Here is a 114,547-nt window from a genome sequence, read left to right as displayed (position 1 = left end):
GTCTTGCTCGCGCAGGCGTAGTAGACGGGACTGGACGTGCTGGTGGCGGCGACCGCGGCCGGAACGGCAACGGCGCTGAATACCCCCAGCGCGGCGACGCCGACGAGCACGCGGGGGCTGCGGCGAAGGGCGGAGAAGGTGGCGGTGTGGCGACTCTGGATCATGGAGTGCTCCTTGGTTGGGCCGAGTATCGGCTGTCGTTCCCTCCGAGCGGTTCTCGGGGGCCGGGGGCCGGTGTCTCCCGGCGCCATTGCCAATTCTGGCCGCGGACACCAGGCGGCAGCGATGGTGCGCACACCCCAACTACCTAGGTGGTGCAGGCACCCCCTCGCCGTGGGGGGAACAACCCCCACCGGGGTCAACCGAGGGATATCGTGGGGCCTGCGATGGTCACCTCATCCTGGGGCGGGGTCCGCTTCCGGGTCCTGATCGTCCCGTATGCGTGTGGGCTGGTCCTCTGGCTGGTCCTGGGGATTACGCCGACCCTGGCGGCGGACATCCCCCTGGTCCACGAGCAGCTCCTGGCGTGGGCCGCGCACAGCCAGGTCGCCGTCCGCATTCTGCATCCGGCCTTCCCCGGGGGAATGGGCCCCGATACGACCACCACCGCCCAGGCGGTGCTGCAGTACACGTTCAGCCTGCTCAACTTCGCCCTGGGCCTGCTGCTCGCGGTCCGTCACGGCGATGCGAGAGTGCCCCGGCTGCTCGCGTTCGCACTGCTCGGCACGGCGGCGACATTCAACATGCCCAGCCACCGCGCGTTCGACATCATCGGGACGCCGTGGCCGATCCAGCTGATCCACTTCGCCTTTCACATCGTCTCGGGGGTGGCCTACCTGTGGGCAGTGGTCCTGTTTCCGGACGGGACGCTGCCGCGGCGGCTCCGGGTGAGCCCGGGTCGGCTGCGGGTGGGCGTCGTCGCGGTGACCGCAGCCGTAGCGTTCGTGAGCTGGCGGGGGAGCTTCATCGCCCACCCGCAGTTCTTCGTCGTGTTCTTCGGTGTGGTGGTCTCGTTGGCCGGTGTCGGAGCACAGTCGATGCGGTTGAGCGATCCCGCGACGCCGCCCGGTCAGCGGCGCACCACTCGGTTGCTGACCGGGGCACTGCTGCCTGCGTTGGCAACTGGGCTGGTGTGGCTAGCCGGCAGATTGGTCGGGGCACTGGGCTGGGCCGCCGCGGCCGGGTTCGACGTCAGGGTCGAGACCTGGTTTCCTGCGGTGTTCGCGATCGTGCCGGTCGTGTTGTTCGTCAGCATCGTTCGGTATCGACTCTGGGATGTGGACCGGGCACTGCGTGGACTGCTCAGCTACGCCGCGATCGCCTGCGTCGTCGGCGCGGGCTACGTGGTGGCGGTTACGGTCGGTGCCGTCCTCGTCGGCGGAGGGATGCTCGCCACGGTCATCACGTTGACCGTGGTCGCCGTGCTCATCGAACCGTTGCGGGTGTGGGCGCGGCGGTGGGCCAATCGGGTGGTCTTCGGGCAGGACCTGTCTCCGAGCGAGGCGATCAGCTCGCTGGTCGGCGGTCTGGAGCACCTGAGTCCGACCGGTGAGATCGACCAGCTGACCGAGTTGGCCGTGCGTGCCACCCGCGCACCGTCCGCCGCGCTGTGGCTGGCCGAGGGTGATCAGTGGACGCTTGCCTCGGTGTACCCGGCTCAGGGGCCGGCACCCGGGCGCGAGCTTGCTTGGCCGGTCACCTACCAGGCTGATCGGCTGGGCGTGCTCGCGGTCGACGGGCAGCCGTCCGCCGCCGATCGGGTGCTGCTGGCCGATCTGTCCGCGCACGCCGGACTGGTCGTCCACAACGCGCTGCTGACCGTGCAGCTGGCCCGAAGTGTCGCCATGCTCACCGAGCAGACCGAGCAGCTTCGCCAGACCCGTCGGCGCCTGATCCGGGCCCAGGACACCGAACGGCGTCGGTTGGAACGCAACCTGCACGACGGGGCTCAGCAGGATCTGGTAGCGGCCATCGCTACCGTCGGGGCCTTGACCCACACCCGCTCGTCGAGGCGGGACCTGACCCGGGAAACCGCGCAGTTGCGAGAGATGCTGACCGAGGCTCGCGCCTCGGTCAGGCAGTTGTGCGGGGACGGACGCCCACCGACGCTCGTCCACGAGGGCCTGGTCGGAGCGCTGCACCACCTGGCCGCGCTCGCCGCGAGTTCGGGCGTCAAAGCCACCGTGGCAGTGACCGAATCACCCCTGACCCCGGAAATCGAGGCGGCCGTGTACTTCTGCTGCTCGGAATCCTTGCAGAACGTGGCGAAGTACGCACACGCCACGAGGGCCACAGTCTCGCTGCTTCCCGGGCCCGAGCGCGTGGAGCTGGTCGTCACCGACGACGGTCGAGGTTTCGACCCTGCCTCGGCCGACCCGGCAGGAGGGCTGCGGGCCCTGCAGGTCCGCCTCGCCGGGGTCGGCGGCGCGCTGAGCATCTCCTCCGCGCCCGGCCTCGGAACCACCCTGCGGGCGAGCATCCCGGTGCCGTCATGAACACCGACACCCGCCGCGCCCTGGCCACGAGCTTCGCCCGGCTGCTGCTTGCGGCCACCCTCTACACGGCCGGCGCCATCGCCTACGGGGGTGCCGCTGCGCCATCCGTCCTGGTCGTCGCGGCCGCGACGACCATGGTCGCGCTCACCCTATGGGCGACTCGCCGACCGGTGGAACGGGCGGCTACCCGCATCGCCCTGGGTCACCGGGCCCAGACCTACCAGGCCGTCCACGACCTGCTGCGGCAGATGGCTTCGACCGTCGCGGTGGACGAGGTCGTCCCGCGCCTCGCCGAGGCCGCCGGACGTGCCGTCGGCGGCCCGAGCGCGCAAGTACGGGTCTGGATGCCGCACGGCGAGCAGTGGACCCAGTCCTGGCCGGCGGACGCGGCCGACGATGGGACGTCGGTACGCGTCGGCGTCCAGCACCGCGGGGCCGACGTCGGCGAGATCGCGGTTCAGGTCGACCCCCTGCAGACCAGCTCGTTCGACCGTCGACTACTCACCGACCTGGCCGGCCCGGCCGGGATCGCGCTGTCAACGGTCCGTCTCACCCACGACCTGCGCCGCCGACAGGCCGAGCTCGCCGGCTTGTCCCACGACCTGACCACCTCCCGGAACCGGCTGCTCACCGCCCGACGCGACGAACAGGCCCGGGTGCGCCGCCAGGTCGACCAGGAGGTGGTCCGGCACATCGAGTCGGCGGTCGCGCTGGTCGACGCCGCCGACCTTCCGACCGCCTCGCGCGCCAGCGCGGAGGCGCTGCACGCGCTACGCCTGATCGCCCGCGGCATCTTCCCGCCGCGGCTGGCCGACTCCGGCCTGGCCGCCGCACTGGACGGCTGGCTCGAACGCGCCGACCTCGATGCGCGGATCGAGATCGACCCGGGTCCCGTCCTCACCGTCCCCGCCCAGATCTGCCTGTACTTCTGTGCGGTCACCGCGCTTGGCGCGCTCATCCCGGCCCAGCCGCACTCCCTGCGGGTACGCCTGACCACCACCGGCGACCAAGCCGTGCTGACCGTCACTGGCGCCCACACAGAACCCATCCCCGACGCCGTCCGCACCATGATCCGTGACCGCATCGAGGCCTACGACGGTTCGGCCACCTTCGAAGACGGCACCGTCCGGGCCGTCATCCCGCTGCAGGAGAGACCATGACCATCACCGTGGTTCTGACCGAGGACAACTTCCTGGTGCGCGAGGGAGTGCGACGCATGATCAGCGCGTCCACCGACATTCAGGTGCTCGCAGCCTGCGCCGACCTGGACGCCGCGCTACGCACGATCGACGACCTGGTCCCCCAGGTGGTCCTTACCGACATCCGGATGCCACCGAGTCACAGCAACGAAGGGCTGACCATCGCGCAGCACTGCCGCAGCACACACCCCAGCATGGGCGTGCTGCTGCTGAGCCAATACATCGAACCCGGCTACGTCAAACAGCTGCTCACCCAGGGCACCGAAGGGCGCGGGTACCTGCTCAAGGAACGGGTCGGGGACCTGGACGAGCTGACCGGAGCGATCCGTGCCGTCGCCGCCGGAGGCTCCGCCATCGACCCCAAGGTCGTCGAATCACTGGTCCGAGGCAAGACCCGCGCCGGCGACCCGAATATCGCCCGGCTGACTCCACGAGAACGACAGGTCCTCGCAGGAGTCGCCGAGGGCCGCACCAACGCCGCCATCTCCGCGGACCTGGTCATCAGCCAGCACGCCGTGGAGAAACACATCAACTCGATCTTCAGCAAGCTCGGACTCACCGACGGCGGGCACATCCACCCGCGGGTGGGAGCCGCGCTGATGTACCTTGCGGAAGGTCGGCACTAGCCCCGCAGCCGGGCCCACCCTACTTGCCGGCCTCCGGCTGCTGCGCCCACCAGCGCCGCAGCTCCGCCGCCGCCTCCTGCTCGCCCACCGGTCCGTTGTCCAGCCGGTGGGCGAGCAGGTGCTTATAGGCCCGCCCGAGCACCGGGCCGGGCGCGATCCCGAGCACCTCGGCGATCTGGTTGCCGTTCAGCTCCGGGCGCACCGCGTCCAGCTCTTCCTGCTCCTGCAGGGCGACGATCCGCGTCTCCAGGGAGTCGTAGGTTTGGGAGAGCAGCGTTGCCTTGCGCCGGTTTCGGGTGGTGCAGTCGGACCGGGTCAGCAGATGCAGCCGGCTCAGCAACGGCCCGGAGTCGGTGATGTAGCGCCGCACCGCCGAATCCGTCCACTCCCCGTCGCCGTATCCGTGGAACCGCAGGTGCAGCTCGATGAGCTTGGTCACGGCCTTGATGGTGTCCTTGTCGAAGCGCAGCTCGCGCAGCCGCTTGCGGGCCAGCTTGGCCCCGACCAGCTCATGGTGGTGGAAGGAGACACCACCGGCCCTCTCGAACCGCCGAGTCGCCGGCTTGCCGATGTCGTGCAGCAGGGCGGCCAGCCGCAGGACCAGGTCCGGCCCGTCGACGGGTTCCACGGTGCCCAGCCCGGGCACGACCCGCGGGCCTTCGAGGTCGATTGCCTGCTCGAGCACCGTGAGGGAGTGCTGGTAGACGTCCTTGTGCCGGTGATGCTCGTCGATCTCCAACTGGAGGGCGGGCAGCTCGGGCAGCATGATGTCCGAGAGACCGGTGTCGACCAGCAGAGTCAGACCGGGCCGCGGCGCCGACGTGAGCAGCAGCTTGACCAGCTCGTCCCGGACCCGCTCCGCCGAGACCATCGTCAGCCGGTCGGCCAGCTCCCGCATGGCCGCCTGGACCTCTGGGGCAACCTGCACACCCAGCTGCGAGGTGAACCGCGCGGCCCGCATCATCCGCAACGGATCGTCGGCGAAGGACTCCGTCGGGGTGGCCGGGGTGCGCAGGGTGCGCTCCGCCAGCGCCGCGAGGCCATCGTGCGGGTCGATGAACTCCAGGTCGGGCAGCCGCATGGCCATCGCGTTCATGGTGAAGTCCCGCCGGACCAGGTCATCCTCCAGCCGGTCGCCGAACCGCACCTGCGGCTTTCTGGAGGTGCGGTCGTAGGCGTCGGCCCGGTAGGTGGTGATCTCCAAGACTGCGTCGCCCTTGCGCGCGCCGATCGTGCCGAACGCTCGCCCGAGGTCCCACGTCGTGGACGCCCACGGCTTGAGCAGCCGCTCGATCTCATCGGGCGGTGCGGACGTCGTCAGGTCCAGATCGCCGGACGTGCGGCCCAGGAAGGCATCGCGCACCGGCCCCCCGACGAGAGCCAGCTCGTGGCCCGCGCCGGTGAAGAGCTGACCCACCTCCTGCAGCAGCGGCAGTACCGGTGCGAGGTGGCTGACGGCCCGGCGCAACAGCACCGAAAGGTCATCGGGTCCAGGGTCGGGCGAAGGGCTTTGCACTCGCCAAGGTTAGGGGAACGTCCGAGCATCCCCAAGGCGCGCTGGTTACAGTGACCAAATGAGCCTCCATCCTCCGCGTACCGGTCGGCAGGTCCGCCGACTGCCGTCGCTGGAGGAGATCTCGGCGGGCGGCGTGATCATCGATGTCGCCGGTGGCGCGGCATGGATCGCCCTGATCGCACGACACAATAGGGCCGGGCGCCTGGAGTGGTGCCTGCCCAAAGGCCATGTTGAACCCGGCGAGACCCTGGTGGAGACCGCAGTGCGCGAAGTGGCCGAGGAGACCGGGATCGTCGGCCAGGCCCTGCTCACGCTGGGAACGATCGACTACTGGTTCAGCACCCCGCAGTTCCGGGTCCACAAGAAGGTCTACCACTACCTGCTCGAGGCACTCGGCGGTGAGATCAGCATCGAGGGCGATCCGGATCACGAGGCGATCGACGCGCAATGGTTCCGGCTGGATCAGGTGAACGACCAACTGACCTTCCCCAACGAGCGACGAATCGCGCACACCGCGTGGCAACGGCTCGCCGGGACCGTCTAGTCCGTGACTGCCCGCCGTCTGGTCGCCATCGTGACGATCCTCCTCACTCTGGGGTGCTGCCTGTTCGGCGGTATGCCGTCCGCCCTGGCCGCGGGGGCCTCCCCCGTCTCCGTGGACGTCGAGTCGATGTCCCCCGCCATCGCCGGCCCGGACACCCCGCTGACCATCACCGGATCCGTCACCAACCAGTCCGACGCCGACGTGTCCGCGGTGAAGGTCGGCATCGGCGTGAGCCCGCAGCTGCTCGACACCACCACCCGGGTCCAGGACTGGAGTGCGGGCACGCTGCCTCGCGCGACCCCCAAGGTCGGCGGCAAGACCATCGGCTCGATCGCAGCCGGGGCCACGAGGCAGTTCTCGGTGACCATCGCCAAGGGCACGCTGAACTACGCCTACAACCTGGCCTCGCTGCCGATGACCATCCAGGTGACCGGCACGGGGTTCAACGCGAGCCCGGTCCGCACCACCCTGGAGTGGTCGAAGAAGACCCCGACCAGCCCGCTGCGGTCCTCGATCGTCGTCCCGTTGACGCTTCCGGCGGATCCCGCTCTGTACGGCCCCTCGGGGTCCGCGCGCACCGCGGCGTGGACGCGGGCCATCGGGCCGGGGTCGCGAATCGACCAGCTCATCTCCGACCTCGGCGCGCTCCCGGTCACGTGGGTGGTCGACCCGTCTATCGTGCAGGCTCCCGTTGGGGCGGACGACAACCTGCCCAAGGCACCCCAGCCCGGTTCGACCAGCACTCCCTCGTCGACACCGCCCGGTGACACCGCCTCGTCGAGCTCCGCACCGGTCAGCACAGCCCCACCCACGACCAGCGACGGCACCGGAAGCCAGCTGCCGGGTAGCACGCCGACAACCAGTGCGGCGGCCAACACCGACCCGGTGGACGCCCTGGCGACGACCCTGCTGGGCCGCCTGCAGACGCTCGCGACGACCAGCACGATCTGGTGGACGCCGTATGACGATCCGGACCTCACCGTGCTCGCCGGCTCCGGTTCCGCCGGCCAGGCCCTGCTGACCCGAGACCTCCAGCGCCGCCTACCCACCGCGTTGCGCAAGATCAGTGATGTCACCGTCGCCTGGCCCGACCCGGCGATCGGGTCGACCCAGGCCGCTGCGATCTCCTCGACCTGGAAGCGCGCGACGGGCACCGACCCGAGGCTGCTGGTGCCGGACGGCAGTGTGGCGTCGCTGACCGGGGTGACCCCCGACGCGACCCGGCGGGTCGCGGGCAGCTCCGGCACGCTGGTGTACGACGCGACCCTCTCGTCGACGCTGTCCACCTCGGCAACCTCACCCCTGCTGGCGGCGCAGCGGTTCATGGCGCGGACCGCCGCGATCTACCAGCAGAGTCCCGGCACCGCCCGGTCCCTTGCAGCGGTGCTGCCGCGGGAGGATGCCACACCTCCCGCGCAGCTGGCGGAGGCGATCACGCTCATCGAGAACGCGCCTTGGCTTGCGCCGACCAGCGGAACCGGTGCCCTGAGCCACGTCCCGACCTTCGTCGACGCGAAGGTCGTGGCCAAGCCGGTGTCAGGGGCGCCCACGCCGGCCGGAACCCGCTCGCCGATCAACGCCGCGACTCTGTCTCGCATCACCCACGACCGGCGGGTGATGCGGGGTCTGGGGAGCATCCTGGTCGACTCCAAAGACGTCGTCACCGCTCGCACCCAATCCTTCGACGCCATGGGGTCGACCAGGTGGCGCGGTCATTCGTCCGCCTTGGCCACCGTCGTCCGGGTCGACTCCGATGCGGTGCAGGCCATGCGTCGCAAGATCTCCGTCATCCCCTCGACCGTCAACTTCTTCGCCAACTCCGGTCAGCTCACCGTCACCGTCGTCAACGGACTCAACCGCTCGGTGAAGGACGTCGACCTGTCGATGAATCCGCGCAGGTTCCTGCTGCGTATCCCCAAGCCCGACCACCGGATGGCGATCGCGGCGTCCTCTCGCAGCACCGTGCGCTTCGAGGTGAAGGCGGTGGCCGCGGGCAAGGTGCCGATCGATGCGGTGCTGACCACCCCGGACGGACTCCCGCTGGGGGCAAGGTTCGGTGAGCCCACCCAGCTGCAGATCAACGTACGGCCCACCTCCTCGTGGATCTACTGGGTCCTGGGTATTGTGGCCGGGCTGGTCTTGGTGGTCGGGCTGATCCGCAGCCTGTGGCGCGGCCCACGGACGGTGACCGCCCCGGGCTCGGACGCGACCGATGACCGCGCACGACCCGAGACACCGAAGGCAGGAGAGCATGACTGACCGCGACCCCGGCCGGCCGACGCTCGGCCAGCTCTATGACGGGGGCGCGTCCCGGCACCCGGGACCGGTGATGCCGGATCTGCCCGGCAGCCTCGGGCAGATGTATGTCGAGTGGTCGGGTGAGGCGTCCTCGCTCGACGTGCTCGGCGACTCCGACATCGTGCTGGCACCGCAGACGATCGACACTCGCGGACGTCGCCGACGCGGGACAAGCCGCCCTGCGCCGGTCAGAGCGCCCACCGCTGCCGCGCCGGAGGCCCCACAAGCCGATCCGACCGCCCCGGCAACGGATTCCGGGATCAAGTCGGTGGCTCGGTCGAGCGCGATCATGGCCGGCGGAACCTTCGTTTCCCGAATCCTCGGACTGGTGCGAACCGTCCTGCTGGTGGCGCTGTTCGGCGGCCAGACCGTCGGCGGCAACGTCTACGACATCGCCAACACGCTGCCCAACATGATCTACATCCTGCTCGCCGGTGGCGTGATCAACGCCGTCCTCGTGCCGCAGATCACCCGAGCGCTCCTGCATCGAGACGGGGGCAAGGGCTACACCGACAGGCTGCTCACGCTCGCCCTGTCGATCCTCGCGGCGGTCACCGTGATCTTCCTGGCCGTTGCTCCGTTCCTCTACCGGCTCTTCGACAGCGATGCGACCAGTTCCAGTGCCCGGTTGCACCTGGGCACGATGTTCGCCCTCATCTGTCTGCCGCAGATCCTCTTCTACGGCATCTATGCCCTCTTCGGAGAGGTGCTGAACGCTCGCAGCAACTTCGGACCGCTGATGTGGTCGCCGGCGCTCGCCAACATCGTCGCGATCGGCGGCATCGTGTGGTGTATCGCGCACTCCACTCCCGGGCAAGCGGGCAACCCGGCCTTCTGGGACACCCAGCTGATCGTCGTGCTCGGTGGCACCGCGACGCTCGGCATCATCGTGCAGGCGCTGGTGCTCATCATCCCGATGCGTCGTGTGGGCTACCGGTTCACCCCCAACTTCCACTTCCGCGGTGTCGGCCTGCGCACCGCATCACACATTGCCGGGTGGGCCTTCGCCGCAGTCGTCGTGCAGCAGCTGAGCGGATTTGTCGCCACCCGCGTCATCAGCACCGTCGGCGACGGATTCGGTGGGAAGCAGGCGTTCAGCAACGCCTTCATGCTGTTCATGCTGCCGCACTCCCTGGTCACCTTGAGCCTCATCACCGCGCTGTACACCCGCATGTCGAAGGCGGCGAACGCCGGCCGAACCAAGGAGGTGCTCAACGACGTGCGCACCGGCCTGCGCCTCTCCGGGCTGGCCAGCATCCCGGTGAGCGTCGGCTGCCTCGTGCTCATCATCCCGATGGTGATCGTCCTCTTCGGCAACGGCAACCGGATGGCCTACGGCTATCCGACGATCGGGATGATGCTCGGCCTGGTCCCCTTCACCATCTGCGTGCTGGTGCAGCGCGTCTTCTATGCCTACGAGGACGCGAAGACTCCCTTTTGGATGCAGCTTGTCTGCACCGTCTTGACCGTCGCGCTGTCCGTGTCCTGCCTGGCGCTGCCCGACCGATGGGTGGCCGCGGGCCTCGCCCTCTCTCAATCGATCGCGTACGTCGTGCAGGCCACCGTCGGGTGGTTCTGGTTGCGCCGTCGCCTGGGTGAGATGCCCATCCGTGACGTCGCGAACACCTACGGGCGGCTGGGGATCGCGGCGATCGCCGGCACCGGCGTCGCCCTGGTGCTGCGGGTCGCCCTGTCCGCCGGCGTCGGCGACAGCAGCCGAGCCAGTAACCTGCTGATCCTGGTCGTGGCCGGCGTCGCATTCCTGCTCGTGTATGTGGTCACGGCGCGGCGCCTGAAGGTCACCGAGATCGACCAGCTCGTCTCACCGCTCACCGGACGCCTGTCGCGCCTCGTCCACCGCTGATCCGTCTCGTCAAGGTCGTGATCGCGTCAGGGCGGGCCTCAAACAGTAACCACGGGCAGGTCGGTCCCTACCCGCTCCTCGAAGATGAGCTGCGTCTGGGTCTTGGTGACCACGGGATGCACGGTGACATGCTCCAGCACCAGATCCCGCAGGTGCTGCGCCGACGCCACCGCGACGTGCAGGTGGAAGTCGTCCTCCCCGGCCATGTGCAGGACCCGCAGCACTCCCGGGGCTCGCACCAGATCGGCATACAGCCGCTCCCTCGAGCTGGTCGACATCACCGCGGTGGTGGCCCAGTCCGGTCAGGCGCCGGTCCTCGTCGACAACACCTTCGCCACACCGGTCCTGCAGAACCCGCTGGATCTCGGGGCGGCGATGTCACTGCACAGCGCCACGAAGTACCTCGGCGGGCACGGGGATGTCATCGGTGGCGTGATCGCCTGCAGCAGCGAGCGCGGCCGCCGCCCTGCGCCGGGTTCGGGCCATTACGGGAGCGCTGCTGCATCCCCTGGGTGCCTACCTGCTGCATCGCGGCCTGGCGACGCTGCCGATCCGGGTGCGCACCCAGCAGGCCGGCGCGCTCCAGGTCGCAACGTGGCTGGCGGAGCACGAGGCGGTCGATGGCGTCTACTTCCCCGGCTTCGACGACACGGGCGTCCTGGCTGCGCAGATGCGCGGGCCCGGCGCGATGGTGCCCATCCACCTGCCCGGCGGTTATCAGCAGGTGCGCGCCCTGATCGAGCGCCTGCGGCTGTTCACCCATGCAGTGTCTCTGGGTGGCGTCGACTCGCTCGTCCAGCACCCGGCTTCACTGACCCACCGCCCGGTCGCGGCGGCCGCCCGTCCCGCCGACGGTCTCCTGCGGCTGTAGATCGGCCTGGAGAACCCCGCGGACCTGATTTTCGACCTGGAACAGGCTCTTGCGGGCGCGCGCGGCCGGGCTCACGCGGAACGTGCGGGACTCCGCCTAGGATAATCCGGACGGGATCCCCAATCGACCAAGGAGTCCACGCGTGCAGGGCATCAGCCAAGGCACCACCCTTGCAGGGCGCTATACCTTGACCCGACGGTTGGCAGAGCAGCACGCGGGGGAACAGTGGCTGGCCGCCGACACCACGCTGGACCGTGAGGTCAGTGTCACCGTCTTCCCGACCAGCGGGCCGTATGCCGAGGCCGCGCTCGACAGTGCCCGTCGGGCGGCCGGCGTGGAGGACCATCACCTGCTGCGGGTGCTCGATGTGGGCTCCCAGGGCGACCTGTCCTTTGTGATCGCCGAGGCGCTGCACGGTGCCGAATCCGTTGCCGCCATCGTCGCGTTCGACACCATTCCCGCCGAGGAGGCGCGGCGGATGATCGGCGAGACCGCCAGCGGCCTGAACACCGCAGCGGCCCGCGGCCTGCACCACCTGCAGCTGAGTCCCCACGACATCATGCGGTCCCGGGACGGCTCCGTTTCGGTGCTCGGCGTCGCCACCGATGCCGCGCTGGCCGGTCTGGAGGACGTGCCGTCCGACGAGGCCTCTCGCTCCGACGCGGTCGCGCTGGTGCAGGTGCTCTACGCCGCGCTGACCGGCACCTGGCCGGGCGAGCAAGCCGTGCCCGGCCTGCTACGAGCCAAGCGGCGAGCCGACGGCGTCCTGCCGGCACCGAGCGAGCTGGTCACCGGAGTTCCCGGTGACCTTGACACGTTGTGCCGCACCACGTTGAACGCGGACGAGGGCCCGCGCACGCCGGGCGAGCTGGCCCGGCAACTGTCCCCGTGGTCATCCGAGCGGGTGCACGGTGCCGGTGGGCGCCCCGCACTGCACGGCGGGGCGGCATCCTCGCAGTCGCGCTCCGACCAGGGCGACGCGTCGCATCGACCGGCCGCTGCAGTCGGCGGTGTCGGCATCCTGGGCGCCGCCGGAGTGGGCCTGGCAAAGCGGGGCGCCGGCGACGACACGGACACCGGCGCCCATGACCCCTTGAGCGCCTGGCCACAGTTCGCCGACGACGATACGAGGGGCGGTCGCCCTGCCGGGTTCGACAGCGACGACACCGCCACCTTCAATGCGCGGGACGCCCGTGAGCGAGGTCGCCCCACCCGCTACGACGAGAACTCCGACCTCGAGCCGCCAGTGCCGCTGCTGCAGACCGGCACCTCCGAACCCGACCACGGAACCAGCCGATTGGCGCTGGCCATCGTGGCGGTATTCGTGGTGCTGGCGATGATCCTGGGGTTCATCGGTCTCAGTGGCGCGTTCAGCGGACGGTCCAGCCCGAAGGCGGGATCGACCCCGTCGGCGTCAACCGCGTCGCCCGCATCCTCGTCGAAGGCGAGCACGCCCACCACGCCGGCGGCAGGCAAGCCGATCACGGTGGCGGGCATCACCAGCTTCGACCCCGAGGGCAACGGCAACGAGCACAACGAGCTCGCCCACCTGGCGATCGACGGCAACCCGCAGACCGAGTGGGTCACCCACATCTACGGCACTGCCACCTTCGGCGGAATCAAGGGCGGCACCGGGCTGATCCTCAACCTCGGCTCGAAGAAACAGGTCGGCTCGGTCAAGCTGAGCATCGACGGTGAGTCGACGACGATGGACGTCTATGTCACCAACTCCCCGTCGATCAAGAACCAGACGCCCTTCGGGTCTGTGAAGAACGGCTCGGGCAACCAGACCGTCACCGGTGCCGCACCGACGACGGGCCAGTACGTCATCGTCTGGATCACCAAGCTCAGCCAGCGTTCGCCCAACACCTACCGCGACAAGATCAGTGAGATCAAGGTCCTGTCGTGAGTCCGCGCGGGATGCTCGCCGGTCACACAGATCGGGAGCTCCTCGCGGCGCACGGCGCCGGTGACCCGGATGCCTTCGGTGAGCTGTTTCGCCGGCACAAGGACCGCATGTGGGCCATTGCGGTGCGCACCACCCGCGATCCGGAGATCGCCGCGGATGCGGTGCAGGACGCCTTCATCTCCGCCTTCCGCCGGGCCGACTCGTTCCGGGGAGACGCCCAGGTGACGACCTGGCTGCACCGCATCGTCGTCAACGCCTGTCTCGACCGGTCACGCCGGATCAAGCCGACCGGTGAGCTGCCGGAGTAAGACCTGGCCGACCGGCACGACCGGCACACCAGCACGGAGGTGCGGCTCGACATACGAGCGGCACTGGAGCAGATCCCCGAGGCACAACGGATGGCCCTGATCCTCGTGGACATGCACGGGATGCCGGTTGCGGAGGCCGCGCAGGTGCTCGAGGTCGCCGAGGGCACCATCAAGTCACGCTGTGCACGCGGCCGCAGCGCTCTCGCCGAGCTGCTGAGGGACAAGCACGGCACGGGGTACCTCGGATGAGGCGTGACCCGGTGGGAACGAGCCGCCGCTCCGGTGCGTCGAATGCTCGAGCAGTACGACAGACAGCATCCACCTCCGCTGAGTGTGCGACCCCAAGATTGGTCGGACGCTCATGGAACCGCACCCCCGGATCGGTCGTCTCACCTCTGACCAGCACTGGAGGACCGTAGTGACGACTATGCCCCCGAACGGGCCACCGGCCCGAGACGAGAACGACCCGACCGGCATGAGTGCCCTCCTCGGGTCGCTGCCCGATCCTGGCCTCATGCCCGATCCTGGCCTCATGCCCGACGAGCTCACCCGCTCGATCTCCGCGGCGCTCGCGCGCGAGCAGCTGACGCGGGCCCGGGGCACCGTCCAGGACCAGCACACCGTGACGCCACTGGTGCGAGGAGAGCGCCGCAGGACCGGGCTGAGCCGCTGGCAGCGCGCCGCGGTCAGTCTCGGCGCCGCTGCCGCAGTGGCGGCCGTCGCCGTCGTCGGAGTGACCGCACTGCAGGATCGCCAGGCACCCACCACGGCAGTCCCCACCAGGCACAGCTCGGCCGGCGGTTTCGAGGACAAGATCGTCGTTGAGAGCACCGGCACGAACTACACGAAACCGGCGCTGGCCGCGCAGGCCGCGGCACTCACCAAGGGCAGCGGCCCGACCCTGCCACCGCAGCAGGTCCAGCAGATCGGGGTCATGGCCACCCGCGCCGGGATCGTCGCGTGCATGCAGTCGATCGGACGCGGTCTGCTGGACAACCCGGACAAGGTCACCGTCGACATCGCCAGCTACCAGGGCAAGCCCGCGGTGATCGTCGTGGTCACGAAGGGCGCCTCGTCGATGGCCTGGGTGGTGTCCCGCACGTGCACCACCGGTCAGCGCCCGCTCGCCGGGCCGACTGCCTTCACCACCTGAGTCACCGGTCCGGTCGCGGCGCGGGGAACAACGCCGCCGTAGGATCTGTTCATTCAGACAGGCCCGTGACGCACCGCGGGCTCACCTCATCCCGTGAAGGACACCTGTGAGCGACACGATCCGCAACGTCATCATCATCGGTTCTGGACCGGCCGGTTATACGGCGGCGGTGTATGCCGCGCGCGCCAACCTGGCACCGCTGGTCTTCGAAGGTTCCGTCACCGCCGGTGGAGCCCTGATGAACACCACCGAGGTGGAGAACTTCCCGGGATTCCGGGACGGGATCATGGGCCCGGACCTGATGGAGGAGATGCGAGTCCAGGCGCAGCGGTTCGGGGCGGAGCTGGTGCGCGATGATGTGACCCAGGTTGATCTCACCGGTCCGGTGAAGCGCGTCACCGATGGTTCCGGCAACGCCCACCAGGCTCGCTCGGTCATACTGGCCATGGGCTCGGCCTACCGTGAGCTGGGCCTGGACGACGAACAGCGCCTCTCCGGGCACGGCGTGTCCTGGTGCGCCACCTGCGATGGTGCGTTCTTCCGGGAGCAGGACATCGCCGTTGTCGGCGGCGGCGACTCGGCGATCGAGGAGGCCACCTTCTTGACCCGCTTCGCGCGTAGCGTGACGCTCGTGCACCGCCGCGACGAGCTGCGCGCGTCCAAGATCATGGCGGACCGCGCCTTCGGCAACGACAAGATCCGTTTCGCGTGGAACAGTCAGGTCTCCGCGATCCACGGCGACCCCAAGGTCACCGGAGTCACCCTCACGGACACGGTCACCGGTGCGGCTCGCGAGCTGGACGTCACCGGGGTCTTCGTCGCGATCGGCCACCTGCCACGCAACGAGCTGGTCACCGGGCAGGTCGACACCGATGACGAGGGCTATGTTCTCGTGCAGCAGGGCAGCACCGCCACCAATCTGGAGGGGGTGTTCGCCTGCGGCGACCTGGTCGACCACACCTACCGCCAGGCCATCACCGCGGCCGGCTCGGGCTGTGCCGCCAGCCTGGACGCAGAGCGCTTCCTCGCTCACCTCGACGCGACCTCTCCAGCCACCGTCTAGCGCTGAATCACGTTCAGCGACAACTTAATTCACTCCCGAGTTACCACCGCGTGGGCGGCGCAACCGCCGACCACCAACCATAGAAAGGATGGCCGTTCATGGCCCCTAAGGAGACCACCGACGCGACGTTCCAGTCGGACGTCCTGCAGAACTCCAAGCCCGTGCTCGTCGACTTCTGGGCACCGTGGTGCGGCCCGTGCAAGGCCGTCGCCCCGATCCTCGAAGAGATCGCCGCCGAGAACGCCGACAAGATCGACGTCGTCAAGCTCAACACCGACGACAACCCGGCAACCTCCGCGAAGTACGGCATCACCGGCATTCCCACGCTGAATGTCTACGTCAACGGCGAGGTCGTCAAGTCCGTCGTCGGCGCCCTCCCGAAGCCGAAGCTGCTCAAGGAACTGGCGCCGTTCCTCGGCTGAACCACTCGATCAGTAGCGCCCGTTCGGCCCCGCAACGTATCGACTGAGGTACTAGGGAGAATTTTGTGGGGTGAAAAGAGGCGGGGCCCGGATTTCCGGGCCCCGCCTTCCCGCGTCTCAAACGCTCAGTCCGTCTGCAGCCCAAGCATGTCGATGATCCGCTGCAGGTCCTCGACGCTGGCAAACTCCACGGTCAGCTTGCCCTTGCGCTTGCCGAGGTTGATCGCGACTCGTGTGTCCAGGCGATCGGACAGGCTGGCCGCAAGGTCGTCCAGTTGAGGGTGACGAGCTCCTTGACGCGGCGCGTTGCGGCGAGCCGGGGCTCGGTCGTCGCCTAGTGAGACAATCTCCTCCGTGGTGCGAACCGACAGGCCCTCCGCCACGATCCGCTGGGCGATCCGTTCCATCGACGCCCCGTCGGGCAAGGCGAGCAGTGCCCTCGCATGCCCCGCGGACAGCACCCCCGCCGCGACCCGCCGGGCAACCAGCGGCGGCAGCTTGAGCAGCCGCACCGTGTTGGTGATCTGTGGGCGCGAGCGGCCGATCCGCCTGGCCAGCTCCTCGTGAGTGCAGCCGAAGTCCTCCAGCAGCTGCTGATAGGCGGCGGCCTCCTCCAGGGGGTTCAGCTGGGCCCGGTGCAGGTTCTCCAGCAGTGCATCACGCAGCAGATCGTCGTCGTTGGTAGTCCGGACGATGGCCGGGATGCGCTCCAGGCCGGCCTTGGCGGTTGCGCGCAGGCGACGCTCGCCCATGATGAGCTCGAACTGGATCTCGCTGCTGTCCTCCGGAGTGACCTCCCGCACCACCACTGGTTGCAGGACCCCGATCTCACTGATGCTGTGCACCAGCTCGGCCATGTCGTCCTCGTCGAAGACCTGGCGTGGCTGGCGCGGGTTAGGCCGGATGCGCGCGACGAGAAGCTCAGCGAACCGTGCGCCCGGGACCGCCTTGAGGTCTTCCGTGCCGTCGCCCCCCGTCGCCCGCCCCTCTGGAGCCTCCGTCGGCGCCGCCTCGTCGACAGTGGAGTCGATGTTTCCCGTGAAACCCTCCGCCGACTGGTCTCGACCGGCATTGTTTCCCGTGAAACGTTCCGGCGCAGCGCCGGCCTTCTTCTCGGCGAAGAAAACGTCGGTGGGCCGTGCGCTGCCGGGCGCCGACGGGGTCGGGGGGATTAATGCACCGAGGCCGCGTCCGAGCCCACGTCGCTTCTCACTCATAGGGCACGAGACTACTAGGAGTGGTCGCCGACCGAGCGCCCGGCTGCCAGTTCCACCGCGGCATCGTAGTAGGACAACGCGCCGCTGGATGCCGGGTCGTAGGTCATGACGGTCTGGCCATGGCTGGGGGCCTCCGAGATGCGGACCGACCGCGGAACGGCCGTCTTGAGCACCTCGGCCGAAAAGTGCGCCCGTACCTCGTCGGCAACCTGTGCGGACAGCCGGGTCCGGGCGTCATACATCGTCATGAGGATGGTCGACACATGCAACCGTTGGTTCAGGTGCACGCGGATCAGCTCGATGTTCTTCAGCAGCTGCGTCAGCCCCTCCAGTGCGTAGTACTCGCACTGGATCGGGATGAACACCTCCGATGCCGCGACAAACGCGTTGACGGTCAACAGGCCGAGACTCGGCGGGCAGTCGATCAGGACGTAGTCGAATCGCTCGGTGGCCGACAGGCCGGCAAGGTGTGCCTCCAGCGCGTTCTTCAGCCGCATCTCGCGGGCCACCAGCGACACCAGCTCGATCTCCGCACCGGCGAGGTCGATGGTGGCCGGCGCGCACCACAGGCCGGGCACCTGCGGACACTCCTGCAAGACCGAGGCCAACGGATCACCGTCGACCACCACGTCGTAGATGCTCGGCACCTCCGGATGGTGGTCGATGTCCAGGGCCGTGCTGGCATTGCCCTGCGGGTCGATGTCGATGACCAGCACCCGCAGTCCGCCTTGCGCCAGGGCCGCGGCGATGTTGACCGTGGTCGTCGTCTTACCGACGCCGCCCTTCTGGTTCGCCACCGTCAGGATCCGGGTCTGCGCCGGTGGCGCAATGGGCGGCCCGGCCACCGGGCGGCGTCGCACGGCGATCTTGGGCGTCTCGGGCCTCGGACTCGTCAGCTCCGGGACCGCGAACGTCGTCGCCGAGCCGGCGTCGACCGGGGTGACCTCGGACCTGGTTTCCCGTGAAACATCGTCCGGCACCCGCAGTGCGGCGCCGCTGTTCACCAGCAGCGGGGCGGTCGCCTCGACAGTGGTCACCGGGGCGCCGCTCACCGGGACCCAGCCGATCGGCTCCCGCCGCCCATCGGCGCCGCCGGCGGCGGGTGTCCCCGCCACGAATGGCTCCGCGCGGCGGCCGTCCGGTAGGTCACCCCACCAACCCGTGGGCCGATTCTGAGCGCTGCTGTCCTGCGCTGACGGCACGATGAGCTCCTTGACTACCGACGATTGGGCTGAGTCCCGCGGTGGCGGCGCGCAGCACGTCCACTGGACTTCTTCTTGGTGGTGCGGTCCGAGCCGAGACGCTGCGCGCGTCCCCCTAGGACGAGGCGGGTGACAATGGTCGCATGCTCGAGCAGCTCGCCGCCACAGCAGACCACCTCGCTCTCGCGAATACCGAGCTGCACCAGTGCGCTCTGAGCGGCGCTCAGCTCCTCCACCGCGGACGAACCCTTGAGAGCAAGCATCGTGCCGCCCGCTCGCAGCAGCGGCAGTGACAACCGCGCCAGCTCCTCTAGGCGCGCGACCGCCCGTGAGGTGACCACATCCACCTCGATCTCGTCCCAGAGTTGCTCGGCCCTGGCTCGTCGAAGCTCGACGTTCGGCAGTGCCAGGTCATCGAGCACCTCAGTCAGCCAGCCAACGCGTCGCAGCAACGGCTCGATGAGAGTGACCTGCAGGTCTGGACGGGCGATGGCCAGGACCACACCGGGCAGGCCGGCACCGGACCCGACATCGGCCACCCGCGACCCCGCAGGAATGAGTTCGGCGACGGCTGCACAGTTCAGGACGTGCCGCTCCCACAGCCGCGGCCGCTCACGGGGACCAATCAGACCGTGGCTCACCCCGGTGTCGGCGAGATGGTGCACGTAACGATCGGCCAGCGTGACCTCTACTCCGAACACGTCGTCCACCACCGCCGGACGAATCAGCTCCAGCGGTGGTTCGGCGCCCTGCTCGTCACCAGGTTCCACGTGAAACGTGTCAGCCGGCGGGCAGGACCACGACGTACCGATGCGGCTCACTGCCCTCCGACTCGGAGGACAGGCCCGCCGCCAAGACGGCGTCATGAACTACCTTGCGCTCGAAGGCGGTCATCGGGTCCAGGCCGGCACGCTCGCCGCTCTGCTTGACACGCTCGATGACGGTCTGCGCCTCGGCCACCAGTTCCGCCTTCCGCTGCGCGCGGTGCCCGGCGATGTCCAGCATCAGCCGGCTGCGGTCCCCGGTCTCCGCCTGCACAGCGAGACGGGTGAGCTCCTGCAGCGCCTCCAGCACCTTGCCGTCGTCGCCGACCAGGCGACGTGGCACCCGACCCTCCTCGGAGTCGACGATCGACACCGCGGCCCGGTCGCCATCGACATCGACGTCGATGTCACCGTCCAGATCGGCGATGTCGAGCAACGTCTCCAGAAAGTCCGCTGCCACCTCACCCTCCCGATCCAGCCGTCCACTGGTCTTGGCGGCCGCCTTCTCTGTGCTGTCGGCGATCGTGTCGTCGCTGTCCGTCGTCGTGTCGTCGGTCGTCGTCGTGCTGTCAGTCATCAAAGCTCCAGATGCGTGCGGTGGGACGAAGTCAGTGGGTTAGCGCTTGCGCCGCTTGTTGTTTCGCTTCGGCTGGACACGTTGGCCGCCGCCGGTCTTACCGGCCTGGGTGCCGGACGACGTCGACGTACCGGGCCGACCCGCCGATGCCGTTTCCTTGGACTTGGTCAGATCCACGCCGGTGGAGTCGTCCTCGTCCTCGTCGTCCTCGCTCTTGTGCAGCCCGGGGATGGTCACCTTGTTGATCGACTTGCCCTTGGCCCGGCGGCGCTGCTCCATCTCCTTCTCGGCGGGCGAGCCGGGTGCGGGCATCCGGCGGATGACGTAGTACTGCTGCGCGAAGGACCAGACGTTGGTCACCACCCAATAGATCAGCACACCGATGGGGAAGTTGATGCCCGAGATGAAGAAGAACAGCGGCATCGCGTACATGATGTACTTCTGCTGCTTGGCAAACGGGTTGTCCAGCGCGGAGGCGGGCATGTTCTTGCGCATGAGCTGCTGCTGGTTGACGAAGACCGTCACGGCCATGATGACGATCAGGCCCATCGACAGGATCTTCACCGACAGGTTGTGCGATCCGAGGAAGGATGACGACAGCTCGGCGTGGAAGAGGGTCGAGCTGTCCGCCTGCCGCGCGACGGCCTGAGTCAGTGGCCCGATCGGGCTCTTCCAGTTCTGTGGACTTGAGGTGTGTGCGAAGTCCTTCAGGTGCTCCAGGACGCGGAAGAGGGCGTAGAAGAACGGTGCCTGCAAAATGATCGGCATGCAGGAGCTGAACGGGTTGGTGCCCGTCCGCTTGTAGAGCTCCATCTGCTCTTCGGTCATCTTCTGACGCGACTCGGCGTCCTTCTTGCCCTTGTACTTCTTCTGGATCTTCTGGATCTCGGGCTGGATCAGCTGCATCCGACGCGACGACTTGATCTGCTTGACGAACAGCGGCACCAGCAGAATTCGCAGCACGATCACCAGCCCGGCAATCGACAGGACCCAGCTCAAGCCGCCCGTCGGCGCCATCCCAAGAAGCGTGAAGAACTTGTGGAACCCCACCATCACCACTGCGACGAACCACTCGAGTGGGAAGAGGATCTTGTCGATCATGGTGTCCTTATGCGTCGGTGAGAGAAGGGACGGCGGGTGTGCGCTGGACCCGCCTGAGGAACGTGGTCAACACCGCCCGGGTTCCACGGGTGACATCGCGCCAGCCGCCGCAGGGTCAGCCAGGTGCCCTTCATCACACCGAACCGTCTCAACGCGGTGATCGCGTAGCTCGAGCAGCACGGGGTGAACCGGCAGCTCGGCGGAAACAGGGGCGAGACCAGGATCTGGTAGGCGCGCACCAGCCAGATGAGTGGCTTGGCCAGCAGGTGGCTCATTGCGCACCTCGCTGCCCGGCATGGCCCACGGTCCGCACGAGCAACCGGTCGAGGTCGACCCCGAGGGTCGCCGAGTCGCATCCCGCCGCGGCCGGGTTCGCCCGCACGACCAGGTCGGTGCCGGCGTCGAGCGTAGACAGCCGAGCGCTGACCAGGTGGCGAAGCCGCCGTTTGGTGCGGTTGCGGACGACCGCATTGCCCACGGCCTTCGACACGATGAAGCCGACCCTGGCCGGGTCCGCGTCGCTCGGCGTGATCTTTGGGGCCGCGGCGTACACCACGAGCAGACGGCTCCCGGCCCGTTTCGACCGGCGTCCACGTAGCACCGAGGTGAACTCGGCGCCATGGCGCAGGCGATGGGCTGCCGCGAGCACGTCAGGCTCGATCCGGCCGAGCCTGGATCAGGCCGACAGGCGGGCGCGACCCTTGCGGCGCCGCCCGGCGAGGACGGCGCGGCCCGCACGGGTCCGCATCCGAAGGCGGAAGCCGTGCGTCTTGGCACGACGTCGATTGTTCGGCTGGAAGGTGCGCTTGCTCACGTCAGTCTCCGTCAAAGAAGTCCAGGCAGTTGCCCGGTGTGCAGGGTCTCAAGGCCCTTGGCGGACGTTCTTGCCGACCAGACACCATGGGCGGTGCCACTCGCAGAACGCAAATCGGCATACATCATCGACTCAAGAGGCGTTGTCAACGATACGGGCGAGGCAGAGGCGGGTCAAACTGAGCGGAAGACGCCCGCCCGCTCTCGGTGCCGAGCGTGGCCCGTCCCGTCCGACGTCGGGCGAAACACCCCATGATGTCCGATCCGGTACTCGGTCCTGGACACGACACGCCGAACCGGTGAAACTTTTCGCCCCCTGCTGTTGCCGACTGGTCCACCGAGTTGTTAGCGTCGGGGATTCCGAGTCCGGAGCCCCCGCCTATACACAGTCTGTGGATAAGACTGTGGATGAGTGCGCTTACCATGGCTGATGGACCGGTTCGGATAATCAGCCACTGGGGTGGATCAGGGCAGTGAGGAGCACGTCGCGGTGAGCGATGCCGAAGTAGATCTTGTGCACGTCTGGCACGCGACCCTCCTATCGCTGGAAGACTCGGGCATCCCGGCGCGAGACCGCGCCTACCTGCGACTCGCCCGTCTGGTGGGGGTGATCGGCGACACCGCTCTGGTCGCGGTCCCCTTCGACCACACCAAGGACTTCGTCGAGACCTCCCTGCACGAGCCGGTCTGCTCGGCGCTCGGCACCCAACTGAGCCACGAGGTGCGACTCGCCGTGACCGTCGACCCGTCCCTGCGAGGAACGGTCGACGGCGGTGTCGAGCTGACCGAGCCGCAGGAGAATCTCGCCATCCCGCAGGACTCCGACACCATCGGCCAGCTCGAGATGCGCACCGAGGTGACGACCGCTGCGCGGACGGCACAGCACGAGCCGGGACTCTCGGCAAGCACCGTTGCCTCCGCCGAAAACGCTCGACTCAACCCGAAGTACAGCTTCGACACCTTCGTGATCGGCGCCGGCAACCGCTTCGCCTGCGCCGCCGCCCAGGCCGTTGCCGAGACACCGGCTCGTTCCTACAACCCGCTGTTCGTCTATGGCGACTCCGGTCTGGGCAAGACCCACCTGCTGCACGCGATCGGCAACTACGTGCGCAGCTACTACCCACACATGCGGGTGCGGTACGTGAACTCCGAGGAGTTCACCAACGACTTCATCAACTCCATCCGTGACGACACCGCAGGCAGCTTCCAGAAGCGCTATCGCGACAACGTCGACGTGCTGCTGATCGACGACGTGCAGTTCCTCCAGGGGAAGGACGGCACGCAGGAGGAGTTCTTCCACACCTTCAACGCGCTGCACAACAGCGAGAAGCAGATCGTCCTGACCAGCGACCAGCCGCCGAAGATGCTGAGCGGGCTGGAGGATCGGATGCGCTCACGCTTCGAGTGGGGCCTGACCACCGACGTGACACCGCCGGACCTGGAGACCCGCATCGCGATCCTGCGCAAGAAGGCCACGGCCGAGAAGATGCGCACCCCGGATGATGTGCTCGAGATGATCGCGAGCAAGGTGCCCAGCAACATCCGCGAGCTCGAGGGTGCGCTCATCCGCGTCACGGCCTACGCCTCGGTGTCCAACCAGCAGGTCACCACGGATCTGACCGCCCACGTGCTGCGCGACCTGATGCCGGGCGCGAGCGTCGGCCAGATCACCGCCTCGACGATCATGGAAAAAACCGCGTCCTACTTCGATGTGACCATCGATGAGCTGTGCGGTCCGTCTCGCTCTCGGACCCTGGTCAATGCGCGCCAGATCGCGATGTATCTGTGCCGCGAGCTGACGGATCTGTCCTTGCCGAAGATCGGCCAGAAGTTCGGCGGCCGAGACCACACGACCGTCATGCACTCCGAGCGCAAGATTCGTGGGCTGATGCCGGACCGGCGCGACCTGTATGACCAGATCAGCGAGCTGACGACGCAGATTCGCCGCGCCACGAAATAACTCCTCCACCGGCAACATCCACACCTTTATCCCCAGATTCTGTGGATAACCATGCCCTCGACCGGCCAGGCCGGGCCGGGCAATCGCGCATTCGGTGATACTCCAGGACATCCGCCCTGTGCATAACGCCCCGGCCGACCCCATCCGGAGCGGCCACGAACTCTCCACAAGCCCTGTGCGGTCGACCCGCAGAACTGTGCACAGCGCGACAGTTTGTGCGGGCTGACGGTGGACAGGGTGTGCACGGCCGGCCGTCATCCACAGGCACCGGTGTTATCCACACCCTGCACCCCCAGCCCATCCACAGCCCAGTTGGCGGTGCTGGCGCGGCAGCAGGCCGTTTTCCACAGAATCCACAGGTGCTACTACCACTACGAACCATTTCGACCTAGTTCTTCTCGTCCCGACCACTGGGGACAAACCACAAGCTGCCCGGACGTATCGTGGACCACACTGCCGACACTTGGCGCGCCCATGGCCGCCGGGCTAGGGTCGACGCGCGTGGGTCACCAGTTTTCGGTAGCCACGCGTTCCCGAAGAACCTCGGGGCCATGATGTGCTGAGCGCAAGCGCAGACTTCGTGGGGGAATCAGGACGCCGGTTCCGCCGGCAGAGACCAGCAAGGACGGTTTGCTAGTGAAGCTCCAGGTGGATCGCGATGTCTTGGCCGAGGCCGTCACGTGGGCCGTCCGCGGCCTGTCTCCGCGTCCGCCGGTGCCTGTCCTGGCCGGGGTGCTGCTCGATGCCACGCCCGAGGGTCTGACCCTCAGCGCCTTCGACTACGAAGTCTCCGCCAAGGTCAGCATCGACGCTCAGGTAGACGAACCCGGCACCGTCCTGGTCCACGGCCGGCTGCTGGCCGATATCTCACGGTCGCTGCCCTCGGGCAAACCCGTCGAGCTGGCCGCGGACGGTACGAAGGTCCAGGTCGTCTGCGGGTCCAGTCGTTTCTCGCTGCAGCAGATGCCCACCACCGACTACCCGACGCTGCCGACCTCGCCCGAACCGACCGGTACCGTGAGCGGAGAAGCCTTCACGAAGGCCGTGTCGCAGGTCGCCATCGCGGCGGACCGCGGTGACACCCTGCCGATCCTGACCGGGGTGCGGGTCGAAATCGATGGGGACAAACTGAGCCTGCTGGCGACCGACCGCTACCGATTGGCGTTGCGCGAGCTGACCTGGAACCCTGCGGCCGCCGATGCCGCGCATGTCGCGCTGATCCCCGCTCGCACTCTCTCGGAGACTGCGAAGGCGCTCGGGGCCGCCGGCTCGGTGGAGGTCGCACTTGGCAATGCCGCGGGCGGCGAGGGACTGGTCGGATTCGAGGCGGGACAGCGTCGGACCACCACCAGGCTGCTGGACGGCGACTACCCGAAGGTCACCTCGATCTTTCCGAGCAGCGTCGACACCATCTCGGTCATTAAGACCTCCGATCTGACGGAAGCGGTCAAGCGGGTCGCGCTCGTGGCCGAGCGCAACACCCCGGTGCGGCTGCGGTTCAGTGAGGGGCAGGTGGCCATCGAGGCAGGTCAGGGCGATGACGCTCAGGCCAGTGAGGCCGTCGAGGCGACCTTGAGCGGACCCGAGCTGGAGATCGCCTTCAACCCGCAGTTTCTCCTCGACGGGCTCGGTGCGATCGGGACGGACTATGCACGACTGGCATTCACCCAGCCGAGCCGGCCGGCTGTGCTCTCCGGTCAGGCCACCGCGGACGGCGAGTCCGATGAGTCCTACCGTTACGTCCTCATGCCGGTTCGGTTCGCCAGCTGACCGATTCGCGGCAAGTCAGCGGATCGAAGCAGGTCGCAGTAGCGTCGAGCTGGAAGCAGCACCTCACCAAGCGTCGAAGGAGCAGGTATGCAACTCGGATTGATCGGCCTGGGCAAGATGGGCGGGAACATGCGTGACCGCATCACGGCCGCCGGGCATGAGGTGGTCGGCTTTGACACCAACCCCGAGGTGAGTGACGTCAAGGACCTCCCCGAGCTCGTGGCGCGCCTGGACGCACCGCGAGCTGTGTGGGTGATGGTGCCGGCCGGTAAGATCACGGACTCGGTCATGACCGAGCTGGGTGGGCTGCTCAGTGCGGGCGACCTGATCGTCGACGGCGGCAACAGCAAGTACACCGACGACCTGCGCCACGCCGAGGAGCTGAAGGACAAGGGCATTGCCTTCGTCGACTGCGGAGTCTCCGGCGGCGTCTGGGGCAAGGACAACGGCTACGGCTTGATGTGCGGTGGCAGCGAGGACGACGTGCAGCGCGTCCTGCCGATCTTTGACGCGCTGCGCCCGGATGGCCCCCGCGACGAGGGGTGGGTGCACGCCGGAGACGTCGGCGCGGGTCACTACGTGAAGATGGTGCACAACGGCATCGAGTACGGCCTGATGCAGGCCTACGCCGAGGGGTTCGAGCTGCTCGAGGCCAAGGAGATCGTCAAGGACGTGCACGGCTCCTTCAAGGCGTGGACCCGCGGCACCGTGGTCCGCTCCTGGCTGCTGGATCTCATGGTGAAGGCGCTGGAGGAGGACAAGGACCTGGAGCAGATCAGCGGATTCGTCAACGACTCCGGTGAGGGCCGCTGGACCGTGCAGGAGGCCATCGACTACTCGGTGCCGATGCCGGTGATTTCGGCCTCGCTGTTCGCGCGGTTCGCCTCGCGGCAGGAGGACTCCCCCGCGATGCAGGCGGTGGCGGCACTGCGGGGTCAGTTCGGTGGTCACGCCGTCACCAAGAAGGGTGACAAAGGCGTCGTCACCGACCACTGAGCCGCATCACCCGCCGACAGGCATACAAACCCGTCGAGCGGCATGGGAAATAAGTGGACCTCTCGGTGCGTAGGTATGCCTCTCGGCGGAGGTTTGGGTGCTTGCATGATCGGCGCGGCGGAGCTTGGACCTAGACTCGGCGGGTGCACCTGCGCCACCTGACTCTCGCGGACTTCAGGTCCTACGAGTCTGCCGAGGTGCCCCTGGCACCGGGAATCACCACCTTCGTCGGACGCAACGGTCAGGGCAAGACCAACCTGGTCGAAGCGGCCTACTATCTGGCCACCCTGGGCTCCCATCGGGTGGCCCAGGACGCACCACTGGTGCGGGCCGGCGCAGAACAGGCGATCGTGCGAGCCGCGGTGATGCGGGCCGAGCGGGAGCAGCGGCTCGAGCTGGAGATCAACCCCGGCCGTGCCAATAGGGGGCGGCTGGGCAAGGCGCCGCTGGGTCGGCCGCGCGAGCTGCTCGGCGCGGTGCGCACGGTGATGTTTGCGCCCGAGGATCTTGCGCTCGTGAAGGCGGACCCCGCCGGCCGCCGCAGGTTCCTGGATGAGCTGTTGGTGGCCAGGCAGCCACGCTGGGCCGGCGCTCGCGGGGACTACGACAAGATCCTCAAGCAGCGCAACGCGTTGCTCAAGTCGGCCCGCGGGGCACCGAATCGGGCCGCGGTGCTCGAGTCCTTGCCGGTCTGGGATACGCATCTCGCGCAGGTCGGTGCCAATCTCATCTATGCGAGGCTGCGACTCATGCAGGACCTGCAGCCCTACCTGGCCACGGCCTACGAGGAGGTCAGTGGCGGTGCCTCGGATGCCCGCACCACCTACCGCAGCTCGCTGCACGGCGACCTGGCACAGACCATCGCCTGCGGTGAGGTGCCCCAGGTCGAGGAGATCGAGTCGGCGATGCACGAGTCGTTCGCGCGGCAGCAAGCCGCGGAAGTGGATCGTGGTCTCACCCTGGTCGGACCCCACCGCGACGACCTCGAGCTGCGGCTCGGTGCGTTGCCGGCGAAGGGATATGCCAGTCACGGCGAGTCGTGGTCGTTCGCGCTCGGTCTGAAGCTTGCCGCGTTCACGCTGTTGCGGCATGACCTGGACACCGACCCGGTGCTGATCCTCGATGACGTCTTCGCCGAGTTGGACGCCGGCCGCCGCGAGCGGCTGGCGGAGATGATCGGCGATGCCGAGCAGGTGCTGATCACCGCGGCCGTCGGTGCGGACGTGCCAGCGCAGCTGACCGGGGCCACCTTCGAGGTCGTCAAGGGCGCGGTGCACCCCCGATGATCGAGAAGCCGGCATGAGCGACGAAACGCCTCCGTCCGACGGCGGCGCGGACGACCTCGCAGCCGCCCGGGCTGCGCTGGCCCGGGCGCGACTGGCCGCACAGGAGAAGGGGTTTCGACCCGGCGCACCGGGTAGGCGGCTACCCAAGGCCGCGGATCTGGGCACCGGCCGGGCGCGCCAGGACGGCCGGGATCCCGCGGCCGTCGGTGACCAGTTGGACCGAATACTGGTAGACCGCGGCTGGAAGGTCGATGTCGCGGCCGGCTCGGTGATGGGCCGGTGGCCGGAGATCGTCGGGCCGGATGTGGCCGCGCACAGTGCGCCGACCAGCTTCGAGGAGGGCGTGCTGGTGGTGCGCGCCGACTCGACGGCATGGGCGACCCAGCTGCGGCTGCTCAGCTCGACCCTGCTGGGTCGGATGGAGGAGGCGGTGGGCCCGGATGTCGTCGCCGATCTGCGGATCACCGGACCGAACGGTCCGTCCTGGTCTCGGGGCTTCCGCAAGGTGTCCGGCGGCCGCGGTCCGCGCGACACCTACGGATGAGCCACCCCACGAAGTCACCCCACGAAGTCTTCGCTCGCAAGCTCACTCAGTACTTCGCGGGGACCCCGGGAAAATCACCCCACGAAGCCACCCCACGAAGTCTTCGCTCCCAAGCTCACTCAGTACTTCGCGGGGACCCCGGGAAAATCACCCCACGAAGCCACCCCACGAAGTCTTCGCTCGCAAGCTCACTCAGTACTTCGCGGGGACCCCGGGAAAATCACCTCACGAAGTCTTCGCTCGCAAGCTCACTCGATTCGCCGGTTTGGCGGGCTCGCGGCGCCGATTGGTTTGCTTCAGGAGCACCGCGTACCGTGGATCGGGTGATTTCCACAGGCGAGAGTGAACCCACGTGAACGCACCTGACGATGGTGGATCGGGCCCCAAGGGCCCGGATTTCGACGACACCTTCGACCACTTCTTCAGCAAGCGGCCGCAGCGTGATCCTGACGAGACCAGGCCCGTGCCGACCGGTCCACCGCCCGGGGGACCGGATGAGGCGACCCACGAGTGGCGCGGGACGACCCCGCCGCCGGCACCGGTGAGCCCGCGGCAGGCCCCAATCGGTCAGCAGTTCGCCCCCGGCTGGACCGGGGGTCAGACGCCGGAGCAGCCCCGCCGCCGTGGTGGTGCCGCGCTACCGTTGCTGGTGATCGCGGCATCCCTGATCGTCGTCGCGGTGGTCGTCTACTTCGCGCTGGGAAACGGCAGCAAGGCGCCGGTCCAGGCAAACCACTCGCCGCTGCCGACGGCCAGTGGCTCGGCCTCACCGCGGTCCGGCGGCTCGAGCGGCTCCTCCGCGCCGAGTTCTTCGTCGCCGTCTTCACCCAGCAACTCGGCGGCGCCACTGCCGCAGGGGAGCAGCGACTGCCACAGCACGGCATACGCCGTGGGGCCCAAGACCTCGTGCGAGTTCGGTGCCAGCGTCGCTGCAGCCGCGGGAGCTGCAGCCTTCAAAAATGGCACGGCGACCTTGACGGGCGTCTACAGTCCGGAGACCAAGCAGAACTACACGCTGACCTGCACTCAGGGCGGCTACCTGACCTGTGTCACCACGACCGGAGCCGTCGTCTACGTCGAAAAGCCGTGAACACGCCCTACGGCGATCTGAGGGCCCTCTCTCATGTAGGGAGTTGCGCGACGGTTATTTCTTCCGGGAAATCCACCTTTGAGGACCGGGGATGGCCGGTTGAGGTGGTCGAGCAGGTAGAATAGACACACGGTCCGGGTGTGATGGCACGCCTGACGGCTCTTGCCGTGTCCGGGCCCTTCTTGCTGCGTCGATATGAAGGAGCACTGTGCCCGACACCCCCGAGAAGTCCAAGGGTCCTTCCGACGAGGTCGTCTACGACGCCGGAGCCATTCAGGTCCTCGAGGGACTGGAGGCTGTTCGCAAGCGTCCGGGCATGTACATCGGTTCCACCGGTGAGCGCGGACTGCATCACCTGGTGAGCGAGATCGTCGACAACTCCGTGGATGAGGCACTCGCCGGGTATGCCGACCACGTCGATGTGACTCTGCTGGCGGACGGCGGCGTCCGCGTCGCCGACAATGGGCGCGGCATCCCCACGGATATCGGCCCCGGCCAGGAGGTCTCGGCGGTCGAGTTGGTGCTGACCCAGTTGCATGCGGGCGGCAAGTTCGGTGGCGGCGGATACAAGGTGTCCGGTGGACTGCACGGTGTCGGCTCCTCGGTCGTCAACGCGTTGTCCACCCGGCTCGAGGTCGAGGTGCGACAGAAGGGCCACGTCTTCTCGATGGCGTTCAGCAGTGGTGTGCCCCTTGCGCCGTTGGCGGACGACGGCCCGTTGGACGACCCCTCGGTCACCGGCACCACGGTCACGTTTTGGGCCAGCGGTGACATCTTCGAGACGACGACCTACGACTTCGAAACGCTGCGCGGCCGGTTCCAGCAGATGGCATTCCTGAACAAGGGACTGACCATCCGGCTGACCGACGAACGCCTACAAGTCGTCGATGAAGCAGAGATGGAGGAGGCCGAGGCCGAAGGGAAGCTCGCCCGCGACGAGACCAAACCGCACACCGTCACCTATCGCTATGACGACGGACTGCTGGACTATGTGAAATACCTCAACTCCTCCAAACGCAACGAACCGGTGCACGACGAGGTCATCGCGTTCGAGACCGAGGACAAGGCCCGCCTGATGTCCGTCGAGGTCGCGATGCAGTGGACGACGGCGTTCTCCGAGTCCGTCCACACCTACGCGAACACGATCAACACGCATGAGGGCGGCACGCACGAGGAGGGTTTCCGCGCCGCGATGACCTCGCTGGTCAATACCTTCGCGCGAGCACAGAAGCTGCTGAAGGACAAGGACGACAACCTCACCGGTGACGACATCCGGGAAGGGCTGACCGCAGTGATCTCGGTCAAGCTGGGTGAGCCGCAGTTCGAGGGCCAGACCAAGACCAAGCTTGGCAACTCCGAGGTCAAGGGGTTTGTCCAGGGAGCGGTGCGCGAGGAGTTCGAGCACTGGCTGCAGGCACACCCGAACGAGGGCAAGGCGATCGTCCGCAAGGCCGTGCAGGCCTCGGCCGCACGGATGGCGGCGCGCAAGGCACGCGAGGCCACTCGCCGTAAGGGTCTACTCGAGTCCGGCGGACTTCCCGGCAAGCTCAAGGACTGTCAGAGCAAGGACCCCTCGGTGTCCGAGGTCTTTATCGTCGAGGGTGACTCGGCCGGTGGATCGGCCACCCAGGGACGGAACCCGGACAACCAGGCGATCCTGCCGATCCGCGGCAAGATCCTCAATGTCGAAAAGGCCCGGATCGACAAGATCCTCGCCAACAACGAGGTGCAGTCGCTGATCTCGGCGTTCGGCACGGGGATCGGCGAGGACTTCGACCTGACGAAGGCGCGCTATCACAAGATCGTGATCATGGCGGATGCCGACGTCGACGGTATGCACATCCGCACGCTGCTGCTGACGTTGCTCTTCCGGTTCATGCGGCCACTGATCGAGGCTGGCTTCGTCTATCTGGCGCAGCCTCCGCTCTACCGCATCAAGTGGAGCAATCACGAACACGAGTTCGCCTTCTCCGACCGCGAGCGTGACGGGCTGATCCAGGCCGGTCAGTCGAAGGGGTGGCGGCTGCCGAAGGGCAACCCGACCCAGCGCTACAAGGGTCTGGGTGAGATGAACGACCACGAACTGTGGGACACCACGATGAACCCCGACACTCGCACGCTGCTGCAGGTGACGCTCGACGACGCGGCCGCGGCGGACGAGATCTTCGCCATCCTGATGGGTGAAGACGTCGAGTCCCGCCGGAACTTCATCCAGCGCAATGCGAGGGACGTTCGATTCCTTGACATCTGATGGCCACCACCGCCCGATTGTGCACTTTCGCTCGAACCGCGCAGCTAGGACTGCGCCTCTCGAGCGAGATTGGACAACTCGAAGGGGTTGCCTGATTCACGTGAAACCTTTGGTACGGCATACCGATGATCTGCGAATATCTAGCAACAGCAAGGGAATTCGATGACTGACGACAATCCGCCCGTCGATGGTGACGGCGTGGTGACACGAAGCAACGTGGATCCCGTCGACCTGAACGCCGAGATGCAGCGCAGCTACATCGAGTACGCCATGAGCGTGATCGTCAGCCGAGCGCTGCCCGACGTGCGCGACGGGCTCAAGCCGGTGCATCGGCGCATCGTCTATGCCATGTATGACGGTGGCTACCGTCCCGACCGCGGCTACAACAAGTGCTCGCGCGTCGTGGGCGACGTCATGGGTCAGTATCACCCGCATGGTGACAGCGCGATCTACGACGCGATGGTCCGCCTCGTGCAGCCGTGGTCGATGCGTTACCCGCTGGTCGACGGGCAGGGCAACTTCGGCTCCCCCGGCAACGACGGGGCCGCCGCGCCGCGTTACACCGAGTGCCGGATGGCGCCACTGGCCCTGGAGTTGGTGCGCGACATCCATGAGGACACGGTCGACTTCGAACCGAACTACGACGGCAAGACCATGCAGCCCAGCGTGCTGCCGGCGCGGTTCCCGAACCTGCTGGTCAACGGGTCGGCCGGTATCGCGGTCGGCATGGCTACCCAGATCCCGCCGCACAATCTGCGTGAGGTGGCGGCCGCCGCCCAGTGGCTGCTGGAGCACCCGGAGGCAACCCGCGAGGAGCTCTTCGAGCAGGTCGTCCACACCATCCAGGGCCCGGACTTCCCAACCGGCGCGCTGATCATGGGCCGTAAGGGCATCGAGGAGGCCTACCGCACCGGGCGCGGCTCGATCGTGATGCGTGCGGTGGTCGAGGTCGAAGAGATCCACGGCAGGCAGTGCCTCGTGGTGAGCGAGCTGCCCTACCAGGTCAACCGTGACGCGCTGGCCGAGAAGATCGCCACCCAGGTCAAGGAGGGCAAGGTCGGGGGCATCGCCGACCTGCGGGACGAGAGCTCGGGCCGCACCGGCCAGCGCCTGGTGATCGTGCTGAAGCGGGATGCTGTCGCCAAGGTCGTGCTGAACAACCTGTACAAGCACACCCAGCTGCAGCAGTCGTTCGGCGCCAACATGCTGGCGCTGGTCGACGGGGTGCCCCGCACGCTGCCGATCTCTGCCTTCATCCGGCACTGGGTCAACCACCAGGTGGACGTCATCGTCCGGCGCACGAGGTTCCGCCTCCAGCAGGCAGAGGAGCAGATCCACATCCTGCGCGGCCTGCTCAAGGCACTGGATGCGATCGACGAGGTCATCGCACTGATCCGGCGCTCCCCGTCGGCTCAGGAGGCGCGAGAGGGGCTCAAGGAGCTCCTCGACATCGACGACATCCAGGCCACGGCGATCCTGGACATGCAACTGCGCAAGCTGGCCGCGCTCGAGCGACAGAAGATCATCGACGAGCACGATGACCTGCAGCGCAAGATCGACGACTACAAGGACATTCTGGACAAGCCGGAGCGGCAACGGCAGATCATCAAGGATGAGCTGGCCGAGATCGTCGCCAAGTTCGGCGACGACCGGCGCACCCAGATCGTGCCCTTCGACGGCGACATGTCGATGGAGGACCTGATCACCGAACGGCAGGTGGTCGTCACGGTCACCCGCGGCGGCTACGCCAAGCGCACGATGACCACCGAATACCGGTCGCAGCACCGCGGCGGCAAGGGGGTGCGTGGCGCGACGCTGCGGGGCGACGACGTCGTGTCGCACTTCTTCACCACCAGCACGCACGACTGGCTGCTCTTCTTCACCAACCTTGGCCGGGTCTACCGGATCAAGGGGTACGAGCTGCCCGAAAGCAGCCGAGAGTCCAAGGGTCAGCACGTGGCGAACCTGCTGGCCTTCCAACCGGGCGAGGAGATCGCCCAGGTCATGTCGCTGCACGACTACCAGACCTCGCCCTACCTGCTGCTGGCCACGCGTCGCGGTCTGGTCAAGAAGACCCGCCTGTCGGAGTACGACTCGCCGCGATCCGGCGGCCTGATTGCCGTCAATCTAAGGGATGGCGACGAGCTGATCGGCGCCGGCCTGGCCAGCGGGTCCGATGATGTGTTGCTGGTGTCCCGCAAGGGGCAGTCGGTGCGGTTCAACGCGACCGACGACACCTTGCGTCCGATGGGCCGAGCGACCTCCGGCGTGACGGGTATGAAGTTCCGCGACGGCGACGAGTTGCTCGCCATCAATGTCATCGAGGAAGACACCGACCCCGACGTCTTCGTGGTCTTCGAGAACGGCCTGGCCAAGCGGACGGCCGCGTCGGACTACCCGACCAAGGGCCGCGCGACTCTGGGAGTGAAGGTTGCGTCGATCTCCGAACGTGGCGGCGACCTGGTGGGCGCCCTCACCGTCGCGGAGGACGATGAGGTCATGGTCGTCATGGAGAAGGGAAAGATCGTGCGATCTCGCGTGGACGAGGTGCGCAGGACCGGGCGGTCGACGCAGGGCGTGCAGTTCGCGACACCGGACAAGGGCGACTCGATCGTGGCTGTTGCGCGGAACACGGAGCGTGAAGTCGAGGAAGAGATCATTGATGGCGTAGCGTCAGACCCAGCGGCTGCCATTCAGGATTCTGCCAACAGTGTCGGTGATACTGATCCTGCAGATGACCAAGCGGTCGAGACCGATGAAGCCACCGATCCTGGAGATGACCAGTGAGCCGCTCTGACACGCCGGGCGAGGGTGCGTCCAGGACCAAGGACGCACCGGTAGCCAAGTTGCCTCGTGGTGCATCAGGGGGTGGGCCCGCCCAACGGGGCGCACGGCCTACGGCGCCCCGCCCTGCTGCGCCCACGAAGGGGAGCGCTCGGGCAGCGACGCGCCCGCCGCGCGCCACGCCGCGCCGAGTGCGTCTGACGCTGTCCCGGGTGGACCCGTGGTCGGTCATGTTGAACGCGTTCCTGTTGTCGGTGGCCATCGCGCTCGCCATGGTGGTTGTGGTCGCGGTGCTCTGGATCGTGCTCGCGGGCATGGGCGTCTTCGACAACCTCAATGGTGTCCTGCGCACGCTGGACCGTAAGGGATCGTCCTTCAATCTGATGGACTACATCGGCTTCGGCCGAGTGATCTCACTGTCCGTGGTCATCGGTTTCATCGACATCATCCTGATGACCGCGCTCGCCACTCTGGGTGCGTTCCTCTACAACATCTGTTCCTCGCTGGTCGGTGGCATCCGGCTCACACTGTCCGACGACTAGCCGGTCGGTGGGGCCGTTTTGGCCCGCTCCCGTGCCATGAGGTAACCTCATCCGGCGCCCGAAATGTGGATCACAGGTCGGGCGCCGGATGGTGCACGGGCCTATAGCTCAGTCGGTTAGAGCGCTTCCCTGATAAGGAAGAGGTCGGAGGTTCAAGTCCTCCTAGGCCCACCACACCGCCTGCTACTCGCGATTCAAGGAGTCCTGACGTGAAGAAGGCCCTGCTCATCGTTGCTGCAGCCGGCGTTGCCGTGTTCGTGCAGCAGAAGCTGAAGTCGGACCAGGCCAGTAAGGATCTGTGGGCGCAGGCATCCGACCAGCCTCGCAGTCACTGAAACCCGCTTCGAGATTGCTCGGAGCTCCTGCTGCGGCAGGTCTCTGGGGACGTGGCGCAATTGGTAGCGCACCTGCTTTGCAAGCAGGGGGTTGCCGGTTCGAGTCCGGTCGTCTCCACCCAGAGAAACGAGCCCAGACCCCCCGCGGGTCTGGGCTCGTTCATGTGGTCGGTGGGCCCACCGACCACCTCTCGTCGAGAGGCATACCTCTCGTCGAGAGGTCCACCTAGTAGGTATGCCGTTCAGTGGGTTGGTATGCCTCTCGGCGAAGTACCTGGCGTCGGCTTCGGTGAGCACGGCGCACCCTGGGTGACCCCGTGGCCGACCAGCGTCGCCAGGTCCTCGTGCAGCCGAGCGCCCAACCGTGCGGCGCGGACCTGCGGCTCACCGGTGGCCCAGCATGCGCACCACCGCACGGCCGACGGCGGCGGCCAGCGGGTTGCCGCCGAAGGTCGAGCCGTGCTCGCCGCAGCACCTCCATCACCGCGCAGTCCGCGGCCACCGCCGAGACCGGCACCACGCCGCCGCCGAGCGCCTTGCCCAGCAGGTAGACGTCGGGAACCACACCCGCGTGCTCACCCGCCAGGGTCGCACCGGTGCGGCCGAGTCCGGACTGGATCTCGTCGGCGATGAAGAGCACGTTCTGCTCGTCGCAGATCCTGCGCATGGCGGGCAGATAGTCCGCGGATGGGACCACCACGCCGGCCTCACCCTGGATCGGCTCGATGAGCACGGCGACCGTGCGTTCGTCGACGGCGTTCGCGAGCGCGTCCGCGTCGCCGTACGGGACGGTGACAAAACGGGCGTGTAGGGACCGAAGTCGGCCCGGGCCCGCTCGTCGTCGGAGAAGCTCACGATCGTGGTGGTGCGGCCATGGAGGTTGCCGGCCGCGACGACGATCCTGGCCTGGCCGGCCGGGACGCCCTTGACCTGGTAGCCCCACTTGCGCCAGCTTGATGCCGCTCTCGACGGCTTCGGCGCCGGTGTTCATCGGCAAGATCATGTCCTTGCTGATCAGCGCGGCGAGCTCGCCGCAGAACGGGCCGAGCTGGTCGCTGCGAAATGCCCGGCTGACCAAGGTGACGCGGTCCAGCTGGTCTCGAGCGGCGTCGAGGATCTGCTGGTTGCTGTGGCCGAAGTGACGGCACTGTAGGCCGCGAGGCAATCCAGCAGGCGGCGGCCGGTCACGTCGGTGACCCAGGCGCCGTCGCCGGATGCGGTGACGACGGGCAGCGGCTCGTAGTTGTGCGCGATGGATCGGTCGGCTTGCGCAAGGTGCTCGGCAACCGCCGCGTTGTCGGCACGGGGTTCGGTGACGTGGGTGGTGTTCATGCGTGGACCTCCATGGTCCAGCACTTGAGGCTGCCGCCGGCCCTGACCAGCTCGGACAGGTCGATCGGGATGGGTTGGTAGCCGCGCTCGCGCAGCTGGTCGGCGAGGCCGGTGGCGGCCCGCGTCCAAAACAACGTTGCGTCCGTCGGAGACCGCGTTGACGCCGAACGTGAGCGCATCCGACTTCCTTGGCGATGACGGCCGGCACAGCGAGATGCTGCCACGGCCCGCTCCATCGTCGGCGGGTGGCGCTCACTTCTGGTTGACCGGTGCAATGAGCTGCTTCTCGGTGTCGATCGCGCCCATGCCCGACAGATTGTCGTAGCCCTGTCGAGGGTCAGCGACTGCTGCACGAGGGACTGCCAGGTGAGCACAACCGTCTCGGGGATCGGCGGAATGCCGAACAGGGCCAGCGAGTTGTCATAGGTCAAGTAGGCGTGCGCGGCCTTGTTGGACTTCAGGTCCGTCAGGTGCTTGCCGCCTTGCTGGCGCAATAGGAACCGTAGGGCGGCGAGGGGTGGGTCCGGTCCGGAAGCGGTGTGGCGAAGGACCACAGGGTCTCGAAGACGGTGACAATGTCGCTCAGCAAACCGCACGGACCGATCGGCAACGTCTGAACCGACCGGGTCTGGTCGCAGTGCCGGACCGCAGCACGGTCGACGACCTGGGCGGTCTGCCGCCACAGTGGTGCACCGACCAGTGGCAGACGAGTCATCGAGCGGACGCCGTGCATGACGCCTCGCAGCAGCTGGACATACGCCGTGCTGCACTCTTCGGCAGGTAGGAGCGCGACGGGAAGCTCTGGTGCGGAACGTGATCAACGATCGTTACGCAGGCCGTAGGCGGGATGGCTGAACACTTTGCGCTGCGCGCTGAACTGTGTCAGTGGATCGTTGGTGGCGTTTGTCGGCAGCAACGTGCCCTCATCTCCTGCCAACGGACCCGGACGGTGGGTCGCCGCGCATACGCCTGCGTATGTCGTTGCTTGCCAAGGTAACCGCCCTCCGCTGCGAATGAGGTCGACTTGGCCACTGCTCGCCCGATCTCTACTCGTGTCGGCCATGAGCGGTCCTGCAACTCCTCATCCGCGTACTCCACCGCGAGCGTCCAACGAGGAGATTTCTTCGAAGTGCCCCGTCGGTGGGCCGAGTTCTGGGAAGCTGCGCAGGTGGAGCCTGGTCTATACGAATCATTGGTCACCGCAGAGCTGAGTGCGCAACTCGCCGGCATTGCGGACCTGCATCCGTCAATGGACGGTGTGGACCCGGCCGACCAGGCTCACGTCCTCGCCGATCACGTGCAGCAGGTTGCTGAGTCGGCCCTCGCTCGGACAAGAAGCTCCGCGGAGCGCGTGCAGCTCGTCAACCGGATTGTGGACCTGCTGGCGGATAGCCGCTCGGAAGTGGAGGAGCCGCCCAGACGCCTGCTCCGGCTCGTCGGGAAGTCGCAGCCGGGTCGCACTCCGATGGGTGCCGTTCGACCGAGCACGCCACTGTCGGAAGCCGCTCTGCTGACGAACACCAAGGGTGAGCCCAGTCTCGGTGCCGAGCTTCGGTCCGAGCTGGAGACCTGCGACGAGGTTGATCTGCTGTGCGCATTCGTGAAGTGGCACGGCTTGCGCATTCTGGAACGGGAATTGAGGAGAAGGCTCGAGCGACAGGTCCCCTTCCGGCTCATCACTACTACCTATATGGGTGCTACGGAACGCATCGCCCTGGATCGGCTGGCCCGCGAATTCGGCGCCGAGATCAAGATTCAGTACGACGCCAGACGGACGCGACTTCATGCGAAGGCATGGATGTTTCGACGCAGAACAGAGTTCGACACGGCGTATGTCGGCTCGTCGAACCTGTCGCGCGCGGCGCTGCTCGATGGAGTGGAGTGGAATGTTCGGCTCTCGCGGGTCGGCACACCGGCACTGCTGGAGAAGTTCCGCGCGACGTTCGATACCTACTGGAATGACTCGTCTTTCGAAGACTATGACCCGGACGCGGATCGCGATCGGTTGGACGACGCACTCGCAGAGGCCTCCGGGCAGACAACGCATGATCGAGTGACGATGTCTTTGGCCGGGTTGGAGGTCCGCCCATACGCGTACCAGCACGAGATGCTGGATGCGCTCTCGGCGGAGCGAGTGATGCGCGACCGCCACCGCAACTTGGTGGTAGCCGCAACCGGAACAGGCAAGACGGTGGTAGCCGCCTTGGACTACCGGCGCCTGTGCAATCCGCAGACGAACGAGCGACCGTCGCTGCTCTTTGTCGCCCATCGCAGGGAGATCCTCGAACAATCCCTGCGCACCTACAGGGAGGTGCTGGCCGACGCGAACTTCGGTGAGCTGTATGTCGGTGGACGTCGACCCGAGAGGTGGAGGCACGTCTTCGCGAGCATCCAATCGTTGACTTCATACGGAGCGTCGAACATTCCGTCCGATGCGTTCGACATCGTCGTCATCGACGAGTTCCACCACGCTCAGGCGCACACTTACCGGCAGCTGGTCGACCGACTGGCACCCCGCGAACTTCTCGGACTGACAGCGACACCCGAGCGCTCCGACGGCACGGATATCCGCGGCTACTTCGACGGCCGGACTGCAGTGGAGCTGAGACTGTGGGATGCCTTGGGTGCCGACCTGCTGTGTCCGTTCCACTATTTCGCGGTGGCCGACGGCACCGATCTTCGCGACGTGGCCTGGCGGCGCGGCCGGTATGACGATCGGCAGCTCGAGAACGTCTACACCGGGAACCGCGCGCGGACCGCCGTCGTCCTGGAACAGCTCAAGGACAAGGTTCTGGATCTGGGAGCGATGCGTGCGCTCGGATTCTGTGTCAGCGTCTCGCATGCGGAGTTCATGGCCGAGAGCTTCAACCAGGCCGGTATTTCGGCACTCGCCGTATCCGGCAACACTCCGCAAACACAGCGTGCAGACGCGGTGCGAGCCCTCAAGGATCGTCGGGTGAATGTGTTGTTCGCTGCCGATCTATTCAACGAGGGCCTCGACCTACCGGAGGTGGACACCATCCTCTTCCTACGCCCGACCGAGAGCGCGACGATCTTTCTGCAGCAACTGGGCCGCGGACTGCGCCGTACGGCAAGCAAACCGGTGCTGACGGTGCTGGACTTCGTCGGGCATCATCGCAAGGAGTTCCGCTTCGATCGGAGGTTTCGCGCACTTACCGGGCATACTCGCAAGGGCCTTGAACGTGCGATCGAGCACGGATTCCCGTTCCTGCCGTCCGGTTGCCAGATTGTCATGGACAAGCAGTCGCAGGAACTCGTTCTTGCGAACATCCGCTCGCAGACCATGAATCAGTGGAGGCAGCTCGTAACTGAGCTGCGGTCATACGGCGATGACGTGGACCTCGGTACATTTTTGGCTGAGGCCGGCGTCGAACTGAATGATCTTGCGCGTGGGGACCGGCGATCTTGGACGAGGCTTCGACGGGACGCCGGGCTGTCGACACCGGTCGGCTCCGATCTCGAGGACGACCTACTGAAGCGGGTCAGAGCCTTCGTGCACGTTGACGATCCATTGCGCGTGGATGGTTATGGACGACTGTTGCGGGATCGGGTAACCCCATACGCCGAAATGTCGCCCGTTGAGCAGCGTCTTGCTCGGATGCTCTTCTTCTCGCTGTGGCCAACAGGGAACAAGTTCACGTCGTATGACGATGGCCTGGTGGCTTTGCAGGGCGAGTATGCCAGTCGGGAGGAGATCAGGACGGTCATCGATCTGTCTCTGGACGCTGCTCGCCACGTGCCAGTTCGACTAACCGACGACCTGGCCGGGTTACCACTACGAGTGCACGCTCGGTATCAGCGGGAGGAGGTGCTTCCGGCCATCGACTATGCGAACCTCGAGCGGACGCCGACGAGCATGATGCAGGGTGTTGTGTACTCCCCCGAGCAGAACATCGATGCATTCTTCATCACGTTGAAGAAGTCCGAAGCGGACTTCTCGCCGACCACGAGGTATCGGGACTATCCCATCAGTCCCACTCTCTTCCATTGGGAGTCACAGTCGACCACCTCGGTTGAGTCGCCCGTTGGTCGCCGATATCTGAGCGGGGCGAGCACCGTGCTGTTGTTCGTGCGCGAGCAGCAGCGGAACGATTTCGGCACTTCGCCCTACCTCTTCCTGGGGCCTGCTCACTACGTGTCCCACGCGGGCAGTCGGCCGATTGCGATCACCTGGAAGTTGCAACACGCGATGCCCGCAGACTTCTTCAACGCAGCGACGGTCGCGGCGGTGTGATGGGCCCAGCCGTCCGGCCAACAGGACTCGGCCCGTGTCGGGTCCCGAATTCCGTGCAGTTCCGGGCTGCGCGTTTGGCGAGTCCTGTTGGTGGGGCGGGTTTGCCTATTCGTAGTAGTACTTCTGCGGACCGGGGTAGATCCAGGACAGGCCCTCACCGAGTCGGTCGCGCCAGTCCTCCCAGGAGTGCCCGTCACGCGCCTCGACATACCGGATCTGCATACCGGTCCCGTCGAACACCGGCACCATCGATCGGTTCTGCACAATCAGTGGCTCATAGACCCCGCACGAGATGAACGCGCGCTCGGCCACCTTGCGCGGATTGGACCGATACCGGTTCATGAAGCGCACCACCGGGTCGAAGACCTCACCGCCACCGTGATCCTGACCGATGTCGGTGAAGACGAACGATCCCGACTGCAGCAACAGCGACCCAAAAAGATCCGGATAGCGGTATGCCGTGCTGAGACTCGCGACCCCGCCGAAGCTCGCGCCCATCAGACATCGACCGGACGGCTTACCGAGCAACGGAAAGCGCTCCTCCAACAGCGGCAAGAGCTCGGCGGCGATGAACCGCGCGTGGCGGCTGCTGTTCGCATACTCCACATTGCGGTCGCCCGGGTTCGTGAACACCACGATCGTCTCGGCCATGTCCAGCCGGTCGATGAGGTTGTCCAGCACGGTCTTCATGGCCGCATAGTTCAGGTAGTCGTCCCCGTCGTGCACGATCAGCAGCGGGTAGGAGTGCAGGTCACTGAAGCGGGCCGGCAGATAGACGCGGCACGGCGCCTCGCGCCGCAGTGCCTTGGAAGGCACTGGCAGGTCGAGGATTTCGCCGGGCCGGGCGTCAGGGTCCGGTGTCAGCCAGTCCGGCACCTGATAGCCGGCGCCGGCACAGACGGACGACGACCCGACCGGGCTGTTGGCCACGTGCGGGTTCAGCGGGTCATTGCCCTGCTCGTAGTGGTCTCCGCGGCGCACCTCGATCTGATACTCCACCCGCGAGCCGTCGGGCAGCTCGAGCACGGTGAACCACAGGGAGGTCTCCCCCAGCCGCCGCATCGGCACCCGCTGCGGCTGCCCCACGATCCGGTGACACACCCACACCTCGTCGGCCGCACCCCGGAAGCAGAACGTGCACTTCGAGCCTTCGATGATCGGCATCTCGTGCCGCTCCAGGAAGCGGTCGATCGTCGCTTCGTCCACCGGTTGCCGCTGCCGCAGCCGGTTGATCGCGAGCCTACGCATCGCGGGCCTCCCCCAATGTCGTTGTGCGGCCATCAGATCCGATCACCGGGGTGTATGCCGGGAGCCGCCCGTCATACCCCACCTGCACCTTTGCTCCGGGGTCCAGCAGCACGCATCGCGCCGGCGCAAAACGATGCGCAAACGTCGACATCCGCCCATGGTCCTGCATCCGCAGCCGGTAGTGCGCCGACGGCAGCAGGACCATGTCCCGCAGGACGCCCATCCCTCCGTCGTAGACCTCGGACCAGGTCGGCTCGCGGGAGGCGTTGTCATTGAAGAGAACCACGCGCTCGGTCAGCGCCATCGCGCCCGCGGACCAGGCGATGATGGGCAGCCGGTCCAGGCCGGCCGGGGCGATGTTGAACAGGTGCAGGGCGTCCAGCAGCTCGGCAACATGCCCACCGGCCAGCACCACCGCGTTGCAGCGCGACAGCACCTCGGCCACCTCACCACGATGGTGCGCGACCACCGGACGCTCGTGCGGCACCAGGCGTTCATAGAATTCGGCGTGCACCGCGTGGACTCGCGCCAGGTGCCGCCGGTCCAGGTCTCGCAGCACCTCCTCGGCGTCCGCGACCGCCATCGCCAGGACCTGCGGATGGTTCTCCGTCTGCTCCCGGATCTGCCGCACTGCGCGCATCGTGTGGTCGACACCGATGAGATACAGCTCCTGTAGCTGGGCGATCCAGTCCCGCCGGATGCGGTGCGCCACAGCCAGATCCGCGTCCTGAGCAAGGACGTCCTGCAGGCGGTGCCAGAGCGACAGGTTGTGTGAGTCGCCCCGCAGGTGCGTGTGCAGCTCGGCGTCGTCGAACTCGCGCTCCTGCCACCCGGCGGTGATCGTCGCAAAGGGGCCGGCCAGTCCCATGGCCTGCACGACCTTGTCCAGGCTGGGTCGTCGCTGCGGACCCAGCAGGGTGATCCGTGGGACCGCCCCCTCATCGACCTCACTCATGCCCGGTGGTTCATGAAGCATGCACCTGGATGAGGTCGCCGACGGTGTCGAGCATCTCGCGCAGTGCGTCGAAGTCCGGGTGCTTGAAACGCATCCAGGCGTTCGCCATGTATCCGGCCTCGATCGGCTGGGTCCCTTCACCGACCGGAAGGTGCGCGTCGATCAGCCACTGGCCGTACTGCTCGTTGACCTGCTCCAGCCCGTCGATGTGGGTGATCAAGCCGTCCCGGTCCGGTCGCAGCGCAATGATGCCCGCGGCATACTGCCTGCTCGGCCGATGCCACACCTGACCGTGCACGATCGCGTCCGCCCACCCGCGATAGAGGTCGATGTCGTTGCCGACGCAATAGAGGTCCCAGCAGCCGACGCCCGGTGGGCGTGCACCGATCTCGCTGAACCTCAGTCCTTTCGGGCCGATGAAGTACTCCATGTGGGTGGCGGAGGTCTCGATGCCGAGGACGTCGTTGACGCGTTCGCCGAGCTCACGCAGCTCGCCGTAGAACGGCACGGTGTCCACCTGGTTGGTCGAGATGTACTGCGGGCTGATCCAGCGGTGCCGCATGCCCTCGAGCACGTTGGGGTAGTAGTGGCAGGAGAAGTCCAGCGCGATCCGGCCGCCGACCGACACCGTGTCGTAGAAGCCTTCATGCCCCTCCACGAATTCCTCCACAGCGATCGACTCCACCCCCTCGAAGGTCTGCAGCGCCCGCTGCAGCTGTGCATATGACGTCACTCGCACGGTGCCCGCCGCACCGGCACCGTCACGCGGCTTGAGGATGATCGGGTAGCCGTGCTCGTCGACGAAGTCGCGCACGTCGTCGGCATTGTGCGCGGCCCTGGACGCCGCGGTCGGCACGCCCGCCTCGCGCAGCACCTGCTTCATCGTCGGCTTGTCACGGCACAACCAGGTGGTGTGCACCGAGGTTCCCGGGATCGAGGTGGCCTCGCGAGCAAGCGCCACCGGCATCATGTGTGACTCGATGGTCGACTCCATCCCGTCGATCCACGCCATCCCCTGGAAGTGCTCGACCGCAGTCTCCAACTGCTCGACGTCGGTGACCGAGCCGACCTCGTAGTAGTGAGTGATCCACGACTTCAGCTCGTCATCGAGCCAGTCCCACGGCGTCTGCCCGATCGCGAAGACGGTCGCGCCGACCTGGGAGAGCGCCCGCACATACTCCCGCTGGTTGCGGGGGAAGTTGGGCTCGACAAAGATGATGTTCACACCTGAGAGCGTAGCCACATCGCGGCTGCCGTGGCCCCCGAACAGCGGCAGCGCCCACCGCACGTCGACCCGGTCCTCGAGGTGGCGCCGGCGCCCACAATATGCGAACATTTGTTCTATGTTCATCGACGGTGGCGAGGAGGGGCGGTTCCTGCATGCCGACCTCGACTCCTTCTTCGCCTCGGTCGAGCAGCGGGACGACCCGAGCCTGCGCGGGCGGCCGGTGCTCGTCGGTGGAGGCGTCGTGGTCGCCGCCAGCTATGAGGCGCGCGCCGCCGGCGTGCGAGCGCCGATGGGCGCCCGGGCAGCCCGCCGGCTGTGCCCCGACGCCGTGGTCGTGCCGCCGCGGATGGGGGCCTACGCCCAGGCGAGCGGAGCGGTCTTCGCGATCTTTCGGGACATCACGCCGCGGGTCGAGGGCATCTCGATCGATGAGGCGTTCCTGGACGTCGGCGGCCTGCGTCGCCTGGCGGGCGCGCCCACCGCCATCGGGACCGGGCTGCGCGGGAGGGTCCGCGCCGAGGTGGGTCTGCCGATCTCGGTGGGGATCGCCGGGCCCAAGTTTCTGGCGAAGGTGGCCAGCGCCGCGGCCAAGCCTGACGGCCTTCTCAGTGTGCCCGTAGGCGGTGAGCTGGCATTTCTCCATCCGCTGCCCGTCGAGCGCCTCTGGGGTGTGGGCCCGGTCACCGCGGCAACGCTGCACACCCACGGCATCGCCACCGTCGGTGATCTGGCTCGGCACCCGCAGGAGTGGCTCGCCGCCCAGGTGGGCACCGGCGCGGCGCGCCATCTGTATGCGTTGTCCCAGGCGCGCGATCCGCGCGGCGTCGACAGCGGCCGACGACGCAGGTCGATCGGTGCACAGCGGGCGATCGGTCGCGGTCCGCACAGCCAGGCGCAGCTCGATGCCGTGCTGGTCGGGTTGCTCGATCGGGTGTGCGGCAGGTTGCGGGAGGCCGGCCGCAGCGCCCGCGGCGTCACGCTGCGGGTGCGGTTCGGCGACTATACCCGGGCGACGCGCTCGCAGACGCTCGACGGCCCGGCCGACTCCACCCCCGTGCTGCTCGCGGTTGCCAGGTTGCTGCTGGCATCGGCGCATGAGCGGATCGTCGCCGATGGCATCACGCTGCTGGGTGTCAGTCTGCACGGGTTGGACAACCATGGCGTCGTGCAGTTGGCGCTGCCGTTCGAGGTCGGGGCGGGAGGCTGGGATCCGCCGCCGGCCGCCGTACGCGACCAGGGGTCGCTCGACCGCGCCGTCGACCAGGTGCGGGGCCGGTTCGGCACCTCGGCACTCACGCGGGGCGTGCTCGTCGGGCGCGACCCCGGCATACAGATGCCGGTGCTGCCGGATGGGCACGGCGCACAGTGATCGACCACCGCCGCACGACAAACCGGCCGCAGACCCCCTTGCGGAGACCTGCGGCCGGTTGGTCGTCGTCGAGCGGTGCTAGCCCTTGGCCGCGTGCTTGCCGCGACCGTCCGCGTCGCCGGACAGGGCGTCGTCCGCCTTCTTCTCCGCGTCGCCGACCAGGTCGCCACCACTGCCTGCGGGCTGCGCGGGAGCCGTCGTCGGCCGGTTCGTCTTGGCAGCCTTCGCCTTCTTGTCGGCATAGATCAGGTAGGCGGCCACCCCGCCGAGCACCAGGCCCGCGGCGATGAGCAGCCCGCCCTTCTTCTTGCGCTTCTTGACCGCCGGGACCACCTGCTCGACAACCTGCTGGGCCTGCCTCGGCATTGCCGCGTAGGCGGAGGCGCCGGCCGCTGCCGCGGTGCCGACGGCTGCTTGAGCGGCGTCATTGAACCGGGAGAACTGCGACTGGCCCGCATCCGCGGCGGTGTCCCGCGCGGCGGCGGCCTGCTCCCGGAGTTCGTCGAGGTGCGGCCGCGCGGCCTTCCTCGCCCGCTTCACGTGCGGCTGCGCGGCCTCCCTGAGTTGATCCACGTGCGGCTCGGCGGCATCCTTCAGTTTGTCCACCTGTGGTCCCGCCGCCTCCTTGACCTTGTCGAGCTGTGGCTGCGCCGCCTCCTTGAGATGGTCCAGGTGTGGCTGCGCCGCGTCCTTCACCTTCGTCAGGTGAGGCGCCGCGGCTGCGGCAGCGTCACCCGCCTTGTCGGCCGCAGTGTGCACGGCGTCCTCGAGGGCGGGGCGGGCCCTTTCCCTGGCCGCCTCGAGGGAGTCGGAGGTGGTCGACAGCACGTCGCTCACCTTGTCCTTCACCGCGTCAGTGCGCGACTTTTTCTTCAGCACGGATAGTCCTCCTTTGCCGGTCCTTGCTCATCCTGCCTTGTCGTGCCGGTCCTCGCCAAGGTAGGAGGCGGTGAACATGCGAGACTTTCTCCCATGATTGCGACACTGCACACGAACCATGGCGATATCAACCTGACGCTGTACCCGAACGACGCCCCGAAGACCGTCGACAATTTCGTCGGTCTTGCCGAGGGCACCAAGGAGTACAAGGACGACGCCGGGCGCACCAGTCCGACGGCCTTCTACGACGGACTCACCTTCCACCGCATCATCCCGGGATTCATGATTCAAGGTGGTTGCCCCAAGGGCATCGGCATCGGCGGACCGGGCTTCGAGTTCGACGACGAGATCTCCCCCGACCGCAACTTCAGCGCGCCCTACATGCTGGCCATGGCCAATGCCGGCAAGCGCGGCGGCAAGGGCACCAACGGCTCGCAGTTCTTCATCACCGTTGGTGCGACCACCTGGCTGCACGGCAAGCACACCATCTTCGGTGAGGTCGCCGACCAGCCCAGCCGCGACGTCGTCGACAAGATTGCGGCGGTCAAGACCGGTGCGAATGACAAGCCGGCGCAGGCCGTGGTCATCGAGAAGGTCAGCGTCCAGCATTGAGCGACTCGCAGCCGCCGCCGACGTGTCCGCGACATCCGGACCGGGTGTCGTATGTGCGCTGTCAGCGGTGCGACCGGCCGACCTGTCCGGAGTGTCAGCGGCCGGCCGCGGTGGGCATCCAGTGCGTGGACTGCGTGAAGCAGGCCAACAAGGGTGCCCGCCAGCCGCGCACCGCCGTCGGTGGTGCTCTCGCGCACGGCCGGCCGGTGGTGACACTCACCCTGATCGCGATCTGCGTCGCGGTCTGGCTGGTGCAGTGGGTTTATCCCCCGATCACCAGTGACATGCTCTTCGCGCCCGTTCAGGGTGAGCATCAGCCGTGGCGGTTGCTCACCTCCGCCTTCGTGCACTCGCCGAGGACGATCTTCCACATCGGCTTCGACATGTATGCGCTGTGGATCTGCGGGCAGTATCTCGAGCCCCTGCTCGGCCGGGCGCGATTCCTGGCGCTCTACCTGATCTCGGCGCTCGGCGGCTCGGTCGGCTACGTCCTGCTCGCCACGACACCCTCGTCACCGACCGACTACTACAACAGCGGCTGGTACACCGGCACGCTCGGTGCCTCCGGTGCCGTATTCGGCCTCTTCCTGGCGATGCTGATCCTCGGCCGCAAGCTCGGGCTGCGGACCGGCGGCCTCGTCGTCCTCATCGCGATCAATGCGGCGCTGAGCTTCATCGTGCCGAACATTGCCTGGCAGGTGCATGTCGGCGGTGCCGTGACCGGTGCCGTCTGCGGAGGCATCATCGCGGTGCTCGGCCGTGAGCACCGGCAGCTGCAGTGGGTCGGCCTGGCCCTGGTGGTGCCGATCCTGGTCGCGCTCGCGGCCTGGCGCTACTCCACGGTGACCTTGCCCGTCGGCTTCTGAACCGCCCGGCTTCATCCGGACCTGGAACACCGAACGGCAGACGGAACGCGCGACATGCCGCGCGTTCCGTCCGCCCTTGCACGTGAGATCGCGACTCATCTGAAGGTTGGCGCACATCGACGCCGGCGATGCCCGTATGCGGTGCGAATCGGCCGACACGTGCGCATTTCGACGCCAGCGACACCCGAATGCGCGCGACCGACCAACACCCACTCGGCGCTCGAGCAGGAACCGCCTTCCACCGGCCGTCCGGTGCGCCCGGGTCTGTGGATAAACCGGAGTTACATGGATGTAGTTCTCCCCAGCTGTGGACAGTGTTGTGGATAACTCACGTGATTTCGGGGGTGCGAAAAAGTTACATCGCTGTAGTTGTCCCCACTTGTGGATAACGCTGTGCACAACGCGTCGACGGGTCATCGGCATACAGCAATGCGCCAGGCCCGAATGGATCGGACCCGGCGCACGGTACGGAGTGCGGTCAGCGCCACCTGGTGGTCATCAGGAAGCCGACCATGATGGCGGCGAAACCGACGACGAGGTTCCAACTGGAGATCCCGGGAATGGGGTAGTCGGTCTGTGTCAGGTAGCAGACGACCAGCCAGATCAGGCCGACGACCATCAGGGTGACCATGGTGGGCACCCACCAGACCGGATTCAGCTCGTCGCTCTTGATCTTCTGCGGCTTCTGCCTCTGTGGCGTGCGCCGCCGGCTCGCGCTGCTCGTCGCCGTGGTGTCGGCGCGGCCCGGGGCCCTGGACGTGCCGGACTTCGTCTTCTTGTCGGCGGGCTTCTTGACGCCGCCCTTGTCGGTCGTCGAGGTCGCAGAATCCTTCGAGGTCTCCTTGGCGGAACCCACCGCGTTCTCCTTGTCGGAATCGCTCACAACTTCTCCTTAAGTACCGGCAGCTACGCTAGAGCGTAGATCACCGGCTCCACCTGGGAAGAAACGCCACCATGACGCAACGGCACAGCCGCTGGCGCTTCGTCGTGCCGGCGATCGCACTGAGCGCCGGTCTGCTCTTCGGCGTGAGCGCGGCAACGTCGCAGGGTGGTGACCTGCGGCCGAGCACGCAGGATCTGGTGACCGTGGTGACCGACGCGAACCGCAAGGTGGAGGTCCAGGCTGGCCAGGTGCGCAACCTGCAGCAGCAGGTCGATGGCCTGACGGCCGCGAAGGCACCCGGCTCTGCCCAGCTGTCGAAGACCGAGGCGCAGGTCGCGGCTCTCACCACGCCAGTGGGGCTGACCCCGGTCACCGGACCGACGGTGACCGTGACCCTGAACGACTCGAAGCGCGCCCCCGACACTCTGCCCCAGGGGGCGAACCTCAACTGGCTGCTCGTTCACCAGCAGGACGTGCAAGGCGTGGTGAACGCGTTGTGGCACGGTGGTGCCACCGCGATGATGCTGATGGACCAACGGGTGATCTCCACCTCGGCCGTCCGCTGCGTCGGCAACACCCTGCTGCTGCAGGGGCGCGTCTACTCGCCACCCTTCACGATCACCGCCATGGGCAACGTCAACGAGCTCAAGAAGTCCCTGCAGGACGACCCGGCGGTCAGCAACTACCGCGACTACGTCGCACTGGTCGGGATCGGCTACGACGTGCAGACCAGCAACAAGACCACCCTCCCGGCGTATGCCGGATCCCTGGACCTGCGCTATGCCAAGGTCCCCAGCACGAAGGGCACCCCGTGACCGACATCCTGGTCGTCGACAACTACGACAGCTTCGTCTTCACCATCGTCGGCTACCTGCAGCAACTGGGCGCGCAGTGCACCGTCGTCCGCAACGACGCGGTGACGCCGCAGGAGGCGCAGTCGTATGACGGGGTGCTGGTCTCGCCGGGGCCCGGCACCCCCGAGGCGGCCGGGGTCTCCATCGCGATGATCAAGGGCTGCGCGCAGCGCAGTCAGCCGATGCTCGGCGTGTGCCTGGGACACCAGGCACTCGGCGTGGTCTTCGGCGCCCGGGTCGGCACGGCGCCGGAGCTGCGGCATGGCAAGACCTCCCGCGTCATCCATGACGGCACCGGGGTGCTCGCCGGGCTGCCGACACCGTTCATTGCGACCCGGTATCACTCGCTCGCGATCGACTCCGACACCGTGCCGGACCAGCTGGCCGTCACCGCCAGGACCGATTCCGGCACGATCATGGCCGTGCGGCATACCTCCCTGCCCCTGGAGGGGGTGCAGTTCCACCCCGAGTCGGTGCTCACACAGGGCGGGCACCGGATGCTGGCCAACTGGCTGCAGAGCTGCGGGATGGCCGATGCCGTGGAGCGGTCCGTGGGCCTCGCCCCGCTCGTGCACCGGACCTGATCAGCCCTACGGCTTCGGTGGCTTGGTGGCCTTCGGGGTGGTGGACGGCGAGGTGCTCGAGGACGGGCTCGACGAGGAGCTCGACGACGGGCTCGACGAGCTGCTGGTCGATGACGGTGGCGGCGGAGTCACCGTGACGGTCGTGGGCGGCACGATGACCGGGGCGGGTGTCCCGACGACAATCGTCACATCGGAGTTCACCGCCACCTTGTTGCCGGCCTCCGGCACATCGATCACCTTGTTGACCTTGGCAGGGTTGGACGTCTCCTTGTAGGCGATCTTGCCGACGAGGTACTTAGCCGTCAGTGCGGCCTGTGCGGTTGCGGGATCCTTACCGACTAGGTTCGTCGGCACCGTGACCTGACCGCTGCTGATGACTAGAGTCACCGTCGACGACGGGTCGACGGCCGTGCCGATCGCGGGGGTGGTGCCGGCCACCTGGTTCGCGGGGAATTTCGTGTTGTCGACCTGCTTCGAGGACGGCGTCACATGGGTGAACCCCTGCGACTGCAGTATCGACATGGCCTGAGACTGCGACATTCCGGCGACATCGGGTATGGCGATGGTGCCCGGCCCGCCGGACACGCTCAGCAGGACCGCGCTGCCCAACTTGGCCTCCGTCCCCCCGGTTGGGTCCTGGTTGATGACGGTGCCCTTGGTGGCGTCATTCTGCACGGACTTGGTCTTCACCGTGAATCCGTCGGACTTCAGGACCCGCGTGGCCTGAGCGAGCGAGAACGTCCGCACGTCTTGGACCTTCGCGGTCTTGGCGCCGGTGTTGCCGTTCATCACCAGATAGCCGATCCCCAAGATGGCGAGCAGCGCACAGATGCCGGCCACGATCCACAGCCCGGTGCGGCGTCGGGGGTGGTCTTCGCCGGACATCTCGGCCGTGTAGTCGGACCGGCGCGCGGGTTCGGCCGCAACGGCTGGAGCGGTGCGGGTCAGTGCGTCGGCTCCTCCGGCACCGGCGGCCATGAGGGACGCGACCGCGGGCTCGCTCGGCTGTTGCCCGGTGCGGACCGTCTGGATATCGGTGCGGAAGTCGCCCGCGGTCTGGTAGCGCGTGTCCCGGGGCTTCTCCAACGCGTGCAGGGTGACCGCGTCCATCTCCCGGGACACGGACTGCTCGAACACCGACGGCGCCTTCGCCGGGTCGGTGATGTGCTGGTAGACCAGGCTGACCGCCTCACCGACAAAGGGGGTGCGGCCGGTGAGCAGCTCGAACAGCACGCACCCCGCGGAGTAGAGATCGGAGCGGGCGTCGACCGTCTCGCCCTGCGCCTGCTCCGGCGAGAGATAGCGTGCCGTGCCGACGACGGCCTGGGCGGACGTCATCGTGGCGCCGGTGTCGGCCAGCGCCCGCGCGATGCCGAAGTCCATCACCTTGACGCTCCCGCCACGCGTCAGCATGACGTTGCCCGGTTTGATGTCGCGGTGGACGATTCCCTTCTCGTGGGAGTACTCCAAGGCGGACAGCACACCCATGGTGATCCGGGCGGCCTCGTCGGAGGACAGCTTGCCCTCGTCGTCCAGGATCTCCCGCAGCGTCTTGCCGTCGATGTACTCCATCACGATGTAGGGCACGTCGATCTTGGCGCCGCCGGTCTCGATGAACACGTCCTCGCCGGAGTCGTAGACCGCCACGATCGCGTGGTGGGTCAGGCCGGCCGCCGACTGCGCCTCACGCCGGAAACGGGTCAGGAACACCGTGTCGCGGGCCAGGTCGGCGCGCAGCATCTTGATCGCGACGGTCCGCCCGAGGCGCGTGTCGTGCCCGATGTGCACCTCGGCCATGCCGCCACGACCGATGAGTTCACCGATCTCATACCGGCCGCCGAGTATGCGGGGTGCTGTGTCGGTCACCAGAGCTCCTTCGGCGTGGTCATCGGCTGGCCAAGACTGACAGGTGAAATGGTTTTGGTGAAGGGACCGGTGTCGGTGGGATGCCCGCCGCCGCCATCCGGACCGTCGCCGCCGCCATTCGTGAGCAGGATGCCGATGACGATCGCCACGATGACCACGACCGCGGCGCCGGCCGAGGCGGCTGCGCATACGGGCTGAATCCCATCCGTTCGCTGTCGGCGACCGCCTGGCGCAGCGCCCGCGCGAACTCTGCGGCGGAGTCCGGGCGGATGCTCGGGTCCTTCTCGAGCGCGGCGTGCACGACGGTCCGCACCGGTGGCGGCACGAACCGGGGCAGCGGCGGCGGAGGCTGGTTCACGTGCGCGAGGGCCAGCGCCACGGGCGCGTCGGCGTAGAACGGCCGCGACCCGGTCAGCATCTCGTAGGCGACGACGGTCAGGGAGTAGACGTCGGTGAGCGCGGTGGCCGTCTGCGCGACCAGCCCGACGGTGTCCGCTGCAGACAGCGTGGCGCGTTCGGCGATGATCTTCGACAAGGGCATGCCAGGCACGTATTCCATGACGAGGTAGGCGATGCCCTCGTCCTCGCCGTAGTCGTAGACCTGGGCGATGTTGCCGTGGGCGAGGGCGGCGGACAGCCGGGCCTCGCCCCGGAAGCGATCGGTGAATCCGATCTCGTCGGTCAGGCCCTCCTTGAGCAGCTTGATCGCCACCGTGCGGCCGAGGATGGCGTCGGTGGCCTTCCACACCTCACCCATGCCACCGGCCGCGATGCGATCGGTGAGCACGTAGCGGCCACTCAGCCGGTCTCCAGGCGCGCTCATCGACCGGTCTTCCGCTCTGCGGGTGACCGGCCGGCGCCCACCGTGTTCGGGATGTTCATTTCGAGGTCACCGCCTGCATCACCTTGCGGGCGATCGGTGCCGCAACGGTGTTGCCCGACGACCCCTGCTTCATGTTTCCGCCGTTCTCCACCACGACGGCCACGGCCACCTGGGGGTTGTCGGCGGGCGCGAACCCGGTGAACCAGTCGTCCGCGATCTGGTTGCCGCCGACCTGCGCGGTGCCGGTCTTGCCGGCCACCTTCATACCTGGCACCCGTGCGTTGCTGCCGGTCCCGCTGTTGACGACGGCCTCCATCATTGTCGTCAGCTGCTGGGCGACGCCCGGTTGGACCGCGGTCGACATCAGCTTGGGGTCGGTGCTTTGGATCACGTCGAGGTTCTTGTCGCGGACGGTCTGGACCAGGTAGGGCGTCATGAGCTTTCCGTTGTTGGCGATGGCGGCGCTCACCATGGCGATCTGCAGCGGCGTGGCGCGCACGTCGAACTGACCGATGGCCGACTGCGCCAGCTCCGGCAGGTTGGGGTTCGCCGGGAACACGCTCGGAGTCACGGCCAGGGGGATCTTCAGGTCCTGGCCCCAGCCGAACTTCTGCGCCTGGTTGCGCACTGCGGCTGCGCCGAGGTTCATCCCGACGGAGGCATAGGCCGTGTTGCAGCTGACCGCGAGCGCGTGGATCAGCGTGGTCTTGTCGTTCGGGCCGCACGGCTGCCCGTCATCGGTCGGCAGCGAGACGGTGGTCTGCGGCAGCTTGAGCCGCGCCGGCCCCGGCACCGTGGTGTTCGGGGTGTACTTGCCGCTCGCCAGGGCGGCGGCGCTGGTGACCAGCTTGAAGGTGGACCCCGGCGGGTAGAGGTTGCCGTTGATGGCCCGGTTGATCAGCGGATTGTTCGGTGCGTTGTTCAGCTGGGTCCAGGACTTCGAGACCGACGTCAGGTTGTGGCTGGCCAGCGGGTTCGGGTCGTAGGTCGGGCTGGTCACCATGGCGAGAATGGCGCCGGTCTTCGGATCGAGGGCGACGACGGCGCCCCGCTGGTTGCCGAGAGCCTCCGCGGCTGCCTGTTGCACCTTGGCATTCAGGGTCAGCTCGACGCTCGCGCCCTGTGGGGGTTTGCCGGTGATCACGTCGACCAGGCGGCGGTAGAACAGCCTGTCGGAGCTGCCGGACAGCAGCCCTCCTTCGGCTTGCTCGATGGCGCTGGCACCGTAGGTGAAGGAGTAGTAACCGGTGACGTCGGCGTAGAGCTTGCCGTTCGGATAGGTCCGACGCCATTTCAGGTCGTCGCTGGTCGGCTTGGAGATGGCGACGGCGTTGCCGCCGACGAGGATCGAACCGCGCTGCTTGCTGTAGGAGGCGAGAAGGGTCCGCCGGTTGCCGGGCCGGTTGTCCAGCGAGTTGGCCTGCACGAACTGGATGATGGTCGCAGCGACCAGCAGCGCGCAGAACATCAGGGCGACGACGGCCCCCAGGCGGCGGATCGGCGAGTTCACTGCGGCCCCCCGAATGTGCACTTTCGCCCGAGGGGCGCACCTCTAGCTGCGCCTTTCGGGCGAAAGTGCACAACTGGAGGCGGTGAGCTGGTTCCGCGGCTGGGGTGATTCATCGGGTCTTCACCACCTGGGTGTCGTCGGTGCCGAGCGTGGGCCCACTTTGTTCGATCGTGGGCTGGCGGGCCTGGTCACTGACACGCAGCAGGAGGGCGATGATCACCCAGTTGGCCAGCAGCGACGACCCACCGGCAGACATGAACGGCGTGGTGAGGCCGGTGAGCGGGATGACCCGGGTCACGCCCCCGATGACCACGAACACCTGCAGCGCGATGGAGAAGCCGAGTCCGGTGGCCAGCAGCTTGCCGAACCCGTCCCTGGCCGCGAGCCCGGCGCGCAGCCCGCGCTCCACCAGAAGCACGTAGAGCAGGATGATCGCGGTCAGCCCGACGAGCCCCAGCTCTTCACCGAAGGACGGGATGATGAAGTCGGAGTTGGCGAAGTAGGTCAGCTCGGGATGCCCCTGGCCCAGGCCGGTGCCGAAAAGCCCGCCGTTCGCCATACCCATGAGTCCGAGGGCGATCTGGTCGCTCATGCCTGGATGGAACGGGTTTATCCAGAGGGTGACCCGCTCCTGGAAGTGGGCGAAGAGCAGGTAGGCGATGTAGCTGCCGGCGAGGAAGAGGATCAGGCCGATGGCGATCCAGGACCGCCGCTCGGTGGCGACGTAGAGCATCGCGACGAAGATGCCGAAGAAGAGCAGGGACGTGCCGAGGTCGGACTCGAAGACGAGGACCGCGAGACTGGCCAGCCAGGCGATCATGATGGGGCCCATGTCACGAGCGCGCGGCAGGGGGAAGCCGAGGATGCGGCGACCGACCAGGGAGAGGGCGTCCCGGGTCTGCACCAGGTAGCTGGCGAAGAAGATGACGACCAGGATCTTGGAGATCTCGCTCGGCTGGAAGGAGAATCCGCCGATGCCGATCCAGATGCGCGAGCCGAGCACGCTGCGTCCGATGAACGGCAGCAACGGCAGCAGCAGCAGCACGAGGCCGCCGAGCGCAAAGGTGAAGGTGTAGCGCCGCAGCCGGCGGTGGTCCTTGATGACGATCAGTAGCACCGCGGCAACCACGATCGACAGGGCGCTCCACATGAGCTGTCGCACTGCGGCACCCTGGCCCAGGGTGTCCCCGTTGGCCAGGTCGAGCCGGTGGATCATCACCAGCCCGAGCCCGTTGAGGAGGGTGGCGATGGGCAGCAGAACCGGGTCGGCGTATGGCGCGCGCCAGCGCAGCACGAGGTGGAAGGCGAGCACGAGCACGGTGAACCCGACCCCCATCGGGACGATGTCGGCGGGCAGCCTGTTCTTGATCGCGATGCCGACATTGGCATAGGCGACCAGGACGATGGCGATCGCGAAGATCAGCAGCACCAGTTCGGTGCCGCGACGGGTGCGCGGGGTGACGGTGCTGACGGTGCTCACTGGGTGCAACTGCTCCCGTCGGGCAGGGCCATCTGGCACTTCACCATCTGCATCCGCATCTGCTCGACGATGCGAATGGCGTCCTGCTTGCTGTCGGCGGTGAGGGTGCCCTCGATCTGGGTCTGGTAGAAGTTGGGCAGATCGGTCAGGGCAACGTCCGAGGTGATGTTGACCGAGTGCAAGGAGATGGGGCCGAGGTTCTCGGGCACCCCTTGATAGATGGTGACCATGCCGTTGTGGGCGGCGACGTAGTACTGCCGCTGGGTCCACGCGTAGCCGAGCCAGGCGCCGACGGCTACGACGGTGATGACCAGCGCGAGGATCCCGAGTCGTCGCAGGAGACGAAATCGATGCGGGCCCTCTTCTGCCAGCACGGGGCCGGTGGGCTCGTCCTCCTCCGGAGGCTCGGCCGGAGGGTTGGCCTCACGGGTCAGGGCGGCGGCCTTCTCGGCGGGGGTGCGTGGCTGAGAGGGTTCGGCCGGCGGCAGGCCGATGGCTCGAGCGGATGCCGCGCCGACGACCTGCGGGGTATGCGAGGTGGGCTCGTCGCTGGGCACCACGTCGGCGACGACCACGGTGACGTTGTCCCGGGCGGACGCCTTCAGGGCGATCGCGATGAGGGCGTCGGCGATGTCGCCCGGCGGGCCCTTTCGGCCGACGATCTCCTCGATCGTGGCGGCCGCGACATAGTCGGAAAGGCCGTCGCAGCACAGCAGGTAACGGTCGCCGGCGTGCGCCTCGCGCATCGACAGGTCGGGCTCGTCGTCCGCGCGGCCGGTCAGGACGCGGGCGACCAGGTTGCGTTGGGGGTGGTGCTCGGCCTCTTGCGGTGTGATGCGCCCGTCGTCCAGCAGGGCTTGGACGAAGGAGTGGTCCTTGGTGATCTGGGTGAACACCCCGTCGCGCAGCAGGTAGGCGCGAGAGTCGCCGATGTTGGCCATGGCGAGCTTGCTGCCGGTGCGCAGGAACGCGACCAGCGTCGTGCCCATCCCCTCCAGCTCGGTGTTCTCGTCCATCTCGTCGCGCAGCCGCTGGTTGGCGTCGGCCACCGCACCGGCAAGGCGTTGGAGGGCCTCGTCGGCCCCGTAGTCCTCACCGTCCAGGTGCACCAGCTCGGCCACGACCGTGGAGCTGGCGAGGTCGCCGGCCGCGTGCCCGCCCATCCCGTCGGCCAGGACGAGCAGGTCGGGTCCGGCGTACGCCGAGTCCTCGTTGCGCGTCTTGGACCCGAGACCGAGGTCGGTCCGCGCCGCATACCGCAGGGCGACTGCCATACGTCCTACTTCCTGACCTCGAGGACGGTGCGTCCGATGCGGATGTGGGCGCCTTCGGTCAGGGGCAGGTGCTCACCGACGCGCTGATTGCCGACGAAGGTGCCGTTGGTCGAGCCGAGATCATCGACGAACCAGCCGTCGCCGTCGCGGTAGACGCGGGCGTGCCGACCCGAGGCGAAGTCGTCACTCAGCACCAGGGTGCACTCGGGGTTGCGCCCGATCAGCACGCCGCTCTCGGCGAGCGGGACGGTGATGCCGCGCATGGACCCGTCGACCACAGCCAGGTGCGTTGGACCCTTGCGCACTGCGCGCGGCGGACGCTTCGGCGCCTCGGTGCGGGTCGATCGGCCGTCTCGGGAGCGGGTGACCACCCGGGAGCCGTAGATGTCGCCACGGAGCACGCCGACGATGCTGAAGATGAACGCCCACAGCAGCACCAGCAGCCCGAGCCGGATGGCCGTGATCGTCAGCTCGCTCACCGATGACCCCCCTCGTGGACGATCATGGAGGTGCGGCCGACGGTGATCCGGTCGGCCTCCTGGACGCGGACACGGTTGATGCGCTCGCCGTTGACGAACGTGCCGTTGGTGGAGCCCAGGTCACTCAGGGTCATGATCAGGTGCGGTCCGTCATTCGTCACCCGGATTTCGCTGTGCCGCCTGGAGATCCCGGGGTCGTCAAGGATGACGTCGACGTCGTCGTCCCGGCCGATGACGGTGATGGCGCCGAAGAGCGGGTAGCGGTCGCCGTCGATGTCCAGCCAGGGGCGCTGCCGCACCCGGCGGGGCGCGGCCGGGCTGACGTTTAGCGCGGAGGTGGGCTGCGGTGCCGACTGTGGTTCCGGCGACGGGTGCCGCGCCGGCTCCGAGAACGGCTCGGCCTGCCAGGGCTCCGGCTCGGCGCGGCGTTGCTGCGGTGGCTCCTGGTAAGAGTGCCTCTCGGCTGCGGGGGGATGCGCGCCGGACGCCTGTTTCGCGATCGAGGGGCGCACCCGGAATACGCCCGTCTCCAGCGTGTCGTTCTCGGTGAACGACACGGTCACGGGTCCGCCCGGACGGTAGCGCTGCGTGTCTGCGTGCTCGGCCGCGGACGCGATGAGCTCGTCGGAGAGGGCACCCTGGTGGGCGGTGAGCCGCACGTAGTCGGTGCTGCTGAGCTCGATCGAGAACAGGTTGGGCACGATCGGGCGGTGGCCCTTGCCGACGCTGGAGGCCCGGTCATCCATGGCCCGGCGCAGGGCGCTCGCAATCTCGACCGGCTGTACCTCCGAACGAAATGCCTTGGCAAAAACTCCGTTGACTCCTTGCTCCAGACGTCGCTCAAACTTGTCGAACAGGCCCACGGGTGCCTCCTTCCCGGTCTCGACTGTGCACGCTCAGCGTCGCAATCCTAACTGTGGACTTGACGCTCACCACCCAGGCACGGGCTCCCGTGGGACGTCAGTTTGGAGATTCCGGGGTCGAAGGGGCAGACTAGGGCCCGCAACTCGCGCGAGTGGCGGAATAGGCAGACGCGCACGGTTCAGGTCCGTGTGCCCGAAAGGGCGTGGGGGTTCAACTCCCCCCTCGCGCACCAAGAAGGGTTTGCTCGGTTTTCGCAAAGAGTCGACAAACTCGAAAACCCGGGTTGACCTGGGGAAATGGCCCGCGACGGACAACCGTCGCGGGCCGTTCGCATGAGGTCGGAGTTCCGTACGCAAGTCCGAGGAGGGGCCATGGCTGAGCCCACCGAAGTGCGGGCCGCCTTTGGCGCCCGGGTGGCGGAGCTGCGTCGCGAGCAGGGTATGTCCCAGGCGGAGTTGGCGGCCGCGTCCGGTGTGGATCGGGTGACAGTCAGTCGGGTCGAGAGAGGGTTGCAGGACCTTGGAGTCGTGCGGCTGGTGGCGCTCGCTGACGCGCTGGATCGCCTTCCAGGAGATCTGCTCGACGGTCAGTAATGCCTGGGACGCATACAGCTGCCTGCGCCAGTATCCGCACAAGGTGAGAACCGACCGAGCATCTGGCCGACCTACTCAAGCGATTACGTGAGCGCGGGATCGATCATGCGTCGTCTACCTGTTGTCCGCGGATAACAGGTAGAAGCATGACGGTGCCGAGATCGAGTGTCTCTCCGAGCTGGCCCGCACCTTCGTAGCGGTCAAGGTCCCCAAATCTGAGAGGTGGCAGTTCTACATCGCCGGTGATGTACAGCTGCCTCTCCTGCCCGTTTCGTGTAGTGGAGCATTGCGGACTGCAATGGTTGCGACCGATGGCCGCCCGGCGCACTCTCATCGTCACGATCGGCTATGACCCGAGCCCAGGATGGCACCGATCGGCCACACTCCGGCGCACTCGAACTCCGATACCCGGACAACGGAGATTCCCAACGGACGAGTCAAGACTGTTGGCACCGTCGGGAAGCCGGTGCAGCCGTCGCTGCAAGCGGTCGAGCTAGGCGAGACACCACGACGGTCACAGGCATCCCGTTCACCGGTCGTCCTACGGACACCGCAAGAGCGGATTGTCAGTGCGTCGGTTTGCAGCAGCGCTTAGGCTGCCATGGTGCACCGCTGGTTCCATGTCTCCTCCACAGCCAACCGCGATTCGATCCGGGTGAATGGGCTGGACTGGACGAGGATGTCCACGGCGTCCGGGATAGCTGGCAGCCGCGTGGCTGAGGAAGCCGGCGTGTTCGTTTGCCAAGACGAGTCCGACGTGGACTTCTTCGCACGGATGAACAACACGGGTGGCCCCATAGACGTGTGGGAGATCACCGGGATAGAGGAGTCGCAGCTGCTGACCTCGGGGTCAGGTTTCTGCTACCTACCCGACACCATCGGGCCTGAGCGCATCACCCTCGTTGAGACCCGGGCACAGCCGGTTGACGCGGACGATGGGCACGACTATCCGCTCGACCAGGCCAACAGCGCCTACCGTAGCGGCGTGACCGTCACGCTCAGCGACGGGCAGGTCCTACCGGCCGCAGCAATTCATGGGTTCTTCCAAAGCCAGGGCGGCCGCGGCGGTCAAGACCGGTAGGGCCCGTCACCACCGGTAACCGCCGTCTTCGACGAGAGATCCATGGATGGCCGATTGTCTTGTGGGCGGCAGTTTGTCTGACCGTTGGCAGGCTTACCCGCCGACCTCGATCCGGACGTGGTGAGATCGCAGTGTGGTCGTGATTCTCTCTGAGCTGGGCTGCGCTCCGTCGTCCGGCTGGCCGGACTGGGTGGGGGCCGCCCCCTACGACCAGGCTTCGCATCCTGGAGCCGACACGACCTGGCCGATCTCCTCGGGCGCGAACTGTCAACGCTATGCGTACGCGGTTCTTGCGCTCTTCGGTCGCGCGGTACCGCCCCACCGCTCCAGCGCGCTCTGGGGCGACCCGAGATTCGCTCATGCACGCCGAGCGGAGGCTCAGCGCCTCGATCTCGCGCTCTTCAACCCGAGCAGCAAGGCGTGGGGTGCTCACGTGGCTATCGTCTTCGAAGGTCGCCTTCTGCACTTGTCCGCCGAGGTCGGATCCCCGGCGCTGTGGACGTGGGAAGAGTTTGGTGCGCGAGAGATACTCCCGTCTCGTCGGGGTGGTGCGTGTTCCACAAAGCGGTGTCGGTTAGGGAACCATCACCGGCGACGAGACGAACGATTGCAGCCGTGACCGTCCGAGGCTGTCCCGGCACCCTCTGATTGGGACTGCACCGCCTGGATACCGCTCGTCACGTGCCGCCGCCCGTGATGTTGATCAGATCTCACCAGTTACTCGAGGTGGCGTAAGTACCGCCATGGCGAATCGCAGAAGCTGCGGTGGTGCATCACGAGGTCGAGGTCATCCCAGGCGCGTCCGTGGCATCCGTCGTCGTCGAGTTCGAGGACGGTCGCCCCGGGCAGGCTCGCGATGATGGGCGAGTGCGTCGCAACGAGCACCTGAACACCGCCATTGGTCATCTCATGAGCTGGCCGACCAGGCGCAGTTGCGCAGTGAATGACAAGCCGGCCTCGGGCTCGTCCAGCACGTAGAAGCCGTCTCCGCGAAACCGCTTGGTCTCAAAGAGGGTGCGGAATGCCTCTCCGTGACTGAGCCGATGCAACTCCGGATCCAGGGTCGGACCTTCATTGCGCGTGCCGTCCAAGAACGTGAACAGGCCATGCATCGTCTCGGCGCGCACGAAGTAGCCCCACCGTGAGGCGCCGGCGCCTCGAACGAGCTGAAGCCAGTCGTGCAGTGGGGACTCGCTTGTCCAGGTGGTGTGGATCGCGCCGGTCGATCCACCTTCGCCGTTCATGCCGAATGCCATTGCGATCGCTTCGACCAGCGTCGACTTATCCGTGCCGTTCTCTCCGACCAACACGGCTGCCCGAGACAGGTCGAGACCCTCGTCAAGCAACTGCCGCACGGGCGCGAGGGAGGTCAGCCACTCTGATTCGATGACGGCATCAGGCCGCGCCTCGACCCGCCGCACCGGCGTGGGTGTCATCGACTCATTCGCCACAGTCGCAGACTACGGGCACGGACCCGCTCGGCCCTCCGCACCGCAACCGCCGCCAAGAACAAATTCGGTTCTGCCGCTGATCCCGCGGTTCTCCGAAAGCCGATGGCTCTGTAGCACTTTCGGTGGTACCGGGCGTGTCTGCTCCGGATCGGCGTGCTTGCCTGGCCAGCATGGGTGGTGAGTGATACAGCGAATTCCCTGGTCGAGACGGTCTTCTCGGGTCTGTCCGCGTTGAGGATCGACGGCGTCGAGGACGCCGGTGACGCGATCGTGGTTCACGCGGCCACCCGGGACCGCCCGGTGGACAGCCTCTCCTGCGGGGCGCCCGCGAGCAGCGTGCAGGCGTTCCACGAGCTTCTACCTGCGGATGTGCCGGTCGATGGGCGGCGCGTGCTGGTGCGGGTTCGGGTGCGTTGGATGCGCTGCCGCACGGGCACGTGCGCGCGAAAGACGTTCCGGGAGCAGATCCCCGGCCTGTTGGAGCGATACCAGCGTCGCACGGTCCGGTTGACCGAGCAGCTAGCTGCGATCGTCGCCGAGCTGGCCGGCCGCGCGTCAGCGCGGCTCGCGCCTGCCGTCGGGATCGCCGCCGGGAAGGACACCGCGGTCCGTGCCCTGCTGGCCATCACGCTGCCCGACCGGCCTGTCCCGCGGGTGCTGGGGATCGACGACTTCGCTTTGCGTCGCAGTCACGAGTACGCGACCGTGCTCATCGATGCCGTCAGCGGTCAGCGCATCGACGTGCTACCCGGCAGGGGCGCGCAGGTCGTGACCGACTGGCTTCGTGAGCATCCCGGGGTGCAGGTCGTGTGCCGGGACGGTTCGGCGAGCTACGCGCAAGCGATCCGCAACGCGCTGCCCACCGCGGTGCAGGTCAGCGACCGGTGGCACCTGTGGCACGGCCTGGTCGAAGCGACATTGAAGGAAGTAGCAGCGCACTCAACCTGTTGGGCAGGGGCGACCGGCCTGCAGGACGGGCGGCGGGCGGCCACGACCGCGCAGCGATGGTATTTCCCCAAGCACTTCGTGCAGGGCGGTACCCCCAGGTGCACGACCTGCTTGACCACGGCGTCGGCCTGGGCGACTGCGCCCGCCGGCTGAACCTCGGAATGAACACGGTCAAAAGGTACGCCCGGGCGGCCAAACCGGAGCGACTACAACGCGTCCCGCGGTACCGACCCACCCTGGTCGACCCCTACCGGGAACACCTGCGACGACGCCGCGCTGAGGACCCCGGCGTGAAAGTTACCCAGCTGCTGACCGAGATCCGTCAGTTGGGCTATACCGGTCATGCGAACCTCCTGCGGCGCTACCTGAATCAGGGCCGAGCCGACCAAGACCATGCTCACCTATCACCACGGCGAGCGACCCGGCTGCTGTTGACCAAGCCACGCAACCTGACCAAGCAGCAACGTGAGTGTCTCGACCGGCTTGCGTCCGCATGCCCCGAGATGACCGCGCTCCGTGACCGCGAGAAGGCATTCGCGCGACTGCTGACACCGCGAAAGACCAACGCTGCCAGGCTAGACGAATGGATCCGCGACGTGCACGCTGCCGATCTGCCGCACCTGCAGTCCTTCGCCCGCGCCCTGCAACAAGACCATGCCGCGGTTGTCGCAGCATGCACGACGCCCCATCACAACGGCAGGACAGAAGGCGCGAATACGCGCACCAAGATGCTCAAACGGCAAATGTACGGCCGCGCCGGATTCCCGCTGTTAAGCCACCGAATCCTCCTCGCCTGAACCACCATCGAAAGTGAGCCAGAGCCAAATTTGCGATAGTCCCCCGCCGCGGTCTTGACCTGCCGGCCGGGGCCGACACCGCGGGCCAGGGTCACCCCACTCGTGTTCGACCGCGTGGGGGTCGGCGTAGGGCGTTCAGCGCAGCCCCGCGAATGGCATGCTGCACTGGGTCGCTGACCGGGTCTGGCAGGTGCACCAGAGGCCGGATGATGGCGCCTAATGCGGCGTACCCGCGGGCCTCGGCCTGAGGGTCGACAGCGCTGGTTGGATCGAGCAGGTGGACGAGTCGCTGAGCGCTGGTGGTGAACCAGGTGTCCAGATCCAGGGCGTGCCGGGACGCGATGTCACGGGCGAGCAGGTCGGCAGCCGCGCGGGTGTCGGTAAGCAGACCCAGCAGAGTGTCGAGGACCACCGTGGGGGTGGGTGCCGGCCGGCGGTGTTCGAGTTCGTCCAGCGCGCTCTCGAGGCCGGTGGTGAACGGCTCAAGCAGGGTGGCGAGCAGGATCGGTTTGGAGGTGAAGTGGTAAAGCACCGCACCTCGAGTGATTCCGACGCTCGCACCGATCTCAGCCAGCGAGGTGCGGTCATACCCGAACTGTCGGAACTGTTCCTTGGCCGTCGCGAGGATGCGAACGCGGACCCGCTCGGCGTCAGCCTGCCGGCTCCCGCCCGAGCTCTGGTTACCGTGGGTGGGGTGGGACTTTGGCGTCATCTGCGGCTCCCAGGAGTGGTTGATGCGTGCGCTGGTCGATCGTATCTGACTGCCCGGTAAGTCAAGTAGCTTGAGCGCTGCGACCCGTCGCAACGGTGCGCGGCGTCCGGTCGCCTTTGGGGTCGCAACGCGTGGCAGCCACATCAACTACGAGATCCACAGCTGGTGGCCGATCTTGGCGCGCTCGGGCCTGAGGGGTCGGTTCGTCGCAGGGCTATCACCGCGACTAGGAGCGCGGGTAAGTAACCGTGTTTTGGGGTCGTGCAGGGTTCGATTGGTGGGTTCCGGGTTGTTGACGTGACGACGTGGCCCGGGGCCGAGTTGACCCGTTATGGAGGCATTTCGGGCGTTTGAGGTCGCCTTCCTGCTGGTCAAGAGGGCTCGTGAGCCCCTGTTGTCAGCTGGTGGCCAGGCTGGCCAGCCGTCGATCCCGAGGTGGCGGTGGAGCTTGCGGAGGTTGTGGCACGCGGCGAGCAAGGACCATTCACTACGAGCCTGGTCCAGGCCGCGTAGCAGTAGGTGCTGCCCGTTTTGCAGGGTGCCCATCTGCCCGAACACCGGCTCGACGATCACCTTCCGCCGCGCGTACACCCGGTGTCCCTTCTTCGTCTTCAACTTCCGAGCCATCCGCTGCTTCGGTGTCGCATCGTTGGGGATCCGCCCCCGCGGCGACACCGGGGTCGGGTCCTCGTGCTTGGTCCGGCCGGGCGCGATGAAGAACTCGGTTCCCGTCTGCTCAGCGAACTCGGCGGCCTGGGCGAGGTGGTCCCCACTGGTGTAGCCGGCGTCGGCGAGCACCTGCCCAGGAGCGGAACCCGTGTTGGTAGTGGCCCGCTGGACCATCGGGCTCAGATGGCCCACATCGGCGGCGCAGTCGCTCACGTCGGTCGCGATGATGACCTGGTGATCCGCGTCGACCACGGCCTGCCCGTTGTAGCACCGGTGAAACGACCCGTCCGAGGTCTTCATGATCCGAGACTGCGGGTCCGTGAAGTTGCGTTGCGCCCTCGCCCGCGGCACCGCCTTCGCCCGCGCGTCCGCGACCTCTTGTCTGTCGTATCGTCGTCTTCGTCCTTGGCCGCCGCAGTGGCGCGGGCCCGGTCCTCGGCCCGATCGCGGGCCTCCTGCTCCAGGGCCGCCTTCGCTTCACGGATCTTGACCAACCGCGACTCCCGGTGCCGTAGCTCCTCCAGCAGCTCGTCCCCGCGCCGGTCCTTGCCGAACGCGGCGTCCTCGGCGGCATCAAGGTCCTCGGCCTCACCGAGCAGGTCGGAAACCTCCTGGGCCAGGATCTTCTCCCGCTCGCTCATCCGCGCGTAGCTCATCGCCTTACGCCGCGACGCGTTCGCCCGCAGCTTCGTGCCATCCAGGGCGACCCGGCCCAGGGACACCATTCCCGCGGCCTGACACAGGGACAGTGCTTGGACGAACAGGTGCCCCAACGCCGACAGGTGCCGTTTGCGGAACCGGGCCACCGACCTAAAGTCCGGCACCGCCCCGGCGGCCAACCACCGAAAACGCGACCACATCGGTGCACGCGGCCTCGATCTTCCGGGACGAGCGCACCCGGTCGTATACCCGTACAACAGAACACGCACCATCAACCGTGGATCGAACGGCGGGCCACCCTTACGGTTCGTGTACGCGGCATGAATCCGCGACAGGTCCAGGTGCTCATCGACCAGGTCCGCGATAACCCGCGCCAGATGATCCGCCGGCAGCCACTCATCCAACGACGGCGGCAACAACAGATCTTGGCGCGGATCGAACGCGCGGAACGTCTTATCCACCGGGCCCTCGACCACCGGTCGCCGGGTCCCCTCCCCACCCGGGGTCACATCGAACAGCACATCATCGTTCTCGTCGATCGGCGCGCCAAATTCTCTCAAAACCTCGCCCGCGACACCCGCACCCCGACCGGAGCGTTACTGACCCGCGCTCCTAGCGCTCCTTGGGTCCGCGGAGCAAGTCGGGTCGCATGTCGGTTGACAGTCCTACCCACAGCGCGAGAATATTGACTTTCGAGTCAGTCAGTCAAAGGGGGGGCCGGTTCGGCTCCGCGGGATCGAGGCTCACGATGACGCTGTCCGTCGACCAGGTCGGCGCCCCAGCGCACGGTCCGTCTGGCCGCTATCTAGCGGTCGAGCAGGGGATCGTGAGTGAGACCGCCGCGCTGCCATCCTCCTCGACCAGGCGAACGGCTGGAACAGCCGATCCCGAACGGCGCACCGTCGACCGACCGCAACGAATGTCGCGAAGCGGTCAGCAAGACATTGCTTGTCAGTCGATCACTCGCCTGGCACTGGTGGACGGCGTCGTCGTACATCTGGAGGGAGGCCTCCTCATCACCGACTTGCCCCTCGGAGTGCAGCGCTTCGTCGCCCTGCTGGGGTTGGCCGGCCGTCCGGGCCGGTCCACCGTCGCGGGGTACCTGTGGCCCGAAGTGCCGGAGGAGGTGGCGCAACGGTCCTTGCGTACGACCCTGTGGCGAGTGCAGCGTTGCCTTCCTGGACTGGTTGATAGCTCCGGGGGCGCACTCGCGGTCAGTTCGCGCGTCTCTGTGGACGTGCACGAACTCACCGACTGGGCCTGCAGTGCCATCGATCCCCACACTCCGGTCGACGAGTGCATCCGTCCAGGATGCTGGTTCTACGGTGACCTGCTGCCCGGGTGGTACGAGGACTGGGTACTGCTCGAACGCGAGCGGCTGCACCAGTTATGCATGCATGCCTTGGAGACGCTGTCGGCCAAGCTCACCCGGGCGGGCCGCTACGGCGAAGCCGTGGATGCCGCACACGAAGCCATTCGCCTCGGTCCGCTGCGCGAGAGCGCGCACCGGGCCCTGATCCAGGCGCACGCGGAGGAGGGCAACACCGGAGAGGCGCTGCTCGCCTACGAGCGCTTCACCGACCAGCTCGCCGAGGAGCTGGGCCTGGCCCCGTCGGTCCAGATCGAGGCCCTGGTGCGCGAGCTGACCTACGCGCGGACGATCCGCCGGCCGGCTGCTTCGCCCAGGGGCTGAGCGGGCACCGTCGCGCGCCCGAGCGCGAACGCACCTGGTGACGTTTCGGTGATGCCCGGTGAGGAACGTCCTCACTGTCGTCGCGCAACGCGGTCGAGCACCCCACCCGCTCAAAGGAGGGCCCCATGCCCATCCGACCGAACCACCGCCCCGTACCCGGCAGTGCCCGCACGCTGCCTGCGGCCCGCCGCATCGGCGTCCCGCCACCGCACGAGCTCATGCGGGTCACGGTCGTTCTGCGGCCGCGCGGCCACGGCCTCGGGGCGAAGGTGCAGCAACTGCGCCAGACACCGCCGCATGCCCGCCAGCACCTCACCTCCGCGCAGTTCGCCCAGCAGTTCGGCGCCGACCCCCGCGACCTCGAGGCCATTCGGCGTTTCGCCCGCAACAACGGGTTGTTCATCGTCCGCGTCTACCCGGCCCGGCGAACCGTCGTGCTGGGCGGAACGGTCACGCGGATGCAGGCGGCCTTTGGCGTCGACCTGGCGCTGTTCGCCTCGCAGCACCAGGTCTTCCGTGGTCGTAGCGGTCCGGTGCACGTGCCCGACTGGCTGCACCCGGCCGTGACCGCCGTCCTCGGTCTGGACAACCGGCCACAAGCGCGGCCGCACTTCCGCATGGGCCGGGTGCTCGGGCGCTTCGCACCCCGGCAAGGGCCAGCCGGCAGTTTCACCCCGCGACAGCTTGCCCAGCTCTACGGCTTCCCACCCGGTGCCGGATCAGGACAGACCATTGGCATCCTCGAACTCGGTGGCGGATACCGGCAGGCCGACCTGCAGACCTTCTTCGGTGGGCTTGGCCTCGGCGTCCCCACGATCGTGGACGTATCGGTCGACGGCGGCGCCAATGCTCCGACCGGCAACCCGAATAGCGCCGACGGCGAGGTGGCTCTCGACATCCAGGTCGCCGGTGCGATCGCCCCCCAGGCCAAGATCGTCGTGTACTTCGCACCTAACACCGATCAGGGGTTCGTCGACGCGATACTCACGGCCACACACGACCAGACCAACCGCCCATCGGTCCTCTCGATCAGCTGGGGTTCGGCCGAGCCCAACTGGTCGCAGCAGGCACTGGGTGCCATGAACCAGGCCCTGCAGTCCGCGGTTACCACCGGGCTGACCGTCTACGCTGCGGCTGGGGACAACGGCTCGGGGGACGGTGTCGGCGACGGCGGAGCACACGCCGACTTTCCCGCGTCCAGCCCCAACGCTGTCGGCTGCGGCGGTACCTTCCTCAGCGCGGCGGGGGGCCAGATCACCTCGGAGGTGGTGTGGAATGCGCCGGGTAACGGTGCCACCGGCGGAGGCGTGAGCAGTCGCTTCCCGGTTCCTCCCTACCAGCAGTCCATCAACCCGACCTCGGCGAACCCACCACCGCTGCACGGTCGCGGTATACCGGACGTCGCCGGCAACGCAGACCCGCGGTCCGGCTACCAGGTCGTCGTGGACGGTCAGGCCAGCGTGATCGGTGGCACGAGTGCAGTGGCGCCCCTGTGGGCGGGGCTGACGGCGTTGCTGCAACAGCAGCTCGGCCACGCGCTGGCTCCGATACACCCGCAGCTGTATGGTGCGGCGGCCGCCTTCCGCGACATCGTCGCCGGGTCCAACGGTGCGTACTCTGCGGCGCCCGGTTGGGACGCGTGCACCGGTCTCGGTACTCCACGGGGTAAGGCGCTGTTGCAGTCGCTCTCGGGCCAGCACCCGCCAGTGCCGCACCCGCCAGTGCCGCACCCGCCAGTGCCGCACCCGCCAGTGCCGCACCCGCCAGTGCCGCACCCGCCAGTGCCGCACCCGCCAGTGCCGCACCCCCCAGTGCCGCACCCCCCAGTGCCGCACCCACCAGTGCCGCCGGTACCGCATCCGCCGACACCGACGCCGACACCGACACCGACACCGACACCGACACCGACACCGACACCGACACCGACACCGACACCGACACCGACACCGACACCGACACCGACACCGACACCCACGCCGACACCGACACCGACACCGACACCGACACCGACACCGACACCGACACCGACACCGACACCGACACCGACACCGACACCGACACCAGCACCAGGACCGGCGCCCGGACCGCAACCAGCACCAGCACCAGCACCAGGACCGCAACCAGCACCGGGACCGCAACCAGCACCAGCACCAGGACCGCAACCAGCACCGGGACCGCAACCAGCACCAGCACCAGGACCGCAACCAGCACCGGGACCGGGACCGGCGCCCGGACCCGCCGGCGGTGAGGTGCGACGTCCGGGCAAGCTCCCGCCGCGAAAGGCGACGAAGCAGGCGGGCCGGCCGCCCACGAGTCGTCGACCAGATGCGGGATCTTGATTCGCGATCGACCGAACTCGGTCGCGCTGACGGTATGCGGGCCGTCGGCGCGACCACGTTGGGCCGACGGGGCGGCGCCATGAGGCGTCCTCACGTGTCATACCTGATCTGCACTAACGCGCGGTCGGGCAGTTGGCTGCTCGCCGAGGCGATGCGCTCCACAGAGGTGGCCGGGCGCCCGGAGGAGTTCTTCAACCCGTCGCTGAGGCCGCTGTACCTGCGCGACCTGGGCCTTGCCGCGGATGCGCCGGCCGATGAGGTCTTCCGGCGCATGCTCGACGCCGGCACGACCGACAACGGGATCTTCGGCGCCAAGGTGCACCGCATGCAGTTCGGTGCCATGCTCGATGTGCTGCGGGAGGTCACCGGAGACAAGGACGCCGACGAGGTAACGCTGTTGGCCGGCGTCTTTCCCGCCCTGACGCTCATCCATCACCGACGGATCGATCGGGTGGGGCAGGCGCTGTCGTGGTATCGCGCGCTGGCGACAGACAATTGGTGGCATGTCGCGGGGATGCGCGACGTGAGGGGTGAGGACGGCATCACGCTCGACGTCGACCGTGTCGCCGCGCTCGAACGCCGCCTGTGCGCTGATGATGCCGCCTGGACGGAGCTGTTCGCGCGAGCCGCCCTGCCCGTCATCACCTCGACCTACGAAGACCTCATCGACGATCGCGAAGCAACCGTGCGCCGACTCGTCCGCGCAGTGGGTGGTCCTGCGGATGTGACCGTACCCCGACCCGCACTCGTCCAGCAGTCAGACCGGACGACCGAACGGTGGCGCGCGCGGTACACCCGCGCAGCCCGGTCACGGCAACGGGCGGGGCGAGCCGGCGCGAGCATCGTCGTGGTGACGCACGACGAGGGCGCGAACCTGCTGCGTACCGTGGCTGCACTGCGCCGCACCACGCCGCCGTGCACGGAGATCGTGGTTGTGGACGACTGCTCGTCGGACGGCAGCGTCGAAGACACCGCGACCCGCCACCCCGGCGTGCGGCTAGTGCGTACGCGTGAACGGCTCGGCGTCGCCGGTGCTCGCAACGCCGGGGCGGACGTGGCGTCCGGCGACGTGGTGGTCTTCAGCGACGCGCATGTGCAGCCGTTCGAGGGGTGGCTTCCGCGCCTCCTCGACGCGCTGCAAGATCCCGAGGTCGCCGAGGTGGCACCCACGGTCTGCGACATGCACCAGCCGGCAGTTCGCGGCTTCGGGTTCACGTGGCCAGGCCTCGGCATGGAGGTCCGCTGGCTGCGGGAGCGGCCCTCTGAGCCGGCCGAGGTCCCGTTCATCTGCGGCTGTTTCCTGGCGATGCGCCGGGCGACATTCGATGAGCTCGGCGGTTTCGACAACGGCATGGTGCGCTGGGGCTCGGAGGACGCAGAGTTGTCCATGCGCGTGTGGCGGCATGGGCTGCGCTGCCTCGTCGTCCCCGATGCCGTTGTCTCCCATCTGTTCCGACCCACGTTCGGCTACGCGGTCGAGTGGGAGCACACCCTGCACAACATGCTGCGCCTGGCTGCCCTGCATTTCCCGCCCGACCTGCTCACGTCCACCATCGAGCGCTTCCAAGACCACGCGGCCTTCCCGGCCGCGATCGCCCGGCTCGACTTGACCGACGTGCAAGAACGCCGCGCTGGCCATGAGCGCGGGCACACCCGGGACGGCCGGGCGTTCTTCGACCGATTCGGCATTCCGATGCCGGCACCGGCGGCTGGCCCCAAACGAGACGAGTGCGGCCCGCCCGGACGCCGTCTCACATCAGTCCTCGAAGGACAAGCGCCGCAAGCGTTCACGGAAGGGGTCCTCTAATGAACGAAAGTAGAGCCATCAGCGCCGTGCTGCCTCGTGCGCGGGCGTTGGTGCTGGACCGCTGGCAGGTCGTCTACGTGATCACGCCCAAGGCGATGTGCACCAGCATTTTGTGGCTGATGGCCGGCCTGCAGGACGAGGATCTCGCAGCGACGGCGCACAGCCGGACCGCCGAGGTCACACGCGCCATGGCCGTGCACGACGCCACCGCCTGGCAACACACACCGCTACTGCACGAGCTGCCAGAGGAACGGATCGCGCAGCTGACAGGCGACCCCGGCTGGTTTCGCTTCGCGGTGTCCCGACACCCCGTGGACCGGTTGTGGTCGGCCTGGCAGTCCAAGTTGCTGCTCCGCGAGCCCGCCTACGCCGCGCGGTATACGACCGCGCGCTGGTGCCCGCGGCCGCTGGCGGACGTGCCGCCCAGCGCGGATGGTTGCGCCATGCTGGCCGAGGACTTCTCGGCGTTCGTGACCGCCCTCGCCGACGATCCGCAGTTGCTGAACGCCGACCAGCACTGGGCACCTCAGGCGTACCTGCTACAGCCGGACGCCTTTCCTTACACCGAGCTAGGGCGCGTGGAAGACGTGGCCGCGACATTGGGTCGCCTCGAACGACACCTGCGCGCCCGCGGCCGGCCCGGCTCGCTACAGCCTCGCCACCGCAACGCTGGGCTCCTCCCCCGCCAAGCCGTCCTCCGCGACAAGAAGCTGCTGCGCCGCGTAGAGGCGCTGTATGCCCTCGACATGGATCGCTTCGGTTATCAGCCGGCCGATCCGGGGTGCCTGCCCACGGAGCAGATCACCGCCGTCGCAATGACGGCGCTGAGCGAGCTCGCCGACCGGCACGAGCGGATCGGGGATCTCTACCGGCTGCTCCCGCCGACCCGCGCGACCACGTCGCAGCCGACGGCGGCTCGCCGGCCGACGTCCACGTCGTCGCAGCCTCAACCGGCAGTGAGCCTGATCGTCCTGACCGACGCAGCGACGCCCGAGCTGGCCATCCCCGAGGACGTGGAGTGCATCTGCCTGCCGGCCCCGCCGTCCCCGTCGACGACGGCACAGCCTCGTGATCTACGAGTGACACCACAACCGTCGGTGCCCGCAGCCGCAAGGCGATTCCAGGCCGGCCTGGACGCGACCACCGGTGACATCGTCGTGCTCTGCCGGGACGTCCTCGCGCTGTCGCCGGGTTGGCCCGGGCGGGTGCGCCGCGCGCTGAATGATCCGGATGTCGGTCTTGTCGGAGCGCTGATAGAGCCGGCGGGCCAGCCGGAGCTGCGGCTGGTCGGCGTCGAGTTCGTCGATCAAGTGCTCAACTGCCGCTGGCGCACCGCGCGCGCCGACGAACATACCGGTGCCGAGCCCGTGGAGGTGCCGCTGGTCTCAAGCACGTTCCTCGCCGTGCGCCGCCGCACGTTGGCCTACCTCGGCGGCCTGGACACCGGCATGCGCAGCGACGCCTGGCACGACGTCGAACTATCCATGCGGGCACGGCGATGCGACCTGGCCACGGTGGTGCTGCCCGATGTTGTCGCGGTCTGGCACGCTCCGGCGGCGGCTGAGGCCACCTTGGAGTATGTCTATGATCTGCTCAGGCTCGCTGCGGTGCACTTGGAGAGGGAGCGATTCGCCGACCTGGTCGCGGCCCTGCGCGTCTCTCCCGTACTGCCGGCGGCACTCGCGAAGGTGTTGACGTCGGACGTCGGCGCCCGCCGCACCCGGATGGATGTCATCGCTCTGCAGCCGGCGGCGCTCCTGCTCACCGCACGGACGGCGGACGGCGTGCGGGACGGGCTGGCGTCATGACCGGTCGCACGACCTACGCGTCGGTCAACCGCCGAGGGTGGGACTCGCTATCCCGGCGCGGCTGCGACTCCTCCCAGATCGTCTCGGCACATGCCCTCGATCACGCGCAGGAGATGCTGGACCGCAACGGGTGGCTGCCGTGGGATCGGCTGCGGACGATCCTGTGCCTTGCCGCCGCTGGGGGCCAGCAGGGGCCCTTGTTCGCCTCGCTCGGCTACGAGGTCACCGTGGCGGACAACTCGCCGACCCAGCTGGCTCAGGACGAGCGCGCGGCGTCCCGGTACGGTCTGGTCATCGAGACCGTGCTCTGCGACGCCATGGAGTGCGCGCCCCTGCGCGGCCGCACCTTCGACCTCGTCTACCAGCCGGTGTCGACGCTCTACCTGCCTGACGTCCGCGGCTGTTACGCACAGGTCGCGCAACTGCTCCCCCCCGGCGGCCTGTACTGGAGTGAACACTGGAACCCAGTCGAGATGCAACTCGACGAGGCCCTTGCGTGGGATGGGACCGCCTACCGGCTGTCGCATCCTCAAGACGTCGGCCCGCTGCCCGCGCCCGCTGGCTCGACACCGGAGGACGCCGTCTGCTGGCACTACATCCACCCGCTGAACGACCTGCTCGGAGGCATGTGCGCTGCGGGCTTCGCGATCCTCGGCTTCGCGGAACGCCCCGGCGCGGACGCGTCTGCGCCGCCAGCGACCCGGGCTCATCTGGGGGCCTACATTCCCGGCTTCTTCGCCGTACTGGCCCGCAAGCACGGCGCGCGAGGGTCCAGACCATGACCATGCCGGAACCGCGCACGTTGCAGGCCGTCAACGACCTACAACCGCTACTCCAGGCGCGCCGGTGGCGTTGGCGGGCCACTCCGTTTCCCCACATCGTCGCCGAGAACGTCTTCGTCCCTGACGTCCAGGAGGAGTTAGCGCGAGACTTCCGCACGCTGTACGACCAGCGCACAACAGCCGGCTACAACACCCAACACGACTTCCTCGGCACCTCGCTGATCTCCACGCAGTGCGGCTCGCTCGAAGTCTTCATCTCACCGGCGTGGTACGCGCTGTTCACGCGCCTATTCGGGATCAACGAGCCGGGATTCCTCACCGCCGGCGTACACCGGCACCGACCAGGTAGCCGGAATGGCTTTCCGCACAACGACATCTTCCCGGAACGGCTCGACGTCGGGCCTGGCCGCGGCGACGTCCTGCGCTTCGGCGGTCCGGTCGCGGGCAAGTCCGTTCGCGCTGTCGCCATCCTCTACTACCTGAACAACGGCCCATGGGCCCCTGGGGACGGCGGCGAGACCAGCTTGTACTGGGATTGGAAGGACGGGGTGGATACGCCAGTCGACAGCGTCCCACCCCGGGACAACACCCTGTTCGCCTTCAGCTGCAACCCGCACTCTTACCACTCGTTCCGCACCAACCGGAAACGGCGCGACAGCGTGATCAGCTTCGTGTACCGGGGGGTGGACGACTACGTGCAGCTCTGGGGGGACGAGGGGCTGCGCCAATACGCCGAGTACGGGAGGCACCATGCGTGACGCGAGTAGGGCGGCCTCGGGGCGGAAGGTCTGCCTACTGACCGGAGCGGCGGGCATCCTTGGCGCCACGTTCTGCCGCCGTTGGCGGCACGAGTACGACATCTGCGCCGTCTACCGAGGAGGCCGGCTCCAGGTTCCGACGCAAGAGGAGTGGTTTATCGACCCGCTGTCGCCTCACGCCGCACTGCGCGAGAACGACAACCCGGTCTTCGCCGTGAAGTCAAACCTTCGCGAGCCGGCCGAGGTGCAGCGCGTCGTCGACCTCGCCCTGGCCCGCTTCGGCCGGATCGATCTCGTCGTGAACGCCGCCGTGCACGTGGACCGTGACCGCCTCACCAGCCTCGCATCGTCCAGCGATCTGCTCGACGAGACCTTCGCCGTCAACGCCACCCTGCCCATCCAGCTTGCGGCGATAGTCTGCCGGCAGTTCTGGCAGCACAGCCGGCAAGACAACCAGGCGTGGGGACGCAACGTCATCAACCTGTCAAGCATGGCATCCCTCGGAGTGGTCGCGGGTGTAGGCCTGTCGGCGTACAGCGCTTCAAAGGCCGCCCTCAACATGCTCACCGCACACCTCGCCGCCGAGCTCGCGCCTATCGGCGTGCGCGCCAACGTCCTTGCGCCCACAAGCTTTCCGCAACTCGTCCCGACATCCCTGGTCGCGGACACAGTGGTCGACCTCGACCGCAGCGATCTGACCGGCTGCATCGTACAGCTGGACGAGAACGGGCTGCGGGAAACGCCCTCGGCGCCGTCCGCGCTCCACTTCTGAGCGGGCGTCATCCGCGCCGGTGTGCCACCGGACGGGTGTCGAGCCCGAGGACTGCAACGACGTGGCCAGCGAGCGTCCGCGGCAACCGAACCGGCCCGTCCGGTACCAGAGAAAGCGGACCTTCGGCGGTGCGCCATTTGGTCAGACGTACGCCGAAGCAGCACTCGACGGCAGACACCGCGCCGGACAGCCGCACGGCTTCCGGGGCGACGCCGGCCTCGACCGTCAACCCACAGCCCGAGGCCCGATCGGCCAGCGCCATGACCACTTCAGGTGACGGCACAACGGCGGTCGAGACCTCAGGGACGCCCGTATCCGGAAGTTTCAGGTAGATCGTTACCGTCAATCGCGCGGCCGGATCGGGACGTCCGGCGGGCTGGTCCCCGGGCCGGGGCTCGGGGACCTCGCCGAGCGGAACGAGTTCCGCGTCCGAGTGTGCCCGGCCAGCCGGCGAACCAACGCCGCCCGCGTCGTCCCGCTGTTCCATACACGACAGGATAGGACGACGCACGCCGCCGGAGGGGGGCCTAATAGTCGGGCCAACTTCCAGAACCGCGACGTGATCGTCTCCCTCACCAACGCATGTCGGATCGGGCCGCGCACCACGCTTGCCGAACGCGAACGACCCAAGCATCTCTCTGGGCCCAGCGCCTCACGTTCGATGCACACCTGACACTCAGGTCCGGGTGGCGGAGTGCCCTACTTCGTGACGGGTCTGACGAGGTGACCGGGGAGGATCTGACACCACGGGTACTGCGGGAGGCGTTCGCCGCGTTCGCGGGAACGCACGCGAAGGCCTCGATCGGCCGGGCCTGATCACCATCTGGAAGGTCGGCGAGTCGCGCAACCCGAAGGCGCATGCTCCGGACTGGGTCGGCTTCGTGGTCTTCACCGCGTCACTGAGTCTGCTGGTCTACGCACTGATCGAGTCCGGTCGCAGGAGCTTCACCAACCCAGTGGTCTTGGCATGCTACGCCGCGGCCGCGGTGCTGATGGTGGGGTTCATCCCACGTGCCGATCCGCTTGCTGATCGGGCCCGGCCTGGCACTGACGGCTGTCGGGATGTTGCTGATGCGTGGACTGGACGCCGGAACGTCCTGGACCCACCTCATCCCCGGGTTCATCGTCGCCCGGTGTCGGGGTCGGGCTCGTCAACCCGCCGCTCGCCTCGACAGCGGTCGGAGTCGTGCCGCCGCGACTGGCCGGTATGTCATCGGGCATCAACAGCACGTTCCGCCAGGTCGGCACCGCCACCGGCATCGCATTGCTCGGTACCCTCTTCGCCTCGCGGCTCGGTGGCGCGATCACGACCGCGGCGGCGGGCACACCGCTGGCCGGCAAGTCCAGTTCGTTGGCCGGTCTGGTGCAGTCGGGTGAGCTGAAGAAGGCGCTTCCAAGCTTCCCGAAGGCTCAGATCCCGATCGTCGAAAGGATCGCCGCCACCGGGTTCACCTCGGCTTTGAACGACATCCTGCTGATCTCCTCGGTCGTCACGTTGGTCACGGCCGTGGCGTCACTCGCGCTGATCCGCAACAAGGACTTCCACGACGCCACCACGGGCGAGAGCGCGCAGGAGTTCGACCCAGCCTGACCCGACACACGTATCCACCGTCAAGCAGTGAGCGCCCAACGCGTCAGGACGCGTCGTGCGGGTCGCGCCAGCTCTGCCGCGAGGCAGTGCTGGAGGCCGTCGTCGCGGCCACGGCGTGGGTCCCGGCCTCGGGGTGGTGCAGGTCGAAGGCGGGGCGCTCGGAGCGGATGCGTGGGATGGAGTCGAAGTTGTGCCGCGGCGGGGGGCAGGAGGTGGCCCACTCCAGCGAGTTGCCGTAGCCCCACGGGTCGTCGACGGTCACCATCGGTGCGCTCCGCCAGCTCTTCCATACGTTGTAGAAGAACGGGATCATCGAGACGCCGAGGATCAGGGCACCGACACTGGAGACGTCGTTCATCCACTGGAAGCCGTCCTGCGGCAGGTAGTCCGCATACCGGCGCGGCATGCCCTTGACGCCCAACCAGTGCTGGATCAAGAACGTGGTCTGGAAGCCGATGAACAGCAGCCAGAAGTGCAGCTTGCCCAGCTTCTCGTCCAGCATCCGCCCGGTCAGCTTCGGCCACCAGAAGTACCACCCGGCGAACATCGCGAAGACGACCGTGCCGAACACCACGTAGTGGAAGTGGGCGACCACGAAGTAGGAGTCGGTCAGCGAGAAGTCCAGGGCTGGACTGGCCAGGATGACCCCGGTCAGACCACCGAACAAGAAGGTCACCAGGAACCCGATCGACCAGAGCATCGGCGTCTCGAAGGTGATCGACCCGCCCCACATGGTGCCGATCCAGTTGAAGAACTTCATGCCGGTGGGGATTGCGATCAGCATCGACATGATCGCGAAGAACGGCAGCAGCACCTGGCCGGTGGCGTACATGTGGTGCGCCCACACGCTCGTGGACAGGGCCGCGATCGAGATGGTGGCGAAGACCATGCCCTTGTAGCCGAAGAGCGGCTTGCGGCTGAACACCGGGATGATCTCGGAGATGATGCCGAAGAACGGCAGCGCGATGATGTAGACCTCCGGGTGCCCGAAGAACCAGAACATGTGCTCCCACAGCATCGCACCGGCGGTCTGCGGGTCGAAGACGTGCGCGCCCAGCACCCGGTCCGCGCCGAGCCCGAACAGGGCCGCGGCCAGCACCGGGAAGACCAGCAGCACCAGGATGGCGGTGATCAGCACCGTCCAGGTAAACATCGGCATCCGGAACATCGTCATCCCCGGCGCGCGCATGCTGATGATCGTGGTGACGAAGTTGACCGAGCCCAAGATGGTCCCGAAGCCGGCCAGCGCCAGCCCGAACACCCACAGGTTGCCGCCCAGGCCCGGACTGTAGGTCGCGCTGTTCAGCGGGGCGTAGGCGAACCAGCCGAACGCCGCCGCACCCTGCGGGGTCAAGAACCCGGCGATGGTAATCAGCCCACCGAACAGATACAGCCAGTAGGCGAACATGTTCAGCCGGGGGAACGCCACGTCCGGGGCGCCGATCTGCAACGGCATCAACGCATTGGCGAAACCGGCGAACAACGGGGTGGCAAAGAGCAGCAGCATGATCGTGCCGTGCATCGTGAACAGCTGGTTGTACTGCTCCGGGTTGTCCACGACCTGCAGGCCCGGCTCCACCAGCTCGGCGCGGATCATCAGCGCCAGCACACCGCCGATCAGAAAAAATGAGAACGACGTGTAAAAATAGAGGTTCCCGATGGTCTTGTGGTCCGTCGTGGTGATCCATTTGACCACCGTTCGACCGGGGTGGCGCACGGGCGTAGGCCGTGGTTCATGAAGTCCGCCGGGCCTGGCTGGTGCTTCGATGCTTGTCATCGGGTGGCCTCCTCGGTCACAGGTCTAGACCTGGAGGGCGCCAAGGGGCCTCGACACCGTCGAGGAGCCGGGGTCGCCGCGTCGCCCCATGCAATTTATACTAATCCTCGGTGTTTAATAAGCCAACAGGTTCGCAGCATCGACGTGGTCGGACTATTTCGTCGGCCGCGGCATGCACGTCGGTGCCGGTGATCCTCGTCAGCTCGGCGGTGCCGGGCGTTTCCGCACGAGGGTCAACGAACAGCCGGGCGTCGCGGTGGCGCGACGCCCTCTCCAGCAGGGTCCGCACAGCGGCGATCTGCACGAGCTGGTCGGCGGTGTACGGGGTGAAGTTGATGGTGGTGAACCGCGACCGCAGACCAGAATTGGAGTCCAAGAATCGCTGCATCGGCCCGGAATACCCCGCAGCGATCACGATGAGCCGGTCACGATCGTCCTCCATCCGCTTCAAGATGGTGTCGATTGCCTCTGCCCGAACGGGTCGCCCTGAGAAAGTCGCTCATTCTGAAGCGCGTACGGCTCATCGATGAAGAGAATTCCGCCGGTCGCCTCATCGAGGTTCTCCTTGGTGCGAGCCACGGTCTGCCCGTGGTACTCGCCGACCGGCCCGGATCGGTCGACCTCCACCACCTGTCCGTTTTCCAGGATTCCGAGGGCTTGCAGAGGCGGGCGATCATCCGAGCAACGGTGGTCTTCCCGGTGCCCGGCGGCCCGGCGAAGACGAAGTGTTCGGTCGGCCGCGCCTGCTTCAGGCCCGCATCGTTTCGCGCAAGCTGTGCACGAGTCTGAGCCAGGAGCCCGCGCACTTGCCGCTTGACAGCGTCCTGACCCTTCTGGAGGTCCAGGTCGGCGAGCACCTGTTCGACGGTTTCGGGCCGCGGATCGGTCCCCCGCGTGCGCTCACTGCGGGCATTGGGCGCGGCGGGTTCGGCCACCGTGATGTGAGTGGTGGCCCGCTCCATCCCGCTTGAGCCCAGACAATCTGGGTCGTTCGGTGTAGGCAGTGTGGAAGAGCCGTGTAGCGGCCCGCTCGTCGCCTTCGGCGCGGGCGATGTGACCTAGAAAATATCGAGCTTCCGCGCGGATGCGGGCAGGAACGTCTGCCGCAGAACCCAGCCAAGATGGTCCTTCGCGGGGTCGAGCGCGCCGGCCTTCGCCAGCAGGACACCGCTGATGAGCCGGGATTCGGCCTCCAGCAATCGGTCATCCCCGTTGACGAGCTTCCGCAGGTGAGCGATCGCGTCCTCGTTGGCTCCGGTCGCGAAGGCCAGCCGGCCGTGCAGGAATGCCGACTGTGCCGCGGGCACGACGCCGCAGCGCCGACGCCGCGGCGTCGTGCCCATGCGCATTGCGGTGGCGCCGTCCTGCCAGGCCTTGCGTGCCCCGGTATTGCTTGACCATCATTGCCTTCATGGTGTCCCTCCCGGCAGCACACTACTTGACGTGATCGACAAGCGGCCAGATTGACAGTCGTCGATTTGAGGTGCCATCGTTACGACATCGACGAACGTCAATATGAAGGGTGGGCCATGCCCCGCGTCCAGGCCGTCTGCTGCAACGAGGCGCACGCCGCATGACCGCCGGAGTCACCACCGATCGTGCAGGCGCCGCAGTCGTTCGGCGCCTCTCGAGGCTGGATCGCCTGCTACCGCTGTGGATCGGCGCGGCGATGGTCGCCGGAATTCTTCTTGGTCGCAGTTGGCCAGGCATGGGCGATGCGCTGAGCACCCTTGAGATCCAGGGGGTCTCGCTGCCGATCGCTCTCGGCCTGCTGGTGATGATGTATCCGGTGCTGGCCAAGGTGCGCTACGACCGATTGGATCACGTGACGGGCGACAGGCGGATGCTGGTGACGTCCCTGGTGCTCAACTGGCTGGTCGGGCCGGCGGTGATGTTCGCGCTGGCGTGGATCCTGCTGCCGGATCTCCCGGCCTACCGCACCGGCCTGATCATCGTCGGGCTGGCACGGTGCATCGCCATGGTGATCATCTGGAACGACCTGGCCTGCGGCGACCGGGAGGCCGCCGCGGTGCTCGTGGCGATCAACTCGATCTTCCAGGTGGTCATGTTCGCGGTGCTCGGCTGGTTCTACCTCTCCGTGCTACCCGGCTGGCTGGGGCTGTCGCAGGTTCGACTGTCGGTGTCGCCGTGGCAGATCGCCGGATCGGTGCTGGTATTCCTCGGCATTCCTCTGCTCGCGGGCTACCTGTCCCGGCGGCTGGGCGAGCGAGCGCGCGGACGGGAGTGGTATGAGGGCCGGTTCCTTCCCCGGGTCGGGCCGTGGGCGCTCTACGGACTGCTGTTCACGATCATGATCCTCTTCGCGTTGCAGGGCCGGCAGATCACCGACCGCCCCGGCGACGTGGCACGCATCGCGCTGCCCCTGCTGGCCTACTTCGCGCTGATGTGGGGTGGGGGCTTCGCGCTCGGCCGGGCGACCGGCCTGGGATACGAGCGCACCACCACGCTGGCGTTCACCGCGGCCGGCAACAACTTCGAGCTCGCGATCGCCGTCGCGGTGGCCACCTATGGCGTCACCTCGGGCCAGGCGCTCGCGGGCGTGGTCGGCCCGCTCATCGAGGTGCCGGTGCTGGTGGCGCTGGTGTATGTGTCCCTCGCGCTGCGCAGTCGGTTCGCGTCCGCGCCGACAACCTAGTCCGGTGAGCGGTGTGGCTGTGGCCTCTTCCAGGACATGGCCCCCTCGTCGAGCGCAAGCTCCGCATCGGTCTGGGCCGCAGCCTCCGGGTCATGGGTCGCCATGATCACCAGTGCTCCGGCGGCGGACTCCTCCCGCAGCAGGGTCATGACGCGCTCGCGATTCACCGAGTCCAGGTCGCTGGTGGGCTCGTCCGCCAGGATGATGTCGCCGCGAGTAGCGAGGGCTCGCGCCACGGCGACCCGTTGCTGCTGACCGCCGGAGAGTTCCTCGATCAGGTGGTTGCCGGAGTCCTCGAGTCCGACAGCGGTGAGCGCTGCCTGCACCCGGTCGTGTGCTTCATTCGGATCGACCCCTGCCACCAGGAGGGGGACCAGCGCATTCTCCATGGCCGTGAGCGTCGTCGCCAGGCCATTTCCCTGCGGTACCAGCACGATCCCGGCGCGGCTGGCACCTTCGCGGTCCCCGATCGCCTCGTCGCCGTAGGTGACCACGCCGGCTTGCGGGCGCAGCGCACCGCCGAGAGCCCAGAGCAGCGACGACTTGCCGGCCCCGGAAGGCCCTGTTACGGCGAGGAACTCACCTGGATGCACTGTCAGCGAAACGTCACGGAGTGCAACGACCGGCCCATAGGCAACCCGCACCCCTTCGGCGCACAGCGTGCTCGTGCCGCGAGGCTGCACCTGGTCGACGGTCATGACCCCTCCTTCGTCGCGCCGGGCGTACCGCCGGCCTCGTGCTCCGGGATCAACTGGTAGATCCCGTCCTGGTCGTGCACGCGCACCAGGGTCCCGGGTGGGAGTGCGGCAAGCGCATGGTCGGGCAGGTGCACGAACCCGTCGGCCGTGACCACTGCATACTCCTCGCCCGCACGGCCCTCGCCGCCGATGCGGCCATCGCGGATCGTGATGGTGCGCGGCATCACCGCGGCGACCTGTGGATCGTGAGTCACCAGCACCACCGTCGTGCCCTGCTGGGCGCTGATGTCGGCGAGCACCTTGAGCACGGTGTCGCGAGCCTCGTGGTCGAGCTGGCTGGTGGGCTCATCCGCCAGCACCACCCCGGGATCCGTGGCGATCGCGACCGCTACGGCCGCCAGCTGCAGGTGGCCGGGAGTGAGCCCGCTCAGGTGGTGATCGGCATACTCCGACAGCCCGACCCGGTCGAGCACCTCACCGACGTCGGGAAGGTCTGCCGAGTCTCGCCGGGCGGCGCGTTGTGCGAACTCGACGTTCTGACGCGGCGTGAGGTAGGGCAGCAGATTGCGTGACGCACCCTGCAGCATCAATGAGACCTCCCGGGCCCGCAGACGATCCAGCTCCTTGACGGTGAGTGCGGTCAGCTCGTGGTCGCCGATGTAGATCTTGCCCGCGCTGGGTCGGAAGAGTCCGCCGAGCAGCGTCAGCAGAGTCGACTTGCCGGCACCGGATGGCCCGAGCAGCCCGATCATCTCCCCCGACCGCACGGACAGGTCGACGCCGGACAGCGCCGCCACGTCGTGCCCCTCGGATCGGTAGATGTGCACCAGTCCCCGGGTGGAGATTGCAGCTCCGCTCACGGCATTCCTCCCTGCAGCTCGGTCACAGTGTCTCGCGCAGACTGTCGAGATGCGCGCGGCCGGCCACCCAGCGTCCACTGAGCCAGGCGACCACGCCAACGACGATGAGCGCACCGATACCGGCCAGCCCGACCGCCGGCCAGGAGATCGACAAGTTGATCACCGGAATGGCCGGTGGGGTGGCGAACAACGGCACGTGCGGCATCGCGAAGTGCGCTCCGATCACACCACAGGCGACGCCGAGAAGCACACTTATGATCACCACGGGCAACTGCTCGCCCACCGAGATCAGCGCGAGCTGGCGGCGCCGCAGCCCCGCCATCCTCAGTGCCGCATAGTCCCTCGAACGCAGGCGCCAGGAGGTTGCCACGGCAATCAGCAGGACGAGCGCCGCGAGCAGCGCCGCCGTCGCACCGACGACCACCCCGAGCTGCAGCGCCCACGTCGCAGCCGACCGGTCGAAGACGCCTCGGGCCTGGGCGGCGCTGATGGTCGAGATGATGCCCTGCCCGTGGGCCTTGAGGGCCGTGGAGACCTTGGCGAGCAGCGCAGGATCGTTGCGAGCGAAGAAGATCTGCACGAGTGCGGTGCTCGTCGGTGCCGCGCCGTCCCGTTGCAGCACGTCCAGATTGACCAGGGTGGTGTCGGGATCGCTCCCAGGGACATAGGCGAGCGTGCCTACCTTGGTCACGTCGCGCAGGATGCCGTCCAGCCCCTGAGCCTGGAACTGGTTTCCCTGCGAACCCGCCGGCAGCGGGCCGGAGACCAGGGCGGGTATCCGGGCTGGGACCGACGCGTGCTCGATGGCCACGGCGCTGGTTCCCGACTGACTCAGGTCCATGCCGAGGCTGCCGTTCGCACCCTGCGTGGTCATGGAGCCGTCGCCGGCGGCGGTGATGCTGCGCCAGGCGCCGGCGCTCCCGAGATCGACCGGATGCCCGGACACGGAGGCGTCGGCCAGGGTGGCCGAGGTGGTGAACGGTGGGTGGATACCGCCTGCATACTCCTGAAAACCGGTCAGCAGACAGCCTTTGGCGCACGGGATGGAGACACTGAGCGAGTGCCGGCTCGACCCGGCGATCGGCAGCTCACCGAGCGTCACCACGGTCCGCAGACTTTCGCTGTTGACGAGCACGGCCTGCAGCTGACCCGGGGTGAGGCCGGCGCCCGGGATGGGCTCCGGCCCGGTGGCCTGCAGTTTGGCCGACGCCAGCTGCAGCGTCAGCTGCGTGCCGTGCAGCCGGATCGGCGGTGTCTTCGGCGCGGCAAGTCTCGTCCACGGCAGCTGCGCCGGGTCGAGCCCGGGGAAGTCGGCGATGCGGGCGAACTGGCTTGGCACCACCGCCAGCGTGGTGGTGCCCTGTTCGCCGGGTGCGGTCAGCTGGACGACCGGAGTTACCTCACGGCCGCTCGGGTCGACGTCGTGCAGAGCGGCGCGGGTGGCGGCGACATCGGTCCCGCCCACCGTGGCGACGAGGGCGGCACCGGTCTCTGCCTGCGCCCGGGCGGTCCGATTGCCTATGCCGACAGCGAGCGCGTCGTAGGAGAAGGTCAGCAGCGCGGTGGCCACGGTGACTGTGGCGATGATCTTGCGGACTCCCGGCCGGCGCGCGATCTGCAGCATGGCCAGACCGCCGGTAGCCCGACCGCGGCGCATCATCGCGCGCCCGACAAGGGCGGTGACCGGGCCGAGGGCATGTGCCAGCAGCAGGCCGACCGCCAGGGCGAGCAGCGTCGGCGCGGCAGTGCCGACCGGACCACTGAGCGATCCCGTCGCGAACGCGATGAATGCCGCGCCGCTGACGACAACCACCAGCAGGTCTCCGACGCTCATCGCCCAACCACGCCGCCGAGGCACCACTCGGCGCAGCAGCTCTGCAGGAGCGGCGGTCGCCGTGGCCTGCGCGGCGACCAGGACCATCCCGATCAGCCCGACGACCGCGGCCAGTGCCGTGTAGAGCACCGGGGGGCGAACCTCGAACGGGGCACCGGCGACCAGCCAGGTGTGCCGTGCGGCACACGACAGCGCGAATGCCGCAGCGACGCCGCCGACCAGACCCACCACGATCAGTGGCAGCAGTTCGGCGAGCAGCATGCCGCGGGCGCCCGCGGAGCTGCGCCCGCGCAGTCGCGCGAGGGCGACCTCGGGGCGACGCTGGTCGATCGCGGCGCGCAGCACCAGCCACAGCGTCAGGGCGATCAGCAGGGCGAGCTGGACCATGAAGAGCGGCACGAGGATGTTCGCCTGGTCGCGTCCGTGCGCCGCGGCATTCGCCAGGTCGACGATGCCGGACGAGGCATACGCGGATGACTGGCCGGTGCCGTTGCCGATCACCGGCACCGGCGAGGCGAGGAACTTCTGCATCGGGGCCCGCAGTGCCAGCAGCCGGTCGAGATCCACCCGGTCGGTCCGCATGACCAGATCGGCCTCGTTGACCGGCGCCGCCCACGGTGCCGCCAACATCGTGGAGGCCGGGGTGATCCACCAGTCGTGACCGGCGTGACTGGTCACCGGGTCGGTCAGACCCGACTGCCCCGTGGGTGTCGCCTTGAACCAGTAGTTGCCCGGATGCGCGGAGTAGACACCCACGACGTGCAGTGTCGCGTGGGCGGACTTGCTCGGGAGGACGTTGGTGACGAGCTCGGTGATCGGGATGGAGGAGCCGACGTGCCAGCCGTAGTTGTGCTGGTCGGCGGTGCTGATCGCGATGTCGAACTGGGCCGTGGGGCACCGTCCGTGGACGAAGGTCAGGTGACGGCATGCACCCGATCGGCTGACCAGAGAGCCTGACTTGGCGGCCACATTGAACGGCCGGGTGCCCACCTCCAGAGTCGAGCTGGTCACGGCCGGCTGCATGAACCGCTGCACGCTGGGCGGGACGAGCGCGGCCAGGTCCTGGCCGTTCAGCGGCTGCGCACCGGTGACATCCGGAGTCAGCGACACGAGACGAATGCCGCTGACATCGACCGGGGCGTGGGCGAGCTGGGTGCGCACCATCGACTGCTGCAGCGCTCGGTCATACAGCGGGGCAAAGACCGCGCAGGTGGTCACCAACGCGGCGAGGACGGCGATACTGACGCCCTGCATCCAGCGATATCGCAGCGCCTGTCGCATCCAGCCCCCTCGTTCGACACCTCACTGTGCCACGTCGACCCGGACCGGATGCGGCGTTCAGGCAGCTTTTCTTCGGGGCGCGCCGTGGATGGCCGGCCGGTGTTGGCAGATTCTCACGCTATTGCGTCAGATTCTGCCAACTTCGACGAATGTGGGGTGGCGGGAGCGGCCTTGAGAGCCACCGCGATCACGCCGGCTGCCACCATGGCGAACCCGACGGCCCACAGGCCGGCCTTCTCACTGCCGGTGAGATCGGCCAGCCAGCCGGTGATGTAGGGGCCGAGGAAGCCGGCGGTGTTGCCGATGGCGTTGATGAGCGCGATGCCGCTGGCGGCGGCGGCGCCCGCGAGGAAGTTGGTCGGCAGTGCCCAGAAGGTGGGCAGCGCACACATGATCCCGACCGTGCAGATCGTCACGGCCACCATAGCGGCCACCGGCGATCCGAGGTAGAGGGTGATCGGGATCGCGAGGCCACCGACGATGGTGGGGCCTGCGACGTGCCAGACGCGTTCGCCGGTGCGGTCTCCGTGATAACCCCACAGCACCATCGCGATCGCGCCGACGACGAACGGGATGGCGGTGATCAGGCCGAGCTGCATGACCGAGTAGGTCACCTGGAACTGCGACTCGAAGCCCTTGATGATCGTCGGTAGGAAGAACCCCACGGCATACAGGCCGTAGACGATGCCGAAGTAGACGGCGGCCAGCGCCCACACGCGTCCGCTGGCCAGCGACTCCCGGATGCCGACCCGGTAGGCGTCGCTGCGCTCCGCATCCTCGGTCGCGATGGCCTGGGTCAGGGCATCGCGCTCCTGCTGCGGCATCCACTTGGCCATGGCGGGTCGGTCGTCGAGGAAGAACCAGCAGACGCCACCCAGGATCACTGCCGGGATCGCCTCGACCAGGAACATCACCCGCCAGCCGTCCAGCCCGAACCAGCCGTGGCCGTGCTCGATGAGCAACGCCGACATCGGTGACCCGATGGCGGATGACAACGGCACGGCTGCCATGAACCAGGCTGTTGCCTTCGCGCGCTGCTCCTGGGGGAACCAGAACGTCAGATAGAGGATGATGCCGGGGAAGAAACCAGCCTCGGCGATGCCGAGCAGGAAGCGCAGGAAGTACAGCATCCCAGCGGTGTTGACGAACGCCACTGCACCGGCAACGACCCCCCAGGTCACCAGGATGCGTGCGATCCACCGCCGGGCACCGACCTTGTGCAGGATCATGTTGCTGGGCACCTCGAGCAGGAGGTAGCCGAAGAAGAAGATGCCGGCAGCGAAGCCAAAGCCCGCTGAGCTCAGGTGCAGCGCGTCGTTCATGCCGTTGGGTCCGGCAAAGCTCATGTTGGAACGGTCGAGGTAGTTGACCAGGTAGAGCAGACCGAGGAACGGGATCAACCGTCGGCCGGCCCGACGGGTGGCGCTGGTCAGTAGCGGGGACGAGAGTCCGGCGGTCATGAGTCTCCCAGGGGAATGAGGCAGGAGCGCCGGCGCGCGCCGGGCATCGACGACTCTAGGGCGACCCGAGTGCCGACGGTGGGTTTAGGACGGGAGGGATGGTCGACTTGCGGACGATGAGCTGTGGGCGGAGCGAGAAGGCCTCATCCGTGGCAGCATTGGCGTCTTGCTGCATCGCGGAGAGCAGCCGGTCGACGGCACGGCGCCCGAGCACGTCGAAGTCCTGGTGGATGGTGGTCAGCGGGGGCAGGTAGTGCGCGGCCTCCGGGACGTCATCGAAGCCGACCACCGAGAGGCCGGTGGGGACGTTGATCCCGTGGTCGAACGCGGCGTGGATGAAACCGAGTGCCATCTGGTCATTTGCGCAGAAGACGCCGGTGAAGGCGGTATCGGCGAGGTGTCCGAAGGCGTTGTATCCCGACATCGAGGACCAGTCGCCGCCCGCAGCGGCAACCGGCTGCGCGCCCACTGAGGCAAGGAACCTCTCGAACCCCCTCGTCCGCGCGCCGGACTCGGACCAGTCCGCGGGTCCCGCGACGAGGGCGATCCGGCGGTGACCAAGCTCCCACAGGTGCTGCGCGGCCAGTTCTCCACCGACCTCGTTGTCGACCGAGAGCCCGGGATCCGCGACCTCGCACTGAATCATGACTACCGGCACCGGCTCGCGCAGTGTCATCATCGCCTCCGCGGCTCGAATTTGCGGCGCCACCACGACGATTCCCTCGACACCTTCGTGGATCAGATGGTCGACCGCAGCACTGAACTCGGCAACCTCCGTGTCCCGGGGACGGGCCAGTAGGACGGAATACCCGGAGTCTCGAGCCGCGTCCTCGATGGCACTCATGACGCTGCTGGGCCCGTAGTAGGCGTGGCTCGCGGTCATGAGCACGCCGACCGTATAGCTGCGGTTGGTGGCGAGCATGCGGGCCGCCCTGTTCGGTCTGAACCTCAGCTCGGCCACAGCATCGAGCACACGCTGCCGGGTGGCCGGCCGCACATTCGGATGCCCGTTCAGGACGCGCGAGACCGTCTGATGGGACACGTTGGCCAGCTTGGCCACATCACGGATGCTTGCACTATCTCGCGAATGGGCGTGAATCGTCACGCCCCACACAATAGCGAGTTCCGGGTCACATGCCACCTGAAGATAACGATTTGATTACGCGAGCCGTCGATTTCTGGAGAGTCTTGTGACCGGTCACATTTGGTCGTATCGTGGGTTCAGATGCACCGAGGATCTGCACCCGAGAAGGTATCGAGTCAGTCGACGTCGTGTTTGTGGTCGGCAACGTTATTCAACCGACCCCTTTATCAGTCATGCCCGTGAATGAAGACAGACTGCATTCCCCGGCTGTCTTTGCTAAACGTTTCATCCGGGGATTCTCAACGTAGAGAAGTCATCGATTTGTCGGCATATCGGCGAGTCGGCAGAATGCAAAGGAGCAGACCATGGTGAGTAGCTCAGCAGGCGACGGACAGCTGGATCCGGTTCTGCGAGACATGTCGCGCCGGCGGATGATTCGCAATGCTGGAGTGCTGGGGATTGGTGTGCCGGCACTGACCATGTTGCTCGATGCCTGTAGCAGTGGAAGCAGTGGCAGCAGCAGCGGCGGGTCCAGTGGTGGCTCCAGCGGCGGTGGACCCTTCCCCGGACACAAGAAGTACAAGTTCACCCTGGTCAACCACGTCACGACCAACTCGTTCTTCACACCCACTCGGTACGGCGCGCAGGACGCCTGCGACATCCTGGGCTGCAGCTACAGCTGGACGGGATCCACCGACTCGGTCGTGTCCGACATGGTCAACGCGATGAACAGTGCGATCACGGCGAACTCTGATGGCATCGGCGTGCCGATCATTGACAAGACCGCATTTACCACTCCGACGGAAAAAGCCTTGTCGGCCGGCATACCGGTCATCTCCTACAACGCCAACCCGCCGGCCGGCAGCGTGACCCCGGTCATGTCCTACATCGGCCAGGACTTGAAGCAGGCCGGGGTGGAGGCGGGCCAGCGGATCCTGAAGCAGGTGAAGAAGGGCGACACGGTCGCCTGCATGATCGCGACCCCGGGCACTGGCAACATTCAGCCGCGGGCCGATGGTGCCAAGAGTGTGCTGGAGCCGGCCGGGATCAACTTCGTCCAGGTGACCACCGGCGCGCTCGAGGGACAGGAGTTGTCCGCCGTCGAGTCCTGGTTCCAGGGCCACCAGAGCGCCAAGTTCCTGTATGCGGTGGATGCCGGCAGTGGTATCGCCGTCGCCAAGACAGTGGCGAAGTTCAAGTCAACAGGAGTCAAGGGATCCGGCTGGGACGTCGGCACACCGACCCTGCAACAGGTCAAGAACGGCAGCCTCGACTTCACCATCGACCAGCAGGCCTACCTGCAGGGCTTCCTGCCGATCCTGCAGCTGTTCCTCTACCAGGTGTCGGGCGGGCTGGTGGCTCCGGTCGAGACCAACACCGGGCTGAAGTTCGTCACCAAGGCGAATGTGGACCCGTATCTGAGCAGCACGGATCGCTATGAGGGATCCGGCAGCGCGAAGAAGGTCCTCAAGGTTCCCTCGAGCATCCAGGCGAGCTAGCAATGAGTAGTCCATTTCACCGGCGTCGGCCCGCGCCGGCTACCGGACGCCGCGGGTCCGCCTCGTGAGAGGGAAGTTCTGGCAGAGTCGGCTGCTGCAGGGCCAGGAGCTGGTGATCGCGCTGATAGGCGTCGCTCTGGCGATCTTCTTCGGCGTCTACTCCTCGGCGTTCAGCAGTGTCTCGAACCTGTCCACTCTGTCCAGCTACGTCGCGCCGATCATGATCGTCGGTATCGCCGAGGTGTTCGTCCTCACCCTCGGTGAGATCGACCTGTCGGTCGGCGAAGTGTATGTGCTGTCACCATTCCTGGTCGTCTATCTGAAGGACGCCGGACTCGGAGTGGTCGCTGGAACCATCGTCACCTTGCTCATCTGCGCGGCAATCGGCTGCATCAACGGCCTGATCACTGTGCATCTCGGGGTTCCCTCATTCATCACGACCTTGGGTACGGTGTTCGCGCTGCAGGGGATCGTGCTGCTGTCCTCCAACGGGATTCAGATCAACCCGGCCGGTGCCGGCACGATTGCGAACGTGCTCGGCGGCTGGACCTACTCCTCGATCCTCTGGGCGCTGGCCATCGCCGTCCTCGGATACGTCATCTTCCGGCGCACGACCTTCGGTCTGCACATCACGGCCGTCGGTGGCAATCAGACCGCATCGGGAGAATCCGGCATCAAGGTGGGCGCGGTGAAGGTCTGGTGCTTCGTCCTGTGTTCGCTGCTCGGCGGGTTCGTGGGACTGCTCGATGGCTACCGCATCGGCAGCCTCAATCCTGGCACCGACGGCCTGGTACTGATGTTCTACGGGGTCGCTGCGGCCGTCATCGGCGGCACCGCCCTGACGGGCGGCCGAGGCACCATGATCGGCGCAGCCATCGGAGCGATCGTGCTCGGTGTCCTCGAGGACGGATTCAACATCATCGGCATCAACGCGTTCGCCTACCAGCTTGTCCTGGGCCTGGCGATCCTCGGCGCGATGGTCCTCAACGTCCAGTTGGAACTGGTGCGATCAGGCAAGGGTGGTGGGGTCTACGGCTCGTTCGCTCGCCTGGTCCTACGCAGCCGGCGGGCCGGTCGCCGCCCACAAGAACAGGGCTCCTCATGAGACGGTCGGGCAAAAATGCAACGGGCAGGCGAGTGACACGTCGGCGGGAGTGGACGAGATGACTGAGGATGCCGTGGCGGAGAGCGGTTCACGTGAGCCCGTCATGCGGGTGGAAGGGATCACCAAGAGCTTCGGCGCGGTCAAGGTGCTTCGCGGTGTCGACCTGCACCTGGAGGCCGGCGAGGTGCTGGGCGTGGTCGGTGCCAACGGCGCGGGCAAGTCGACTCTGGTCAAGATCATCACCGGGTATGAGGTGCCGGACGGCGGCCAGATGTACCTGGACGGCAAGCCGGTGCAACTGCGATCCGTGCAGGATGCCCGCAGTCATGGGATCGAGACGGTATTTCAGGACCTGGCGCTCGTCGACCAGCTGTCGGTCTATCACAACCTCTTCCTCAACCGGGAGATGACGACCGGTGGCCGGCTGCGGTTCTTGAACAACCGACGGATGCGGGACGACGCGCGACGCTACCTGCACGACATCCAGGTCGACATCCCTTCGGTGGATGTGCCCGTGGAGAAGCTCTCCGGCGGTCAGCGTCAGGCGATCGCCGTAGCCCGGGCGACCCGACGAGATGACGTGAAGATCCTGCTGCTGGACGAGCCGCTGGCCGCCATGGGTGCCAGGGAGGCGAAGCTGATCATCGATCTGGTGCAGAGTCTGGCCAAGAAGCGTGGTGTGTCGATGGTGGTGATCGACCACAACTACACCCATATCTTCGAGCTGTGCGATCGGGTCAACGTCGTCGAGCAAGGCCGGGTCGTCCTGGACAAGCGCACGAAGGACACCTCCCTGGCCGAGCTGACCGAGTTCATGGTCTCCTCCTACCGCCAGCAGATCGAAGAGGACTCGGCCTAGGACCGGTCTTCGTGCTGTTCGTCCGACGGCCCGTCGTGCGGGCATGGGAAGTGCTGTCGTTGCGGCCAGTTCGTCATGATCTCAACCTGAGGAGAAGGCGTGGACACGGCACAGGAGCGGCGAGCGGTTGCCGAGGGCCGAGCCTGCCTCGGCGTGGAGTTCGGGTCGACCCGGATCAAGGCCTGCCTGATCGGGGCGGACCACCGGGTAATCGGCACCGGAAGTCGCACGTGGGAGAACGAGTTCTCCCACGACAGCTGGACCTACGACCTCGGCGACACCTGGGCCGGTCTGCAAGGGGCGATCGGTGACCTGCTCATGGATGTCGAGGACCGTTGCGGCGCACGGCCCACGACCTTCCGGGCGCTGGGTGTGTCGGCGATGATGCACGGGTACCTCGCCTTCGACGATGAGGGCTGCCTCCTCGTCCCCTTCCGCACCTGGCGCAATACCTCGACCGCGCGCGCCGCCGCGGAGCTGAGTGACCTCTTGGGGCAGAACATTCCGCACCGCTGGTCCGTTGCGCATCTCTACCAGGCGGTGCTCGACGACGAGCCGCACGTGCGGCGGGTCGACTACCTCACGACACTCTCCGGGTATGTGCACTGGCGTCTGACCGGGCGCAAGGTGCTCGGCGTGGGCGACGCCGCCGGCATGTTCCCGATCGACCCGGTTACCGGCAGCTACGACGGACGCATGCTGGCGTCGGCGGACGAGCTCCTGGCCGGCCACGGTTTCGGACGCAGCCTCGCCGAACTTCTGCCGGCGGTGCTGCTCGCCGGCCGGGAGGCGGGTCGGCTCACTCCGGACGGCGCCGCCCTTCTCGATCCGACCGGCGCGCTTGGCCCGGGCATCCCGCTATGCCCTCCGGAGGGAGATGCCGGCACCGGAATGGTGGCGACGCACTCGATCTCGCCACGCACGGGCAACGTGAGCGTCGGAACCAGCGTGTTCGCGATGGTGGTCCTCGACAAGCCGCTCGAGCTGATGCACCGGGAGATCGATGTCGTTGCCACCCCGATGGGGGCGCCGGTCGCGATGGTGCACTGCAACAACGGCGCGAGCGAGCTCGAGGCGTGGGCTTCGGTGTTCCAGCGGTTCGCAGCCGCTCTGGGGCGCGACGTCGACGCGGACGCGGTCTTCGAAGTGCTGCTGCGAGAGGCTCTTTCCGGCGAGCCGGACGGTGGCGGAATTCTGGCCTACAACTTCCTGTCCGGTGAGCCGATCGCGGGAGGCCCGGCCGGCGGCCGGCCCATCGTCGTGCGCACGCCCGACAGTCGCCTGACCCTCGCAAATTTTGCGAGAGCCCTCGTCTTCGGCGTGTTCGGAACGCTCACCATCGGCATGCGGGTGCTCAAGGAGGCCGGTATCGACCTGGAGACCCTCTTTGCTCACGGCGGCCTGTTTCGGACCGAGCGCATCGCCGGGCGGCTCCTGGCGGCAGCGGTCGACGCGCCGGTGTCGATAGGCGGGTCGGCGCCCGAGGGCGGCGCGTGGGGGATCGCGGTCCTTGCCGCGTTCCTGGCGTCCTCCGAATCCGATCTGGAACGCTTTCTCGCCCGCGAGGTGTTCATCGATGAGGAGCTTGAGGTGATCGACCCCGATCTGGCCGATGTACGCGGCTACGGCGCATTTCTCGAGCGGTATACGGCCGGACTCGCACTGCAGCAGGTGGCCGTCGATGTTCTCTGACACGGTCGCTGCCGCGGTGCAGGACGCGCGAGTCGACCTGGCGCAGCTGCACAGTGAGCTGCGGCGTTGGGACCTCGTTGTGTGGACCGCCGGCAATGTGTCCGAGCGGATCGTGGTTGATCCGCAGTCCGGCCCCGGCCCGAGTGACCTGATGGTCATCAAACCGTCGGGCGTCACCTACGACGCGCTGACACCCGAGGCCATGGTCGTGTGCGACCTGGACGGCAACCTGCTTGACGGAGATCGGGTGCCGTCCTCGGACACCGCCGCGCACGCCTACGTGTATCGGCACCTGCGACAGGTTGGCGGGATCGTGCACACCCACTCGACCTACGCGACCGCATGGGCGGCGCGTGGAGAGGCGATCCCCTGCGTCCTGACGATGATGGCCGACGAGTTCGGCGGTCCGATCCCCGTCGGGCCGTTCGCCATCATCGGGGACGACTCGATCGGTCGGGGCATCGTCGAGACGCTGCGCGGGTCGCGGTCGCCCGCGGTCCTGATGCTCAACCACGGTCCCTTCACGATCGGTCGTGACGGGCGGGCCGCGGTGAAGGCGGCGGTGATGCTCGAGGAGGTGGCGCGCACGATCCACCTCGCGCGCCAGCTCGGGGCACCCGTCCCGATTCCCGAGGACGCCGTCGCCTCGCTCCATGACCGATACCAGAACGCGTATGGGCAGCCGGGCTCGTCGCCGTCGGTGCCGGGTGCGAGCCAAGGAAGGGAGCGCCCAGAATGACGATGGAAAGCCCATTCGAAGGCCGGGAGATCTGGTTTCTCACCGGTAGCCAGGACTTGTACGGGCAGGACGTCCTCGACCAGGTGACCCGGCAGTCGCACGCCGTGTCGGCGCTGCTCGATGAGGCCGCGGACCTGCCGGTGCGTGTCGTATGGAAGCCGGTGCTGAAGGAGTCGGAGGCGATCCGGCGGCTGATGCTGGAGGCCGCGGCCGATGACCGGTGCATCGGCCTGATTGCGTGGATGCACACGTTCAGTCCGGCCAAGATGTGGATCCGCGGGTTGAAAGTGCTGTCGACACCGTTGCTGCAGCTGCACACCCAGGTCAACGTCGAGCTTCCGTGGTCGACCATCGACATGGACTTCATGAACCTCAACCAGGCCGCACACGGCGACCGGGAGTTCGGCTACATCCTGGGCCGGCTGGCCGTTGCGCGGAAGGTGGTCGTCGGTCACGGCTCGAACCCGGACGTGCAGGCTCGGGTCGGCACCTGGGCCCGGGCCGCGGCGGGCCTTGCGGAGCTGCGTTCGCTGCGACTTGCCCGATTCGGGGACAACATGCGCAACGTCGCGGTCACGGATGGCGACAAGACCGAGGTGGAGTCGGTCTTCGGAGTCTCGGTGAACACGTGGGCTGTCAACGACCTCGTCGAGCGGGTGCACGGAGCCTCGGACGACGACGTCGACGTCCTCACGGAGACCTATCTCGATCTGTATGACGTGGCCCCTGAGCTGCGCGCCGGTGGTGAGCGTCACGAGTCGCTCCGCTACGCCGCGAGGACCGAGCTGGGACTGCGTTCCTTCCTGGTCGAGGGTCGGTTCAACGCGTTCACAAGCAATTTCGAGGATCTCGGCGGGCTGCGTCAGCTACCCGGCCTTGCGGTCCAGCGGCTGATGGCCGACGGCTACGGCTTTGGGGCCGAAGGCGACTGGAAGACCGCGCTTCTGGTGCGCGCCGCAAAGGTCATGGGACACGGCCTACCGGGCGGCGCCTCGCTCATGGAGGACTACACGTACGACCTCACCCCTGGCTCCGAGCTGATCCTGGGCGCACATATGCTGGAGGTCTGCCCGACGCTGACCACCGCACGCGCGCGGGTCGAGATCCATCCGCTGGCCATCGGTGACCGCGAGGACCCGGTCCGGCTGGTATTCGAGGCCGATGCCGGACCCGGGGTCGTCGTCGCGATGAGTGACGTGGGCGGCCGGCTGCGACTCGTCGCGAACGTGGTCGAGGTGGTCGCGGCGCCCCAGGGCCTTCCACGGCTGCCGGTGGGCCATGCCATCTGGGCGCCGCAGCCCAACCTGGCCACGTCGGCAGGTGCGTGGCTGCTCGCGGGCGGCGCGCATCATACGGTCATTTCGACGGCGCTCGGCCGCGAAACCTTCGAGGACCTGGCCCGGATGGTGGGAGCCGAGCTCGTCGTGATCGACCAGGACACCACCCCGTCCGACGTCGAGCGGGAGCTGCGTTGGAACGCGGCCTACTACCGCATGGCCAGGGGCATCTAGCGGGCGATCGCCGACCCCATCGAGCTCGAGCGACCAGACCGCCGATGGCTCCGGTCGAACCGGTGAGTGGAACTGAGGTCGTGAGGTGAATCTAGCCCCGTCAGGACGGTGGGTACTTGCCCTTGATCACGAAGTAGGATCCGCGGATGGTGCCGGCCAGCTTCGACTTCTGCCTGGCGAACTTGAATCGGGTGGCGAGCTCGTCGGGCACGTCCATCCCGTCGGACAGCTTGAACCCGACCGCCCGCTTGCCGATGCCGTCGATGCTGTACATGACGTTGATCGACAGGCCGCTCTCATAGAAGACATAGGCCAGGTGGAGGCCCTCGACCCGAAACTCCGTCGCCTCCAAGGGACGCGACGAGATCACGATGTCACGCTCGTCCTTGAGGACCCGGTGCACCCGATCGATGGTCGACCCGGCGTCCGCCGCGGGTTCGACGGTGAACTCGTGGTCGTACTTGTTCTTGTAGTAGCGAGCCTCGTTCGCCCGCAGTCCGGCGAGCGCTTCCGCGACCGGCGACGACTCGAGGCCGGTTGCCGACACGGTGTGGAAGTCCACGGAGTAGGCCATGTGTTGCTCCCGAACGTTGTCAGAACATTTTTGGTGTACCTGGCACAGGCTACCGCCGGTAGGCGGCGACCGCGGCCTGCGTCTCCTGCGCCAGGAGGTCGGCGTTGATCTGGGCTCCGGCCGCGGCTCCCTGGGCGGCAGCGGCGCCGACCTGTGCGGTGAGATCGGTGATGTTGCCTGCCGCCCAGACCCCGGCGACGTCGGTGCGGCCCAGGCCGTCCGTGGGAAGGTACGAGCCGACGCCCGAGGGGTGCTCCACCGCGTGCAGCCCGAGCTGCGACAGGAATTCGGTGCGCGCCACCATCCGGGGCGTGAGCGCCACTGCGTCTCGGGCAACGACCGTGCCATCGCCCAGTCGCAGGCCGGTGAGGTGGTCGCCGGCGACCTCCAGCGCGGTGACTTCACCGGGTACCACTCGGATCCCGCGGGCGACGAGCTGCTCCGCCTCCTCGCCGGTCGGTGCCGAGCTGGTGTGCGTGAAGAGCACGACATCCTGGCTCCACTGCCGAAAGAGCAGCGCCACATGCACTGCCATCGGACCGGTGGCGAGCACCCCGATCGCCGCGTCGCGGATCTCCCAGCCGTGGCAGTAGGGACAGTGCACAACGTCGCGCCCCCACCGTTCGGGCAGACCCGGGATGTCCGGCACGTCGTCGACCAGCCCGACGGCCAGCAGCAGCCGCCGCGCTCGGACCGACCGGCCGCCGGTCAGGGTGAGCCCGAAACCGTCGCCGTCCTCGCGCACCGCCTCGACGCTCCCGGAAACCATCTGGCCGCCGTAGGAGCTCACCTCCGCCCGGCCGCGAGCCAACAGCTCATCCGGTGGGATCCCGTCGTGTCCGAGCAGCCCGTGCACCCCCGCCGCCGGGGCGTTGCGCGGGGCGCCGGCATCGACCACCAGGACCGATCGCCGTGCCCTCGACAGCATCAGCGCGCCGCTCAGTCCGGCAGCGCCGCCGCCGATCACCACCACGTCGTAGCGGGTGTCCAGCTCGTCGGTCATCCTGACCACCTCCACGGACAACTGTGCGGCGCAGCCGGCCGTAACCGCAACTTGCTTTGCCAGTATGGCAAACTAGCAGCCATGGACAGCGATCTCGACCAGGCCCTCGGAGCCGTCGGCCCCCGACTGCGCGCACTGCGACAGCAGCGGGAGACCACGCTGACCGACCTGTCGACGACGACCGGCATCTCGGTCAGCACACTGTCTCGACTCGAGTCCGGCACCCGGCGCCCAACGCTGGAGCTCCTCTTCCCGTTGGCTCAGGCGTATGGCGTGACACTCGACGAGCTCGTCGATGCCCCTCCGACCGGCGATCCGCGGATCCACCTGCGCCCGACCACGGTGCACGGCATGACCACGGTGCCGCTGACCCGCCGGTCCGGCGGCATCCAGGCCTACAAGATCGTGATTCCGGCCGGCCGGGAACGGCGGAAACCCGATCCGCAGACGCACGAGGGATATGAGTGGCTCTACGTCCTGGACGGGCGGTTGCGCGTCGTGCTCGCCGAGCACGACCTCGTGCTGGCACCGGGCGAGGCGGCCGAGTTCGACACCAGGGTGCCGCATTGGTTCGGCGCAGCCGACGCCGAACCCGTCGAGTTCCTCAGCCTGTTCGGCAAGCAGGGCGAGCGAGCTCACCTTCGTGCCAAACCCAGACCCCGCAAGACCTGAGCGAGGTCGACCGGCCGGTCAGGCTGCGAAGACCGGCAGCAGCACTGCTCCGTCGCAAGCGGTGCAGACCCATTCGTCGTTCTCCAGCGGCAGGAAGATCGTCACCGTCCCACAGTCTGCGCAGTCGTGCTCTTCACCACGGAGCATCAGCAGTTCGTCCATGCCTTCGACTATGGCACCGCCCACCGACAACGTTCCGGAGGCACGCCTGGCGCCGACCACGGCCCGAAGGCGACAGGCGTGCCTATGCCGAGAGCCACCCGGCCTTCGACCTCGCACCCAACCGTAGAATCGACGAAGTGCTCGATGGTCGCGGGACCGGGCATCGAGCTGAGGACTGCAGAGGAGCTCCGCGTGACAACCGAGCCGAACACGCCGTCGCGGGTGGGAGAGCTCGGCGCGCCGCTGGAGGGCCTGGTGGTCGCCGACTTCAGCCGGGTGCTTGCGGGGCCATTGGCGACCATGACCCTTGCGGACCTCGGCGCCCGGGTGATCAAGATCGAGCGGCCGGGCCTGGGCGATGACACGCGCGCGTGGGGACCGCCCTACTCCGACCACGGCGCAACCTATTTCGAGAGCGTCAATCGGGGCAAGCAGTCCATCGCCCTCGACCTGACGGATCCGCAGGACCGGCAGACGGCCTTCGACCTTGCCGCGCACGCGGACGTCGTGATCGAGAACTTCGCCGCCGGCACGATGGACCGGCTCGGCCTGGGCTACGACGCGATCAGTGCCGTCAACCCCGGGTCGATCTTCTGCTCCATCAACGGGTTCGGCAGCGCCGGTGGGAAGGACCTGCTCGGCTACGACTTCATCGTGCAGGCGGTCGGCGGGCTGATGAGCATCACCGGCGACGCTGAGGGTGAGCCGACCAAGGTCGGCGTCGCACTGGTCGATGTGCTGACCGGCAAGGATGCGGTCACCGGGATCCTGGCAGCCCTGATCGCCCGCGGCCGCACCGGGCGTGGTGACCGACTGGAGCTGACCTTGCTGACGAGCCTGCTCGGATCGTTGGTCAATCAGGGGCAGGCCGGCCTGGAGACCGGCCGGCCGGGCCGGGCCATGGGCAACCAGCACCCGAGCATCGCTCCCTACGAGACGTTGCACTGCCGCGATGGGCTGATCGCGGTGGCGTGCGGCAACGATGTCCAGTTCGGTCGGCTGGCAGGGGCGCTGGGTGGTTCCGGGCTCGCCGAGCGATCCGAGTATGCGACCAATCCCGAGCGTGTCGCGCACCGGGAGGCGCTGATCCAGGACCTGGAGGCGCTCCTGGGTGCCCGCGAAGTGGAGCACTGGGTGCAGGTGCTGCATGCGGCACGGGTGCCCGCGGGCAAGGTCAACACGATCCCCGAGGCTCTTCAGCTGGCCGAGAGCCTCGGCCTCGAGCCGACCGTCGAGGTAGGCGCGGGATGGACCCGAGAGGTGCGTCATCCGATCCGGTGGACGGCCTACCGCACCACCGACCCGACACCACCACCGAGCAACGACGCCGACGCCGACCAGGTGCGCGCCTGGCTCGCCGCGCAGGCCAGTCCGCCCGGTGTTGGGTAGAACTGCCGCAATCGCGCACTTTTTGCCCAGCACCGCCGATGTCGGCCCGCCCGTCAAGGGCGTCTCGCCGAAGACTCGGCTGAATTCGCGGAAGGGCGGCCATTGGCGCGTAGCGCTCCACTCATCGATCCACGTTCTCAAGGAGCCAACAATGCTGACACGCAACAACCTCTTGTCCATCTATGTCCTCGATCAGGACAAGGCGCTCACCTTCTATACCGAGGTGCTCGGCCTGAGGTCTCGGCCGAAATGGACTTCGGCCCGATGCGGTGGTTGACCGTGCGGGTGCCCGGCGACCAGAAGGAGATCCTGCTGGCGCGGCCCGGTGCACCGGCGCACGACGAGGCAATGGCGGCACAGGTGCGTGACCTGGTGACCAAGGGTGCCGGTGATGGCTGGCTCGCGTTCACCACCGACGACATCCCGGGCACCTTCGAGCGGATCGAGGCGACCGGCGCCGACATCACCCAGGAGCCGATGGAACAGCCCTACGGCACAGACTTCGCGATCCGGGACCCGTTCGGCAACAACATCCGCATCGGTTCGATCAACGCCTGACCGCCGGCGGTGTTGGGTGGAAATTTTTGCCCAACACCGCCAGCGAGGCTAGCAGGGCAGGATCTCCTGTAGCGCGCCGATCAGCCGGTCGATGTCGTCGCGGTTTGTATACGGTGCCAGTCCGATTCGCACGCCGCCGGCATCGCCCAGGCCGAGGTGATGGCTGGCGTCCCAGGCGTAGAAGTTGCTCGCCGGCGCGTTGATGCCGCGCTCCGCGAGGGCCCGGTAGATTTCCTGCGGCTCGTGGCCGCGCGCGGTGAAGAGCAGCGTCGGTGTGCGGCGCTTCGCGTTGCTGTGCACGGTGACCCCGGGCAGTGCGCGCAGGGCGGGCTCCACCACCGCCATCAGGGAGTCCTCGTGGGCGGTCAGCTCGCCCAGCGAGGTGACTATCCGTTCGCGCCGGGTCGACGACCCGGACCCGGCGGCAGCCAGCTGGGAGAGGAAGTCCACGGCGGCCGTGGTGCCGGCCAGCAGCTCGTAGGGCAAGGTGCCGAGCTCGAACCGGTCGGGCACGGCATTCGACGACGGCAGCAACTTGTCCGGGTGCAGTGCTTCGAGGGTCGCAGGGTGGGCGGCCAGGACGCCGCAGTGCGGTCCGAGGAACTTGTAGGGCGAGCACACCCAGAAGTCCGCGCCGCTTGCCTCGAAGTCGACCAGGGCGTGCGCCGTGGCATGCACCCCGTCGACGTAGAACAGCGCCCCGGTGCGGTGCACCAGCTCGGCGACTGCCGTCAGATCGGGTCGGGTCCCGATCAGGTTGGAGGCCGCCGTGAGCGCCACGAGACGAGTACGTTCACTCAGAACCGCTGTGACGTGGTCAACGGTCAGCTCTCCGGTCGAAGCCTCGAAGTCGATCCAGCGCACGGTCGCACCTGCTGCCTTTGCGGCATGCACCCAGGGGCGGATGTTGCAGTCGTGGTCCATCCGGCTCACGACGACCTCGTCGCCAGGGCCCCAGTCCGCAGCGAGCGTCCCGGCCAGGTGGAAGGTCAGGTCGGTCGCCGACCGTCCGAACACCACGCCGCGTGGGTCCACGGCGAGCAGGTCGCCCATGGCCGTGCGTGCATCCTGCACGATCTGCTCGGCCCGCTGCTCGGCGCGAGTCACGCTGCCACGGTTGGCGATCGCCGACATCAGCGTGTCTGCAACCGCCCGGGCGACGACATCCGGGGTCTGGGAGCCGCCCGGACCGTCGAAGTGTGCGGCGCCCTCGGCGAGCGCGGGGAAGTGTGCACGGATTGCATCGATGTCGTAGGCCATAGCCGATCCTCTCACCGTCCGGCCGGCAGCGCCCGCACAGGTCGAAGCCTGCCTGCACCCGGTCAGACCGATGGGGTGACCAGGCCTTCCTGGCCCCACGTGAGGGTAACGCTGAAGTGGCCCGCAAGAGCCGAAGATGCAATGATCACACCCGTTTCACCGGACAGATCGATGCCGAACTCCACTTGGAGCGCGTCCGGGGACAGCTTGCGCAGCTTGCTCACCATCATCTCGGCGGCCGGCGTCACCATCTGGTCGAGCGCCTGCTCGACGGTGCCGCCCAGCTCGTCGATCACGTGGGTGACGCCATGGGCGTCGCGAGGTTCGAGGGCGTCTGGCTGCTTGTCGTCGCCCGTGTCCTTGGCGGCGGCCACGACATACTGCCCGCCGGCCTTCAGTGGCACCCGCATCAGGGTCATGACCCGCTCCTTCAATCGATGGACCTATCCGTCACAGCCACGATTCCACGGATCGGTCGCGAGTGGACAGGGTATGGCGGTGACGTCGCCCTCCCAACGACGCCACCGCCCGCCTGTGCCGACTCAGTCGAGACCGACTTTCATCCCTCCGGAGAACATCGAGTCGTGCAACTCCATCGAGGCGGCCTTGACCCCGGCCGGCAGGTCGAGGGCCAGCACGCCCTGGATGGAGTTGCCCGGGTTGATCTGAGGTGCAGGAGGTGCTGACCAACGCACGCAAGCATGCACCGGGCATGCCCGTGCGACTGCAGGTGACGGCAAACCCGACACTCGGGATCGACATCAGTGCAGGCAATCTGCTGCGTCAGGGACCGCAGCTGTCCCGCAGCTTCCGGTTGGGCAACGGCCTGACCGGGCTGTCCGAGCGCGTCCGGCGGCTCGGCGGCAACTGGCGGGTGTGGACCGACGACGGGGGTGCATTCCGCGTCGAGGCCCTGCTGCCGTGGACCCGAGGGGTGGAGCATGACTGACGACGTGTCCCGGGTGCTGCTCGTCGACGACGACCCGCTGGTGTGTCAGGGGCTCGAGCTGATGCTGGGACAGGCACCGGACCTGCAGATTGTCGGCAGCGTCCACGACGGAGACGAGGTGGTCACCGCCATCCACCAGCATCACCCCGACGTGATCCTGATGGATGTGCGGATGCAGCGCGTCGGTGGCATCGAAGCCGTCGCGGCGGTGCGTGGCCGGCCCAACCCGCCACGGATCCTGATGCTCACGACCTTCGACCACGACGACGTGATGATGCGTGCCGTGGGCGCCGGGGTGGACGGATTCCTGCTCAAGACGAGCTCACCGACGCAGATCCTTGATGCCGTGCGTAACGTCGCGGCCGGTGAGTCCGTCCTGTCCCCGCGCAGTGCGCGGCAGCTGCTCGACCACGTCCAGCGAGGGGCGATCCCCGGGCGCAACGACGCGCGGCAGCGGTTGCAGACGCTGACCCGGCGCGAGCTCGAGGTCGCCCAGGCCGTGGCCAAGGGCGCGACCAACGCGCAAATTGCCGGCTGGTTGTTCGCCAGCGAGGCGACCGTCAAGTCGCACCTGCGCAGTGCGCTGGACAAGCTCGGACTGGGCAGCCGGGTCGAGCTCGCAGTGCTCGTGACATGAGCCGACACCTGACTACGACTCTTTTCGCATCGCGCTGACGCCGGTCGGCCGCTGGATTAGAGTCGGGCGGTATGACGGAGCGCGAGATCCAGACCGTGGTGTCAGGCATGTCATACACAGAGTGCCCGCGGTGGCACGACGGTCGACTGTGGTTCGTCGACTTCTACACGCATGCCATCTATTCCGTGACGCAGGACGGCTCGGAGCAGCGCGTCGAGGTGGAAGTGCCGGCCCAGCCGTCCGGCCTCGGCTGGCTGCCCGACGGGCGCCTGGTCTTCGTGTCGATGAAGGACAGCAAGGTCATGCGCCGCGAGCCGGACGGCGCTCTGGTGGTGCACGCCGATGTGGCCGCCTTCGTCGGTGGGCATCCCAACGACATGGTGGTCGACGGGCAGGGGCGTTGCTGGCTGGGCGACTTCGGTTTCGACCTGATGGGCGGCGCCGACATCGAGACGACCGGGCTGCTGCGGATCGACCCGGATGGCAGCGTGACCCAGGTGGCGACGGACCTATGGTTCCCCAACGGCAGCGTCGTCACGCCGGACGGGAGCACGCTCATCGTGGACGAGACCTTCGGCAACCGGATCAGTGCCTTCGAGATCCGGCCCGACGGCAGCCTGGGAGAGCGCCGCGACTGGGCGCGGTTCGGTGACCTGCCGACCTCGCGGGTGGTTGCGCAGGCGGTGCCTGAGGCGGTGTATGGCCCCGATGGCTGCTGCCTGGACGCGCAGGGCGCCCTGTGGGTGGCCGATGCGGTGGGCGGTCGGGTCTGCCGGGTCGCCGAGGGCGGCGAGATCCGCGAGACCATCACCCCGGGCACCGGCGTCTTCGCGTGCATGCTGGGCGGGTCGGACGGGCGGACGCTCTTCATGAGCTGCGCGCCCGACTTCGACGAGCACGCCCGCAGCGCCGCTCGGGAGGCCGACATTCGAGCGGTCACGGTCGACGTGCCGCATGCCGGCTTGCCGTAAGCGGGCGATTTCGACACGGGCTCCGCAAGCTCTGCCCGGCTCAATCAGCCGGTATGGGCGGATCGGTTCAGACCTCGAAGGCCGGCGTGGCGAACAGCTGCTCCGTGTGCTCTACGTGCGCCGTGCCATCCGGGGCCGGCAGCGAGGAGAGCACCGCGCGGGCCAGGCCGTGCGGCATACGGGCAATCTCGAAGCGGCCCTTGGCATCGGAGGTCGAGTCGAAGGCGGTCTCCTGCTGCTTGAGCGACACCCGCACCGGGCGCGGCGGAGACACCCACCCGTCCACCCGGCGGCAGTCACCGTCCAGTGGGCTGATGCGCATCATCAAGGAGCAGTCGTTGCCGGAGAAGACGATGGTCAGCGTCTCGGCCTGGTCGCCGCGCGTGCCGACGAGGGTGCGGCCGCGCTCGACGATGTGCAGGAGCTCGTACTCGGCGTCGAGATCCTCCATCTCGATCGCGACGAGCGCTCGCTCGACCAGACCCGGCGGGGCGGGGTCGTGGGACTGCCACATCTCGGCCAGGTCGGCGAACTGGATGTCATTGTCCACGGGGCACCTCCTTGTCGGGCTCCTGTAGGAGCGTCTTCAGCTTGTCCAGGCATCGGCCCCTGGTGGGTCCGATGCTGCCGACCGGCATGCCGAGATCGGCAGCCAGCGCGGCGTAGTCGGGTCGATCGGAGAACGCGATAACTCGCAGCAGCCGCTGGCAACGTTCGGACAGCTGCGAGACACCTGCCCACAGAACGTTGCCGGCATCCCGCTCGAGGGCGGTTGCCTCGGCGGACCGGGCTGCGGGTGTGCTCCGTTCGAGGACGTCGTCGTCCAGGGGATCGGCCTGACGAGCGCGACGGGCCTGCCGCCATGCCTCTCGTCGTGCCGTGGTCGTCAGCCAGGAGCCGACCGCCGCCGGCTCGCTGATGGCATCTGCGTTTCGTACGAGCGCGAGCCAGGTGCTCTGGACGGCGTCTTCCGCCTGCCCGTGGTCGAGCCGATAGGCCCGAACCACTTGCCAGAGCACCGGGCTCAGCGCCCGAACGAGCTCATCGAGTGCCAGCGCGTCCCCCGTGCGCCAGCGTTGGAAAAGAGTTGTCGACTGGCTCCACACCTGCGCCCCAGACGGTGTGACCTCCAACCGGTCAGTGTTCAACTCTTAGACCTCCCATCCAACGCTCGATGGAAGAGCCTCATGGTGAAGCTCTCGGGTCCAAGGAGCGCGATCACCCGCTGGTGATACATCCAATCTAGAAAAACTTTCCGCCTCTGCATAGGCCGTGCCGGTCGCTGCATGCGCTCTTGTCGCCGCCGCAGTCACTGCGCTTCGTCGTTGCGCGTGAGCGTGTAGCGATAGTTGTCCGGTCCGTCCTCGCGGGGTGCCGAGATCAGCCGACCCTGCAGCCCGTCGCTCGCGAAGGTCTCCAGCTCCTCACTCGTCAGGGGCCACGGCGGCCCCTGCTCCAGCATCCAGTCGTCCGGCAGGTGCATGCCGATCACCAGCAAGGTTCCGCCGGGCGCGACCAGATCCCGGATCGTGGCGATCGCCTTCGCCCGCACCGTGCGAGGCATCGCCTGCACCGTCATCACCTCGACCACCAGGTCGAAAGCCCGATGCCAGTCGGTAGGCAACTCGAACAGGTTGGCGACCAGGTAGCGGGCGGTGGTGTGCGGGTGGCGTCCGCGCGCACCGACGATCGCCGAGTCCGACACGTCGAATGCCGTGGTGTCGTATCCCAGCGAGGCGATGAGCTCCGCGTCGTGGCCCGGGCCGCATCCCACGACGAGTGCCCGCCCGGAACTTGCTGCGGATGCGCCCGCGATAGCTTCCGTTTCCACTGCACTTCTCGGGTACTCGTCGGAGCTTGCTGTGGATGCGCCTGCGATAGCTTCCGTTTCCACCGCATCGTGCGCGCTCCCGCTGTCCTTTGACGTGCCAGCCGACGCCGCCGCCCAGTCGACCAGCAACGGGTGCGGTTCGCCGCGATCCCATGGGATCACCGCGTCGCCCACGGCCGCCGCGGCATACAGCGGCTCGAACCAGCCGATGACGTCACCGGTCGAGAGGGACTCGTGCGCGAGCTCTGCGGCTGCCTCGTCGGGTGTGCTCATTTCGGGGCCCTCGCGAAGTATCGGAGCGAGCTTGCGAGCGGAGAACTCTGTGGGGTGCGTCTCATACGACCTATGATCGCGGGCGCAACCGCACCGGTGGCAGGACGGGCGCAGGCAAGGTCTGGTCCCACTCGGGCGGCAGCGAACCGAACCGGCCCGAACCGGCGGATCCGTCGCGCTCGCGTTGCCAGTCCTGCCGGTAGGTCGTGATCTCGTCCTGGGTGCGCCCGACGAAGTTCCACCACATCAGGATCTGCTCGCCGAACGGGGCACCGCCCAGCAGCAGCACCCGGGCGGTCTCGTCGGCGCCGGCCTGCAGCGTGATTCGTTCGCGACCGGTGCCGCAGACGACCAGTTCCGCGGTTTTCGCCTCCTGCCCGCTCACGGTGACGGTGCCGGTGTCCACGAGCAGCCCATGCTCGAAACTCGGGTCCACGTCCAGTGCCGTCGCGTGGCCTGCGGGGACGGTGATCTCGGCGCCGACCAGGGGGCTGAACGTCGCCACTGGGGAGGTCGTCCCGGCGAGCATGCCGAGGAAGACCAGCGCCGACGCGCCGTCAACCGTCACCGATTGAGGCTCGTAGTGCTCGAATGCCGGTGCGGTGTCGGCATGCTCGGCAGGCAGGGCGACCCACAGCTGCACGCCGTGCAGGGTCGTCGTGCGTGACGTCGAGAACTCCGAGTGCGCGATGCCACGCCCGGCGGTCATCAGGTTCATCTGACCGGGGCGCACCACGGCATGCGTGCCGATGGAGTCGCGGTGCTCGATCTCTCCGCTGAAGAGCCACGAGACCGTCTGCAGGCCCGTATGCGGATGTCCCGGCACCTGCATACCCCCACTCGTGGAGACGTCGTCGGGTCCGTAGTGGTCGACGAAGCACCAGGCGCCGATCAGGGACCGGGATCGCTGCGGAAGCGTGCGGTGAACCGTCATCGCGCGCGGGCCACCGAGCGGGACATCGCGCGGAGTCAGCAGCTCGATGCCGGGAGCGTCGTCATCCGTGCACGTGCGCGGCATCGGGTGCCTCTCCAGGTTGCTCATACCGCCCCCAGCGCTCGGGATCGTCGAAATGCTCCGAAGAATCCCATAGTACGGTCGGCGGTATGAAGGCCACAGCGGCATGAGCGAGGCAGCCGGCACACCGACAGTGACGCACGACGAGTCGCGGCACCGGTTCGAGATCGCGCTCGATGGCGAGCGAGTGGGCATTGCGGCCTATCGGGACGTCGACGGCCGGCGTCACTTCACGCACACCGCGGTCGACCCGGCATACGGCGGCCGGGGACTGGCGGGCACGCTCGTCGGCCATGCGCTCGCGGAGACGCGCGCGGCCGGTCTGCGGATCGTCCCCGAGTGCTCGTACGTCGTGGTGTATCTCCAACGGCACCAGGAGTATGCGGACCTGACCGATTCGGTGACGTAGCCGTTCGGTACGGGCGCCTGGATCGAAATCGGGAGTCTCTACCTGCCACGTCGCCGTTGAGACGGGGCTATCGTGCGAGGACGCGCGATGCATGGCAATAGGGAGGGATTCGGGATGCCTTCGTCGCCCCGCAAGGTGCGGGTGCTGCGCAGAGATGCGCCGAATGCACGGCAGGGAAAGGCCGCAGCGCTGAACGAGGCCTGGAGCTTTTTGCACGCAGAGATCCTGTCCAGACCCGAGCACCGGGACCGGTCGCTCGCGAACGTCATCGTAGTCATCGTGGACGCGGACGGCCGCCTTGAGCCGTCGGCGCCGTCGCGGGTGGTCCGTCATCTGAGCTATCCGCGCGTCGGGGGTGTGCAGATCCAGGTCCGCATCTACAACCGACAGCAGGCGCTGGCGTGGTTCCAGGATGTGGAGTTCGCGATCTTCGGGCTGGTCTATCAGCTGGGTCGCGCGGCGTGGGGCACCGCGAACATGGGCGGCAACGGGCAGTTCAACCGGCTGCGCGCCCTGGACGACGTCGCCGGCCCGGACGGACCGTGGCGGCACCGCCTCACCGAGGACCAGGACGTCGGCCTGCGGCTGATCGCCGCCGGTTGGCGGGGCAGCCACGAGCCGGAGGCCAGCGTGTCCCAGCAGGGCCTGTCCCGGCTGCGGCCGCTCTATCGGCAGCGGACCCGTTGGGCGCAGGGGTCCTGGCAGGCGATTGGCCTGATGTCGACCGTGCGCCGCGCGGACGTTTCGCTCGCGGCGCGGATCGACATGGTCGGGTACCTCCTGCTCCCCATACTGCAGATGGTCACCGCGGTGGCCCTGCTGTGTGCCGTCGGCCTGGCGATCGCCCTGCACATCGCGTTCTACGCCGCCGGCTGGCCGATCATCGTGTTCTTCGTCGGCAGCACCATTGGACCGGGGCTGATCGCCCTGATGGCCCGGCAGCGCGGAGTGCGGGGGCTGCTGCTCGCCCTGCTGCTCTTCTTGCCCTACGCCTGCTACGCGTGGCTGACCTTTCCGGCGGTCGTCCGCGCGCTCGGCCGGCAGGTGCTGGGCAAGGGGTCGTGGGCCAAGACCGCGCGGGAGCCGCTGGTGGTCGACGCCGAGGTCGACTCGCAGCTGCCGGGGTGACCCGCCGATGGCGTGCAGCTCCTGCCGAGGTTTTGCGTGCGCCCGACGCCGAGCCCGACGGTTCAGTCTGTTTTGCGTAGCGGGTGCGCGGCCGTGGTGGCGTTCGCGGGGTGGGCTGCGCGGGTGAAGTCGCTGAGCACGAGAGGCAACACGAAGGGAACGATCAGCAGTTTCAGCCAGTCCCAGACCGTGTTGCCGTGAAAGCCGGTCCACGACCAGCCCAGGGTGTACCCGCCGACGGCGAGCACGACGAGAGTCACCATGGCCAGGATCCAGGCGATCCGCCAGTGCAGATGGTGGGAACGACGGGTGCGTTGCCACAGCGGTAGCGCGGTGAGCACGACCGGCAGGATCAGTAGGTTGAGCCAGTCCCAGACCGTGTTGCCGCCGAAACCCGTCCACGACCAGTCCATGGTGTAGCCGCCGACCACGAGCACGACGAGAGTCGCGAGCACACCACCGATAATGAGCCGGTGGTCCCGGGCGACATCATGGGCACGGGTCGAATGCGACGGATCTGGCTGGGCGGGCAGTCGGCGCATACCAGAAAGTATTCACGGAGGATGGCCAGAGCGGAATATGTGTCGGCTGACGCCGGCGGTGAACGAGCCATCCGCCGGCCGGATCGGGGGACCGTTAGGTTCGCAGGTATGCAGGTCAGCCCACCCGATCGCCCGGGGCGCATCGGCAGCCGCAACGCGGCATACCAGCAGCTGGAGACGCTGCTGCACAACCGGACCAAGCGACACCGTGCCGGTGAGTTCATCGTGCAGGGGGTGCGGCCGATCGGGCGCGCGCTCGAGTACGACTGGACGATTCGCACCCTGATCCGGCCCGAAGATCGCCGCCCCTCGGATTGGGCTCGCGGTGTGTGGGAGTGCACGCGGTGCCACCACGTGCAGATGCCCGAGGAGCTGCTGGCCCAGCTCGCGGAGAAGGCCGACGACGTGCCCGAGCTGCTGGCCGTTGTCGAGATGCCGCCGGACGACCTGGAGCGGCTGCCCTCGAGCGGGTCCCCGCTGATCGTGGTCTTCGACCGGCCGGGCCAGCCGGGCAACATCGGCAGTCTGTTGCGCTCGATGGACGCGTTCGGCGCGAGCGCCCTCGTGGTCACCGGCCACGCCGCCGACCCCTATGACCCCAAGTCGGTCCGGGCGAGCACCGGGTCGTTCTTCACCGTGCCCACGGTGCGGGCCGAGTCGCACCGCGAAGTGCTGGAGTGGGTCACGAGGCGGCGAGTCGGCGGCATACCGCTGACCGTTCTCGGCACGGATGAAGGCGGCGAGCAGGACCTGCGCCGCGTCGACCTCGCGGGCCCGACGGTCATCGTGATCGGCAACGAGACGCGCGGGCTGACGCGCGCCTGGCGGGACGGCTGTGACCAGATCATCAGCATCCCGATGGTGGGCACCGCTAGCTCGCTGAATGCGGCGACGGCCGGTGCGATCGTGCTGCACGAGGCACTGCGACAGCGCACCCCCTGACGGGGTGGGATCCATTTCGGGCCGCCGTTCGTCCACCTAGTGAGAAGCCACACCGGTTGCCCAATGCGCCGGTCCGCGCGCCGGGATACCGGCGATCATTGCGGGTGGCCTCCCGCGAGCCGCACGACCTACATAGAGTGGGAAGCCACAACGGGGAGCGGGATCAGCCGCAGCCATTTAGGAGGCACACGACATGTCAGACCTCAACCTCGACGGAGGGCTCGCGTCGGCCGGCGGCAACCAGGCGGCAGGTACTGCGGCGGCGCCGGCTGATGGCCTGGTGCTCGAGGCACCCAAGGCCGTGGCGGTCGTCGCCGAGGAGCAGGCGGTGCAGGCCGTGCCGGTCAATGACGCGGCCAAGACCGAGCTGGAGAAGAAGGCCGACGCGTTTGTCGAGGACCTGGCGAGCATGGACGTGAAGGCCCCGGCCTTCTCGCAGAAGGTCGACTCGATCCTGCAGATGGGCGACAGCGACATCCGCCGGACCTCGGAGGTCTCCAACCGGATGCTGCAGCGCCCCGCCGCGCAGGGCGGCAAGGACAGCGCCCAGTCCAAGGTCGGCACCACGCTGGTCGAGCTGCGCACCACCATCACCGACCTGGACCCGAACCGCGCCGACCTGACCGGTGTGAAGAAGCTGCTGAAGTGGATCCCGGGCGGCAACAAGATCGAGAACTACTTCGCGAAGTACCAGTCGGCGCAGTCGCAGATCGACGCCATCATCCGGGCGCTCGCCACCGGGCAGGACGAGCTGCGCAAGGACAACGCCTCCATCGAGGTGGAGCGCGGCAACATGTGGACTGCGATGCAGAAGCTGGGCGAGTACAACCAGCTCTCGACCGCGCTGGACAAGGCGGTGGAGGCCAAGATCGCCGAGCTGCAGGCGGCCGGCAAGACCGAGGACGCCGACTCGATGAAGTCGGACGTGCTCTTCGCCGTCCGCCAGCGTCGGCAGGACATCATGACCCAGATGGCCGTCTCGGTGCAGGGCTACCTGGCGCTCGATCTGGTCCGCAAGAACAACCTCGAGTTGATCCGCGGCGTCGACCGCGCTCAGACGACGACGATCGCCGCGCTGCGGACCGCGGTCATCGTGGCGCAGGCGCTCTCGCAGCAGAAGCTGGTCCTCGACCAGATCACGGCGCTCAACTCGACCACATCCAGCCTGATCGAGCGCACCTCGGAGCAGCTGAAGACCCAGGGCGCCGAGATCAACAAGCAGGCCGCGTCCAGCACGATCGAGGTCGACAAGCTGCAGCGGGCCTTCGACAACGTGTTCCAGACGATGGACGCGATCGACACCTTCCGCTCCCAGGCCACTCAGAACATGGCGCAGACCATCGGGGCACTGGAGGGGCAGGTGGAGCGCGCCAAGCCCTACCTTGAGCGCTCGATGAAGCAGCAGGGCCTCGAGGGCGGCCGGCCTCAGGGGCAGATCGGCTCCTAGGTGGGTCTGCTCTCGCGCATCTTCGACCCCGATGGTTCCACCGCGAACCATCGGGGATCGACTGCTGCGAGCGGCCTGATCGACGCGGTGTCGCAGGGCGGGGCCGAGACGGACAGCGTGCCGGCGCTGACGAGGCAGAGCCAGCAGCTGGTCCTCGAGATCAACCGCAGCGCGGCCGAGGTGCCCGGCATCGGGGTCGTTCTGGCCCGCGCGGTGACCGACACGATCAACGGCGTGCTGCAGGCGCCCGATGCGGCGAACCTCGACCTGAGCGTGCGCGTGGCCATGCACGGGGTCCTCACCGACTACCTGCCCGGGTCGATCCGGGCGTATGTCGGTGCGGTCCGGTCCGGCGGTGCCCGTGAGGCGGCCACGGACGCGCTGGTGGACCAACTGATCACCCTGCGGGACAGTGTCGAGCGGCTCGCCGAGGCCAGCCGCTCGCGTGACCTGCAGGCGCTGCAGGTGCATGGCAGATTCCTGGAGGACAAGTTCGGCGGTTCGGAGCTAGACCTGTGACACCTCTTCGCAAGGGCGCAAACGTCGCACTGACCAAGGAGATCCCGGACCTGTCCGGGGTGGTCGTCGGTGTCGACTGGGACGCCGGGCCCGAGCGCAGCCTCTCGGACAACCTGGCCTTGCTGACGATCCTGTGCGACAGCAGCGGCAAGGCGTTGTCGCAGGAGCATGTCGTCTACTTCAACCAGCTGGTGTCGAGCGACCTGTCGACCGCCCAGCTGGAGACGGCCATGGGTGACGACGACGAGCAGGTCGAGATCGAGCTCGGTGGAGTGCCGCCCGAGGTCGACAGCATCGTCTTCGTCCTCTACTTCAACGAGGGCGGCACCGGTCGGCGCACCCTGGGGCAGCTGCGGCACTGCGTGGTGCACCTGACGCGTTTGGACACCGGAGCGCCGATCCTTCAGACAGTCGACCTGGCGGACGGGTTGAACGCCGAGACCGCGGTGCGCCTCGGCCAGATCTACCGCCGCGCCGGCGACTGGAAGTTCAAGGCGCTCGGTCTCGGTTACTCCAGTGGCCTGACCGGGCTGGCGAAGGACTTCGGAGTCCAGCTGTGAGCACCCGCACCGACCTGCCGTTCATCCGGCGTCGGGCGCGACCGGCGTCCTCAGCCGCCCCGCCGGCGGCGGAGCCGGCCGGCGCGAGTGAGCCCTCGATGGCCGTCGCGGACTTCCTGCGCGGCCGCTCGGCGAGACCGGGTCGAGCGCCGGCCCAGCCGGCGATCCCATCCGCGGGAGTCTCGTTGGATCTGGGCGAGTCGCCGAGCCGCGGCCCGGAACCTGCGACGCAGGCGAGCAATCCCCTGGACCTCGACGCGCAGCCTGCTGCAACGGCCCCCGAGACGGGCACCGCCATGATCGCCAGTCGGCACCGCCGGCTGATCCGGCACGACCTGGCGCTGCCCGGCGTCACGGCCGGCGAACGGCGCCGGCTGGACCGCGCCGACCCCGTCGTCCAGCTCACCAGGGCGCAGTCCGCCTTCGGCAGCCTCCATTTGGAGCCGGTGGTGCCGCAGGGCGCCCACCTGACCCTCGGGGCGGCCTACCAGGTCGGCGGCCTTCAGGGGGTGGTGCTGCCCGCACTGCGCAACATGGGCCCCGACCAACGCTCGCCGATCTTCCGGGTGTCGGCCGGCGGCCTGGTGGTGAACCTGCGAAAGATCACTGCGGTCGGCCGGTTCCTCATCTACGCTGTACTGTCGCAGCAAGATGGACGTATGCCCGGGGGGACGGTCGTAGTGACCACATATGGCGGTGCGCGGTTGGAGTTGCCGCTGACCACCGAGCCCACCTTCGGCGCCCAAGCGCTGCTTTCGGCATACGTGGTGGAGGGGCAAATTGTGTTGCGCGCGGAACACGACCCCTTCTCCGGAACGTTGCATCAGGTGTGCGACGCCTACGGCTTCAGTGAGCTGACGTGGAGGGACTCCTTCACGCCGCTTGTGTGAGCACGTGCACGGATCGAAACAGACCAGCGGGAGGGATCCCGCGAGGAAGGAAGAATCATGGCAGTCAGTCTCAGCAAGGGCGGCAACATCTCGCTGGAGAAGGCCGCACCCGGGATGACCAACGCCATCGTCGGGCTGGGCTGGGACCCGCGGACGACCGACGGTGCCCAGTTCGACCTGGACGCCTCCGCGCTGCTGTGCGGCGCCAACGGCAAGGTCCGGACCGACGCGGACTTCGTGTTCTACAACAACCTCAGCGGCGACAACAACTCGGTCGTGCACCAGGGCGACAACCGCACCGGTGAGGGCGAGGGTGACGACGAGCAGATCAGGATCTCGCTCAACAAGGTCTCGCCCGACGTGGCCAAGATCTCCTTCATCGCCTCCATCGACCAGGCAGACGCCCGCGGTCAGAACTTCGGCCAGGTCGCCAACGCCT

Annotated in this window: 109 protein-coding genes, 3 tRNA genes and 6 pseudogenes (2 of these 118 running past the window's edge); 66 read left to right on the top strand and 52 right to left on the bottom strand. The window is 67.6% G+C overall.

The annotated features are described in order from the left end of the window. Positions 1-164 carry the 5' portion of a collagen-like triple helix repeat-containing protein gene (locus tag FGL98_RS25205; RefSeq protein ID WP_186525953.1) on the bottom strand. Its footprint begins 586 nt before the window's first position, so 164 of the gene's 750 nt are visible here — the first part of the coding sequence; its start codon is at positions 162-164; its stop codon lies beyond the left edge, outside the window. A gap of 222 nt (positions 165-386) precedes the next feature. Between FGL98_RS25205 and FGL98_RS03390 the strand changes: the two genes are divergently transcribed. The 3 genes from FGL98_RS03390 to FGL98_RS03380 are packed head-to-tail and all read left to right on the top strand — an operon-like array spanning position 387 to position 4,320. Continuing rightward, positions 387-2,495, top strand: a complete 2,109-nt coding sequence (locus tag FGL98_RS03390) for a sensor histidine kinase (protein WP_146315246.1) — start codon at positions 387-389, stop codon at positions 2,493-2,495. Then, the gene (locus FGL98_RS03385; RefSeq protein ID WP_146315245.1) at positions 2,492-3,655 is read left to right on the top strand and encodes a sensor histidine kinase; all 1,164 of its coding nucleotides are present in this window, start codon (positions 2,492-2,494) and stop codon (positions 3,653-3,655) included. Before FGL98_RS03390 ends, FGL98_RS03385 begins: the two co-directional genes overlap by 4 nt. After that, the gene (locus FGL98_RS03380; protein WP_146315244.1) at positions 3,652-4,320 is read left to right on the top strand and encodes a response regulator transcription factor; all 669 of its coding nucleotides are present in this window, start codon (positions 3,652-3,654) and stop codon (positions 4,318-4,320) included. The genes FGL98_RS03385 and FGL98_RS03380 overlap by 4 nt, the downstream gene beginning before the upstream one ends. Positions 4,321-4,339: 19 nt before the next feature. Here the strand turns inward: FGL98_RS03380 and FGL98_RS03375 are convergent, their stop codons facing one another. Next, complete coding sequence (locus FGL98_RS03375; RefSeq protein WP_246136351.1) at positions 4,340-5,836, bottom strand: CCA tRNA nucleotidyltransferase; 1,497 nt, start codon at positions 5,834-5,836, stop codon at positions 4,340-4,342. A gap of 58 nt (positions 5,837-5,894) precedes the next feature. On the opposite strand from FGL98_RS03375, the gene FGL98_RS03370 reads away from it, so the two are divergent. The 3 genes from FGL98_RS03370 to murJ are packed head-to-tail and all read left to right on the top strand — an operon-like array spanning position 5,895 to position 10,542. Further along, the gene (locus FGL98_RS03370) at positions 5,895-6,380 is read left to right on the top strand and encodes an NUDIX hydrolase (RefSeq protein WP_146315243.1); all 486 of its coding nucleotides are present in this window, start codon (positions 5,895-5,897) and stop codon (positions 6,378-6,380) included. A gap of 3 nt (positions 6,381-6,383) precedes the next feature. Further along, positions 6,384-8,639 (top strand): DUF6049 family protein, encoded by a 2,256-nt coding sequence (locus FGL98_RS03365; RefSeq protein ID WP_146315242.1) that lies wholly within the window; start codon positions 6,384-6,386, stop codon positions 8,637-8,639. After that, on the top strand, positions 8,632-10,542 hold the full coding sequence (gene murJ, locus FGL98_RS03360; protein ID WP_186525952.1) for a murein biosynthesis integral membrane protein MurJ: 1,911 nt from the start codon (positions 8,632-8,634) through the stop codon (positions 10,540-10,542). The genes FGL98_RS03365 and murJ overlap by 8 nt, the downstream gene beginning before the upstream one ends. Before the next feature lie 38 nt (positions 10,543-10,580). Here murJ and FGL98_RS26165 read toward each other — a convergent pair whose 3' ends face one another. Next, positions 10,581-10,820 carry an Lrp/AsnC ligand binding domain-containing protein gene (locus FGL98_RS26165; protein WP_342779937.1) on the bottom strand — a complete coding sequence of 80 codons (240 nt, stop codon included), beginning with the start codon at positions 10,818-10,820 and terminating at the stop codon, positions 10,581-10,583. On the opposite strand from FGL98_RS26165, the pseudogene FGL98_RS26885 reads away from it, so the two are divergent. From FGL98_RS26885 to trxA, 7 genes and pseudogenes are all read left to right on the top strand, one after another. Beyond that, positions 10,747-10,938: pseudogene (locus tag FGL98_RS26885) on the top strand (PLP-dependent transferase); the annotation flags it as partial. The gene FGL98_RS26165 and the pseudogene FGL98_RS26885 sit on opposite strands and share 74 nt — an antisense overlap. Positions 10,939-11,008: 70 nt before the next feature. Further along, positions 11,009-11,413, top strand: a complete 405-nt coding sequence (locus FGL98_RS26880; RefSeq protein ID WP_342779941.1) for a PLP-dependent transferase — start codon at positions 11,009-11,011, stop codon at positions 11,411-11,413. A gap of 142 nt (positions 11,414-11,555) precedes the next feature. Next, positions 11,556-13,322 (top strand): protein kinase family protein, encoded by a 1,767-nt coding sequence (locus tag FGL98_RS03350; protein ID WP_146315240.1) that lies wholly within the window; start codon positions 11,556-11,558, stop codon positions 13,320-13,322. Between the two features lie 11 nt (positions 13,323-13,333). Continuing rightward, a pseudogene (sigM, locus tag FGL98_RS03345) lies at positions 13,334-13,879 on the top strand (RNA polymerase sigma factor SigM). Positions 13,880-14,048: 169 nt separating this feature from the next. Then, positions 14,049-14,783, top strand: coding sequence for a hypothetical protein (locus FGL98_RS03340; protein WP_146315239.1), 735 nt, complete (start codon positions 14,049-14,051; stop codon positions 14,781-14,783). 106 nt (positions 14,784-14,889) lie between these two features. Continuing rightward, on the top strand, positions 14,890-15,846 hold the full coding sequence (trxB, locus tag FGL98_RS03335) for a thioredoxin-disulfide reductase (RefSeq protein WP_146315238.1): 957 nt from the start codon (positions 14,890-14,892) through the stop codon (positions 15,844-15,846). Positions 15,847-15,944: 98 nt separating this feature from the next. Continuing rightward, complete coding sequence (gene trxA, locus FGL98_RS03330) at positions 15,945-16,268, top strand: thioredoxin (RefSeq protein WP_146315237.1); 324 nt, start codon at positions 15,945-15,947, stop codon at positions 16,266-16,268. Positions 16,269-16,393: 125 nt separating this feature from the next. Here the strand turns inward: trxA and FGL98_RS03325 are convergent, their stop codons facing one another. The 8 genes from FGL98_RS03325 to rpmH all read right to left on the bottom strand — a co-directional run bounded on the left by FGL98_RS03325 (position 16,394) and on the right by rpmH (position 21,943). After that, positions 16,394-17,485, bottom strand: a complete 1,092-nt coding sequence (locus FGL98_RS03325; protein ID WP_146315236.1) for a ParB/RepB/Spo0J family partition protein — start codon at positions 17,483-17,485, stop codon at positions 16,394-16,396. 14 nt (positions 17,486-17,499) lie between these two features. Then, a complete protein-coding gene (locus tag FGL98_RS03320) occupies positions 17,500-18,522 on the bottom strand; it encodes a ParA family protein (RefSeq protein ID WP_425460975.1) in 1,023 nt (340 codons plus the stop codon). Between the two features lie 179 nt (positions 18,523-18,701). After that, complete coding sequence (gene rsmG, locus FGL98_RS03315; protein ID WP_342779936.1) at positions 18,702-19,457, bottom strand: 16S rRNA (guanine(527)-N(7))-methyltransferase RsmG; 756 nt, start codon at positions 19,455-19,457, stop codon at positions 18,702-18,704. Between the two features lie 10 nt (positions 19,458-19,467). Continuing rightward, complete coding sequence (locus FGL98_RS03310) at positions 19,468-20,028, bottom strand: Jag family protein (RefSeq protein ID WP_146315234.1); 561 nt, start codon at positions 20,026-20,028, stop codon at positions 19,468-19,470. A 39-nt stretch (positions 20,029-20,067) separates the two neighbouring features. Beyond that, positions 20,068-21,129, bottom strand: a complete 1,062-nt coding sequence (gene yidC, locus FGL98_RS03305) for a membrane protein insertase YidC (RefSeq protein WP_146315233.1) — start codon at positions 21,127-21,129, stop codon at positions 20,068-20,070. Further along, entirely contained in the window at positions 21,126-21,404 is a 279-nt protein-coding gene (gene yidD / locus FGL98_RS03300) for a membrane protein insertion efficiency factor YidD (RefSeq protein WP_146315232.1), read from the bottom strand. The genes yidC and yidD overlap by 4 nt, the downstream gene beginning before the upstream one ends. After that, positions 21,401-21,778 (bottom strand): ribonuclease P protein component, encoded by a 378-nt coding sequence (gene rnpA / locus FGL98_RS03295; protein ID WP_146315231.1) that lies wholly within the window; start codon positions 21,776-21,778, stop codon positions 21,401-21,403. Before rnpA ends, yidD begins: the two co-directional genes overlap by 4 nt. 27 nt (positions 21,779-21,805) lie before the next feature. Further along, positions 21,806-21,943: a 50S ribosomal protein L34 gene (rpmH, locus tag FGL98_RS03290; RefSeq protein WP_146315230.1), complete on the bottom strand. Its 138-nt coding sequence runs from the start codon at positions 21,941-21,943 to the stop codon at positions 21,806-21,808. Between the two features lie 489 nt (positions 21,944-22,432). Here rpmH and dnaA point away from each other — a divergent pair, with 489 nt between their 5' ends. From dnaA to FGL98_RS03235, 12 genes are all read left to right on the top strand, one after another. Next, positions 22,433-23,902 (top strand): chromosomal replication initiator protein DnaA, encoded by a 1,470-nt coding sequence (gene dnaA / locus FGL98_RS03285; protein ID WP_246136349.1) that lies wholly within the window; start codon positions 22,433-22,435, stop codon positions 23,900-23,902. A 636-nt stretch (positions 23,903-24,538) separates the two neighbouring features. Then, positions 24,539-25,672: a DNA polymerase III subunit beta gene (gene dnaN, locus FGL98_RS03280; protein WP_146315229.1), complete on the top strand. Its 1,134-nt coding sequence runs from the start codon at positions 24,539-24,541 to the stop codon at positions 25,670-25,672. Between the two features lie 87 nt (positions 25,673-25,759). Next, on the top strand, positions 25,760-26,668 hold the full coding sequence (gene gnd / locus FGL98_RS03275; RefSeq protein WP_146315228.1) for a phosphogluconate dehydrogenase (NAD(+)-dependent, decarboxylating): 909 nt from the start codon (positions 25,760-25,762) through the stop codon (positions 26,666-26,668). A 143-nt stretch (positions 26,669-26,811) separates the two neighbouring features. After that, positions 26,812-27,954, top strand: coding sequence for a DNA replication/repair protein RecF (gene recF, locus FGL98_RS03270; protein WP_146315227.1), 1,143 nt, complete (start codon positions 26,812-26,814; stop codon positions 27,952-27,954). A gap of 13 nt (positions 27,955-27,967) precedes the next feature. Beyond that, the gene (locus FGL98_RS03265; RefSeq protein WP_146315226.1) at positions 27,968-28,498 is read left to right on the top strand and encodes a DciA family protein; all 531 of its coding nucleotides are present in this window, start codon (positions 27,968-27,970) and stop codon (positions 28,496-28,498) included. A 352-nt stretch (positions 28,499-28,850) separates the two neighbouring features. Continuing rightward, positions 28,851-29,588 carry a DotU family type IV/VI secretion system protein gene (locus FGL98_RS03260; protein WP_146315225.1) on the top strand — a complete coding sequence of 246 codons (738 nt, stop codon included), beginning with the start codon at positions 28,851-28,853 and terminating at the stop codon, positions 29,586-29,588. Between the two features lie 208 nt (positions 29,589-29,796). After that, complete coding sequence (gyrB, locus tag FGL98_RS03255; protein ID WP_146315224.1) at positions 29,797-31,839, top strand: DNA topoisomerase (ATP-hydrolyzing) subunit B; 2,043 nt, start codon at positions 29,797-29,799, stop codon at positions 31,837-31,839. A 162-nt stretch (positions 31,840-32,001) separates the two neighbouring features. After that, positions 32,002-34,626 carry a DNA gyrase subunit A gene (gene gyrA / locus FGL98_RS03250; protein ID WP_146315223.1) on the top strand — a complete coding sequence of 875 codons (2,625 nt, stop codon included), beginning with the start codon at positions 32,002-32,004 and terminating at the stop codon, positions 34,624-34,626. Between the two features lie 188 nt (positions 34,627-34,814). Next, complete coding sequence (locus FGL98_RS03245; RefSeq protein WP_246136348.1) at positions 34,815-35,165, top strand: DUF3566 domain-containing protein; 351 nt, start codon at positions 34,815-34,817, stop codon at positions 35,163-35,165. Between the two features lie 97 nt (positions 35,166-35,262). Beyond that, a tRNA-Ile gene (locus FGL98_RS03240) sits at positions 35,263-35,339 on the top strand. Between the two features lie 35 nt (positions 35,340-35,374). After that, complete coding sequence (locus FGL98_RS25745) at positions 35,375-35,500, top strand: DLW-39 family protein (RefSeq protein WP_222431994.1); 126 nt, start codon at positions 35,375-35,377, stop codon at positions 35,498-35,500. Positions 35,501-35,545: 45 nt separating this feature from the next. Beyond that, positions 35,546-35,618: transfer RNA gene (locus FGL98_RS03235), tRNA-Ala, on the top strand. Positions 35,619-35,808: 190 nt separating this feature from the next. Here the strand turns inward: FGL98_RS03235 and FGL98_RS03230 are convergent. From FGL98_RS03230 to FGL98_RS03220, 3 genes and pseudogenes are all read right to left on the bottom strand, one after another. Then, positions 35,809-36,832: pseudogene (locus FGL98_RS03230) on the bottom strand (aminotransferase class III-fold pyridoxal phosphate-dependent enzyme); the annotation flags it as partial. Next, positions 36,829-37,326, bottom strand: coding sequence for a hypothetical protein (locus FGL98_RS03225; RefSeq protein WP_146315222.1), 498 nt, complete (start codon positions 37,324-37,326; stop codon positions 36,829-36,831). The gene FGL98_RS03225 and the pseudogene FGL98_RS03230, both read right to left, overlap by 4 nt. Next, complete coding sequence (locus FGL98_RS03220) at positions 37,299-37,547, bottom strand: hypothetical protein (protein WP_146315221.1); 249 nt, start codon at positions 37,545-37,547, stop codon at positions 37,299-37,301. Before FGL98_RS03220 ends, FGL98_RS03225 begins: the two co-directional genes overlap by 28 nt. 453 nt (positions 37,548-38,000) lie before the next feature. On the opposite strand from FGL98_RS03220, the gene FGL98_RS03215 reads away from it, so the two are divergent. Then, positions 38,001-41,087, top strand: a complete 3,087-nt coding sequence (locus FGL98_RS03215) for a DEAD/DEAH box helicase (protein WP_246136347.1) — start codon at positions 38,001-38,003, stop codon at positions 41,085-41,087. Between the two features lie 105 nt (positions 41,088-41,192). On the opposite strand, the gene FGL98_RS03210 is transcribed toward FGL98_RS03215, so the two are convergent. From FGL98_RS03210 to FGL98_RS03200, 3 genes are read right to left on the bottom strand one after another with little or no spacing between them, the layout of a single operon-like run. Beyond that, on the bottom strand, positions 41,193-42,335 hold the full coding sequence (locus tag FGL98_RS03210; protein WP_146315220.1) for an alpha/beta hydrolase: 1,143 nt from the start codon (positions 42,333-42,335) through the stop codon (positions 41,193-41,195). Next, positions 42,328-43,290, bottom strand: a complete 963-nt coding sequence (locus tag FGL98_RS03205) for a type 1 glutamine amidotransferase family protein (protein ID WP_146315219.1) — start codon at positions 43,288-43,290, stop codon at positions 42,328-42,330. Before FGL98_RS03205 ends, FGL98_RS03210 begins: the two co-directional genes overlap by 8 nt. A gap of 10 nt (positions 43,291-43,300) precedes the next feature. After that, entirely contained in the window at positions 43,301-44,515 is a 1,215-nt protein-coding gene (locus FGL98_RS03200; RefSeq protein ID WP_146315218.1) for an ATP-grasp domain-containing protein, read from the bottom strand. Between the two features lie 118 nt (positions 44,516-44,633). On the opposite strand from FGL98_RS03200, the gene dinB reads away from it, so the two are divergent. Further along, positions 44,634-45,887: a DNA polymerase IV gene (gene dinB, locus FGL98_RS03195; protein WP_146315217.1), complete on the top strand. Its 1,254-nt coding sequence runs from the start codon at positions 44,634-44,636 to the stop codon at positions 45,885-45,887. A gap of 78 nt (positions 45,888-45,965) precedes the next feature. Here the strand turns inward: dinB and FGL98_RS03190 are convergent, their stop codons facing one another. Beyond that, positions 45,966-46,766, bottom strand: a complete 801-nt coding sequence (locus FGL98_RS03190; RefSeq protein WP_146315216.1) for a hypothetical protein — start codon at positions 46,764-46,766, stop codon at positions 45,966-45,968. A gap of 93 nt (positions 46,767-46,859) precedes the next feature. On the opposite strand from FGL98_RS03190, the gene FGL98_RS03185 reads away from it, so the two are divergent. Both FGL98_RS03185 and FGL98_RS03180 read left to right on the top strand, forming a co-directional pair. Next, on the top strand, positions 46,860-47,378 hold the full coding sequence (locus FGL98_RS03185; RefSeq protein ID WP_146315215.1) for a peptidylprolyl isomerase: 519 nt from the start codon (positions 46,860-46,862) through the stop codon (positions 47,376-47,378). Next, a complete protein-coding gene (locus tag FGL98_RS03180; protein WP_146315214.1) occupies positions 47,375-48,244 on the top strand; it encodes a rhomboid family intramembrane serine protease in 870 nt (289 codons plus the stop codon). Before FGL98_RS03185 ends, FGL98_RS03180 begins: the two co-directional genes overlap by 4 nt. Before the next feature lie 478 nt (positions 48,245-48,722). Here the strand turns inward: FGL98_RS03180 and FGL98_RS03175 are convergent, their stop codons facing one another. After that, entirely contained in the window at positions 48,723-49,127 is a 405-nt protein-coding gene (locus tag FGL98_RS03175) for a cell division protein CrgA (protein WP_246136346.1), read from the bottom strand. A 71-nt stretch (positions 49,128-49,198) separates the two neighbouring features. Here FGL98_RS03175 and FGL98_RS03170 point away from each other — a divergent pair, with 71 nt between their 5' ends. Together FGL98_RS03170 and FGL98_RS03165 are read left to right on the top strand one after the other, a co-directional pair. Then, a complete protein-coding gene (locus FGL98_RS03170; protein WP_146315213.1) occupies positions 49,199-49,942 on the top strand; it encodes a DUF881 domain-containing protein in 744 nt (247 codons plus the stop codon). Next, the gene (locus FGL98_RS03165; RefSeq protein ID WP_146315212.1) at positions 49,939-50,565 is read left to right on the top strand and encodes an aminodeoxychorismate/anthranilate synthase component II; all 627 of its coding nucleotides are present in this window, start codon (positions 49,939-49,941) and stop codon (positions 50,563-50,565) included. The genes FGL98_RS03170 and FGL98_RS03165 overlap by 4 nt, the downstream gene beginning before the upstream one ends. Positions 50,566-50,571: 6 nt before the next feature. On the opposite strand, the gene pknB is transcribed toward FGL98_RS03165, so the two are convergent. The 7 genes from pknB to FGL98_RS03130 all read right to left on the bottom strand — a co-directional run bounded on the left by pknB (position 50,572) and on the right by FGL98_RS03130 (position 58,860). Next, positions 50,572-52,431, bottom strand: coding sequence for a Stk1 family PASTA domain-containing Ser/Thr kinase (gene pknB, locus FGL98_RS03160; RefSeq protein WP_246136345.1), 1,860 nt, complete (start codon positions 52,429-52,431; stop codon positions 50,572-50,574). A 19-nt stretch (positions 52,432-52,450) separates the two neighbouring features. After that, positions 52,451-53,254, bottom strand: a complete 804-nt coding sequence (locus tag FGL98_RS26160) for a serine/threonine-protein kinase (protein ID WP_146315211.1) — start codon at positions 53,252-53,254, stop codon at positions 52,451-52,453. A 55-nt stretch (positions 53,255-53,309) separates the two neighbouring features. Then, complete coding sequence (locus tag FGL98_RS03150; protein WP_146315210.1) at positions 53,310-54,764, bottom strand: peptidoglycan D,D-transpeptidase FtsI family protein; 1,455 nt, start codon at positions 54,762-54,764, stop codon at positions 53,310-53,312. A gap of 109 nt (positions 54,765-54,873) precedes the next feature. Continuing rightward, positions 54,874-56,244 carry an FtsW/RodA/SpoVE family cell cycle protein gene (locus FGL98_RS03145; RefSeq protein ID WP_146315209.1) on the bottom strand — a complete coding sequence of 457 codons (1,371 nt, stop codon included), beginning with the start codon at positions 56,242-56,244 and terminating at the stop codon, positions 54,874-54,876. Next, entirely contained in the window at positions 56,241-57,518 is a 1,278-nt protein-coding gene (locus tag FGL98_RS03140; RefSeq protein WP_146315208.1) for a PP2C family protein-serine/threonine phosphatase, read from the bottom strand. Before FGL98_RS03140 ends, FGL98_RS03145 begins: the two co-directional genes overlap by 4 nt. Positions 57,519-57,523: 5 nt before the next feature. Continuing rightward, a complete protein-coding gene (locus FGL98_RS03135) occupies positions 57,524-57,997 on the bottom strand; it encodes an FHA domain-containing protein FhaB/FipA (RefSeq protein ID WP_146315207.1) in 474 nt (157 codons plus the stop codon). Beyond that, entirely contained in the window at positions 57,994-58,860 is an 867-nt protein-coding gene (locus tag FGL98_RS03130; protein ID WP_146315206.1) for an FhaA domain-containing protein, read from the bottom strand. The genes FGL98_RS03135 and FGL98_RS03130 overlap by 4 nt, the downstream gene beginning before the upstream one ends. Before the next feature lie 146 nt (positions 58,861-59,006). Here FGL98_RS03130 and FGL98_RS03125 point away from each other — a divergent pair. The 3 genes from FGL98_RS03125 (at position 59,007) to FGL98_RS25200 (ending at position 60,535) form a co-directional block, all read left to right on the top strand. Next, a tRNA-Leu gene (locus FGL98_RS03125) sits at positions 59,007-59,093 on the top strand. Between the two features lie 139 nt (positions 59,094-59,232). Continuing rightward, the gene (locus FGL98_RS03120; protein WP_186525950.1) at positions 59,233-59,454 is read left to right on the top strand and encodes a helix-turn-helix domain-containing protein; all 222 of its coding nucleotides are present in this window, start codon (positions 59,233-59,235) and stop codon (positions 59,452-59,454) included. A gap of 730 nt (positions 59,455-60,184) precedes the next feature. Continuing rightward, positions 60,185-60,535: a hypothetical protein gene (locus FGL98_RS25200; RefSeq protein WP_186525949.1), complete on the top strand. Its 351-nt coding sequence runs from the start codon at positions 60,185-60,187 to the stop codon at positions 60,533-60,535. 902 nt (positions 60,536-61,437) lie between these two features. Here the strand turns inward: FGL98_RS25200 and FGL98_RS03110 are convergent. Further along, a complete protein-coding gene (locus tag FGL98_RS03110) occupies positions 61,438-61,986 on the bottom strand; it encodes an AAA family ATPase (RefSeq protein ID WP_342779935.1) in 549 nt (182 codons plus the stop codon). A gap of 174 nt (positions 61,987-62,160) precedes the next feature. On the opposite strand from FGL98_RS03110, the pseudogene FGL98_RS03105 reads away from it, so the two are divergent. Further along, a pseudogene (locus FGL98_RS03105) lies at positions 62,161-63,731 on the top strand (ISL3 family transposase). 91 nt (positions 63,732-63,822) lie between these two features. Here the strand turns inward: FGL98_RS03105 and FGL98_RS03100 are convergent. The 3 genes from FGL98_RS03100 to FGL98_RS27030 form a co-directional block, all read right to left on the bottom strand. Next, positions 63,823-64,443 (bottom strand): TetR/AcrR family transcriptional regulator, encoded by a 621-nt coding sequence (locus FGL98_RS03100; RefSeq protein ID WP_186525948.1) that lies wholly within the window; start codon positions 64,441-64,443, stop codon positions 63,823-63,825. Between the two features lie 147 nt (positions 64,444-64,590). Then, positions 64,591-65,412, bottom strand: coding sequence for a transposase (locus FGL98_RS27035; RefSeq protein WP_425460974.1), 822 nt, complete (start codon positions 65,410-65,412; stop codon positions 64,591-64,593). Further along, positions 65,409-66,332 carry a transposase gene (locus FGL98_RS27030; RefSeq protein WP_425460973.1) on the bottom strand — a complete coding sequence of 308 codons (924 nt, stop codon included), beginning with the start codon at positions 66,330-66,332 and terminating at the stop codon, positions 65,409-65,411. Before FGL98_RS27030 ends, FGL98_RS27035 begins: the two co-directional genes overlap by 4 nt. A 188-nt stretch (positions 66,333-66,520) precedes the next feature. On the opposite strand from FGL98_RS27030, the gene FGL98_RS03090 reads away from it, so the two are divergent. From FGL98_RS03090 to FGL98_RS03055, 7 genes are all read left to right on the top strand, one after another. Continuing rightward, complete coding sequence (locus FGL98_RS03090) at positions 66,521-67,465, top strand: AfsR/SARP family transcriptional regulator (protein WP_186525947.1); 945 nt, start codon at positions 66,521-66,523, stop codon at positions 67,463-67,465. Between the two features lie 125 nt (positions 67,466-67,590). Then, positions 67,591-69,804: a S53 family peptidase gene (locus FGL98_RS03085; protein ID WP_186525946.1), complete on the top strand. Its 2,214-nt coding sequence runs from the start codon at positions 67,591-67,593 to the stop codon at positions 69,802-69,804. Positions 69,805-69,898: 94 nt separating this feature from the next. Further along, positions 69,899-71,611, top strand: coding sequence for a Stf0 family sulfotransferase (locus FGL98_RS03075; protein WP_186525945.1), 1,713 nt, complete (start codon positions 69,899-69,901; stop codon positions 71,609-71,611). Beyond that, positions 71,611-73,419: a sulfotransferase family 2 domain-containing protein gene (locus FGL98_RS03070; RefSeq protein WP_146315201.1), complete on the top strand. Its 1,809-nt coding sequence runs from the start codon at positions 71,611-71,613 to the stop codon at positions 73,417-73,419. Before FGL98_RS03075 ends, FGL98_RS03070 begins: the two co-directional genes overlap by 1 nt. Then, positions 73,416-74,201 carry a class I SAM-dependent methyltransferase gene (locus FGL98_RS03065; protein WP_146315200.1) on the top strand — a complete coding sequence of 262 codons (786 nt, stop codon included), beginning with the start codon at positions 73,416-73,418 and terminating at the stop codon, positions 74,199-74,201. Before FGL98_RS03070 ends, FGL98_RS03065 begins: the two co-directional genes overlap by 4 nt. Beyond that, the gene (locus FGL98_RS03060; protein ID WP_146315199.1) at positions 74,198-74,959 is read left to right on the top strand and encodes a 2OG-Fe(II) oxygenase; all 762 of its coding nucleotides are present in this window, start codon (positions 74,198-74,200) and stop codon (positions 74,957-74,959) included. The genes FGL98_RS03065 and FGL98_RS03060 overlap by 4 nt, the downstream gene beginning before the upstream one ends. Continuing rightward, positions 74,952-75,731, top strand: a complete 780-nt coding sequence (locus tag FGL98_RS03055; RefSeq protein ID WP_146315198.1) for an SDR family NAD(P)-dependent oxidoreductase — start codon at positions 74,952-74,954, stop codon at positions 75,729-75,731. Before FGL98_RS03060 ends, FGL98_RS03055 begins: the two co-directional genes overlap by 8 nt. Positions 75,732-75,738: 7 nt before the next feature. Here FGL98_RS03055 and FGL98_RS03050 read toward each other — a convergent pair whose 3' ends face one another. Beyond that, positions 75,739-76,218, bottom strand: a complete 480-nt coding sequence (locus FGL98_RS03050; protein ID WP_146315197.1) for a protease pro-enzyme activation domain-containing protein — start codon at positions 76,216-76,218, stop codon at positions 75,739-75,741. Positions 76,219-76,806: 588 nt separating this feature from the next. Between FGL98_RS03050 and FGL98_RS03045 the strand changes: the two genes are divergently transcribed. After that, positions 76,807-77,322, top strand: a complete 516-nt coding sequence (locus FGL98_RS03045; RefSeq protein ID WP_146315196.1) for an MFS transporter — start codon at positions 76,807-76,809, stop codon at positions 77,320-77,322. A gap of 43 nt (positions 77,323-77,365) precedes the next feature. On the opposite strand, the gene ctaD is transcribed toward FGL98_RS03045, so the two are convergent. The 4 genes and pseudogenes from ctaD to FGL98_RS27025 all read right to left on the bottom strand — a co-directional run. After that, positions 77,366-79,099 (bottom strand): aa3-type cytochrome oxidase subunit I, encoded by a 1,734-nt coding sequence (gene ctaD, locus FGL98_RS03040; RefSeq protein WP_146315195.1) that lies wholly within the window; start codon positions 79,097-79,099, stop codon positions 77,366-77,368. Positions 79,100-79,199: 100 nt separating this feature from the next. Next, on the bottom strand, positions 79,200-79,541 hold the full coding sequence (locus FGL98_RS03035; RefSeq protein ID WP_146315194.1) for a P-loop NTPase family protein: 342 nt from the start codon (positions 79,539-79,541) through the stop codon (positions 79,200-79,202). Between the two features lie 5 nt (positions 79,542-79,546). Further along, the gene (locus tag FGL98_RS26155) at positions 79,547-79,726 is read right to left on the bottom strand and encodes a hypothetical protein (RefSeq protein WP_246136344.1); all 180 of its coding nucleotides are present in this window, start codon (positions 79,724-79,726) and stop codon (positions 79,547-79,549) included. Positions 79,727-79,761: 35 nt separating this feature from the next. Then, a pseudogene (locus FGL98_RS27025) lies at positions 79,762-79,905 on the bottom strand (AAA family ATPase); the annotation flags it as partial. Between FGL98_RS27025 and FGL98_RS26150 the strand changes: the two are divergent. After that, positions 79,906-80,070: a hypothetical protein gene (locus FGL98_RS26150; protein ID WP_246136343.1), complete on the top strand. Its 165-nt coding sequence runs from the start codon at positions 79,906-79,908 to the stop codon at positions 80,068-80,070. An 87-nt stretch (positions 80,071-80,157) separates the two neighbouring features. Here FGL98_RS26150 and FGL98_RS03025 read toward each other — a convergent pair whose 3' ends face one another. After that, on the bottom strand, positions 80,158-80,442 hold the full coding sequence (locus FGL98_RS03025) for a hypothetical protein (protein ID WP_146315192.1): 285 nt from the start codon (positions 80,440-80,442) through the stop codon (positions 80,158-80,160). Positions 80,443-80,672: 230 nt separating this feature from the next. On the opposite strand from FGL98_RS03025, the gene arsB reads away from it, so the two are divergent. Beyond that, complete coding sequence (gene arsB / locus FGL98_RS03020) at positions 80,673-81,755, top strand: ACR3 family arsenite efflux transporter (RefSeq protein WP_146315191.1); 1,083 nt, start codon at positions 80,673-80,675, stop codon at positions 81,753-81,755. On the opposite strand, the pseudogene FGL98_RS03015 reads toward arsB, so the two are convergent. The 5 genes and pseudogenes from FGL98_RS03015 to FGL98_RS02995 all read right to left on the bottom strand — a co-directional run. Continuing rightward, positions 81,752-82,357 (bottom strand): annotated as a pseudogene (locus FGL98_RS03015) (ABC transporter ATP-binding protein); the annotation flags it as partial. The gene arsB and the pseudogene FGL98_RS03015 sit on opposite strands and share 4 nt — an antisense overlap. Before the next feature lie 92 nt (positions 82,358-82,449). Continuing rightward, positions 82,450-83,313, bottom strand: a complete 864-nt coding sequence (locus FGL98_RS03010; protein WP_146315189.1) for an ABC transporter ATP-binding protein — start codon at positions 83,311-83,313, stop codon at positions 82,450-82,452. Positions 83,314-83,335: 22 nt separating this feature from the next. After that, complete coding sequence (locus FGL98_RS03005; protein ID WP_146315188.1) at positions 83,336-86,428, bottom strand: ABC transporter permease; 3,093 nt, start codon at positions 86,426-86,428, stop codon at positions 83,336-83,338. 113 nt (positions 86,429-86,541) lie between these two features. Then, complete coding sequence (locus tag FGL98_RS03000) at positions 86,542-87,888, bottom strand: MFS transporter (protein ID WP_146315187.1); 1,347 nt, start codon at positions 87,886-87,888, stop codon at positions 86,542-86,544. 55 nt (positions 87,889-87,943) lie between these two features. After that, entirely contained in the window at positions 87,944-88,993 is a 1,050-nt protein-coding gene (locus FGL98_RS02995) for a LacI family DNA-binding transcriptional regulator (RefSeq protein ID WP_186525944.1), read from the bottom strand. Positions 88,994-89,337: 344 nt separating this feature from the next. Here FGL98_RS02995 and FGL98_RS02990 point away from each other — a divergent pair, with 344 nt between their 5' ends. The 6 genes from FGL98_RS02990 (at position 89,338) to araA (ending at position 96,377) form a co-directional block, all read left to right on the top strand. Then, positions 89,338-90,471, top strand: coding sequence for a substrate-binding domain-containing protein (locus FGL98_RS02990; protein ID WP_146315186.1), 1,134 nt, complete (start codon positions 89,338-89,340; stop codon positions 90,469-90,471). A gap of 64 nt (positions 90,472-90,535) precedes the next feature. Continuing rightward, a complete protein-coding gene (locus tag FGL98_RS02985) occupies positions 90,536-91,576 on the top strand; it encodes an ABC transporter permease (protein WP_146315185.1) in 1,041 nt (346 codons plus the stop codon). A gap of 58 nt (positions 91,577-91,634) precedes the next feature. After that, positions 91,635-92,435 (top strand): ATP-binding cassette domain-containing protein, encoded by an 801-nt coding sequence (locus FGL98_RS02980; protein ID WP_186525943.1) that lies wholly within the window; start codon positions 91,635-91,637, stop codon positions 92,433-92,435. A gap of 99 nt (positions 92,436-92,534) precedes the next feature. After that, positions 92,535-94,127 carry a xylulokinase gene (locus FGL98_RS02975; protein ID WP_146315184.1) on the top strand — a complete coding sequence of 531 codons (1,593 nt, stop codon included), beginning with the start codon at positions 92,535-92,537 and terminating at the stop codon, positions 94,125-94,127. Beyond that, entirely contained in the window at positions 94,117-94,866 is a 750-nt protein-coding gene (locus tag FGL98_RS02970; protein ID WP_146315183.1) for an L-ribulose-5-phosphate 4-epimerase, read from the top strand. The genes FGL98_RS02975 and FGL98_RS02970 overlap by 11 nt, the downstream gene beginning before the upstream one ends. Before the next feature lie 2 nt (positions 94,867-94,868). Continuing rightward, a complete protein-coding gene (araA, locus tag FGL98_RS02965; protein ID WP_146315358.1) occupies positions 94,869-96,377 on the top strand; it encodes an L-arabinose isomerase in 1,509 nt (502 codons plus the stop codon). 100 nt (positions 96,378-96,477) lie between these two features. Here araA and FGL98_RS02960 read toward each other — a convergent pair whose 3' ends face one another. After that, positions 96,478-96,951 carry a phage tail protein gene (locus FGL98_RS02960; protein WP_146315182.1) on the bottom strand — a complete coding sequence of 158 codons (474 nt, stop codon included), beginning with the start codon at positions 96,949-96,951 and terminating at the stop codon, positions 96,478-96,480. A gap of 49 nt (positions 96,952-97,000) precedes the next feature. After that, positions 97,001-97,954, bottom strand: a complete 954-nt coding sequence (locus FGL98_RS02955) for an NAD(P)/FAD-dependent oxidoreductase (RefSeq protein ID WP_146315181.1) — start codon at positions 97,952-97,954, stop codon at positions 97,001-97,003. Positions 97,955-98,035: 81 nt separating this feature from the next. On the opposite strand from FGL98_RS02955, the gene FGL98_RS02950 reads away from it, so the two are divergent. After that, positions 98,036-98,626 (top strand): helix-turn-helix domain-containing protein, encoded by a 591-nt coding sequence (locus FGL98_RS02950; RefSeq protein ID WP_146315180.1) that lies wholly within the window; start codon positions 98,036-98,038, stop codon positions 98,624-98,626. Between the two features lie 18 nt (positions 98,627-98,644). Here the strand turns inward: FGL98_RS02950 and FGL98_RS25195 are convergent, their stop codons facing one another. Further along, positions 98,645-98,788, bottom strand: a complete 144-nt coding sequence (locus tag FGL98_RS25195) for a hypothetical protein (protein WP_186525942.1) — start codon at positions 98,786-98,788, stop codon at positions 98,645-98,647. A gap of 192 nt (positions 98,789-98,980) precedes the next feature. Here FGL98_RS25195 and FGL98_RS02945 point away from each other — a divergent pair, with 192 nt between their 5' ends. The 3 genes from FGL98_RS02945 (at position 98,981) to FGL98_RS02940 (ending at position 100,735) form a co-directional block, all read left to right on the top strand. Then, entirely contained in the window at positions 98,981-100,177 is a 1,197-nt protein-coding gene (locus tag FGL98_RS02945) for a CaiB/BaiF CoA transferase family protein (protein WP_246136342.1), read from the top strand. A gap of 151 nt (positions 100,178-100,328) precedes the next feature. Next, complete coding sequence (locus tag FGL98_RS26685) at positions 100,329-100,454, top strand: VOC family protein (protein ID WP_281289144.1); 126 nt, start codon at positions 100,329-100,331, stop codon at positions 100,452-100,454. Then, positions 100,442-100,735: a VOC family protein gene (locus FGL98_RS02940; protein WP_246136341.1), complete on the top strand. Its 294-nt coding sequence runs from the start codon at positions 100,442-100,444 to the stop codon at positions 100,733-100,735. The genes FGL98_RS26685 and FGL98_RS02940 overlap by 13 nt, the downstream gene beginning before the upstream one ends. Positions 100,736-100,783: 48 nt before the next feature. Here FGL98_RS02940 and FGL98_RS02935 read toward each other — a convergent pair whose 3' ends face one another. The 3 genes from FGL98_RS02935 to FGL98_RS02925 form a co-directional block, all read right to left on the bottom strand. Beyond that, on the bottom strand, positions 100,784-101,995 hold the full coding sequence (locus tag FGL98_RS02935; protein ID WP_146315178.1) for a cysteine desulfurase-like protein: 1,212 nt from the start codon (positions 101,993-101,995) through the stop codon (positions 100,784-100,786). 62 nt (positions 101,996-102,057) lie between these two features. Next, positions 102,058-102,414, bottom strand: coding sequence for a CU044_2847 family protein (locus FGL98_RS02930; RefSeq protein ID WP_146315177.1), 357 nt, complete (start codon positions 102,412-102,414; stop codon positions 102,058-102,060). Between the two features lie 123 nt (positions 102,415-102,537). Beyond that, on the bottom strand, positions 102,538-102,690 hold the full coding sequence (locus FGL98_RS02925) for a DUF4352 domain-containing protein (protein WP_146315176.1): 153 nt from the start codon (positions 102,688-102,690) through the stop codon (positions 102,538-102,540). Here FGL98_RS02925 and FGL98_RS02920 point away from each other — a divergent pair. The 3 genes from FGL98_RS02920 to FGL98_RS02910 all read left to right on the top strand — a co-directional run bounded on the left by FGL98_RS02920 (position 102,675) and on the right by FGL98_RS02910 (position 104,552). Then, a complete protein-coding gene (locus tag FGL98_RS02920; protein ID WP_146315175.1) occupies positions 102,675-102,944 on the top strand; it encodes a sensor histidine kinase in 270 nt (89 codons plus the stop codon). The genes FGL98_RS02925 and FGL98_RS02920 overlap by 16 nt on opposite strands. After that, a complete protein-coding gene (locus FGL98_RS02915; protein WP_146315174.1) occupies positions 102,937-103,581 on the top strand; it encodes a response regulator in 645 nt (214 codons plus the stop codon). The genes FGL98_RS02920 and FGL98_RS02915 overlap by 8 nt, the downstream gene beginning before the upstream one ends. Before the next feature lie 71 nt (positions 103,582-103,652). Further along, positions 103,653-104,552 carry an SMP-30/gluconolactonase/LRE family protein gene (locus FGL98_RS02910; protein ID WP_146315173.1) on the top strand — a complete coding sequence of 300 codons (900 nt, stop codon included), beginning with the start codon at positions 103,653-103,655 and terminating at the stop codon, positions 104,550-104,552. Positions 104,553-104,619: 67 nt separating this feature from the next. On the opposite strand, the gene FGL98_RS02905 is transcribed toward FGL98_RS02910, so the two are convergent. The 4 genes from FGL98_RS02905 to FGL98_RS02890 form a co-directional block, all read right to left on the bottom strand. After that, on the bottom strand, positions 104,620-105,102 hold the full coding sequence (locus FGL98_RS02905; RefSeq protein ID WP_146315172.1) for a hypothetical protein: 483 nt from the start codon (positions 105,100-105,102) through the stop codon (positions 104,620-104,622). Continuing rightward, a complete protein-coding gene (locus tag FGL98_RS02900) occupies positions 105,092-105,700 on the bottom strand; it encodes an RNA polymerase sigma factor (RefSeq protein ID WP_146315171.1) in 609 nt (202 codons plus the stop codon). The genes FGL98_RS02905 and FGL98_RS02900 overlap by 11 nt, the downstream gene beginning before the upstream one ends. Before the next feature lie 161 nt (positions 105,701-105,861). Beyond that, a complete protein-coding gene (locus FGL98_RS02895; RefSeq protein WP_146315170.1) occupies positions 105,862-106,656 on the bottom strand; it encodes a class I SAM-dependent methyltransferase in 795 nt (264 codons plus the stop codon). Positions 106,657-106,726: 70 nt separating this feature from the next. Continuing rightward, on the bottom strand, positions 106,727-107,698 hold the full coding sequence (locus tag FGL98_RS02890; RefSeq protein ID WP_146315169.1) for a pirin family protein: 972 nt from the start codon (positions 107,696-107,698) through the stop codon (positions 106,727-106,729). A 79-nt stretch (positions 107,699-107,777) separates the two neighbouring features. Here FGL98_RS02890 and FGL98_RS02885 point away from each other — a divergent pair, with 79 nt between their 5' ends. Together FGL98_RS02885 and FGL98_RS02880 are read left to right on the top strand one after the other, a co-directional pair. After that, complete coding sequence (locus FGL98_RS02885) at positions 107,778-108,080, top strand: GNAT family N-acetyltransferase (protein WP_146315168.1); 303 nt, start codon at positions 107,778-107,780, stop codon at positions 108,078-108,080. 114 nt (positions 108,081-108,194) lie between these two features. Beyond that, positions 108,195-109,208, top strand: coding sequence for a glycosyltransferase family 2 protein (locus FGL98_RS02880; protein WP_186525941.1), 1,014 nt, complete (start codon positions 108,195-108,197; stop codon positions 109,206-109,208). A 62-nt stretch (positions 109,209-109,270) separates the two neighbouring features. Here the strand turns inward: FGL98_RS02880 and FGL98_RS02875 are convergent, their stop codons facing one another. Then, entirely contained in the window at positions 109,271-109,750 is a 480-nt protein-coding gene (locus tag FGL98_RS02875; protein WP_146315166.1) for a hypothetical protein, read from the bottom strand. A 108-nt stretch (positions 109,751-109,858) separates the two neighbouring features. Between FGL98_RS02875 and FGL98_RS02870 the strand changes: the two genes are divergently transcribed. The 6 genes from FGL98_RS02870 to FGL98_RS02845 form a co-directional block, all read left to right on the top strand. Further along, positions 109,859-110,692 (top strand): TrmH family RNA methyltransferase, encoded by an 834-nt coding sequence (locus FGL98_RS02870; protein WP_146315165.1) that lies wholly within the window; start codon positions 109,859-109,861, stop codon positions 110,690-110,692. Positions 110,693-110,885: 193 nt separating this feature from the next. After that, positions 110,886-112,139 (top strand): toxic anion resistance protein, encoded by a 1,254-nt coding sequence (locus FGL98_RS02865; protein ID WP_146315164.1) that lies wholly within the window; start codon positions 110,886-110,888, stop codon positions 112,137-112,139. Next, positions 112,140-112,658, top strand: coding sequence for a hypothetical protein (locus tag FGL98_RS02860; RefSeq protein WP_146315163.1), 519 nt, complete (start codon positions 112,140-112,142; stop codon positions 112,656-112,658). Further along, positions 112,655-113,218 carry a TerD family protein gene (locus FGL98_RS02855; protein ID WP_146315162.1) on the top strand — a complete coding sequence of 188 codons (564 nt, stop codon included), beginning with the start codon at positions 112,655-112,657 and terminating at the stop codon, positions 113,216-113,218. The genes FGL98_RS02860 and FGL98_RS02855 overlap by 4 nt, the downstream gene beginning before the upstream one ends. Continuing rightward, complete coding sequence (locus FGL98_RS02850) at positions 113,215-114,108, top strand: hypothetical protein (RefSeq protein WP_146315161.1); 894 nt, start codon at positions 113,215-113,217, stop codon at positions 114,106-114,108. The genes FGL98_RS02855 and FGL98_RS02850 overlap by 4 nt, the downstream gene beginning before the upstream one ends. Before the next feature lie 57 nt (positions 114,109-114,165). After that, on the top strand, positions 114,166-114,547 hold the 5' portion of the coding sequence (locus FGL98_RS02845) for a TerD family protein (RefSeq protein ID WP_146315160.1). Its footprint extends 206 nt past the window's final position; 382 of the gene's 588 nt are visible here — the first part of the coding sequence; the start codon lies at positions 114,166-114,168; the stop codon falls past the right edge of the window.

Origin of the sequence: Leekyejoonella antrihumi, from assembly GCF_007845645.1 — a bacterium.
Taxonomy (GTDB): Bacteria; Actinomycetota; Actinomycetes; order Actinomycetales; family Dermatophilaceae; genus Leekyejoonella; species Leekyejoonella antrihumi.
Note: the sequence above shows the minus strand (reverse complement) of the source record. Positions and strands in the feature narration are given on the sequence as shown.

Excerpts from the sequence above, each read along its gene's own strand:
- FGL98_RS03000 (WP_146315187.1), bottom strand. The coding sequence starts at position 87,888 with ATGACCGCCGGACTCTCGTCCCCGCTACTGACCAGCGCCACCCGTCGG.
- ctaD (WP_146315195.1), bottom strand. The coding sequence starts at position 79,099 with ATGACAAGCATCGAAGCACCAGCCAGGCCCGGCGGACTTCATGAACCA.
- FGL98_RS26160 (WP_146315211.1), bottom strand. The coding sequence starts at position 53,254 with ATGAGCGCGCCTGGAGACCGGCTGAGTGGCCGCTACGTGCTCACCGAT.
- FGL98_RS02890 (WP_146315169.1), bottom strand. The coding sequence starts at position 107,698 with ATGAGCAACCTGGAGAGGCACCCGATGCCGCGCACGTGCACGGATGAC.
- FGL98_RS03100 (WP_186525948.1), bottom strand. The coding sequence starts at position 64,443 with ATGACGCCAAAGTCCCACCCCACCCACGGTAACCAGAGCTCGGGCGGG.
- FGL98_RS03085 (WP_186525946.1), top strand. The coding sequence starts at position 67,591 with ATGCCCATCCGACCGAACCACCGCCCCGTACCCGGCAGTGCCCGCACG.
- yidD (WP_146315232.1), bottom strand. The coding sequence starts at position 21,404 with ATGAGCCACCTGCTGGCCAAGCCACTCATCTGGCTGGTGCGCGCCTAC.
- FGL98_RS02930 (WP_146315177.1), bottom strand. The coding sequence starts at position 102,414 with ATGACCCTGATGCGGGTGCCACTGAAGGCCGGCGGGCAGTATGTCGTG.
- FGL98_RS03005 (WP_146315188.1), bottom strand. The coding sequence starts at position 86,428 with ATGCGACAGGCGCTGCGATATCGCTGGATGCAGGGCGTCAGTATCGCC.
- FGL98_RS03140 (WP_146315208.1), bottom strand. The coding sequence starts at position 57,518 with ATGGCAGTCGCCCTGCGGTATGCGGCGCGGACCGACCTCGGTCTCGGG.
- FGL98_RS02970 (WP_146315183.1), top strand. The coding sequence starts at position 94,117 with ATGTTCTCTGACACGGTCGCTGCCGCGGTGCAGGACGCGCGAGTCGAC.
- FGL98_RS03055 (WP_146315198.1), top strand. The coding sequence starts at position 74,952 with ATGCGTGACGCGAGTAGGGCGGCCTCGGGGCGGAAGGTCTGCCTACTG.
- FGL98_RS02960 (WP_146315182.1), bottom strand. The coding sequence starts at position 96,951 with ATGGCCTACTCCGTGGACTTCCACACCGTGTCGGCAACCGGCCTCGAG.
- FGL98_RS02950 (WP_146315180.1), top strand. The coding sequence starts at position 98,036 with ATGGACAGCGATCTCGACCAGGCCCTCGGAGCCGTCGGCCCCCGACTG.
- FGL98_RS03370 (WP_146315243.1), top strand. The coding sequence starts at position 5,895 with ATGAGCCTCCATCCTCCGCGTACCGGTCGGCAGGTCCGCCGACTGCCG.
- FGL98_RS03265 (WP_146315226.1), top strand. The coding sequence starts at position 27,968 with ATGAGCGACGAAACGCCTCCGTCCGACGGCGGCGCGGACGACCTCGCA.
- FGL98_RS26165 (WP_342779937.1), bottom strand. The coding sequence starts at position 10,820 with ATGTCGACCAGCTCGAGGGAGCGGCTGTATGCCGATCTGGTGCGAGCC.
- FGL98_RS03050 (WP_146315197.1), bottom strand. The coding sequence starts at position 76,218 with ATGGAACAGCGGGACGACGCGGGCGGCGTTGGTTCGCCGGCTGGCCGG.
- murJ (WP_186525952.1), top strand. The coding sequence starts at position 8,632 with ATGACTGACCGCGACCCCGGCCGGCCGACGCTCGGCCAGCTCTATGAC.
- FGL98_RS03060 (WP_146315199.1), top strand. The coding sequence starts at position 74,198 with ATGACCATGCCGGAACCGCGCACGTTGCAGGCCGTCAACGACCTACAA.
- FGL98_RS03385 (WP_146315245.1), top strand. The coding sequence starts at position 2,492 with ATGAACACCGACACCCGCCGCGCCCTGGCCACGAGCTTCGCCCGGCTG.
- FGL98_RS03205 (WP_146315219.1), bottom strand. The coding sequence starts at position 43,290 with ATGAGTGAGGTCGATGAGGGGGCGGTCCCACGGATCACCCTGCTGGGT.
- FGL98_RS03120 (WP_186525950.1), top strand. The coding sequence starts at position 59,233 with ATGGCTGAGCCCACCGAAGTGCGGGCCGCCTTTGGCGCCCGGGTGGCG.
- FGL98_RS02865 (WP_146315164.1), top strand. The coding sequence starts at position 110,886 with ATGTCAGACCTCAACCTCGACGGAGGGCTCGCGTCGGCCGGCGGCAAC.
- FGL98_RS03380 (WP_146315244.1), top strand. The coding sequence starts at position 3,652 with ATGACCATCACCGTGGTTCTGACCGAGGACAACTTCCTGGTGCGCGAG.
- FGL98_RS03090 (WP_186525947.1), top strand. The coding sequence starts at position 66,521 with ATGACGCTGTCCGTCGACCAGGTCGGCGCCCCAGCGCACGGTCCGTCT.
- FGL98_RS03390 (WP_146315246.1), top strand. The coding sequence starts at position 387 with ATGGTCACCTCATCCTGGGGCGGGGTCCGCTTCCGGGTCCTGATCGTC.
- FGL98_RS03025 (WP_146315192.1), bottom strand. The coding sequence starts at position 80,442 with ATGGGCACGACGCCGCGGCGTCGGCGCTGCGGCGTCGTGCCCGCGGCA.
- FGL98_RS02880 (WP_186525941.1), top strand. The coding sequence starts at position 108,195 with ATGCCTTCGTCGCCCCGCAAGGTGCGGGTGCTGCGCAGAGATGCGCCG.
- araA (WP_146315358.1), top strand. The coding sequence starts at position 94,869 with ATGGAAAGCCCATTCGAAGGCCGGGAGATCTGGTTTCTCACCGGTAGC.
- FGL98_RS03170 (WP_146315213.1), top strand. The coding sequence starts at position 49,199 with ATGACGCAACGGCACAGCCGCTGGCGCTTCGTCGTGCCGGCGATCGCA.
- FGL98_RS26685 (WP_281289144.1), top strand. The coding sequence starts at position 100,329 with ATGCTGACACGCAACAACCTCTTGTCCATCTATGTCCTCGATCAGGAC.
- FGL98_RS03035 (WP_146315194.1), bottom strand. The coding sequence starts at position 79,541 with ATGGAGGACGATCGTGACCGGCTCATCGTGATCGCTGCGGGGTATTCC.
- FGL98_RS02955 (WP_146315181.1), bottom strand. The coding sequence starts at position 97,954 with ATGACCGACGAGCTGGACACCCGCTACGACGTGGTGGTGATCGGCGGC.
- FGL98_RS03220 (WP_146315221.1), bottom strand. The coding sequence starts at position 37,547 with ATGACTCGTCTGCCACTGGTCGGTGCACCACTGTGGCGGCAGACCGCC.
- FGL98_RS03185 (WP_146315215.1), top strand. The coding sequence starts at position 46,860 with ATGATTGCGACACTGCACACGAACCATGGCGATATCAACCTGACGCTG.
- dinB (WP_146315217.1), top strand. The coding sequence starts at position 44,634 with ATGTTCATCGACGGTGGCGAGGAGGGGCGGTTCCTGCATGCCGACCTC.
- FGL98_RS03070 (WP_146315201.1), top strand. The coding sequence starts at position 71,611 with ATGAACGAAAGTAGAGCCATCAGCGCCGTGCTGCCTCGTGCGCGGGCG.
- FGL98_RS03325 (WP_146315236.1), bottom strand. The coding sequence starts at position 17,485 with ATGAGTGAGAAGCGACGTGGGCTCGGACGCGGCCTCGGTGCATTAATC.
- FGL98_RS03065 (WP_146315200.1), top strand. The coding sequence starts at position 73,416 with ATGACCGGTCGCACGACCTACGCGTCGGTCAACCGCCGAGGGTGGGAC.
- FGL98_RS02875 (WP_146315166.1), bottom strand. The coding sequence starts at position 109,750 with ATGCGCCGACTGCCCGCCCAGCCAGATCCGTCGCATTCGACCCGTGCC.
- FGL98_RS27035 (WP_425460974.1), bottom strand. The coding sequence starts at position 65,412 with ATGAAGACCTCGGACGGGTCGTTTCACCGGTGCTACAACGGGCAGGCC.
- trxA (WP_146315237.1), top strand. The coding sequence starts at position 15,945 with ATGGCCCCTAAGGAGACCACCGACGCGACGTTCCAGTCGGACGTCCTG.
- FGL98_RS02885 (WP_146315168.1), top strand. The coding sequence starts at position 107,778 with ATGAGCGAGGCAGCCGGCACACCGACAGTGACGCACGACGAGTCGCGG.
- FGL98_RS02990 (WP_146315186.1), top strand. The coding sequence starts at position 89,338 with ATGGTGAGTAGCTCAGCAGGCGACGGACAGCTGGATCCGGTTCTGCGA.
- FGL98_RS25195 (WP_186525942.1), bottom strand. The coding sequence starts at position 98,788 with ATGGACGAACTGCTGATGCTCCGTGGTGAAGAGCACGACTGCGCAGAC.
- FGL98_RS02895 (WP_146315170.1), bottom strand. The coding sequence starts at position 106,656 with ATGAGCACACCCGACGAGGCAGCCGCAGAGCTCGCGCACGAGTCCCTC.
- FGL98_RS02915 (WP_146315174.1), top strand. The coding sequence starts at position 102,937 with ATGACTGACGACGTGTCCCGGGTGCTGCTCGTCGACGACGACCCGCTG.
- FGL98_RS02980 (WP_186525943.1), top strand. The coding sequence starts at position 91,635 with ATGACTGAGGATGCCGTGGCGGAGAGCGGTTCACGTGAGCCCGTCATG.
- arsB (WP_146315191.1), top strand. The coding sequence starts at position 80,673 with ATGACCGCCGGAGTCACCACCGATCGTGCAGGCGCCGCAGTCGTTCGG.
- FGL98_RS03210 (WP_146315220.1), bottom strand. The coding sequence starts at position 42,335 with ATGCGTAGGCTCGCGATCAACCGGCTGCGGCAGCGGCAACCGGTGGAC.
- FGL98_RS02935 (WP_146315178.1), bottom strand. The coding sequence starts at position 101,995 with ATGGCCTACGACATCGATGCAATCCGTGCACACTTCCCCGCGCTCGCC.
- FGL98_RS02910 (WP_146315173.1), top strand. The coding sequence starts at position 103,653 with ATGACGGAGCGCGAGATCCAGACCGTGGTGTCAGGCATGTCATACACA.
- gyrA (WP_146315223.1), top strand. The coding sequence starts at position 32,002 with ATGACTGACGACAATCCGCCCGTCGATGGTGACGGCGTGGTGACACGA.
- FGL98_RS02940 (WP_246136341.1), top strand. The coding sequence starts at position 100,442 with ATGCGGTGGTTGACCGTGCGGGTGCCCGGCGACCAGAAGGAGATCCTG.
- yidC (WP_146315233.1), bottom strand. The coding sequence starts at position 21,129 with ATGATCGACAAGATCCTCTTCCCACTCGAGTGGTTCGTCGCAGTGGTG.
- FGL98_RS02870 (WP_146315165.1), top strand. The coding sequence starts at position 109,859 with ATGCAGGTCAGCCCACCCGATCGCCCGGGGCGCATCGGCAGCCGCAAC.
- FGL98_RS03310 (WP_146315234.1), bottom strand. The coding sequence starts at position 20,028 with ATGACTGACAGCACGACGACGACCGACGACACGACGACGGACAGCGAC.
- gnd (WP_146315228.1), top strand. The coding sequence starts at position 25,760 with ATGCAACTCGGATTGATCGGCCTGGGCAAGATGGGCGGGAACATGCGT.